The organism is Massilia sp. DWR3-1-1 (assembly GCF_049898325.1).
GTDB lineage: Bacteria > Pseudomonadota > Gammaproteobacteria > Burkholderiales > Burkholderiaceae_D > JAFCUW01.
The window spans coordinates 1-115,343 of the sequence record NZ_JAFCXL010000016.1 but is presented as its reverse complement, the minus strand read 5'-3'; the positions used below and the strand labels follow the sequence as shown (position 1 = coordinate 115,343).

Sequence of the window (115,343 nt, the reverse complement as noted above, 5' to 3'; positions counted from 1 at the left end):
CTTTGCCGAGTCCTACATCGCCGGCGACTGGACCACCACCGACCTGCCGGCGCTGATCGAGCTGATGGCGCGCAACCGCGACACCATCGAGTCGCTCGTCTATGGCAGCTGGTGGGGCAGCCTGGCGTATCGCCTGCGCCATCTGCTCAACCGCAACAGCAAGGCGGGCAGCCGCAAGAACATCCACGCCCACTACGACATCGGCAACGCCTTCTACAGCTTGTGGCTGGACCCGTCGATGACGTATTCGAGTGCGCTCTACAGCGCCGCCACGGGCGCCGACCTGCAGCTGGCGCAGGCGGCCAAGTACCGCCGCATTCTCGACCAGCTCGACCTGGCCGCCGGCGCCACCGTGCTGGAAATCGGCTGCGGCTGGGGCGGCTTTGCCGAACTGGCCGCGCGCGACGGCGCCAGCGTGGTGGGCGTCACCCTGTCGACCGAACAGCTGGCCTACGCCAGGTCGCGCATCGAGCGCGCCGGCCTGGCCGGCCAGGTCGACCTGCAACTGTGCGACTACCGCGACAGCACCGGCCAGTACGACGCCATCGCCTCGATCGAGATGTTCGAAGCGGTGGGCGAGAGCTACTGGCCCAGCTACTTCGCCTGCATCGCCGCGCGCCTGAAGCCGGGCGGGCGCGCCTGCGTGCAGACCATCACCATCGCCGACGAACTGTTCGAGCGCTATCGCAAGAGCACCGATTTTATTCAGCAGTTCATTTTCCCCGGTGGCATGCTGCCATCGCCCGCCGTGTTCGAGCAGCAGGCGGCGGCGCACGGCTTGCGCGTGGTCGACAAGTTTTCTTTCGGCCTCGATTACGCCCGCACCCTGGCCAGCTGGCGCGCCGCCTTTCACGCCCGCCTCGAGCAGGTGCGCGCCCAGGGCTTCGACGAACGTTTTATTCGCACCTGGGAGTTTTATCTGTGCTACTGCGAAGCGGCGTTCCGCGCCCGTAACACCGATGTGATGCACTTCACGCTGGTGAAGGCGTGAGCATGGGCCGCGCCCCGCTGATTGCCGCGCTGGCAATGCTGGCTTGCCTGGCGGCGTGTCCGGCCCCGGCGCTGGCGGCGCCGGCCCCGGCCCATATCGAGGCCGCCGTGCCGCAGGCGCGCGTGGCCGGCAGTGGCCTGTTTACCTATTTCGGCCTGAAGATCTACACGGCCGAACTGCTGGTGGGCGCGGCCGGCTACCGGCCCGACGCGCCGTTTGCGCTGGACCTGCGCTACGAGCGCAGCCTGAAAGGCAAAAAAATCGCCCAGGCCAGCGTCGAACAGATGGAAAAAATCGGCGCCGGCAGCCCCGCCCAGCGCCAGCAATGGCTGGGCCAGATGGCGGCGATTTTTCCCGACGTCGTCGCCGGCGAGCACCTCACCGGCATCAACATCCCCGCCGTGGGCGCCCGCTTTTACCGCGACGGCGTGGCCATCGGCGCCATCGACGACGTGCAGTTCGCGCGTGCCTTCTTCGGCATCTGGCTCGATCCCGCCAGCACCGCGCCCGCCTTGCGCCAGGCGCTGTTGCGCCAGGCGGCGCCCCGGTGAAACGCGACAGCGTCGCCGCCGACGGCCGCTTCGGCGCCGCCAATCTGCTGCTGTACGGCCTGTTCGGCCTGCCGCTGGCCATGGTGGCGCTGCCCATCTACGTCTACCTGCCGCAGTTCTACGCCGAGCGGGCCGGCATGTCGCTGGGCCTGATCGGCGCGGCGCTGCTGGTGGCGCGCATCGGCGCCGCCTTCATCGACCCCGTGCTGGGCTGGTGGATCGCCCGCGCCGGCGCCGGCTATCCCCGTTTCGTCTGGCTGTCGCTGCCGGTGCTGCTGGCCGGCTTCGTCGGCCTGTTCCATCCGCCGGCGCTGGCGCCGGGCGCCACCCTGGCCTGGTTCGGCGCCACCCTGATGCTGGTGTATGTCGGCTTTAGCCTGGCCACCATCGCGCACCAGAGCTGGGGCGCGGCGCTGACCCAGGCGCCCAGCCTGCGCGCGCGCGTCACCAGCGTGCGCGAAGGCTGCGGCCTGGCCGGCGTGGTGCTGGCGGCGGCGGTGACGGGCGCCGCCGGCTACACCGCGCTGTCGCTCGCCTTTGGCGTGGCCCTGCTGCTGGGCGCGGCCCTGCTGGCGCGGGCGGCGCGGCCCGTGCCAGCGCCCGCGCAGCCGGGTGATGCCCACTGGCGCGCCATGCTGGCGCCATTTCGCCAGCCCCGCTTTCGCGCCCTGTTCGCTGTCCTGCTCGTCAACGGCGTCGCCTCCGCCATTCCCGCCACGCTGTTCCTGTTTTTCGCCACCGACCGCCTGGGCCTGGGCGCCATGGCCGGCCTGTTCCTGATCGTGTACTTTTGCGCGGCCGCGCTGTCGATGCCCCTGTGGGTGGCGCTGGCACGCCGCTTCGGCGAAGCGCGCGCCTGGGCCGGCGCCATGCTCGCCTCGAGCGTGGTGTTCGTGTGGGCGTATTTTCTCGCCGCCGGCGCCGGCGCCGCGCTCGGCTTCGGCGCCATCTGCGCCTTGTCCGGCCTGGCGCTGGGCGCCGACCTGGCGCTGCCGCCGGCGCTGCTGGCCGGCGTGATTCGCCAGGCCGGCCAGTCCGGGCGGGGCGAGGCTGCCTATTTCGGCGTGTGGAACTGGGGCGTGCAAATGACGCTGGCGCTGGCCGCCGGCATCGCCCTGCCGCTGCTGGCCTGGTGGGGCTACGTGCCCGGCCAGGGCGGCGGCGGCGCCGCCCTGGCCGGCGCCTACGCGCTGCTGCCGTGCGCCCTCAAGCTGGTGTCGGCGTGGATGCTGTGGCGCGCGCCCCTGCGCGACTGCTGATGCGATTCTCCTCTTCTACTGTTAACCCTAGCCCGATCAACCAAGGACCTCCCATGAAACTGCCCCTGCGCCTTTGCGCCGCGCTGCTGCTCGCCACCGGCCTGGCCGGCTGCGCCGCCCCCAGCCCCGAGCTGTACGCCGCCCAGCAACCAGCGCTCGACGTGACCCGTTATTTCAATGGCACCCTCGACGCCCACGGCATGTTCCAGGACCGTTCCGGCGCCGTCATCAAGCGCTTCGTCGTCGTCATGCGCGCCAGCTGGCAGGGCGACACCGGCATCCTCGACGAAGACTTCACGTATGCCGACGGCGCCCGCCAAAAGCGCGTGTGGACCCTGAAAAAAACCGGCGCCGGCACCTTCAGCGCCACCGCCGCCGATGTCGTCGGCACCGCCCACGGCGTTGTCGCCGGCAATGCCCTGCGCTGGAAATACGTGCTGGCCCAGCCGGTGGGCGACAAAGTCTACAACGTCGACATGGAAGACTGGATGTTCCTGATCGACGACAAGGTCATGTTGAACCGCACCGCCATGAGCAAGTTCGGCGTCGACCTGGGCAGCGTCACCTTGTCGTTCACCAAGCGATGATGAACCCCGCCATCGACAACTGGCAGGGCCGCCGGGTCTGGCTGATCGGCGCCTCCACCGGCATCGGCGCGGCCAGCGCGCGCCTGCTGCTCGGACGCGGCGCCCGCGTGGCCATCTCCGCGCGCAAGCGCGCCGCCCTCGAAGCGCTGGCGGCCGACTCGCCGGCGGCAATGGTGCTGCCGCTCGACGTGCTCGACCGCGCCGCCCTGCTGCAGGCGCGTGACGCCATCGTGGCCGCCTGGGGCGGCATCGACCTGGTGCTGGTGCTGGCGGGCGGCTACAACGAAATGCGCGCCGACGCCATCGACCTGGCCGCCGCCGAAGCGATGATCGACCTGAATATCCGCGGCGCCTACTACTGCCTCGACGCCGTCGTGCCGCAACTGCTGCGGCAGGGCAGCGGCGCCATCGGCCTGGTCGCCTCGGTGGCCGGCTACGGCGGGCTGCCCAAGGCGCTCGTGTACGGGCCCACCAAGGCCGCCCTGATCAATCTCACCGAATGCCTGTACCTGGACCTGCACGCCAAGGGCATCGGGGTGTACCAGATCAATCCCGGTTTTGTCGACACCCCGCTCACGGCTGGCAACGACTTCGCCATGCCGGCCCTGATGACGGCGGACCAGGCGGCGCTGGCGATGGTCGACGGCATCGAGCGGGGCCATTTCCACATCCATTTTCCCAAGCGGTTCACGTTCGGCCTGCGGCTGGCGCGCCTGTTGCCCTACCGGCTGTACTTCTGGCTGATCCACAAGGTGACGGGCTTATGAGCGGCGTTGACAGCGCCGCCGCGCTGGCGCGCCTGGTGACGTTTTACGAAACCATCAGCGCCGACGCGCTGGCGCAACTGGCGACCATCTACGCCGACGACGCCGCCTTCAAGGACCCGTTCAACGAGGTGCGCGGCCTGGCGCCCATCACGGCCATCTTTCGCCACATGTACGAGCAGGTCGACGCCCCCCGCTTCGTCGTCACCACCCGCGTGCTCGACGGCGCCGACGCCTTCCTGACGTGGGATTTCACGTTTCGGATGAAGCGTTTTTCGACGGCGCCGCAGACCATCCGCGGCGCCACCCACCTGCGCTTCGATGGCCAGGGCAGGGTGTGCCTGCACCGCGACTACTGGGACGCGGCCGAGGAGCTGTATGAAAAACTGCCGCTGCTGGGCACCTTGATGCGCTGGCTCAAGGGCCGCGCCGCCCGCTAGCGGGGCATGCGCTCAGCGAAACCACGCCACCATGTTGACGACGGTGCCGGCGACCATCATCAGGAAGGCGATGGCGACGGCGGGCATCACGCGGGCCGGAAACAGGCGCGCCAGCGCCGTGCGTTCGGCGCTGGCGGCCAGGCTGACGGGCTGCCTGGCCATGCGGATGAACGCGTCGTAGCGCACGAACGCCAGTGCGCAGCAATACAATCCCATCCCGCCCCGCAGCAAGGCGTCGCCCGCCAGGCCGCGCGTGAGCAGCACGGCGGCGTTGACGGCCAGCGCCACGCCTGTCAATGAACACAGCGCTGAAACCAGCGTGACCACCGTGATGCCCTTGCGCGCCATGCATTGTCCCGTGTTGGATCGATCGTGTGCCGATGGTAGCGTTAAATCGCGGGCATGGATACTCTCGAATTGTCACCACCATGGCGCAGCGGTCAGGCGCGCGCCCTGGCCGCCTGCTGGCGGATCGTCTCGAGCGTCGCCCCCGGCGTGATCAGGTTGCCGTCGTAGCGCAATTCGATCAGCGCCGGCAGCGATTGTTCGCGCGTGTGGGCCAGCGCGCGCGCCAGCGCCGGGCCGAATTGCGCGGTCGTCGTCACCACTTCGCCGGCGGCCCCGTAGGCCAGCGCCAGCGCCGCGAAATCGGGGTTGTGCAAGGTGGTGCCCGAGACCCGGCCCGGATAGGTTTTTTCCTGGTGCATGCGGATGGTGCCGAACATCGAATTGTTGAAAACGATGATCACCACGCCGGCCTGGTACTGCACGGCGGTGGCCAGTTCCTGGCCGTTCATCATGAATTCGCCGTCGCCGGCGAAGGTGATGACGGTGCGGGTGCGGTCGACCAGCTTGGCGGCGATCCCCGCCGGCACGCCATAACCCATCGCGCCGCTGGTGGGCGCGAGCTGGGTGCGCAGCAGGCCATAGGAAAAGAAGCGGTGCGCCCAGGTGGCGTAGTTGCCGGCGCCGTTGGTGATGATGGCGTCGGCCGGCACCGCCGCCTGCAGTTCCTGCACCAGTTGCCACAGGTCGAGCGGGGCGGCGCCGTCCTGGAAAATCGGCGGCTGGCGCTGCCAGGCGGCCAGTTCGGCGCGCCCTTCGGCCGCCGTGTGGCGCCAGGCGCCGGCGTCGACCGGCGCCATCGTCGCCAGCATGCTGGCAGCCTGCGGCGCGCCGCTGGCGATCATCAGGGCGGCCTGGTACACGCTGCCCAGCTCCTGCGGGTCCGGGTGGATGTGCACCAGGCGCTGGCGCGGCACGGGCGCGGCGATCAGCGAGTAGCCGCTGGTGGTCATCTCGCCCAGGCGCGGGCCGAAAGCGATGATCAGGTCCGCCTCGCGCACGCGCGCGGCCAGTTGCGGGTTGATGCCGATGCCGACGTCGCCGATGTACTGCGGGTGGGCGTTGTCAAACAGGTCCTGGAAACGGAAGGCGCAGGCCACCGGCAGCGCATTGGCTTCGGCGAAGCGGCGCACGTCGGCGCAGGCTTGCGCGTTCCAGGTGGCGCCGCCCAGCAGCAGCAGCGGGCGCTGCGCCTCGGCCAGCATGGCGCGCAGCTGCGCGATCTGGGCGGCGGCGGGCGAGGCCTGCACCGGCTGGTAGGCGCCGGTGTCGGCCACCGCCGCCTGGGCCACCAGCATGTCTTCCGGCAGCGCCAGCACCACCGGGCCGGGCCGGCCGCTGGTGGCGACCTGGAAGGCACGCGCGATATATTCGGGGATGCGCTCGGCGCGGTCGATCTGGGTGACCCACTTGGCCATCTGGCCGTACATGCGGCGGTAGTCGATTTCCTGGAACGCTTCGCGGTCCATGAAGTCCAGCCCCACCTGGCCGATGAACAGGATCAGCGGGGTCGAATCCTGGTAGGCCGTGTGCACGCCGATGGCGGCATTGGTGGCGCCGGGGCCGCGGGTGACAAAACAGATGCCCGGCTTGCCCGTCATCTTGCCGTAGGCCTCGGCCATGAAGGCGGCGCCGCCTTCCTGGCGGTTGACGATGAAGTCGATGTGCGAGTCGTGCAGGGCGTCGAGCACGTCCAGGTAGCTCTCGCCGGGCACGCCGAAGGCGGTGTCGACGCCGTGGATGCGCAGGGCATCGACCAGGATCTGGCCGCCGCTGCGGGATGGATGGGTCATGGCGCGCCTCTTCGGTGGAGTGGTCGGGTCGGGCGGGGCGCCCGGGACGGCCCATTCTAAGCGAGCCGTGGCGGGCGAGCTTTGGCAATGGCGACAGCAATTTTCAGATTCCGCCACCGGGCGGCGGGGCGCCCGTTTTAGTGATCGGACAAGAATAGTGATTGACTACTGGGTGATGGAGAAATTAGAGTTCCCTTGTGATATGGTAACAATTCAACGACGCCTTCTTCCTTTTGCCTTCGATGGAATGTTTGTGATGAAAATTGTGGCACCTGTCCTGTCCGCACTGGCCCTTCCCGTCGTCGTCGCGCTCGTTTCGGGTTGCACCACGCCGGCGCGGGGCGACCACATGGCCATTCTCGCCACGCCGCAGCAGCGCATGGTCGTCACGCCGCTGCGCAACAATGTCGCCGTGCTGGAAGTGAGCGGGGGGCAGGGCAGCAATCGCCTGTGGACCTCGAAAGTGGACAATGCCCAGTTTGCTGAGGCGCTGGCGCTGTCGCTGGGCGACGCCGGCCTGCTGGCGGCCGACCCGGCCGCCGCCCGCTACAGCCTGTCGGCGCGCATGGAAAAACTCGAGCAGCCGCTCACCGGCATGAGCCTGACGGTGACGGCGACGGTCAGCTATTCGCTGGTCGAGCGGGCCAGCGGCAACGAACTGCTGCACCGCACCCACACCTTGCCCTACACGGCGCCGTTCGGCGACACCTTCGGCGCGATCGACCGCATGCGCCTGGCCAACGAGGGCGCCGTCAAGGCCAATATCGCCGCGCTGGTCGACGACCTGGTGACGCTGCCGGTGGCGGCGGGCGGCCGTAAATAGCCGATGTGGGGGCGAAGCGGTTACAATGGCGCCGTGATGCAGGCCAAGACAGTCGCTGGCTGGCGCGTAATGCGTCGGCGGGAGGAAGGTCCGGACTCCATAGAGCAGGGTGACGGTTAACGGCCGTCCGCCGAAAGCCGCAAGGTATAAGGCGAGGAACAGGGCCACAGAGACGAGCGTATTTAGTTACGGTGAAACGCGGTAACCTCCACCTGGAGCAATCCCAAATAGGCACGCGTTGAGGCGGCTCGCGGAGCGTGCGGGTAGGGAGCTTGAGCGCCTGAGCAATCAGGCGCCTAGAGGAATGGCTGTCATAGCGGGGGCGCGCAAGCGTCGCCGCCGTAACAAAATCCGGCCTATCGGCCTGCTTCACACTAATTTTTTTGCGCCGGCCCGTGCCGGCGTGTCCTCCTTTCAGGCCTGCCTGTGAGCGATTTTCTTCTGGCCCTCGACCAGGGCACCACCAGTTCGCGCGCCATCCTGTTCGATCGCGATGGCCGCCTGTGCGCCAGCGCGCAGCAGGAATTTCCCCAATCGTTTCCCCAGCCCGGCTGGGTCGAGCACGACGCCAACGCCATCTGGGACAGCCAGCTCGCCTGCGCCCGCGCGGTGTTGCGCCAGCATGGCGTGACGGCCGGCCAGCTCGCCGCCATCGGCATCGCCAACCAGCGCGAAACGACCCTGCTGTGGGACCGCCGCACGGGCGAGCCGATCGCCCCGGCGATCGTCTGGCAGGACCGCCGCACGGCCGGGCATTGCGAACGCCTGCGCGCACTGGGCCACGCCGCGCTGATCGGTCAGCGCACGGGCCTCGAACTGGACGCCTATTTTTCCGCCACCAAGCTGGCCTGGCTGCTCGAGAACGTGGCCGGCGCGCGCGCGCGCGCCGAGGCGGGCGAACTGGCCTTCGGCACCATCGACAGCTGGCTCGTGTTCAAGCTGACGGGGCGCCACGTCACCGACGTCTCGAACGCCTCGCGCACCATGCTCATGAACATCCACAGCCTGCGCTGGGATGATTTTTTGCTCGGTCTGTTCCAGATTCCGCCCGCCGTGCTGCCCGAGATCGTGCCCAGCAGCGGCGCCATCGCCCCCAGTTTCAGTCACTGGTTCGGCGCCCCCGTGATGGTGGCGGGCCTGGCGGGCGACCAGCAGGCGGCCACGTTCGGCCAGGCCTGCGTGCGCCCCGGCATGGTCAAAAATACCTATGGCACCGGCTGCTTCATGCTGATGCACGCGGGGCGCGCGCCGGCGCCGTCGCAGCATCGCCTGCTCAGCACGGTGGGCTGGCAGATCGGCGGCGCCACGGAGTACCTGCTCGAAGGCAGCGTCTTCATGGGCGGCGCCACCGTGCAGTGGTTGCGCGACGGCCTGGGCATCATCGACCACGCGCACGACGTCGAAGCGCTGGCCGCCAGCGTGCCCGACAATGGCGGCGTCTACTTGGTGCCCGCCTTTGCCGGCCTCGGCGCGCCCCACTGGGACCCGTACGCGCGCGCTGCCCTGATGGGCATGACGCGCGGCAGCGGGCGCGGCCACATCGCCCGCGCCGCGCTCGAGGCGATCGCCTACCAGAGTGCCGAGGTGCTGCGCGCCATGCAGCAGGACGCCGGCTGCGCCCTGACCGAACTGCGCGCCGACGGCGGCGCCGCCCGCAACGACCTGTTGATGCAGTGCCAGGCCGACCTGCTGGGCGTGCCCGTGGTGCGGCCCACGGTGACGCAGACGACGGCGCTGGGCGCGGCCTGGCTGGCCGGCCTGGCGGTGGGCGTCTGGACCGGCCAGGACCAGCTCGATGCGCAGTGGCAGGCCGAGCGCACCTTCGTGCCGGCCATCGGCGCAGCGCTGCGCGAAGAGCGGATGGCGACCTGGGCGCGGGCAGTGGCGACCTGCCGCCAGTGGGCGCAATGAACGGGCAGCGCGCCTGGGCCTATCAGAGCGCTTCATCGCCTAAACCCATCCTAAGGTGAATCTTTCCCGGCGCCGGCAGATGTTGCAGATCTTGAACTATGGATATTTATTTTTAGCCATGTTGGCACCCTTGTCTGTACGTTCACAGATGAGGTGCAACATTAAGGCTCTTCCATAAGTACCTAATTTATCGACCTTTTTTTTCAAGCCACTTTCTTCACTAAGTGCGCTAAGTCATTGACTTCATTAGCAAATTTCCCATTTTCCAAACGAAAACCGCTTGACCCTGCTCGGGCCATCCTCTAAAGTGGGTGAACGTGTGGAAAAGTGTAGTTTTGTGGGAGGTTTTTGCTTCCCCCGACGCGCAAACTAAACCGACTCCTCAAACTACAACCAGGCAAAACACCGTGTTTCAAGGCGCGTCCGCAATCAATCTCGATGCAAAAGGCAGGATGTCGATTCCCGCCAAGCATCGCGACGCGCTCGCCGTCCAGTGCGAAGGGCGCCTCACGCTGACCCGCCACCCACATGGTTGCCTGCTGCTGTTTCCCCGCCCCGTGTGGGAATCGCACCGCGAACAGATTGCCGCCTGGCCCATGTCGGCCCGCAGCTGGCAGCGTATTTTCCTCGGTAACGCCTGCGATGTCGAACTCGACTCGGCCGGCCGCATCCTGATCGCCCCCGAACTGCGCAGCGCCGTCGGCCTGGCGCGCGACGTCATGGTGCTGGGCATGGGCAGCCACTTCGAAGTGTGGGACGCGGCCAGGCTGGCCGCCGACGAGCAGGAAGCCGTCGCCGGCGGCATGCCCGATGTTCTTTCCAATTTTTCTTTCTGAGGCGCCGCAATGACTGATGCAATGGTGCCTGAATACAAGCACCTGACAGTGTTGCTGGACGAAGCGGTCGACGCGCTCGACCTGGCCGGCGCGCGCGCCAACGGTACCTATATAGATGGCACCTTCGGTCGTGGCGGCCACAGCCGCCTGATCCTGTCGCGCCTGGGGCCGCACGGCCGCCTGATCGGCTTCGACAAGGACTTGCAGGCGATCGCCACCGCCAGGCAGATCGACGACCCCCGTTTCTCCATCGTCCACGACAGTTTTGCCACCATGCAGACGGCGCTGGCCGAGCTGGGCCTGACCCAGGTGGACGGCATCCTGCTGGACCTGGGCATTTCCTCGCCCCAGGTGGACGACGCCGCCCGCGGCTTTTCCTTCCGCAACGATGGCCCCCTCGACATGCGCATGGACACCACCCGCGGCGTCTCTGCCGCCGACTGGCTGGCCCACGAGACCGAACAAAAAATTGAAAAGGTGATACGAGAATATGGAGAAGAACGGTTTGCTTTTCAGATTGCAAAGGCGATTGTTGCTCGCAGGGCAGTCGAACCAATTTCAAGCACACGACAGCTTGCCGCAATCGTGGCAGGCGCGGTCAAGACTCGGGAAAAGGGCAAGGATCCGGCCACCCGCACCTTTCAGGCTATCCGGATTTTCATCAATCAGGAACTTGAAGACCTCGCGGCAGGGCTGAGCGCCGCCTACGCCATGCTCGCGCCAGGCGCGCGCATGTCGGTGATCAGCTTTCACTCGCTGGAAGACCGCATCGTCAAGCAGTTCTTCGCTGCCAAGGTCAAGGTCGAGCAACCCGACCGCCGCCTGCCGATCCGCGCCGTCGACCTGCCGCAGCCCCTGATGAAGCTGATCCTCAAGACCAAGCCGCCCGAGAGCGAAGTGGCGGCCAACCCCCGCTCGCGCTCGGCCGTGCTGCGGGTGGCCGAACGGCTGCCGGCGCAGGCGCCCAAAGCGGGCAAGGGCGGCGCATGAGCAGCAAGTTCAATCTCGTGCTGCTGGCCGTGCTGGTGCTGTGCGCGCTGTCGGTCGTCAAGGCCCAGTACATCGCGCGCCACCTGTTCATCGACCTCGAAGCGCTGCAGCAGCAGGCGCGCCAGCTCGACATCGACTGGGCCCAGCTGCAGCTGGACCAGTCGACGCTGGGCAAGAACGCCCGCATCGAGCAGATCGCCCGCACCGATCTGAACATGACACCGCTGACCCCCGCGCGCACCCAGTACCTCACGGAAGGGGCCAAATGAAGCGGGCCGGCGAGAGCAAGAGCGGCGCGCGCGTGGCGGCCTCGAAAGGTGTGAAGTTTTCCACCAGCCCCCTGCTGGCCGTGCGCCTGCCCACCTGGCGCTCGCGCGTGGTGCTGTTCGTGCTGTTCGCCGCCTTCGCCACACTGGCCGGGCGCGCGCTGTGGCTGCAGGCGGTGTCGACGCAGTTCCTGCAAAAGCAGGGCGCCAACCGCTACGAGCGCACCCTCGAGCTGCCCGCCACCCGCGGCAAGATCATGGACCGCAACGGCCAGGTGCTGGCCTCGTCGGTCCCCGTCAAGGCGGTGTGGGCGATTCCCGACGACGTGCTGGCCGAGCCGGCCGACAAACTGCGCCAGCTGGCCAAGCTGCTCGAGATGAGCGAAGCGGAGCTGCGTAAAAAACTCGACTCCGACCGTACCTTCGTCTACCTCAAGCGGCAGGTGGAGATGGACGTCATCGACCAGATCAAGAAGCTCGATATCGACGGCATCGACACGCGCAAGGAATACAAGCGCTTCTATCCGCAGGGCGAAGTGATGACCCACATGGTGGGCTTCACCAGCGTCGAGGACGTCGGCCAGGAAAGCATGGAACTGGCCCAGCAAAAGACCCTGGTGGGCACCGTCGGCAGCCGCAAGGTCATCAAGGACCGCCTCGGCCACATCGTCGAGGACGTCGGCCTGTCGAAGGAGCCGCACGACGGCAAGGACCTGACCTTGTCGATCGACAGCAAGTTGCAGTACATCGCGTTTACCAGCATCAAGGAAGCGGTCGAAAAATTCCACGCCAAGGCGGGCGCCGCGGTGGTGCTCGACGTGCACACGGGCGAAGTGCTGGCGCTGGCCAACTGGCCCACCTACAACCCGAACGACCGCAGCAAACTGACCGGCGAGCAGTTGCGCAACCGCGTCATCACCGACACCTTCGAGCCCGGTTCGACCCTGAAGCCGTTTACGGTGGCGCTGGCGCTCGACACCAACCGGGTGCGGCCGACGACCATGTTCGACACCACGCTGTCGGGCCGCTACGTGGTGGGCGACAAGACCATCCGCGACACCCACGCGCACGGCATGATCGACGTCTCCACCATCATCCAGAAGTCGTCCAACATCGGCGTGTCGAAAATGGCGCTGGCCATGCCGCCGCAGGAAATGTGGGAGATGTTTACCAAGTCCGGCTTCGGCCAGGCGCCCCGCTTCGGCTTTCCCGGCGCCGTCGCCGGCCGCGTGCGGCCCTACAAATCGTGGCGCCCCATCGAGCAGGCCAATATGTCCTTCGGCCACGGCATCTCGGTGTCGCTGCTGCAGCTGGCCCGCTCCTACATGATCTTCGCCCGTGACGGCGACATCATCCCCCTGTCGTTCCAGAAGGTGACGGAAAAGCCGCTCGGCCAGCAGGTCATCTCGGCCAGGACAGCCGCCGAAATGCGCGCCATGCTGGAAACCGTGGTGCTGCCGGGCGGCACCGCGACGCAGGCGCAGGTGCCCGGCTACCGCGTGGGCGGCAAGACCGGCACTGCCCAGAAGCTCATCAACGGCCACTACTCCAACACGCGCTACGTCGGCTCGTTCGCCGGCATCGCACCGATGTCGAATCCCCGCTTCATCATCGCCGTCATGGTCGACGATCCGTCCGGCGCCATTCACACCGGCGGCGGCGTGGCCGCGCCCACCTTCGCCGCGCTGGCCGCCAACGCCCTGCGCGCGGCCAATGTGCCGCCCGACTCGACCGTCACCGAGATCATCCACGCTGAAAACCCGTTGGAGGAATGAGACCATGACGCCCATCGACATCAGCGACTGGATCGTGCAAAGCGCCCCGCGCGGCCAGTTGGCCTCGGACTCGCGCCGCGTGCGCGAAGGCGACGTGTTCTTTGCCTATCCCGGCGACAGCGGCGACGGCCGCGCCTTCATCGGCGCCGCCATTGCGCAGGGCGCCGCCGCCGTGCTGTACGATCCGCGCGGTTTCGACTGGAACGAAGACTGGGCCGTGCCGCGCCTGGCGGTCGAACACCTGAAAGCCCAGGCCGGCCTGATCGCCCACGCCCGCCACGGCCAGCCCGACCGCGCCATGTTCAGCGTGGGCGTGACCGGCACCAACGGCAAGACCTCGATCGCCGTCTGGCTGGGCCAGGCGCTGGCGCGGGTGGGCGAGACGGCCGCCGTCATCGGCACCCTGGGCGTGGGCCTGTTCAAGGGCCGCGCCGCGCCGCACTTTGACGTCACCGGCTACACCACGCCGGACGCGGTGCTGCTGGCCGAACACCTGGCCGGACTGCGCGCGGCCGGCGCCACCGCGCTGGCCATCGAAGTGTCGTCGATCGGCCTGGTGCAGGAGCGCGCCCTGGGCATGCATTTCGACGTCGCCGTATTTACCAACCTGACGCGCGACCACCTCGATTTTCATGGCGACATGGTCGCCTACGAAGCGGCCAAGACGCGCCTGTTCGAGTGGCCCGGCCTGCACACCGCCGTGGTCAACCTCGACGATGCGGCGGGCCTGCGCCTGGTCGCTCACCTGCGCGCGCGCCACCCGCAGGTGGCGGTGACGGGCTACACCCTGCAGGACGGCGCCGCCCTGGCCGACCTCGACGGCGTGGCCATGCTGCGCGCCTCCCAATGCCGCAGCCGCAACGCCGGCACCGATTTTCATGTCGACACGCCCGCCGGCGGCGCCACCGTCAAGAGCGCGCTGGTGGGGCACTTCAACATCAGCAATGCGCTGGCGGTGCTGGCCACGCTGCTGGTGCGCGGCGTGCCGCTGCGCGCCGCCATCGACGCGCTCGAAGCGCTGACCCCGGCGCCGGGCCGCATGCAGCAGGTGGGCGGGCAGGACGCGCCGATGGTGGTGATCGACTACGCCCACACCCCGGACGCGCTGGAAAAAACCCTGGGCGCGCTCAAGCAGGTCGCGCACGAGCGCGGCGGCGAACTGTGGTGCGTGTTCGGCTGCGGCGGCGACCGCGATCCCGGCAAGCGGCCGCAGATGGGCGCCATCGCACAAGTGGCCGAGCACGTGCTCGTCACCAGCGACAATCCCCGCAGCGAAGAGCCGAACGCGATCATCGCTGCCATCATCGCCGGCATGGACGGCGCGCGCGCCGGCACCACCACGCAAGCGATCGAAGACCGCGCCGCCGCCATCCTGTCGGCCATCAAGCACGCCGCCAAGGCGGACGTGATCCTGCTGGCCGGCAAAGGCCACGAGCCGTACCAGGAAATCAAGGGCCGCAAGATGGCTTTTTCGGACGCCGACCACGCCGCGCTGGCGCTGGCCGCGCGCGCCACCATGATGAGGACCCATTGATGCACGCCACCCTGGCCCAGCTGGTCGCCCACATGCCGGGCGCGCGCATGACCATCAACGCCCCGTTCGACGGCGTCTCCACCGACAGCCGTGCGCTCGCGCCGGCCCAGTTGTTCGTGGCCCTGCGCGGCGAGACCTTCGACGCCCACAGCTTCCTGCCCACCCTGGCCGGGCAGGACGGCGCGCCGCTGGCCGCCGCTGTCGTCGCCGAGCAGCTGCCGGCCGGCTGGACCCTGCCGGCCCTGATCGTGCCCAATACCCTCACCGCGCTGGGCCAGCTGGGCCATTACTGGCGCACGCAGTTTGCCATTCCCGTCATCGGCGTCACCGGCAGCAACGGCAAGACGACGGTCAAGGAAATGATCGCCGCCATCCTCGCCGCCGCCTATGGCGAGGCGGGACGGCTGGCCACCCGCGGCAACCTGAACAATGAAATCGGCGTACCGCTGACCCTGATGCAGCTGGCCCCCGCGCACCGCGCCGCCGTCATCGAGATGGGCATGAACCACCCCGGCGAAATCGCCCGGCTGGCGGCGATCGCCGCGCCCACCGTCGCCATGGTCAACAACGCCCAGCGCGAGCACCAGGAATTCATGCACACGGTCGAAGCGGTGGCGCGTGAAAACGGCGCCGTGCTGGCGGCCTTGCCGGCCTCGGGTGCGGCGGTCTATCCGGCCGACGATGTCTACACGCCGCTGTGGGCCAGCCTGGCCGGCGAGCGCCGCAGCATCACCTTTGGCCTGAGCGAGGCCGCCGATGTCAGCTGCGCCTGGACCGCCGGCGCCTTCGGCAGCGAACTGGCGGTGCGCGCGCGCATCGACGACGGCGCCCCCTGCGCTTTCACCGTCACGCTGGCCGCGGCCGGCCTGCACAATGTGCGCAACGCGCTGGCGGCGATCGCCTGCGCCTTCGCCGCCGGCGTGCCGCAAGCGGCCATCGTCGCCGGCCTGCAGGCGTTTGCGCCCGTGAGCGGGCGCCTGCAGCGCAAGGCCGGCGTGAACGGCATCAGCGTGATCGACGACAGCTACAACGCCAACCCCGACTCCGTGCGCGCCGCCATCGACGTGCTCGCGCAAGCGCCGGCCCCGCGCATCCTGGTGCTGGGCGACATGGGCGAAGTGGGCACGCAGGGTCGCCAGTTTCACGAAGAAATCGCCGCCTGCGCGGCGGCAGCCGGCATCGAACACGTGCTGGTGACGGGTGAACTGACCCGTCACATGGCCGGCGCACACCTGCAACATTTTGAACAGTTTGACGAGTTATTGGCAGCACTGGATACAGCACTGGGCAGTAAATCTGACGCGACTGTGTTGGTGAAGGGCTCGCGTTTCATGAAGATGGAACGCGTGGTTCAACACCTGACTGGAACACACAACAAGGAAGCCCACTAATATGCTGCTCTGGCTCGCACAATTTTTTCAACAGGACCTCGGTCCGCTGCGAATTTTCAATTTCATCACCTTCCGCGCGGTGTTCGCCACCATCACGGCGGTCGTCATCGGCCTGGGCGCCGGCCCGGCCGTGATCAACTGGCTCACCCGCATGAAAGTGGGCCAGGCGGTGCGCACCTACGGCCCCGAAAGCCACCTGGCCAAGCACGGCACGCCCACCATGGGCGGTGTGCTGATCCTCATTTCCATCGGCGTCTCGACCCTGCTGTGGTGCGACCTGTCGAACCGCCTGATCTGGCCGGTGCTGGTGGTGACGCTGGGCTTCGGCGCCGTCGGCTGGGCCGACGACTACCGCAAGGTGGTCTACAAGGATCCCGAGGGCATGCGCTCGGCCGAAAAATACTTCTGGATGTCGCTGATCGGCATCGCCGCCGCCCTGTACCTGGCCTTCTCGGTGTCGGCGCCCACCCCGGCCAAGGTGTGGGAGCTGTTTTACGCGTGGGTGCGCTCGGGCTTTGCCATGTCGCTGCCGCCCAAGGCCGACCTGATCGTGCCGTTCGTGAAAACCATCAGCTATCCGCTGGGCGTGTGGGGCTTCATCGCGCTCACGTACTGCGTCATCGTCGGCGCCAGTAACGCCGTCAATTTTACCGACGGCCTCGATGGCCTGGCCATCATGCCCACCGTGATGGTGGGCGCCGCGCTCGGCCTGTTCGCCTACCTGACCGGTTCGTCGACCTATTCGCGCTACCTGTTCCTGCCGCATATCCCGGGCGCGGGCGAACTGCTGATCTTCTGCGGCGCGATGGCCGGCGCCGGACTGGCCTTCCTGTGGTTTAACGCGCACCCGGCGCAGATGTTCATGGGCGACGTCGGCGCGCTGGCGCTGGGCGGCGCGCTCGGCACCATCGCCGTCATCGTGCGCCAGGAAATCGTCCTGTTCATCATGGGCGGCGTGTTCGTCGCCGAAACGCTGTCCGTGATCATCCAGGTGACCTGGTTCAAGTTCACCAAGAAGCGCTACGGTGTCGGCCGCCGGGTGTTCCGGATGGCGCCCCTGCACCACCATTTCGAACAGCTGGGCATGAAGGAGACCAAGGTCGTGGTGCGCTTCTGGATCGTCACCATGATGCTGGTGCTGGTCGGCCTGTCGTCGCTGAAGCTGCGCTGATGACCCACTCCCGCGCCATCTACGCCGGCAAGCACGCCCTGGTCCTCGGACTGGGCGAGTCGGGCCTGGCCATGGCCAAATGGCTGGCGCACTGCGGCGCCAGCGTGCGCGTGGCCGATACCCGCACCGAACCGCAGCGCCTGCAGGCCTTGCGGGTGGCGCTGCCGGGCGTCGAATTCATTTGCGGCGAATTTACCGATGCGCTGCTGGCCGGCGTCGACTTCGTCACCCTCAGCCCCGGGCTGGCGCCGCAACGCGAACTGCGCACCATCGTGCCGGCAGCGGCCGCGCGCGCCATCCCCGTGTGGGGTGAAATCGAGCTGTTCGCCCAGGGCCTGGCCATGTTGAAGGCGGACCAGGGTTACGCGCCGAAGATCATCGCCATCACCGGCACCAACGGCAAGACCACCGTCACCAGCCTGACCGGCCTGCTGTGCCAGCGCGCCGGCCTGAGCGTGCACCTGGCCGGCAATATCAGCCCGGCCGCCCTCGACGTCCTGCTCGACTGCGTAGAGCAGGACAGCCTGCCGCAAGCGTGGGTGCTCGAGCTGTCGAGCTTTCAGCTGCACGCCACCTTCAGCTTGCAGGCGGACGCCGCCACCGTGCTCAACCTGACCCAGGACCACCTCGACTGGCACGGCGACATGGCCAGCTACGGCGCCGACAAGGCGCGCATTTTCGGCGCCCACACGGTGCGCGTGCTCAATCGCGACGACCCGCTGGTGTTCGACATGGCGCTCACCGCGGCCGGCTCCGACACCGTGCTGTTCGGCGCCGCCGCGCCCACGGCGGCGGGCAACTTCGGCCTGGTCAGCGAGCGCGGCGTGCTGTGGCTGGCGCACGCCAGCGCCGGCGAAGAGATCGAAAAGAAGCGCAAGCGCGATGTCGCCGAGCCGGTCGAGGTGGTGGTGACGCGCCTGATGCCGGCCGACGCGCTGCACATCCGCGGCCTGCACAACGCCACCAATGCGCTCGCCGCGCTGGCCCTGTGCCGCGCCATCGGCCTGCCGCTGGCGCCCCTGCTGCACGGTCTGCGCGAATACAAGGGCGAGCCGCACCGGGTCGAACTGCTCACCAGCATCGGCGGCGTCGAGTACTACGACGACAGCAAGGGCACCAACGTGGGCGCCACCGTGGCCGCCCTGAGCGGCCTGGGCAAGGCGTTCGGCGGGCAGGACCAGAAAATCGTGCTGATCGCCGGCGGCGACGGCAAGGGCCAGGATTTTTCGCCGCTGGCCGAGCCGGCCGCGCGCTACGTGCGCGCGGTGGTGCTGATCGGCCGCGACGCGCCCAAGCTGCGCGCCGCCTTCGAGCCGGCCGCGATCGATATCGTCGACTGCCGCAACCTGCCCGAGGCTGTATTGCGCGCGGCGGCGCTGGCCCGCTCGGGCGACTGCGTGCTGCTCTCGCCCGCCTGCGCCAGCCTCGACATGTTCACCAGCTACGCCCACCGCGCGCAGGTGTTCATCGACGCCGTGCGCCAGCTGGCGCTCGACCAGGGACAGGAACTCTGATGGCCTTCCAGTTCCCCTTCAAATTCGGCGGCGCGTCCTCGAACGCCCTCAGCGCCGGCCGCGGCCGGCCTTCCAAGATGATGGAATACGACCAGCCGCTGGTCTGGGTGACCCTGCTCTTGATGCTGTTCGGGATGGTGATGGTGTACTCGGCGTCGATCTCGCTGCCCGACTCGCCCAAGTTCGCCGCCTACAAGAACACCTATTTTGTGCAGCGCCAGGCCATTTACATCGGCGTCTCGCTGGTGGCCGGCCTGTTCGCCTTCCGCATCCGCGTCGAGACCTGGCAGAAGGCGGCGCCATGGCTGTTCGGCGCCACCCTGATCATGCTGGCGATGGTGTTCGTGCCGGGCCTGGGCGTGACCGTCAACGGCGGCAAGCGCTGGATCAACCTGATCATCTTCAAGCCGCAGCCGTCCGAAATGATGAAAGTGGTCGCCGTGCTGTACGCCGCCGACTACACGGTGCGCAAACAGGAATACATGCACCAGCTGACCAAGGGCTTCCTGCCGATGGCCGGCGCGATCGGCCTGGTCGGCCTGCTGCTGCTGCTCGAGCCGGACCTGGGCGCCTTCGGCGTGATCGTCTGCATCGCCATGGGCATCCTGTTCTTGGGCGGCATCAACGCCGTCTGGTTCGGCGGTATCGGTGCGCTGCTGGTGGTCATTTTCAGCACCATCATCGCGCTCTCGCCGTTCCGCCGTGCGCGCATGTTCGCCTACCTCGATCCGTGGCAGGAAGACAATGCCCTCAACAAGGCCTACCAGCTGACCCATTCGCTGATCGCCTTCGGCCGCGGCGAACTGTTCGGCGTGGGCCTGGGCGGCAGCGTGGAAAAACTGCACTACCTGCCGGAAGCGCACACCGACTTTCTGCTCGCCGTGATCGGCGAGGAGCTGGGCCTGGCCGGGGTGCTGGTGACGATCGCCTTGTTTTACTGGATGGTCAAGCGCGCCTTCGACATCGGCCGCCAGGCCATCGCCATCGACCAGACCTTCGCCGGCCTGGCCGCCAAGGGCATCGGCATCTGGATCGGCGTGCAGTGCTTCATCAACATGGGCGTGAACCTGGGCCTGCTGCCGACCAAGGGCCTGACCTTGCCGCTGATGAGCTACGGCGGCACCGGCGTCTTCATCAACTGCATCGGCCTGGCGATCCTGCTGCGCATCGACTACGAAAACCGCGTCCTGATGCGGGGAGGCCGCCCATGAAGCGCCTGATGATCATGGCCGCCGGCACCGGCGGCCACATCTTCCCCGGCATCGCCATCGCCCACACGATGGAGGCGCGCGGCTGGGAAGTGAGCTGGCTGGGCACCACCACCGGCATGGAACAGGACCTGGTGCCGAAAGCGGGCATCGCCATCGACGCCATCGACTTTACGGGCATGCGCGGCAAGGGCTTGCGGCATACCCTGTCGGGCGCCTTCAAACTGAGCGCCAGCTTTGCCACCTGCCTGCGCCTGCTGGCGCGGCGCCGGCCCGATGTGGTGCTGGGCATGGGCGGCTATGTATGCGTGCCGGGCGGCCTGATGGCGCGCCTGCGCGGCATTCCGCTGGCCCTGGTCAATGCCGACGCCGCGCTGCTGCTGTCGAACAAAACCCTGACGCCGCTGGCCCAGCGCGTGCTGTTCGGCTTCCCGGCCGACTTCGGCCGCGCCGCCGGCAAGGCCGTCGTCACCGGCAACCCGGTGCGCCAGGCGATCCTCGACATGGCGCCGGCCGATCAGCGTTTCCTTGGCCGCAGCGGCGCGCTGCGCATCCTGGTGGTGGGCGGCAGCCTGGGCGCGAAGGTGCTCAACGACGCCGTGCCGGCCGCGCTGGCGACCATCGACGCGGCGCTGCGCCCCGTGGTGACGCACCAGTCGGGCAAGAAGAACATCGACGCGCTGCGCCAGGCCTACGCCGACAACGGCGTGGACGCGACCGTGGTCGATTTTATCGACGACATGGCCAGCGCCTACGCGCACGCCGACCTGGTCATCTGCCGCGCCGGCGCGATTACCGTGTCGGAACTGACGGCGGCCGGCGTGGCCAGCATATTGATCCCGTTTGTCGCCGCCACCACCAGCCACCAGCGCAACAACGCCCAGTGGATGGCCAGCCAGGGCGCCGCCGTTCACCTGCCGCAAGGCGAGCTGACGGCGGCCCGGCTGGGCGCCATGCTGGCCGAGACCACGCGCGAAGACTGCCGTGCCATGGCCAACGCCGCGTTTGCGGTGGGCCGGCGCGACGCCAACGCGGCGATTGCAGATATTTTAGAAAAGATGAGCGCACCATGAAGCACAAGATCAAGAACATCCATTTCGTCGGCATCGGCGGCAGCGGCATGAGCGGCATCGCCGAAGTGCTGCTCAACCTGGGCTACCAGGTGTCCGGTTCGGACCTGGGCAGCAATGCCGCCAGCCTGCGCCTGGAAAGCCTGGGCGCCTGCGTCAAGGTGGGCCACGACGCCGCCAACGTGGCCGGCGCCGATGTCGTCGTCACCTCGACGGCGGTGAACGAGCAAAATCCGGAAGTGGTGGCCGCCCGCGCCGCCATGATCCCGATCGTCCCGCGCGCCATCATGCTGGGCGAATTGATGCGCCTGAAGCGGGGCATCGCCATCGCCGGCACGCACGGCAAGACCACCACCACCAGCCTGGTCGCGTCGGTGCTGGCCGAAGGCGGCGTCGATCCCACCTTCGTCATCGGCGGGCGCCTCACCAGCGCCGGCGCCAACGCCAAACTGGGCACGGGCGACTACATCGTCGTCGAGGCGGACGAATCGGACGCCTCGTTCCTGAACCTGGCGCCGATGATCGAAGTGATCACCAATATCGACGCCGATCACATGGAAACCTACGAGCACGATTTCGAGAAATTGAAAATGGCGTTCGTCCACTTCACCCACCGCCTGCCGTTCTACGGCCGCGCCATGCTGTGCATCGACGACGAGCACGTGCGCGCGATCATCCCGCACGTGACCAAGCCGGTGACCACCTACGGCTTCTCGCCGCTGGCGCAGGTGCGCGCGGTCAACGCCCGGGCGGTCGGCCTGACCATGCATTTCAGCGTGATCCAGGACGGCTACCCTGACACCGATTTCATCCTCAACCAGCCCGGCATGCACAATGTGCAGAACGCCTGCTCGGCGATTGCCATCGCGCGCGAGATCGGCATCGACGACGCCGCCACCCAGCGCGGCCTGGAAGGGTTCAACGGCGTCGGCCGCCGCTTCACGCGCTACGGCGATATCGCCATTGATGCGGCCGCCGGCGGCGGCAGTTTCACCCTGGTCGACGATTTCGGCCACCACCCGATCGAAACGGAAGTGACGCTTGCGGCCGCGCGCGGCGCCTACCCGGGGCGCCGGCTGGTGCTGGCCTTCCAGCCGCACCGCTTCTCGCGCACCCGCGACCTGTTCGAGGATTTCGTCAAGGTGCTGTCGACGCCGGACGTGCTGCTGCTGGCCGACGTGTATGCGGCCGGCGAAGCGCCGGTGGCCGCCGCCGATGGCCGCGCGCTGGCACGCGCCCTGCGCGTGGGCGGCAAGATCGAGCCGATCTTCGTCGAAGCCATTGCCGACATGCCGGCGGCGATCCTCAACGTGGTGCGCGACGGCGACGTCGTCATCACCATGGGCGCCGGCTCGATTTCCGGCGTGCCCGCCAAACTGACCGCTGCGAAAGGATGAGCATGAACACTGTATCGACGATCGATGTGGGCGCGCTGGGCAAGGTCGGCGTGCTGTTCGGCGGCCGCTCGGCCGAGCGCGACATCTCGCTGATGTCCGGCGCCGGCGTGCTGGCGGCGCTGCGTAGCCGCGGGGTCGACGCCCACCCCTTCGACACAGGCCTGCGCAGCCTGGCCGAACTGGCCGGCGAAGGCTACGACCGCGTCTTCATCGCCCTGCACGGGCGCTTCGGCGAAGACGGCAGCCTGCAGGGCGCCCTCGAACAGATGGGCATCGCCTACACCGGCAGCGGGGTCATGGCCAGCGCCATCGCGATGGACAAGATCGCCACCAAGATGATGTGGCTGCAAAAAGGTTTGCCGACCCCGACCTACGCCGAGATCGAGGCGGGCGCCGAACTGGCGCCCGTGCTGGCGCAACTGGGCCTGCCGCTGATCGTCAAGCCGCCCCACGAGGGCTCGACCATCGGCATCACCAAGGTCGAACAGGCCGACGCCTTCCAGGCGGCGGTCGACCTGGCCGCCCGCTTCGACGACGTCGTGCTGGCCGAGCAGTTCATCACGGGGCGCGAATTTACCGTCGCCATCCTGGGCGCCGGCAGCGGCGCGCGCGCGCTGCCGATCTGCGAAATCGTCGCCCCGCAGGGCAACTACGATTACCAGAACAAGTATTTTACGGACGACGTGCAGTATTTTTGCCCGGCCGCGCTGGACGCCGCACTGGGCGCGCACATGCAGCGCCTGGCGCTGGCGGCGTATCGCGCGCTCGGTTGCGAAGGCTGGGGGCGCATCGATTTCATGCTGCGCGAAGCGGACCAGCAGCCCTTCCTGATCGAGGCGAATACCTCGCCCGGCATGACCGGCCATTCGCTCGTGCCGATGGCCGCGCGCGCGCTGGGCATCAGCTACGAGGACCTGTGCCTGGAGATCCTGGCCGGCGCCCGTCTGAAACTGCAGCAAGGGCAGGGCCAATAATCATGTGGCAAGACGTCCGCGCCCTCAATGCAAGCGCCAATGGCCTGCTGGCCATGGTGGTGCTCGCGTGCGTCGCATCAGGCGTGTGGTGGGTGTCGCAGCGGCCCATGTTCACCCTGCGCAGCGTGCGCGTCGAGAGCATGTACGACATTGAACTCAAACGGGTGAACGAACTGACCTTGCGCGCCGGCGTGATCGGCAAATTCAAGGGCAATTTTTTCACCACCAACCTCGAGCAGGTCCGCACCGCGTTCGAATCGGTGCCGTGGGTGCGCCGCGCCACCGTGCGCCGCGAGTGGCCCGACCAGCTGATCGTGTCGATCGAAGAGCACGAGCCGCTCGGTACCTGGGGCGAGGACGGCCGCCTGCTGTCAGTCAAGGGCGACGTGTTTACCGCCAACCTGGCCGAAGCCGACGAGGACCACGCGCTGCCCGCGTTCGATGGTCCCGAAGGCAGCGAAAAAGATGTGCTGGCCCGGTTCGGCCAGCTGCGCGCCTGGTTCGCGCCCGTCAAGCTGACGCCCGAGTCGCTCAGTCTGTCGAGTCGTTACGCCTGGACGGTCAGGCTCGACAACGGCATGCAGGTGGCGCTGGGGCGCGAACAGGATCACAACACCATGCGCGAGCGGGTGCAGCGCCTGGTGAAGATCTATCCGCAGCTGGCCGCGCGCGTGCCGGACATCGAAACGATCGACATGCGCTACCAGAACGGCCTGGCGCTGGCCGCCAGCGGCCTGAAAATCGCCAAGGACGGCAAGCTCGTGCCCAAGCCGGTCGCCCGGAAAACCAGCCCGTCCACCCAACCCAACACCAAAGCAAGCACCCAGCACTAGGCCATAAAAATGACAAAAGACGCTAAAAACCTCATCGTCGGACTCGACATCGGCACCTCGAAAGTGGTGGCGGTGGTCGCCGAAGTGATGTCCGATGGCCGCCACGAGGTGATCGGCCTGGGCCAGCACGAGTCGCGCGGCCTGAAAAAAGGCGTGGTCGTGAACATCGAGGCGACCGTCGAATCGATCCAGCGCGCGCTCGAAGAGGCCGAGCTGATGGCCGACTGCAAGATCCGCAATGTCTACGCGGGCATCGCCGGCAGCCATATCCGCTCGTTCAATTCGAGCGGCATGGTGGCCATCAAGGACAAGGAAGTGACCGCCACCGACGTCGCCCGCGTCATCGAGACGGCCAAGGCGGTCAACATCCCCACCGACCAGCAGCTGCTGCACACGGTGCCGCAGGAATTCATCGTCGACAGCCAGGAAGACGTGCGCGAACCGATCGGCATGAGCGGCATCCGCCTTGAAGTGCGCGTGCACATCGTCACCGGCGCCGTCTCGGCGGTGCAGAACATCGTCAAGTGCGTGCGCCGCTGCGGCCTGGAAGTGTCCGACCTGATCCTGCAGCCGATGGCCTCGGCCGACGCCGTGCTCACGCCCGACGAGAAGGAACTGGGCGTGGTGCTGATCGACATCGGCGGCGGCACCACCGACATCGCCGTGTTCAGCGACGGCGCGATCCGCCACACGGCGGTGATCCCCATCGCCGGCGACCAGATCACCAACGACATCGCCATGGCCTTGCGCACGCCCACCTCGGAAGCGGAAGAAATCAAGATCCGCTACGGCGTGGCCAAGCAGGTGCTGGCCGATCCGGGCGAGCAGCTCGAAGTGCCGGGCCTGGGCGACCGCGGTCCGCGCACCCTGTCGCGCCAGGCGCTGGCGGCCGTCATCGAGCCGCGCGTGGAAGAGCTGTTCGCCATGGTGCACCAGGTGGTGCGCGACTCCGGTTACGAGGGCGTGCTCTCGTCGGGCATCGTGCTCACGGGCGGCACCGCGATCATGCCGGGCATGGTCGAAATGGCCGAGGATATTTTCCTCAAGCCGGCGCGCCTGGGCACCCCGGACTACCGCGGCCAGCTGGCCGACGTGGTGCGCAGCCCCCGTTACGCGACCGTGCTGGGACTGCTGCTGGAAGCGAAAAAACAATACCTGCGCGGGCACATCGTCACGCGCCAGGACGGCTCCGTGAAAGCGGTGTTCCAGCGGATGAAAGAATGGTTTTTAGGGAATTTTTAAACGGTTTTGCAGGACAAGTTAGCAGCAGGGCAGCACGGTTTGGCAGTGGCAGCACAAGAGCACACACACATTTTATTTATTAACGCAGGTGCGGTTTTCAACCCCCAGGTTTCATCCACAGCATGAGTCCTGGCGCTTGGAAACGGCAATTTGATTAGGAGTTTCATCATGGAGTTCGATATGGTCGATAATGCAGCAATCGGTACCGTCATCAAGGTGGTGGGCGTCGGCGGCGCCGGCGGCAACGCAGTGCAGCACATGATCAACAAGGGCGTGAGCGGCGTCGAATTCATCGCCGCCAACACCGACGCGCAGGCGCTGGCCGCTTCGAGCGCCCACAACATCATCCAGATCGGCGACTCGGGCCTGGGCGCCGGCATGAAGCCGTCGGTCGGCCGCCAGCTCGCCGAAGACTCGCGCGCGCGCATCGAAGACTCGCTGCGCGGCGCGCACATGGTCTTCATCGCCGCCGGCATGGGCGGCGGCACCGGCACCGGCGCCGCCCCGATCGTGGCCGAAATCGCCAAGGCGATGGGTGCGTTGACGGTGGCGGTGGTATCGAAGCCGTTTTCCTACGAAGGCCAGAAGTGCATGGACATCGCCGAGGAAGGCCTCGACGAATTGAGCAAGCACGTCGACTCGCTGATCATCATCCTCAATGAGAAGCTCGAAGAGATCTACGAAGACGAAAGCATGATCGACTGGATGAAGCACGCCGACGATGTGCTCAACAACGCCGTTGCCGGTATCGCCGAGATCATCAATGTGCCCGGTCACATCAACGTCGACTTCAACGACGTCAAGACCATCATGGGCGAGCAGGGCAAGGCCATGATGGGCACCGCCACCGCCTCCGGCGTGGACCGTGCGCGCATCGCCGCCGAACAGGCAGTGGCCTCGCCGCTGCTCGACGGGATCGACCTGTCCGGCGCGCGCGGCGTGCTGGTCAACGTCACCGCCTCGCGCGGCCTGAAGGGCAAGGAAATCAAGGAAGTCATGGCCGCCGTGCGCGCCTTTGCCGCCCCTGATGCTTCGATCGCCCAGGGCATCGCCTACGACGACGCGATGGGCGACGACATCCGCGTCACCGTCGTCGCCACCGGCCTGGGCAAAGCCAAGAAAGCCATCCAGCTGGTGCAGCAGCCGATGCTGCGTACCGGCACCCACGGCGGCCTCGGCGCGCAGCCGATGATGGCGTCGGGCGGCGGCCTGTCGGCGTCGGCCGGCGTCACCATGGGCTCGGCCTCGGCCGGCCACGCCGCCGTCGACGGCATGAAGCAGCCCGCCGTATGGCGCCGCGAGCAGGCCTCCGAGCAGGTCCAGGCAATGCAGCGCAATGGCGTCGAGACCTACGATATTCCGGCTTTCCTGCGCAAGCAGGCGGACTAAGCGCCAGTAGCCAAGGGGCGGAGAGCGCCATGCCGCTGAAGGCGCGTGGCAGCATCCAAAGAAAGGGGACCGGCACTGCCGGGCCCCTTTTTTGTTGTTGGATGGGCCGATGTCAGCACAAATGCTCCTAATGGTATATCGTCATTAATAACTATCAGTTACTGACAAGCATTGTTTTACTGTTGCCCCGGTGTGGACTACACTCGGACCTCTATGTTTGTCTGTTAATAGCGATGGCAGCATCATGCTGTATCGCGCACCTGGGTACTCCCCCAGCAATTGTCTGAATGCCGATGCCCGCGACCGCTGAAACCTACTTCCTGTTTTCCCTTGCAGTCGATGTCAGTTTGTGTTTCATGCTGTCCCTGGTCTGGTTTCGGCAGCGCAGCGAGTGGCAAGCCCTATTCTGGGCAGTGAGCCAACTGAGCCTGTCGTCCACCGCCTTGCTGTGGTTCGCGGTGCCGGACCATCCGCTCAAACCGCCCATTGCCGCCCTTGCACTGACCATCGCCGTCACCGCACTGTGGGCTGGAACGGCGTATTTTCTCGGCGGCCTGCGCCGTAGCGCGTGGCGGCCCGCCACGCTCGTTGCCGGTGCGATCTGGCTGGTGCTGACCTTGTGCTGGCTGGCCTGGCCGTCCTCGATCGAGCAGTCCACCGCGGCCGCGCTCGGTGTGGCCATGGGGTGGGCCGGCTTCCAGTTGGTGCGCCAAGGCAGCGTCTATCGCCTGTTGGGATGCCTGCTGCTCATTCGCGGCCTGTTCAATCTGTCCACTGCACTGGGGTGGTTGGCGCTCGATTTCACCGCGTGGCTGCTGTTTCTGGTCGCCGTCAAGACACTGACCTTGTTAGGCGTGCTCAGCGCGGTACAGGAAAAGATACGGCGCCGCTATGCGCACAAGCTCGACAGCCTTGCCAGTGCCCTGCTGGTGGTCGACCGGGATGCTCGCGTTGTCGAGGCCAGCCAGCGCTGCGCTGCCAAGCTGGGCTACGCCACGCCGGCCGCGCTCCACGGCCAGCTACTGTCGGACCTGATCGACGGGCCGCTGCCGGCGCTGGTACAGGACTGGCTGGACCGCCCGCGAGAGCCGGCCGGCGTGCTCGCGCCGGTGGAGACGGTGTTGATCCGCAAGGACGGTAGCGAACTGCCGCTCGACGTGATTGCCGCGCGCTTCGACGAAGGGGGGCTGCGCTTCTTCAGCCTGCAGCTGATCGATGTCAGCGAGCGCAAGAAGAAAGATGCACAGCTGTTCCACCAGGCGCGCCACGACAGCCTGACCGGTGCGCTCAACCGCTTCGGCCTGCTGCAGGCGATCGAGAAGGCGCCTGTCGCCCATTACGCCGTGCTGTTCATCGACCTCGACCGCTTCCAGCGCATCAACGACTGCTTCGGCCACGCGGTGGGCGACCAACTGCTCAGGCAGGTGGGTGAAGTCTTGCGGGGACAACTGGGCCCGCAAGACTGCCTGGCCCGCCTCAACGGCGATAAATTCGTCATCGTCCTGCGCCCTCCCGCTGGCAGCGTCATTGGCGATCTTGCCAGCGCCTGCGGCGCCCTCGTGCTGGCGGCCTTGCGGGCCGGCCTGGTGATCGATTTTCAGACCGTGACGGTGTCGGCCAGCATCGGCCTGGCCTGCTGCCCGCAGCACGGCGAGGATGCCGCAACCCTGATCAATACTGCCGAAACGGCCATGTATGAAGTCAAGAAGAGCGGGCGCGGCATGCTGCGCGTATTCGATCCCGCCATGAACGCCAGCGCCAGGGATGCCCTGGCCATTGATGCGGCGCTGCGCCGCGCGATCAGGGAGGGCGAACTGCACGTGCTGTACCAGCCCATCGTCGATACCACCAGCGGCGAGTTGAAAAAGGTCGAGGCCCTGCTGCGCTGGACCAGCCCCACGCTGGGCATCGTGTCGCCCGACCGCTTCATCCCCGTCGCCGAGGAGACCGACCTGATCATCGAGCTGGGCGCCTGGGTGCTCGATGAAGCCTGCCGCCAGCTGCGCGCGGGGAACGGCGCGGCAGGCGACATCGCCGTCAGTGTGAACGTCTCGCCGCGCCAGCTGGCCGACCCTGGCTTCATCGACCTGGTCGAGCGCGTGCTGGCGCGCTACGCGCTGGCGGCGCCCCAGCTGGAACTGGAGCTGACCGAGCGGGTGCTGATCGACGGCCGCGTCAACGCGCAGGCGGTGCTGGGCCGGTTGAGCGCGATGGGGGTGCGGATTTCCCTCGACGACTTCGGCACCGGTTATTCCTCGCTCAGCTACCTGACCCGCTTTCGCATCGACACGCTCAAGATCGACCGCTCCTTCGTGATGGACATCGAGCGCAACGCGCGCAGCCGCAGCCTGGTCAGCACCATCGTCGGCATGGGCCACAGCCTGGGCCTGGAAGTGGTGGCCGAAGGGGTCGAAACGGCGGCGCAGGCGGCCGCCCTGGGCGGCATGGGCTGCCACTGCCTGCAGGGGTACTTGATCGCGCGGCCGATTGCGCCGGACCAGCTGCTGCGGCTCGTCGCCGAGCGCGCGGCCGCCTGCTGAGACGGCGGCGCGGCGGGACGATCCCTGCACGGTTTGTGCGGATCAGGCATACTCTCAGGCGCATCTCCCGGCGCACTGTGGCGCCGGGCTATTTCACCCTACAACAACATCCAGGAGTCCACCATGACCATCCAAGTTGGCGATACCCTGCCAGACGGCACGCTCGCAGAATTCATCGAAACCGAAACCGCCGGCTGCGCGCTGGGACCGAACCAGTTCCAGGCCGCCGACCTCGTCAAGGGCAAGAAAATCGCCATCTTCGGTCTGCCAGGCGCGTTCACGCCAACCTGCTCGGCCCAGCACGTGCCCGGCTACGTCGCCCACGCCGACGCCTTCAAGGCCAAGGGCGTCGATGAAATCTGGTGCATCTCCGTCAACGACGCCTTCGTCATGGGCGCCTGGGGCCGCGATCAGAAAGCCACTGGCATCGTGCGCATGATGGCCGACGGTAACGCCGACTTCAGCAAAGCGCTGGGCCTCGATGCGGACTTCTCCAAGCATGGCATGGGCACGCGCTCGCAGCGTTACTCGCTGCTGGTCGAAGACGGCGTCGTCAAGCAATTGAACGTCGAGCAGGGCGGCGGCCTGAAAGTATCGGGCGCTGACACGCTGCTCGAACAGCTGGGCTAAGATTTATCCCAGGCTGCACCAACGGCGCCGCGGCGCCGTTTTTTTATCGCTGATTTTTTAGAAGGCCCCGATGGCCAGCACCCTCATTCGCACCAGCAACCTGCGCAGCATCTACGCCATGCTGTGCGCGGTGGCCCTGTTTTCCGTCATGGACACCTGCATGAAACTGCTCTCGGGCACCTACCCGGCCATGCAGGTGGCGGCGCTGCGCGCGCTCACCTCGCTGCCGCTGGTGCTGGCCTACGTGGGCTGGCGCGGCGCGTTCGGCGCCATGTTCAAGGTGCGCTGGGGCATGCACCTGATGCGCGGCGTGCTGGGCATCGCCATGCTGTCGCTGTTCGCCTTCGGCATCCAGACGCTGTCGCTGGCCGAGGCGTATTCGATCTTTTTTATCGCGCCCGCCCTGATCACCGCCCTGTCCGTGCTGTTTTTGAAGGAAACCGTCAATGCCGCGCGCTGGGCCGCCATCGTCGTCGGCCTGGTCGGCGTGCTGGTGGTGCTGCGCCCCAGCGGCGCCGGCATGCTGACCCTGGGCGGGCTGGCCGTGCTGGGCGCGGCCGCCATGTATGCGGTGTCGGCCATTTCGGCGCGCATCCTCTCGCGCACCGATCGCAGCGAGCACATGGTGCTGTGGCTGATGCTGTTCATTGCGATCGGCGCGGGCGCGCTGGCCGCGCCCCACTGGGTGGCCGTGCGCGCCAGCGATACCGGCCTGCTGTGCGCGCTGGCCGTCAGCGGCTTCCTGGGGCAACTGGCCATCACCGAAGCGTTCGGCTACGGCGAAGCGTCGAAGGTGGCGCCGTTCGAATACACGGCGCTCGCCTTCGGGGTGGGCTTCGACTGGCTGTTGTGGAACACGCTGCCCGACCGCTATACCATGGTGGGCGCGGCGATTATCATTGGCAGCGGACTGTACCTGTTGCGCCACGAGGGCAGCCATGCCGAGGCGGAACATCCCTGAGCACGGCAGTATTTCAAACTGGATATAATCGCCCCATGTTAAAGCAAACAACCCTCAAGCATCCCGTGCGCACCACCGGGGTCGGCTTGCATTCGGGCACCAAGGTCGTGCTCAGCCTGCGCCCGGCCGCCGTCGATACGGGCATCGTGTTCCGCCGCGTCGATCTCGACCCCGTCGTCGAGTTTCCCGCCAGCGCGGGCGTGGTGGGCGACACCCGCATGGCGTCTGTGTTGATCAAGGGCGCCGCCCGCGTCTCCACGGTCGAGCACCTGATGTCGGCCTGCGCGGGACTGGGCATCGACAATCTGTATGTCGACGTGTCCGCCGAGGAAATTCCCATCATGGACGGCTCGGCCGCGTCCTTCGTCTACCTGCTGCAGCAGGCCGGCCTGCAAGAGCAGGAGGCGCCGAAAAAATTCATTCGCGTGCTCAAGGATGTCGAGGTGCGCCAGGGCACGGGGGCGCAGGAAAAATGGGCGCGACTGTCGCCCCACGACGGTTTCAAGCTCGATTTTTATATCGAATTTAACCACCCGGCGGTCGACGGCACCACCCAGCGCGCCTCGGTCGACTTCGGCGTCGTGTCCTACGTCCACGACGTGGCGCGCGCGCGCACCTTCGGCTTCATGCAGGATGTGGAAAGTTTAAGGGGGATGGGCCTGGCGCGCGGCGGCTCGCTGGAAAACGCCATCGTCATGGACGAATACCGGATCCTCAATTCGGACGGCTTGCGCTACGAAGACGAATTCGTGCGCCACAAGATTCTCGACGCCATCGGTGACTTGTATTTGGTGGGCCATCCCTTGTTGGCCAGTTACAGCGCCCACAAATCGGGGCACGGCCTGAACAACCTGCTGCTGCTCGAATTGCTCAAGGACCCTGCGGCCTACGAAATCGTCAGTTACGACCGCGCCGCCGTCGCGCCCCAGTCGTATATCCGGCAAATGGCGCGCGAGTGGGCGCTCACTTGAGTGTTTAAAATGATACGATTTTACGGGGTTTTGCAGTAAAGCCGTATCATTAACGCCGGCGCGCGGCCATCGCCTTGATGGCGGCGATCAGGCGGGCATTTTGCGGTGTGTCGGGCAACTCGTCGCCCAGTTGGGCGAACGCTTGCACGGCCGTTTGCGGAAAATCGAGCTGGCGCGTGTGCACCACCGGGGCGATCGAGCGTGTCACCTGCACCTTGAGCCTGATCTGGTCGACTTGCCAGCCCCGTTGCTGGAGGGCGCCCTGCAGCTTCGGCACCTGCTGCTTGAGCTTGGCCGCGACGGCCGAGGTGGGCACCGCCAGCACCAGCTGCGCTTCTTCGAACGAGAGCACGTCGCAATTGGCGAACATGGGCGGCAGGGCGTCGGCGCAGTCTTTCTGCAGGCGCGCCATGCGCATGGCGGTGGGCAACAGGCTGGCCATGCGCGCGTTGCCGCTTAAAAAATCGGTGGCCCCGATCGAGGTCTGGCGAGAACGGGTGCCGTAAATGTGGCCGCCGCGTTGATCTGGAGTGGTAAAGCGCATGATGCACAACATAACACAGGAGGGCGCCGCGCTGGTGGCGGGCTGCCACCCGGCGGAGCAATTCGACAACTTTCTTTACCAGGCGCACTTGTTATCGCGCGGGATAACCCCAAGTGGGGCAGGATCGCGTGATAAAATCACTCTCTTTTTGCCAATGGCGGCTGGTATCCGGTAACTTCGTGTTACGACTCCAGCTCTTTTTCGCGGCGCATTTTTCAAGAATTTAAGCATGTCATTACTGACCCAGATTTTCGGCAGCCGCAACCAGCGTCTGCTTAAGCAATACAAAAAGACGGTGGCCCAGATCAATGCGCTCGAAGCGCAGATGGAAGCCCTGTCGGATGCCGAGCTGCAGGCGAAAACGCCGGAGTTCAAGAAGCGGGTCGCCGCCGGCACCTCGCTCGACGATTTGCTGCCGGAGGCGTTCGCCGTCTGCCGCGAAGCGGCGCGCCGCGTGCTGAAAATGCGCCATTTCGATGTGCAGATGATCGGTGGCATGGTCCTGCACTTCGGCAAAATCGCCGAAATGGGCACGGGCGAGGGCAAGACCCTGATGGCGACCCTGCCGACCTACCTCAACGCGCTGTCCGACAAGGGCGTGCACGTCATCACCGTCAACGACTACCTGGCCCAGCGCGATGCCGAGTGGATGGGCCGCCTGTACGGCTGGCTGGGCCTGACGACGGGGGTGAACCTGTCGCAGATGGACCACGACACCAAGCAGGCCGCCTACGCCGCCGACATCACCTACGGTACCAACAACGAATTCGGCTTCGACTACCTGCGTGACAATATGGTCTACGACAAGTCGGAGCGGGTCCAGCGGGGCCTGAACTTCGCCGTCGTCGATGAAGTCGACTCGATCCTGATCGATGAAGCGCGCACCCCGCTGATCATCTCCGGCCAGGCCGAGAACCACACCGACCTGTACGTGCAGATCAATGCGCTGCCGCAGATGCTGACCTTGCAGGTGGGCGAAGAGACCCCCGACGGCAAGGGCGTTGTCGAAGTCGCCGGCGACTACACGCGCGACGAAAAAGCCCACACCGTGCTGCTGACGGAAGCGGGCCACGAAAAGGCCGAAGCGATCCTCACCAAGATGGGCCTGCTGCCGGAAGGCGCCTCGCTCTACGACGCCGCCAACATCACCCTGATCCACCATTTGTATGCGGCGCTGCGTGCCCATGCGCTGTTCCACAAGGACCAGCACTACGTGGTGCAAAACGACGAAGTCGTCATCGTCGATGAATTTACTGGCCGCCTGATGACGGGCCGGCGCTGGTCGGACGGCCTGCACCAGGCGGTCGAGGCGAAAGAGGGCGTGCGCATTCAAAACGAGAACCAGACGCTGGCCTCGATCACGTTCCAGAACTACTTCCGCATGTACGGCAAGCTGTCGGGCATGACCGGCACGGCCGACACGGAAGCGTACGAATTCCAGGAAATCTACGGCCTCGAGACGGTGGTGATTCCGCCCAACCGTCCGTCGCAGCGCAAGGACCGCCAGGACCAGGTCTACAAGACGTCGCAGGAAAAATACGGCGCCATGCTGGTCGATATCCGCGACTGCTTCGAAAGGGGCCAGCCCGTCCTGGTGGGCACCACGTCGATCGAAAACTCGGAGCTGCTCTCCGGTATCCTGACCGGCGCCGGGCTCCCCCACAACGTCCTCAACGCCAAGCAGCACGCCCGCGAAGCGGAGATCATCGCCCAGGCGGGACGGCCGAAGATGATCACCATCGCCACCAACATGGCAGGCCGCGGCACCGACATCGTCCTTGGCGGTAACGTCGAAAAGCAGATCCAGTTCATCGACGCCAACGAGAGCCTGTCCGCCGCCGAGAAAGCAGCCCAGGCCGACACCATCCGCAACGAGTGGAAATCGCTCAACGAACACGTGGTGGGTGCCGGCGGCCTGCACATCGTCGGCACCGAGCGGCACGAATCGCGCCGCGTCGACAACCAGTTGCGCGGCCGTTCGGGGCGCCAGGGCGATCCCGGTTCTTCGCGCTTCTACCTGTCGCTCGACGACAGCCTGCTGCGCATTTTCATGGGCGACCGCGTGCGCCAGATCATGGACCGCCTGAAGATGCCGGAAGGCGAACCGATCGAAGCGGGCATGGTCACGCGTTCGATCGAGACGGCGCAGCGCAAGGTCGAAGCGCGTAACTTCGACGTGCGCAAGCAGCTGCTCGAATACGACGACGTCGCCAATGATCAGCGCAAGGTGATCTACACCCAGCGTAACGAACTGCTGGAAACGCTCGATATTTCCGATCTGATCGCCTCGCTGCGCGCGGGTGTGTTCAACGATGTCGTGCGCATCCACGTGCCGGCCGAATCGGTCGAAGAGCAGTGGGATATCCCGGCGCTGGAAAACGCCCTGGCCAACGAGTGGAGCCTGCCGGTGCCACTGGCGCAAGCGCTGGCGGCCGATGCCAACATCACCGACGAGGACATCCTCGAGAAGGTGCAGGCAGCGGCGAACGCGTCGTACGATGCAAAAATCGCCATCGTCGGCAAGGAATCGTTCGGCGGCTTCGAGCGCAGCGTCATGCTGCAGGCTGTCGACAGCCACTGGCGCGAACACCTGGCGGCGCTGGACCACCTGCGCCAGGGTATCCACCTGCGCGGCTACGCCCAGAAGAACCCGAAGCAGGAATACAAGCGCGAAGCGTTCGAACTGTTCGGCAGCATGCTCGACGAGATCAAGAACGAAGTGATCCGCCAGATCATGCAGGTGCGCATCCAGTCACGCGAAGAAGTGGACGCTGCCGAAGCGGCCATGGCCGAGCAGCAGGCACACCTGGAAAACATCAGCTACCAGCACGCCGACTACCAGCCGAACGCCACCCCGGAAGAACTGCTGGCGCCGGCGCCCGGTGAAGTCAACGCTGTCGATGACCCGGCCACGACCTACAACGGCATGAAGGTGGGACGCAATGACGCTTGCCCTTGCGGTAGCGGCAAGAAGTTCAAGGCGTGTCATGGAAAGTTGAGTTAATCAAACAAAAGTGAAAACCTACTTTTGTTTGTGTTAGCCAGATAAAAAAGCCCCCGGCAGAGCCGGGGGGCTTTTTCAGTATACGCAACCCCGATTCGGATCAACGTTCGCCTCGGGGAATCAAACAAAAGTGAAACCCTACTTTTGTTTGTGTTAGTCAGATAAAAAAGCCCCCCGGCAGAGCCGTGGGGCTTTTTCAGTATACGCAAACCCGATTCAGGATCAACGTTCGCCTCGGGGAATCAAACAAAAGTGAAACCCTACTTTTGTTTGTGTTAGTCAGATAAAAAAGCCCCCCGGCAGAGCCGTGGGGCTTTTTCAGTATACGCAAACCCGATTCAGATCAACGTTCGCCTCGGGGAATCAAACAAAAGTGAAACCCTACTTTTGCGATCGGGCTTGTGCTGGGGCTGCGCCCCCCTTGTCGGTCTCAATGGCCCGGCTTGACGCCGGGGCCGAACAGGTTTTCTTCGTGCCACAGGGTGACGAACAAGGTCATGACCACGGGGCCGATGAACAGGCCCACCAGGCCCAGCGTTTCGACGCCGCCCAGGATGCCGAACAATACTGCCAGGAAGGGCAGGGCGGTGGCGTTGCCGATGATGGTGGGGCGGACGAAATGGTCGGCGATGAACAGCACCGTGGTGCCGGCGACGATGACGACGACGGCCGCCACCAGGTGGCCGCCGATGGCCAGAACAGCGGCCACGGCGAGGAAGGCGACGGGCGCGCCGAACGGGATGATGGCGAGGATGCCGGTGGCGGCGCCCCACAGCACGCTCGAGGGCACCCCGGCGAAGGCATACACGATCCCCAGCAGCAGCCCCTCGGCCAGGCCCACCAGCACCAGCCCGTTGACGGTGGCGCGCACGGCGGTGGGCACCTTGGTGGCGTACAGCGTCCAGCGCGGGCGGCCCATGCAGTCGCTGCCGATGGCCTCAAGCTGGCGCACCAGCGCGGGGCCGTCCTTGTAAAAGAAGAACAGGGTGACGAAGGCGAAGCCGATGTCGATCAGACGGTGCACCAGGTGCGCGCCCACATTGCGCAGCACCTCGCTGGCGCTTTTCAGGCGCGCCACCGAGCCGTCCTGCAGCAGGTGGGCAATGCCGTGCGGCTGCCCCAGGGTGGTGCTCCACCAGTCATGGACGGTGACGCCGGCCATGGGAATGCGCAGCAGCCAGGCGGGCGCCGCCAGGCCGTTGTTGTTGGCGTCGGCGATCAGCGCCGCCAGCGCCGGCGCCTCGTGCGTCGCCTCGCTCAGGGCCACTGCCAGCGGCACGATGAACAGCAGGGCCGCAATCACGGTGGCGGCCAGGGCGGCGACGATCTGGCGGCCGTTGAACAGCCGCAGCAGCCGCGCGAACATGGGCCAGGTGGCGATGCACAAGATGCCGGCCCACACCACCGGCAGGAAAAAGCGCTGCGTGACGAAGGCCGCCAGCACAATGATGGCCAGCGAAAAACACGTACTTAAAATATCGCGTTGTGTCTCGGACATGCGTCGCCGCCCCTTTCAGTCGATCGAAGACAAGCGCTCAGGGGCGCGTGCTGCCCGCTTCGCGCACCACTTTCCACAGCACCGGCACATCGACCGGCTGGCCGTTGCGCAGCGCGGGAATGTAGACGCAGCGGGCGGCCGCCGCCAGCGCCGCCTGATCGTAGTCGGGCCGGTTGCTGGGCGAGGCGAGGGTGACGTTGCGCACGCTGCCGTCGGCCTTCACCAGCAGCCGCATGGACAGCGCGAGGGGCGCGTCGGCCTTGACGACATCGTCCGGATAAGCCGGCAGCACGCAGCGCGCGTCGATGCGGCGCGCCTGCATCATCTGCGGCGACGCGGCCGCCACGCTGCCCGTGCCCGTGCCCGTGCCCGTGCCCGGCATGGGCGGCAGCGGCGCTGCCTTGCCGTTGATGCGCAGTCCCTGCGCGGCGTTGTACACGATCTCGCTCGAGAGGGTGTCGCCGTCGAGGCGCACGAAGCCGCTCGAGACCATTTTGCCCAGCGCCAGGTCGTTCATGGTGCCGGCCAGTTGGGCCACCGCCTGCGGGTCGGCCTGGCCATTGTTCTTCGCCCGCACCTGGATCTCGGCCATCGCCGTCGACACCTCGCGCAGCAGCGCCAGCGGCGCTTTCACGGACAGGCGCAGCGCCAGTTTTTTCAGCAGCACGGCGGCATTGTCGGCGTCCGCTTCAAGCGCCCCTTCCAGGCTCACGCGGCCACTGGCGCGCACGCTCTGGCCGTGGAAGCTGGCGCTGATTTCATCGATTTCGAGGGCGGTGCCGCTGCGGATCGCGCCGCGCGCCAGGCTTCTGAACAGGGGCCGCATCTGCGCCATTCTCTGCTCCGGTGTGCCGCCAATGGCCGCCGTCGAGGCGCCATATTTTTGCAGCTCGAGCAGGCTCTGGCGGTCGATCGAGGTCAGCCGGGTGGCGATCTTGATGTTGTCGACGCCCTCCGCGCCGATGCCCAGCCGGCGCACGTCGAACTGGTAAGCCATTTCGCCGCGGCTTTGCTGGTCGCGCAGGGCGTAGTTGATGCGGATGCCCTCGAAGGCGATGCGCGGTCCGGCTGCAGTGGTGCCACGCGCCTGCGGCTCGAACGCCACGCTGTCGATGTCGACGGTGCCGCTGCCGAACCACAGCAGGTCGGCGCTGCGCTGCTGCTGCAGGGCCAGCTTCAAGCCGCTCAGCGTCACCCGCACGTCCTTGTCGCTGCCCGCCATCTGCGGCCAGCTGCCGGTGACGTCCACGCTGCGGCCATCGCCGCCGACGGCGAAATCGACGGGGAACGCCGCCCAGTCGACCGTGCTGCCGTCGCCGTCCCTGAAATGCAAGGGCGCCAGCACGCCCCGGTAATTGGCCGCGCCGGGACCGGCCGGCAGCCGGCTGAGGGTCCAGGCGGGCGTGCTGCCGTAGATTTTTTCCAGCAGGGCGGCAGTGGCGGGCGTGTGGCGAAACTGCAGCAATGCGTCCAGCCGCTGCTGGGGCGGCAGCGACACCGGCGTGGCCCCGCTCAATTCCTGCGCCATCGCCGACATGGCCTTGGCCACCGGGCCGGGCGGGGACGGCGGTTTGGGCGCCGTGGCGGGCGCGGCATGGACGGTGGCGGCAAGGACGGCGACGGCGGCGAACAGGAAGGATGGTTTCACGATTGAATGATCAAGTTGAAAATATTTTCCATTATCAACTTAATGGACCCGAAAGTCACCTGCCCCGGTGCGCGCCTTGAGGCCATCTATAAAAACCTCTGCCACGTCCGCGCCTATCGATCCAGCGGCGTCACATCGATCAACCAGTCCACGCCAGATTCAATTTTATGTTCCGCAGCATAGCTTCCCAGGTTCAGGGCGACGGAAATATTCATCAAACTGTTCACATACACGAGCGGTTTGCCGACAGGCACTTCACCAAACGTGTTTTGATACGGGGCGACCAGTTGATCGACCAGATCCTTGCCGTGATAAATACGCACCTGCACCGGGTCACCGATCTTGACGCCGAGGCGGTCGAACATGGTCTTCGGTATATTGCTCCAGACATTGCCGTACTGAACGTCAAGCACCGGGATCATCCCCTTGACCACGTTGCCGGTGTGCGATGGCTTCAAATAGGGGATCAATACCAGGCGATCTGCGGAAATTCGGGGGCCGACCTGCTCGAAGCGGATTTTTCCCGACGCCAGTCGTGCACCTGTATAGCCGAATACATCGCGTCCGTGGAAGGTGTGGGAGTCTTCCGAGCCTTTCAAGCGGTTGATTGTTTCATCGATCTGCCGTACTTCGGCAATCCCTTCGTGCTCCGCCACGAACGTGAGCAAACCATTGTTGGGGCCGACAAAATAGTGATTTTTTTTGGTTTTCAGGACCACCGACAAGCGTTCGGTGCCAACGCCGGGATCGATGACGGTCACGAAGACGGTGCCGGATTGCCAGTAAGGCGATACCTGGTGTAAACGATAGGCGCCCGCAAAAATCGACTCCGGCGATTCATGGCTCAGATCGGAAATCAATAGTTTGGGTGACACGCTGTAGGCGACGCCTTTCATTTCCGAGACGGCGCCATCCTTGGTGCCAAAATCGGTGTACAGCACCAGCGGGCCGGCGCCATGGGCCGCCTGGGTTAGGCAGATGAGCGAGGTCATGACCAATTGCTTGAGTAGTTTCATAGATCCGTGATCGGTAGTGAGCAAGATTAATTTCCCATGCCAATACTTTACTCGATGGGCTGACAGACAAGAAAAAACCTCAAACGTTCATGCACGTTCTCCATGATCTGGCGAGTTCACCTGCGATGCCGGGGCGTTTCACGATCCCGCTGAGGTTCGCGCAAGCCGGTTCAGTTCGGGGCCAGGCTCTGATGGCGGACGCGGGCAGATGGCATTGGACGGGTGACGCGTTACAATAGCGGCTCGTGTTTTTCCTTCGTTTTTTGACTTTTTTTTGATTGAGATCGCCATGGCCGTCAACTCCCCGCTGCCCGTCGCCGCTGAACTGAAACCTGTCGCTGGCATCGAGATCGGGTACGCCCAGGCCGGCATCAAGAAACCGGGCCGCAAGGACGTGCTGGTGATGCGCCTGGCCGACGGCGCCACCGTCGCCGGCGTCTTCACCAGGAACCGCTTCTGCGCCGCTCCCGTGCAACTGAGCAAAGCCCACCTGGCCGCGGTGACGGCGGGCGGCGCGCCGATCCGCGCGCTGCTGGTCAATACGGGCAACGCCAATGCGGGCACGGGCGAAGCGGGCCTGGCCAACGCGCAGCAAACCTGCACCGCGCTGGCCGCGCTGCTGGACTGCGCGCCGGAACAGATTTTGCCGTTCTCCACCGGCGTCATTCTCGAGCCCCTGCCGGTCGAAAAAATCGTCGCCGGCCTGCCCGCCGCCATCGCCAATCTGACCGCGGACAACTGGTTCAACGCGGCCGAAGCCATCATGACCACCGACACCCAGCCGAAAGCGGCCTCGCGCACGGTGCGCATTGGCGGTCACAGCGTCACCATGACGGGCATCAGCAAGGGCGCCGGCATGATCAAGCCGAACATGGCCACCATGCTGGGTTACCTGGCCTTCGATGCGACGGTGGCGCAAGGCGTGCTCGATGAGCTGGTGCGCCACGCGGCCGACCAGTCGTTCAACTGCATCACCATCGACGGCGACACCTCGACCAACGATTCCTTCATGCTCATCGCCACCGGCGCCGGCACGCTGGTCATCGACAGCACCGACTCGGACGACTACCGCGCCCTGCGCGACGCCGTCACCGACATTTCGCGCAACCTGGCCCAGCAGATCATCCGCGACGGCGAAGGCGCCACCAAGTTCATCACCATCACCGTCGAGCAGGGCCAGTCGGTCGAGGAATGCCGCAAGATCGCCTACGCCATCGCCCACTCGCCGCTGGTGAAGACGGCGTTCTTCGCCTCCGACCCGAACCTGGGCCGCATCCTCGCCGCCATCGGCTACGCCGGCGTCGATGACCTCGACGTCAACCTGCTCGACCTGTACCTCGACGACGTCTGGGTGGCAAAAAGCGGCGGGCGCAATCCCGATTACCAGGAAGCCGATGGCCAGCGCGTCATGAAGCAAAGCGAAATCCTGGTGCGCGTCACGCTCGGCCGCGGCGCCGCCGCCGCCACCGTCTGGACCTGCGACCTGTCGCACGAGTACGTGACGATCAACGCCGACTACCGCTCGTAAGCGATGACGCCGCTCGAGCAGTTCCTGGTGCGCGCCGAAGCCCTGCTGGCGCGCGTCGAAGCGGTGCTGCCGCCGGCGCCCCCGCGCGAGCCGGACTGGCGGCGCAGCTTCGCCTTCCGCTGGAAAAAGCGCAACGGCCATGGCCACCTGGCACCGGTGACGCATGCCGCCGCCATCACTCTGGACGACCTGCACAACATCGCCAGCCAGAAGCTGCAGATCGAGCAGAACACCCGCCAGTTCGTCCATGGGCGCCCCGCCAACAACGTGCTGCTGACGGGCGCGCGCGGCACCGGCAAGTCTTCCCTGATCAAGGCCTGCCTGAACCAGTTCGCCGGCGACGGCCTGCGCCTGATCGAAGTGGACAAGGCCGACCTGGCCGACCTGGCCGACATCGTCGAACTGGTGGCTGGCCGGCCCGAGCGCTTCATCGTGTTCTGCGACGACCTCTCGTTCGAGGAAGGCGAGAGCGGCTACAAAGCCCTGAAGGTGGCGCTGGACGGCTCGATCGCCGCGCAGTCGGACAATGTGCTGATCTACGCCACCTCCAACCGCCGCCACCTGATGCCCGAGCGGATGAGCGACAACGCCGGCTATTCCAGCGACGACAACGGCGACCTGCATCCGGGCGAGACGGTCGAGGAAAAAATCTCGCTGTCCGAGCGCTTCGGCCTGTGGCTGTCGTTCTACCCGTTCAAGCAGGACGACTACCTCGACATCGTCGGCCACTGGCTGGCCAGTTTCGGCTGCGACGCCGCGCAGATCGGGCAGGCGCGCGCCGAGGCCCTGCGCTGGGCCCTGCAGCGCGGTTCGCGCTCGGGCCGGGTGGCCTGGCAGTTCGCCAAGGATTACGCGGGCAAGCTGGCCGAGGGTCCCGCCGCATGAGCGGCGCACCGGCGCCGGCCGCAGGTCCCATCGATGTCGTCGTCGGCATCCTGGTGCAGCCCAATGGCGACGTGCTGCTGGGCCAGCGCCCCGCCGGTAAACCGTATGCCGGTTACTGGGAATTCCCGGGCGGGAAAGTCGAGCCGGGCGAAGCCTTGTTCGCCGCCTTGCAGCGCGAATTTCTCGAAGAGCTGGGCTTGATGATCGACAGCGCCGAACCGTGGTGCGGGGTCGAACACGTGTACGAACACGCTCACGTGCGCCTGCATTTCTATATCAGCCGCGCCTGGCGCGGCGCGCCGCAGGGCCTGGAGGGGCAGGCCTTTGCGTGGCAGGGCAAGGTGGCCGTCGCGCCCCTGCTGCCAGCCACGATTCCCCTGCTTGAATGGCTTGACCAGTTGCGTTACTCCGCCCCTGCGCCGGCCCACCCGCCGGCCGCGGCGCCCGCTCTCTAACATCTGCAAGGGGTCGCACGTGAACATCATCGTCCTGGGAAGTGGCGTCATCGGCACCACCTCCGCCTACTACCTGGCCGAGGCGGGCCACCAAGTGACCGTCATCGACCGCCAGAGTGCACCCGGGATGGAAACGAGCTTCGCCAACGCCGGCGAGGTCTCGCCCGGCTATGCGGCGCCGTGGGCGGGGCCGGGGGTGCCCGCCAAGGCGGTCAAGTGGCTGATGATGCGCCACAGTCCACTGGTGCTGCGGCCTGCGTTCGACGCCGACATGTGGCGCTGGATGTTCCAGATGCTGGGCAACTGCAACCAGAAAAGCTACGAGATCAACAAGGGCCGCATGGTGCGCCTGGCCGAGTATTCGCGCGACTGCCTGGTCCAGCTGCGCCACGACACGGGCATCGCCTACGACGAGCGCAGCAAGGGCACCCTGCAGTTGTTCCGCACCCAGCAACAGCTCGACGGCTCGGCCGGCGACATCGCCGTGCTCGACCGGTACAAGGTGCCGTACGCGCTGCTCGATGCGCCCGGCTGCGAACGCTACGAGCCGGCCCTGAAGAACGTCCGCGGCAAATTTGTCGGCGGCTTGCAGCTGCCCGGCGACGAGACGGGCGACTGCTTCAAGTTCACCCAGCGGCTGGCCGAACTGGCCAGGGAACGCGGCGTGCAGTTCCGCCAGGGCGTGACCATCTCGCGCCTGGTGACGACGGGCGACAGGATCACCTCGGTCGTCACGGCCGACGGCGAGCTCACCGCCGACGCCTTCGTGCTGGCGCTGGGCAGCTATTCGCCGCTGCTGGCCCGGCAACTGGGCATCCGCCTTCCCGTCTATCCCGTCAAGGGCTATTCGATCACCATGCCCGTGGTCGACGCCGCCGGCGCGCCCGAGTCGACGGTGATGGACGAGACCTTCAAGGTGGCCATCACGCGGCTGGGCGACCGCATCCGCGTGGGCGGCACGGCGGAAATCGCCGGCTACGATCTGAGTTTGCGACAGGCGCGCCGCGACACCCTGGAACACTCGGTGACGGACCTGTTCCCGCACGGCGGCGACACCAGCCAGGCGCAGTTCTGGTGCGGCCTGCGGCCGATGACGCCGGACGGCACCCCGCTGATCGGGCCGACGCCGTATCGCAACCTGTTCTTGAATACGGGCCACGGCACGCTGGGCTGGACCATGGCGTGCGGCTCGGGCAGGGTATTGGCCGACCTGGTCAGCGCCCGCCAGCCGGAGATTGGCCTGGAAGGGTTGTTCATGGACCGCTACGCCAACGGCAACGGGCCGATCGTGGTGCCGGTGGGGGTGACTGTCTAGAGCGACGCGTTGCTACGCCAGCGGGTCGTCCAGCGGGTCCGTCGGCGTCGCCGCGGGAATCGTGTATTTTTCTTCGGCCCAGGCGCCCAGGTCGATTTGCTTGCAACGCTCGGAGCAGAACGGGCGGTATTTACTGGCCTCGGTCCATTCGACTTTGGCGGCGCAGGTAGGGCAGGATACGACTGTCATGGTGGATGATTCGCACTTCAAAAATTGCACAGCGTGAGTTCGAACGGCACATCGTCCTCGAGCGGTTTCGGCTTGAGGTCGCCGCCCTGGGTGGTAAACCGCACCCACAGCATGTATTTGTTGGCAGAGATTTCAGGGATCGCCCCCGATTTTTCATCGAGGGTCAGGCGCAGCATCTGGTACACCTTACCTTGCAGCATTTGTTGATAGCTGCCGGCGATGGCGATCATTTTAACGGGACCGCCCGAATCGCGCAGCAGGCGCAGCACCAGTGCGAGCGCGTCGAACAGGGGCGCGAGCGGGGCGAACCAGGCGTTGATGTCGTCGAAGCGCTGCTGGGCCGGGCGTTTCTGCCAGGCGTAATACGACGGTAAATCGAATTCGCAGGCGCCGCCGGGAATGATGGTGCGGCCCCGGATGCTCATCAGCCATTCGTTGTCGCGCACGTTCTGCCCCGTCTTGCCTTGGGCGGCGACCAGGCTGGCGCTGACCGTTTCGAGTTCGCCCAGGACGGCATCGAGCATCTCGGCGGCGACATTCGGATTGGAGCGGTAGCTGAGCAGACTTTGTTTTTGCCGCTCCAGTTCCTGCAGCAGGTCCGATTTCAGATCGGCGCGGCCGGCCACTTCGAGCATGTCGAAGATGGTCGAGAGGGCGACGTGGTGCTGCATCGGGTGTTCTTGATGGACAAAAAACTTGAATTTTTCGTACAAATCTTCCAGCCGCAACAACGTGCGTATGCGCTCGTTGAAAGGGTATTCGTAGACGATCAAAATGACATCCCTTTTGTGGTTGGAAGCGAATAATTCTCGTGATTCTGCAGCAAGCGCCCGGAAATTACAAACGATGTATTGGTATCGACTACATTGTCGCTGATATTGTCCGGTATCGGGCGTGCAATGCGTCCACTTGCGGTAGCAGGGCGTCGATGCCGTCGTCGTTGTCGATGATATCGTCGGCCGCCGCCAGCCGGGTGGTGCGGCTGACCTGGCTGGCCATGATGGCGCGCACCTGCGCTTCGCTTAAACCGTTTCTGGCCATCACGCGCGCCACTTGCGTCGATTCGGCGCAGTCGATGGCGAGGATGCGCGCCACCCGTTCGCGCCAGGCGCCCGACTCGATCAGCAGCGGTACCACGAAGATCACGTACAGTCCCGTGGCGGCGGCCGCCTGGGCCTCGGCGGCGGCGCGGATCATCGGGTGCAGGATCGCTTCGAGGCGCTGCCTGGCCGGTGGATCGGCAAACACCAGCGCGCGCATGGCGGCGCGGTCGAGGGCGCCGTCGGCGCCGATGAAGGCGGGGCCGAAGGCGGCGCCAATGGCGGCCATGGCCGGGCCGTGTGGCGCCGTCATGGCGTGCGCGATCAGGTCGGCGTCGATCACGCTGGCGCCCCGTTCGGCGAACAGATTGGCCACCGTGGTCTTGCCGCAGCCGATGCCGCCCGTCAGGCCGATCTGGAGTTTGCCGTGGCTCACCCGAACATCCGCTGAGAATACGCCGCGATGGGCGCGCCCCACAGCATGGCGATCATGCCGGCCGCGGCCAGGTAGGGACCGAAGGGAATGGTTTTTTCGCGCGAACGGCCGGCGGCGACGATCAGGGTGATGCCCACCACCGCCCCCACCACCGAGGAAATGAGGATGATCGATGGCAACGCCTTCCAGCCCATCCACGCGCCCAGCGCGGCGAGCAATTTGAAATCGCCGTAGCCCATGCCTTCCTTGCCGGTGGCCAGTTTGAACAGCCAGTAGATCGCCCATAGCACCAGGTAGCCGGCGGCGGCGCCGATGACGGCGTCCTGCAGGGGCACGAAGGTGGCGTTGAGGTTGAGCAGCAGGCCCGCCCACAGCAGCGGCAAGGTCAGGTCGTCGGGCAGCAGTTGGGTGTCGTAATCGATGCACGTCATGGCGATCAGGGCATAGGCAAAGCCCAGCGTGGCGATGCCGGCCAAGCCGCTGCCGAAGTGCCAGATCAGCGCCGCCGAGACGAGCGCCGTGAGCGCTTCGATGGCCGGATAGCGCACCGGGATGGGCGCCTTGCAGGCGCTGCATTTGCCGCGCAGGGCCAGGTAGCTCAGCACGGGGATGTTTTCCAGCGCGGTGATCTGGTGGCCGCAGTGGGGGCAGGCCGAACGGGGCACCATCAGATTGAAGGTGTCCTGGTGCGGCAGGTCCTTGCCGCTTTCGTGCGCGACATAGTTGTCGGAGTCGCGCTGCATCATCTTCGGCATGCGGTAGATGACGACGTTGAGGAAACTGCCGATCAGCAGGCCGAACACGGCGGCGAACACGGTGGCGGCGAGGTCGCCCGGCGCGGCAAAGAACAGGGTTTCAGGAAGCATGACGATCCGCGTAGAGGAGGAAAACGATGCGATGTTGCATCTTAGGAATTCCTTCAATCATAGACGGCTGGCGCGGCTTGCGCAATCATGGCGGCGCGGCGCGCGGCCTGCGGGCGGGCAAAAAAAACCGGCACGGGAACAAGCCGTGCCGGCAGTGCGCGACCGGGCCGGTCAGGCGGCGCGCGTGGCGCGGCGGCGCGTGCCGACCAGGGCGGCGGCGCCGATGGCCAGCAGCAGCAGGCTGGTCGGCTCCGGTACGACGCCCACGCCGAAGGCCGAGAAGTCGTTGCGCGAAATGGCCAGCAGTTCGGTGCTGGTGAGCGACTGGTTGAAAATGGCGGTGTTGTCCATCTGGCCGTTGAAATATTCGTTATCAACGGTCTTGCCGACGGCGAAATTCATGGCCTTTGCATTCAGGCCCGTGGCCGTGCGGGTGGCCACTTGCACGCCGTCGATATAGATCGAATTGACGTGGGTGATCGCATCGTAGGTGGCGGCGACAAAATGCCATCCCGTCGTGCCGGAGCCCGTGGTGAGGTTGGTGGGGGAATTGGCGCTCAGGTCGTTGTACCACCAGTAGTTGTGCAGGCTGTAGTCGCCATTCATGCGAAAGGCCACCACCTCGTTGTTGGTGCCATAGTTGCCCCAGCCGACGATGCCGCCCGCGCCCGAAGTCGTCGGGTTGATCCACGCCGTGATCGAATACGAGCTGTCGCCCGTTGGCAGGCCGGCCAAGGTGCCGCTGGCGGCGAGCAGGGCGCTGCCGCCGTTGAGCGCAAGGCCACCGCCGTAGACGCCGGCGGTGGCGGCCACGCTGCCCGAATTGACCAGGTTGTTGCCCTTGCCGCTCTTGTCGAGACCGAGATTGGCGGCGTTGTCAAAGGTGTACAAGGCGACCAGGCCCGCATTGGCGGCGGGACTGATGGCCAGCAGGGAAGCAGCGGCAAGCAGTGCGGCAGTCAATTTATTGATGAGTTGCATTTGATTCCCTGTGAGAATATTAGATTCTCAAAGGTAAGCAAATGGCATGCCAGCTTGCGCAATCTGATTAAAAACAAGCGCTTGTGAGCGTTGCGAGAATATTTTATTTTGGAATGTAAGGTTTCTCGACAGAATTTATAGTGGGCCGACCCAGGCGCCGCCCTTCGATGGTCGACCGCCGCGCCAGGCGGTGGCCTTTATTTCAGCTTTTCGTCTTCCTGCTTGGCGTCTTCCATCGCTTCGGGCTCGAGTTCTTCGGCCGAGCGGTTCAGGTGTACGAACACGCCCCAGGCCGCCAGCATGAAGGAGACGGCCACGAGGATGCTGGCCGCGTACGGCAGCTCGGCGGGATTTTCGTGCAGCGCCTTGAAGGTGGCGACCAGGCCTTCGAGGGCCAGCGCCACCACCACCACCACGAAAAAGCGCGACAGGAAGCGCCGCACCCGGGTGGGCGCGCTGATGTCGCTGTCGCGGATGACTTCTTCCTCGATGATGGTTTCGGCGATCTGCAGGGCCACCACGCCGGCCGCAAGCAGGCCCATCGCTTCGATAATGGCCATGGCGGCCACGCCGTCGAGGCCGCCGTTGAAGGCGTCCCAGCCCATGCGCGCGGAAATAATCACCAGCACCAGGGCGGCCAGGGCGAACAGCAAGGCCATCAAACTGTGGATGGCGGAGAAGATGACGGTAAATATTTTCATATTTACATGTTGCCATAAATCTAGCGAGGGGGGCCACACGGTGCACGGTGACGCCCGTTTGCCGATGCTGACCGGTACTGCTGGCCGTCTGGCATCTGCGCACCTTGAACTTGCCAGGTGCCTGTCGGAGTCCGGAGGAAGGTTCGGGATGGGCCCGATGCCTGTGCTTCGGCCTGTGGCATGGATCGCAGTTTTGTACCGCGAAGAAATACCGGGGCGCATCGCTTGAAATTTCTATCTTAATAACCATTTATTAATAATGATGAAAAAGAAAATTCACTGGCGCCGACCGTTATTTTATCTGCTCTTGCCGATTTTTTTCATCATGGTGTTTCTGGGCTTTCCACTGCCGGTAGCGCCGTCGCCGTCAATCAAACCGGGACAGGAAATCTCCACGACGGTAAAGAAAAGAAAACGTGTGCGCCTGGTAGTGCCCCGCGAGGGGGACGGCGAGAAGCACGAACAGCGCTAGCAAACAGTGGGCAGGAGCCCCTTGTTGTCCAGACGAAACCTTGCCATGGGTATCGCGATGCTCACCTTCGCGGAAATCCCTGTTGCGGCCCCCTCGCCATCACCTGTCGTTCGTGTCCAGTATGTTGTTGGCGAAAAATCAGCTGATCGCGTAGAAGAAATACTGATCGATCTCCTTGAACGAATGATGCGTACGCCGGACTTGGCAGCAGTCCTGCATCAGCTTGCGCAATTGGCAAGCAGAGGGAACGTTGAACCTGCGTTCATTTCTGTGCAACTTCTGCCACCGCGCCCGGAGCACGACGCCGGCGTGCTGTTTCGCTAGGGGGCCGCTCTCGGCCAGAGAGCGGGCGTCTGCCCAGGCATCGTGGCCGACGATGTCAAGCCAGCCCCTACACCACGGAACCGAGCTTAAAGATCGGCAAGTACATGGCAATGACCAGGCCGCCGATCAGCACCCCGAGGATGACCATGATCAAGGGCTCCATCAGCGAGGACAGGGCGGCGACGGCTTCGTCGACTTCTTCCTCGAAGAAATCGGCGACCTTGCTCAGCATCGAGTCGAGGGCGCCCGATTCTTCGCCGATGGCGACCATCTGCGTGACCAGGTTGGGGAACACATTGGCGTTCTGCATGGCCGAGGTCAGGCTGGTGCCGGTGCTCACTTCGCTCTGGATCTTGCGGGTCGCTTCCAGGTAGACGGCGTTGCCGGCGGCCCCGCCCACCGAGTCGAGCGCTTCGACCAGCGGCACGCCGGCGGCGAACATGGTGGCCAGGGTGCGGGTCCAGCGGGCGATCGCCGCCTTGCGGATGACGTCGCCGAAAATCGGCGCCCTGAGCAGGATGATGTCCATCGAGCGCTGCATCTTGGCCGAGCGTTGCCAGGCCTGGAAGAAGAAGTAGACGGTGGCGCCGATGCCGCCGAAAATGGCCCACCAGTACGACACGAAAAACTCGGAAATGGCCATCACCACCAGCGTCGGCGTGGGCAGGTTGGCGCCGAAGCTGGCAAACACGGACTTGAACGCCGGCACCACCCAGATCATGATGACGGCGGTGACGACGAAGGCGATCGCCAGGATCGATATCGGGTACATCAGGGCCGACTTGATCTTGCCCTTGATGGCCAGGGTTTTTTCCTTGTAGATGGCCAGCCGGGTCAGCAGGTCTTCCAGGATACCGGCCTGCTCGCCGGCGCCCACCAGGTTGCAAAACAGGGGATCGAAATACAGCGGGTACTTGCGAAAAGCGTTGTTCAGGCTGGTGCCCGTTTCAATGTCCGAGCGCAGGTCCATGATCAGCTTCGACATGGACGGGTTCGAGTGGCCCTTGCCGACGATGTCGAAGGACTGCAGCAGGGGCACGCCGGCCTTCATCATGGTGGCGAGCTGGCGGGTGAACAGGGCGATGTCCTTGCCGGTGATTTTCTTGCCGCTGCGGTAGACCTTTTTCTTGATCTTGGTGACCATCACGCCCTGGCGGCGCAAGGTGACGTTGACCACCGCCTCGCCACCGGCGCGCAGTTCGCCGCGCACCGTCTTGCCGGACTTGTCCTTGCCTTCCCAGGCATAGACCGTTTCCTTCACTTGCATTGCTTTGGACGGCGAGGTGGCCATGGGACTTCCTATTCGTTGGTGCAGCCAAGGACTTCTTCGAGGCTGGTCAGACCCTGCTTGACCTTCATCAGGCCGGAACGGCGCAGCGATTTCACGCCTTCCAGTTCGGACTGGGCGGCAATCTCCATCGAGTTGCCGTGGGCCAGGATGATTTTTTCAATGGCGGGGGTGATCGGCATGATCTGGTAGATGCCGACCCGGCCCTTGTAGCCGCCGCCCAGGCAGCGCTCGCAGCCGACCGGGCCGTAGGGCTTCCAGTCGCCTTCCAGCTCTTCCGGCCGGAAGCCCGCCGCAAGCAGGATTTCGCGGCTGGTCTCGACCGGCTTCTTGCACGTGCACAGGCGCCGGGTGAGGCGCTGGGCGGTGATCATGATCACGGACGAGGCGATATTGAACGGCGCCACGCCCATGTTCATCAGGCGCGTCAGCGTCGACGGCGCATCGTTCGTGTGCAGCGTGGAAAACACCATGTGGCCCGTCTGCGCCGCCTTGATGGCGATGTCGGCCGTCTCCAGGTCGCGGATCTCGCCCACCATGATGATGTCCGGGTCCTGGCGCAGGAACGATTTGAGGGCCACCGGGAAGGTCAGGCCGGCGCGGTCGTTGACGTTGACCTGGTTCACGCCGGGCAGGTTGATCTCGGCCGGATCTTCGGCAGTGGAAATATTGATGCCGGGCTTGTTGATCACGTTCAGGCAGGTGTACAGCGACACCGTCTTGCCCGAACCGGTCGGACCCGTCACCAGCACCATGCCGTAAGGACGCTGGATGGCTTCGAGCAGCAGCTCCTTCTGGTCCGGGTCGTAGCCGAGCGCATCGATGCCCATCTGCGCCTGGGTGGCGTCGAGAATGCGCATGACGGTCTTTTCGCCGAACAGGGTGGGCAGGGTGGAGACGCGGAAATCGATGGTTTTTACGGGCGACATCACCAGGCGCATGCGGCCATCCTGCGGCACGCGCTTTTCGGAAATATCGAGCCGGGCCAGCACCTTGATGCGCGAGACGAGCTTGTCGCGGATGGTGATGGGGGGCTGGGCGTGTTCGCGCAGCACGCCGTCAATGCGCAGGCGGATCCGGTAAAACTTTTCGAAGGGCTCGAAGTGGATGTCCGACGCGCCCAGGTTGATGGCGTCCATCAGGATTTTATTGAGGAACTTGACGATGGGCGCGTCTTCGATGTCGTTGGCCTGGTCGACTACGGTCTCCGTCGACTCTTCGGCGAACTCGATGTCGGCGCCGTCGCCGGCCAGGTCCTGCAGGCTCTGCTCGGCGCTCTTGCCCAGCGCGGCCAGCAGGGCGATCAGGGCGTCGTGCGGCACGATCACCGGCTCCACCGACGCTTCGCTCTGGAATTTGATCTGGTCGAGCGCCTGCGTGTTGGTGGGATCGGAAATGGCCACCGACATCTTGTTGCCCCGCTTGGCCAGGGCGATCACGCGCTGCGCCTGCATCAGCTTGTCGTCGATGATTTTCGGCGGCAGCATGGCCACACTGAAGGCCGACAGGTCCATCAGCGGATAACCAAAGGTCTCGGCACAGAACACGGCCAGTCCGTGCGAATCGATCAGGCCGCTGGTGACGAGGCTGTCGATGAACTGCACCTTGTCGGTGGCGGATTTCTTTTGCAGCATCTCCGCCTGCGCCGCCGACAGTTTGCCGGCCTGGGTCAGCGCACGCGCCAATCCCGACAGTGGCGTGCCCGAAACGGTGGTGGGGAGGACTGCTGACATAGGGGCGCGCTTGCAAAGGAGACCGTTGACCATTCGCCAATGAACCGCAAACGCGGGGCGAAGCTGTGATGAATGATGCCGCTGGGCATCATTATTGTAAAGCCTTTGCAGTAAAACGAGGCGCGCTTACCACGTAGTGATAGCGCCATGACATGGGTTGTGGTAATTACGCCAAGCGTTTGTGGGGCAGTGGCCGTTTCAGTTTGATAACCTTGATTGCTTGATCATGCACCTGGATGACTTCGATGACGCAGTTGGCCACTTTCAGGCTGATGGGCGAATCGGGGATCTCCTGTAACTGTTCGAGCATCAGGCCGTTGAGCGTTTTCGGGCCGTCCAGGGGGAAGGCCAGGCCCAGGCGCTTGTTGATATCGCGCAAGGGCGTCGAGCCTTCCAGCAGGCATTCGCCCTCGCTGTCCCAATTAAAACTGTCGCTGCGGGCGGCGCCCGGCACCGAGGTGGTGAATTCGCCGATCATTTCCTCGATGATGTCGTCGAGCGTGACCAGGCCCTGCACCTCGCCGTACTCGTCGACGATGATGCCCAGGCGCTCCTTGTTTTCCTGGAAATACTGGAGCTGGGTGAACACCCCCGTGTCTTGCGGAATGAAGTAGGCGGGGGTGAGCAGTTCGCGGAAATGGTCGATGGTCAGTGCGTCGGTCTGATTAAGCAGCGCCACCGCTTTGCGCACATGCAAGATGCCGACGATCTGGTTGATTTCGCCTTCATAGACGGGCAGCTTGTTGTGGTAGCAGGTGGTCAGTTCGTGCTTGAGTTCGTCGACGCCCAGGGCCAGGTTCAGCGCCTCCATCTGGGCACGGGGGGTCATGATGTCTTCGACGGAAATGGTTTCCAGATCGAACAGGTTGAGCAGGATGCTCTTGTGCTTTTGCGGAATGAAATTGCCGCCTTCGAGTACGATCGAGCGCAACTCTTCCGGCGACACGCGGTGCTGGTGCAGGTCGTGGCCCCGGCGAATGCGCAGCACTTTCAAGACCACGCCGACGAACAGGTTGACGAACCAGATGACCGGCTTGGCCGCCGTCATCAGCACGCGCAGCACGCCACTCGAGGCCAGCGCGATGCGCTCGGGATAGGTCGCGCCGATGATTTTCGGCGAAATTTCGGCGAACACGATCAGCAGGAAGGCCACCACCGCGGTGGCGATGCTCAACACGGTCTCTTCGTGGCCGAACAACAGGATGGCCAGCGCTGCCACCAGGGCAGTGGCCATGGCATTGAGCAGGGTGTTGGCGATGAGCACCAGCGAGAGCAGCTTGTCGGTACGCTCGAGCAGCCACAGGGTGGTGATGGCGCCCCGGTGACCCCGCTTGGCGAGCAGGCGCAGCCGGTGTTTGTTGGCCGCCATCAGCGCCGTCTCGGCCATGGCGAAAAAAGCCGAGCACAGGATCAGCACGGCAAGAGTGAGCACGAGCGCCCAGAGGGGGACGCTGTTCACGGGGTAGTACTAACTGACATGGTATGGCGAAGCACGGTGGCATCGCAGGAAGCGCGGCGTAGCAACCCTGCCGCAGAGCGATTGATTCTAAGGGACTCGCGCTTATCTTGCAAGAATTCAAACTGCGCCGCCCGCGCCCCTGCGGGCGCAGGGCGCCCGCAGGGCAACGCAGTTCAGCGCAGGGCCAGCCTGCCGGCTGGCGCCACGTCGCTCAGTTTGAACACGGCCAGCGCGGCCGACAGCTGGCTGGTCTGTTCCGACAGCGATTCGGAGGCGGCCGACGCTTCTTCCACCAGCGCCGAGTTTTGCTGGGTCATCTCGTCCATGCTGACGATGGCGCGGCCGATGTACTCGATGCCGGCATTCTGTTCCTGGCTGGCGGCGCTGATCTCGAGCATGATGTCGGCCACTTTTTTCACCGAGGCGACGATCTGCCCCATGGTGGTGCCCGCTTCACCGACGAGGATGGCGCCCGCATCGACCTTGGCCACGGAGTCGCCGATCAGTTCCTTGATTTCCCTGGCGGCGCTGGCCGAGCGTTGCGCCAGGTTGCGTACCTCGGAGGCGACGACGGCGAAACCGCGGCCCTGCTCACCGGCGCGGGCCGCTTCCACGGCGGCATTGAGCGCCAGGATATTGGTCTGGAAGGCGATGCCGTCGATGACGGCGATGATGTCGACGATTTTCTTGGCCGAACTGTGGATGTCGCCCATGGTGGTGACGACGCCAGAGACTACCTGGCCGCCGCGGGTGGCGATGTTCGAGGCATCCTGCACGAGCTCGTTGGCGTTGCTGGCGTTGCTGGCGTTCTGGCGCACGGTGCCGGTGAGCTTGTCCATGGCGCGGCTGGTCTGGTCGAGGCTGCCAGCCTGCGATTCGGTGCGGCTGGCCAGGTCGGCATTGCCGGAGGCGATTTCGGCGCTGGCGGTCTGGATGGTATCGGCCGACACCTTGATGTCGCCCATCATGTTGGCCAGCTTGACGCGCATATCGCGCAGGGCTGCCAGCAGGCTGCTGCTGTCGTTGGCGTCGGTGACGATGTCCATCGACAGGTCGCCATCGGCGACGGCGCGGGCGATCTGGCGCGCGTACTCCGGTTCGCCGCCCAGTTGCTGCCAGATGGCGCGCACGACAAACCAGGAGATCACGGCCAAAGAGGCCACCACGATCAGCGCGGCCAGCACCATCGCGGTGACGACATTTTTCACGCTCGTCTCGCTGTGGGCGATGCCGGCCTTGAACTGGGCGGCGGCGGCCGCATTGGTCTTGGTCAGATCGGCGTTCAACACGGCCAGCGTGCTTTGCATGCGCGCCACGGTCGCTTGCGGATCGCCCTGTTCCATTTCCAGCATGATCTTTGCCGCCGACAGGGCGGGGGCGTAATAGGCGTCGAATTCGGTTTGCAGGCGGGCGGCGGTGGCGGCCTGGCCGTCCAGCGCGCCCAACTGGCGCAGCTTGGCGCGCAGCTTGCCTGCCTGCTCGCCGACGGCGGCGACGCGGCTCTTGTCGCCTTCGGTGACGGCGTCGCGCAGGGCATCGGCGACGGCGCCGACGTCGAGGGTGGTCGACTTGATGAGGTCAAGGACGGGGTAGTCGGTCTGTTCGGTGGTGCGGATGGAGTGCAGGGCGCCGGTGGCGATGTACGCGCTGGCGGCGATGCCCAGGCCGAAAATGATCGTCGAAATGACCGGTAACGCCCAAATCCTGTGCTTGATGTTCATCGTGTTCCTGATAGTGGACGGGCCCGCCGCGCTATGCCAACGCATGGCGGGCCTCGATTGCAACGGAAAGGATGCGCGCCGTGCTTACGGCGCCGTCAAAACGACTTTGACGGTGGCATCGACAGCGCTTTTCTCGATATAGCCGATGGCTTTCGGATCGGCCGCCACGGCTTTCTTGACGTCAGCGCTGGAGGCGACTTCCTTCGGTGGCGTTGCCTTGCCGGTAAACACCAGCTTGGACCACAGGGCCTTGGCCTGCGAGGCGTCCTTGTCCGCCACTTTCTTGTAGAACTCGTTGCGCACGGGGTTGCCGTCGGGCTGGTCGATGGGCGTCATCGTGGTCGATTTGCCGAGAAAGAACTGGGCCACTTGCTCGTTGCTCATGCTGGCGGCGGGGCTTTTTGCGCCCACCACGGCCACCACTTCAGCGAAGGCGGGTACGGCGGACAGCGTCAACAGGGCGGACACAACGGTTTTGATCAGGGTCGTCATGAATGCTCCTTAGAAGACGAAGTCGAGGGCGACGGCGCCGACGGTGACGGGACCGCTAAAGCCTGGCTGCGCCTTCATCAGCAGGCCCGCGCCATCCTTCGGCCGGACCCGGTCGATCTGCACTTTCAGGGCCATCGAGCGGTACAAATCCCAGCGCACGCCGATCGTGTCGGTGCTCTGGTTGGCCGGGGCCGACAAGCTCTCCACGCCCGCCGACAGGGCGCGCAGGGTGGGCGTGCAGGCGACCGGATAACCGGTCGGGCAGGCCGCCGGCACGGTGTTGGCCACGCGGCTGACCGTCTTCGCTTCCGAGTGATTGTAGTAGGGCAGGAATTTGCCGATCCGGTAGCCGGCCATGGTGTACCAGGAATTGGTGCCGTTGACATAGCTGTCGGTCTTGCGGCGCGCATACTCGGACTGCAGCACGATGTTGTTCCAGTCCAGTGCCAGGCCGACCGAGGTGAACGAGGCTCTCTTCTTGTTCAGGGCCAGCGCATCGGCCAGCGGTGCCAGGGTGGCCAGGCTGTAACCGGCGCCGGTGGCGCGCAGGCCGCCCAGCAGGGTGTTGAGCGAAGTGGAATCGTTGACGGTGAGCGTGCCGTCGGCACGGCCCATGCGCAAGGTCAGCGGACCGTGTTCGGCCACCAGGTTGATGGCGGTGACGCTGGTCGCTTCGATGTGGACCAGGGCGGCGGTGCTGGTGGAAATGGGGTTCTTGGTACGGCCAAAGGCCAGCTGGGCCGACACGCTGGTGTCGCCGAAGCTTTGTTGCCAGGTGGCGTCAATACCGTCGATGCTGTTCATCGGCACCTGGGTGTACACCTCGGCCGGCGGGCGCAACATGGTGTTGGCGTAGCCGACATTGCGGTAATCCGAAATCATAAACACGGGCAAGCCCATGCGGCCGACCCGCACCGACAGATTGTCGTTGACTTTGCCTTTCAGGAAGGCCCAGGCCAGCTCGGCGCCGAAGTCGTCTTCGGCGTCCTTGCGCACCAGCCCCTGCGCGGTGGCCGACAGCCAGCTGTTGATCTCGGTGTTCGCCTGCACGCCGAAATTCGAATCGACCCCCGTGCGCGCAGTATGGGTCGCGCCGGCGCTCTGGTTGGGCCGCACGAACTGGGCGGCGTCGCTGCTGGTCTGGGTGGCGGCCAGGGTGCCGAAGCCGCTGATTTTTACTGCCGGTAAGGAAAAACTGTCCTGCGCATAGGCGCTCGACACGGCCAGCGGCAGTGTCAGGAGAGTGGCGATCAAACGTTTATTCATAGGAGTACCCGTAGCGATGGCTAACAATTGAAAAATCTGTGGGGACAGAGTGGGAACGGTCACCAAGGCTTGGGGCGATCGTTAGTGCTTTAATGCAATTGTAGAAATCGCCGAGGGATGCCGCAAGGAAATAAATGCGCGCCTTAAATTGGCGACAATATTCCCCCTTGATTTCGTTGTAATTTGGAAACAAGTGGCGTAAAACATTTCAATTATCATATCTAATTAAACATTTGCCCAAGGTGAACGGCTGGTGCTGCTTAGCGTAGTACCAGGCGCGGCTTAGGCGCCACGTCGCGCAGTTTGAACACGGCCAGCGCGGCCGACAGCTGGCTGGTCTGTTCCGACAGCGATTCGGAGGCGGCCGACGCTTGTTCCACCAGCGCCGAGTTTTGCTGGGTCATCTCGTCCATGCTGACGATGGCGCGGCCGATGTACTCGATGCCGGCATTCTGTTCCTGGCTGGCGGCGCTGATCTCGAGCATGATGTCGGCCACTTTTTTTACCGAGGCGACGATCTGCCCCATGGTGCTGCCCGCTTCACCGACGAGGATGGCGCCCGCATCGACCTTGGCCACGGAGTCGCCGATCAGTTCCTTGATTTCTCTGGCGGCGCTGGCCGAGCGTTGCGCCAGGTTGCGTACCTCGGAGGCGACGACGGCGAAACCGCGGCCCTGCTCACCGGCGCGGGCCGCTTCCACGGCGGCATTGAGCGCCAGGATATTGGTCTGGAAGGCGATGCCGTCGATGACGGCGATGATGTCGACGATTTTCTTGGCCGAACTGTGGATGTCGCCCATGGTGGTGACGACGCCCGAGACCACCTGGCCGCCGCGGGTGGCGATGTTCGAGGCATCCTGCACGAGCTCGTTGGCGTTGCTGGCGTTGCTGGCGTTCTGGCGCACGGTGCCGGTGAGCTTGTCCATGGCGCGGCTGGTCTGGTCGAGGCTGCCTGCCTGCGATTCGGTGCGGCTGGCCAGGTCGGCGTTGCCGGAGGCGATTTCGGCGCTGGCGGTCTGGATGGTATCGGCCGACACCTTGATGTCGCCCATCATGTTGGCCAGCTTGACGCGCATATCGCGCAGGGCTGCCAGCAGGCTGCTGCTGTCGTTGGCGTCGGTGACGATGTCCATCGACAGGTCGCCATCGGCGACGGCGCGGGCGATCTGGCGCGCGTACTCCGGTTCGCCGCCCAGTTGCTGCCAGATGGCGCGCACCACGAAATATGACACCAGTGCCAGGCTGGCGACCACGATCAGGGCCGCCAGTACCATGGCGGTGACGACATTTTTCACGCTCGTTTCGCTGCGGGCGATGCCGTCCTTGAACTGGGCGGCGGCGGCCGCATTGGTCTTGGTCAGATCGGTGTTCAACACGGCCAGCGTGCTTTGCATGCGCGCCACGGTCGCTTGCGGATCGCCCTGTTCCATGTCCAGCATGATCTTTGCCGCCGACAGGGCGGGGGCGTAATAGGCGTCGAATTCGGTTTGCAGGCGGGCGGCGGTGGCGGCCTGGCCGTCCAGCGCGCCCAGCTGGCGCAGCTTGGCGCGCAGCTTGCCTGCCTGCTCGCCGACGGCGGTGACGCGGCTCTTGTCGCCTTCGGTGACGGCATCGCGCAGGGCATCGGCGACGGCGCCGACGTCGAGGGTGGTCGACTTGATGAGGTCAAGGACTGGGTAGTCGGTCTGTTCGGTGGTGCGGATGGAGTGCAGGGCGCCGGTGGCGATGTACGCGCTGGCGGCGATGCCCAGGCCGAAAATGATGGTCGAAATAACCGGTAAGGCCCAAATCCTGTATTTGATGTTCATCGTGTTCCTGATGAGAGAGGGGGGAAGCGGCCGCGCCCCGCTGCTGCAGGGGGACGCGGCTGCGGCTGCTTACGGCGCCGTCAAAACGACTTTAACGGTGGCATCGACGGCGCTTTTCTCCAGATAGCCGATGGCTTTCGGATCGGCCGCCACGGCTTTCTTGACGTCGGCGCTGGAGGCGACTTCCTTCGGTGGCGTCGCCTTGCCGGTAAACACCAGCTTGGACCACAGCGCCTTGGCCTGCGAGGCGTCCTTGTCCGCCACTTTCTTGTAGAACTCGTTGCGCACGGAGTTGCCGTCGGGCTGGTCGATGGGCGTCATCGTGGTCGATTTGCCGAGAAAAAACTGGGCCACTTGCTCGTTGCTCATGCTGGCGGCGGGGCTTTTTGCGCCCACCACGGCCACCACTTCGGCGAAGGCGGGAACGGCGGACAGTACCAGCAGGCTGGACAATACGGTTTTGATCAGGGTCGTCATGAAAGTTCCTTAAAATACGAAATCGAGGGCGACGGCGCCGACGGTGATAGGACCTTCGAAGCCGGGCTGCGCCTTGATCAGCAGGCCCGCGCCATCCTTCGGCCGCACCCGGTCGATCTGCACTTTCAGGGCCATCGAACGATACAAATCCCAGCGCACGCCAATGGTGTCGGTGGACTGGTTCTGGGCGGCGGACAGGGTGTCGACGCCGGCCGACAGCACGCGCACGGTGGCTGCGCAGGCGAGCGGGGAGCCGGCTGGGCAGACCGATGGCACCGTGTTGGCCACGTGGCCCGTCGATTTGGTTTCCGCATGGTTGTAGTACGGCAGGAATTTGCCGATCCGGTAGCCGGCCATGGTGTACCAGGAGTTGGTGTTGTTGATGTAGCTGTCCGTCTTGCGGCGCGCGTACTCGGACTGCAGCACGATGTTGTTCCAGTCCAGCGCCAGGCCGACCGAGGTGAACGAGGCTTTTTTCTTGTTCACTGCCAGCGCATCGGCCAGCGGCGCCAGCTGGTAGCCGGCGCCACTGGCGCGCAGGCCGGCCAGCAGGGCGTTGAGGGTCGGTGAATCATTGAGTGTCAGCTTGCCATCGACGCGGCCGAAGCGCAGCGTGAACGGGCCATGCTCGGCCACCAGGTTGAGGGCGACCAGGCTGGTGCCGTCGAGATGCACGGTGGCGTTGCTGGCCGCGATCGGCTTGTGGATGCGACCGAAGGCCAGCAGGGCAGACACGTTGGTGTCGCCCAGGCTCTGTTGCCAGGTGGCGTCGATGCCGTCGATGTTGCCTAGTAGTACCTGGGTATACACCTCGGCAGGCGGGCGCAACATGGTGTTGGCATAGCCTACATTGCGATAATCGGAAATCAGGAACACGGGCATGCCCATGCGGCCGACCCGCAGCGACAGTTTGTCGTTGACTTTGGCTTTCAAGAAGGCCCACGCCAGTTCGGCGCCGAAGTCGTCTTCGGCATCCTTGCGCACCAGCCCCTGCGCGGTGGCCGACAGCCAGCTGTTGAGCTCGGTGTTCGCCTGCACGCCGAAATTCGAGTCGACTCCCGTGCGCGCCGTGTGGGTGGCGCCGCTACTCTGGTTGGGCCGCACGAACTGGGCGGCGTCGCTGCTGGTCTGGGTGGCGGCCAGGGTGCCGAAGCCGCTGATTTTAACTGCCGGTAAGGAAAAATTGTCCTGCGCATGGGCGCTGGACAGTGCCAGCGGCAGGGCGAGCAGGGGCACGAGAAGGGGGGCGATAAAGCGTTTGGTCATGGGGGTACCTGTAGCGTGAAGCAACATTAAAAAATACACGGAATGGGGGAGGGAAAAGCGGGCAGTTATCGGGGCATCGGATAACTGTTAGTACATGCCACTAGTGTACGACAGCATTGCACTATGGCAATAAAATGCTTGCCGTATAAAAACTAAAAGGCGTAATAAATTATTTACTTGTTGTAGTGATGGGACATTTTTTGCGAAAACCCTGACAGTGCGTTAACAGCGCTTCGGTTTGTCCAGCCAGCGGTGCCGCGCGCCCCGAAAAGATGCCACCGGCCTGCGCCGATGGCCCTGCTTCAACTGCCCCGGTAGGTCGAGTACGACCACGGCGTCACCACCAGTGGCACATGGTAATTTTCGCTGGCGTCGGCAATGCCGAAGGCCAGCGTGACCTTGTCGACAAAGCGGGGCGAGGGCAGTTCGACGCCGCAGGCGGCAAAGTAGTCGCCGGCGGCGAACACCAGTTCATACTGCCCGGCGCGCATGGTGTCGCCCTCGAGCAGGGGGGTGGCGCAGCGCCCGTCGTCATTGGTGACATCGACCTTGAGCAGGCGCCGCTCGCTGGGGCTGATGGCGTACAACTCGAGGCGCACGCCCGCGCCGGGCTTGCCGCGGGTGGTGTCGAGAACGTGGGTGCTGAGTTTGCCCATGGGAGTTTCCTGTCGTGGTTGTGGGATGGCGATCCTGCCTGCGAACATTATATGATGGCGCACCGATCACTTTTTCGAACGAATCATGAGCACTTACGACAACTATCCGCGCGACCTGATCGGCTACGGCCCCACGCCGCCCCATGCGCGCTGGCCCGGCCAGGCCCGCATTGCCCTGCAATTCGTGCTCAACTACGAAGAGGGGGGCGAAAACAATGTGCTGCATGGCGACCCCGCGTCGGAAACGTTCTTGTCGGAGATAATCGGCGCCCAGGCCTTTCCCATGCGCCACATGAGCATGGAGTCGCTGTACGAATACGGTTCGCGGGCGGGACTGTGGCGCCTGCTGCGCCTGTTCGAAGCGCGCAAGCTGCCGCTGACGGTGTTCGGCGTGGCCATGGCCTTGAAGCGCAACCCCGAGGCGGTGGCGGCGTTTCGCCAACTGGGCCACGAAATTGCCTGCCACGGCCTGAAGTGGATTTCCTACCAGAACGTCGACATCGACACCGAACGGGCCCACCTGCAGGAAGCGGTGCGGATCATGCGCGAACTGACGGGCGAGGCGCCGCTGGGGTGGTATACGGGGCGCGATTCGCCCAACACGCGCCAGCTGGTGGTCGAACAGGGCGGCTTTGTGTATGACGCCGACCATTACGGCGACGACCTGCCGTTCTGGGACCGCGTCACCACGGCTGACGGCGCCACCCACGCGCACCTGGTGGTGCCCTACACGCTCGATACCAACGACATGCGCTTTGCCGCCATGCAGGGTTTTAATTCGGGCACGCAGTTCTTCGATTACCTCAAGGATGCCTTCGACACCCTGTACGCGGAAGGCGATCCGCGCGGTCTCGATCGGCCGAAAATGCTGTCGATCGGCCTGCATTGCCGCATCGCCGGCCGGCCCGGCCGTACGGCGGCGCTGGCGCGCTTTCTCGACTACGTGCAGTCGCACGAGCACGTATGGGTGGCCCGGCGAATCGATATTGCCCGCCACTGGCAGGCAGTGCACCCGGCGCCGTGAGGGCCGGCGAGGGTCCTTCGCTTATGCAAAGTTTGATATAACTCACATCAGCGATTTCATATAATAGCGGGTCTGGCCGGTGGTACGCTTCCAGGCTGGGATAACACCGAGGCCAGCATGTCAGATCCGATCCGTTTCTATTACCAGGGCGCCGTGCACGAAGTGCGCGATGCGGCGCCCACGCGCACCGTGCTGCAGCATTTGCGCGAGGATTTGCACTGCACGGGCACCAAGGAAGGCTGCGCCGAGGGCGATTGCGGCGCCTGCACGGTGGTGGTCGGCTCGCTCGAACATGGCAGCTTGACCATGAAGGCGGTCAACGCCTGCATCCAGTTCCTGCCCACCCTCGACGGCAAGGCCCTGTTCTCGGTGGAAGACGTGGCCGCGGCCGATGGCGCCCTGCACCCCGTGCAGCAGGCGCTGGTCGAATGCCATGGTTCCCAGTGCGGTTTTTGCACGCCCGGCTTCGTCATGTCGCTGTGGGGCATGTACCTGAAACAGGAGGGGCGCCAGCCGACCCGCTGCCAGGTCGACGACGCCTTGTCGGGCAATCTGTGCCGCTGCACCGGCTACCGCCCCATCATCGAGGCGGCCTACCGGATGGGCGAACTGCCGCCGGTGCAGTTCGACCGCGCCGCCCTGGTCGCCCGGCTGGAAGCGCTCAAGCGGCCATCGATGGCCGTCTACGAGGCCGCCGGCGTGCACTTTTTTGCCCCGCGCACGCTCGACGAACTCGTCGCCGTGCGCGCCGCCCACCCGGCCGCGCTGCTGCTGGCCGGCTCCACCGACATCGGCCTTTGGGTCACCAAGCAGCTGCGCACGCTGGGCGACATCATCTATCTGGGCCACATCGACGCCCTCAAAACCATCGCCGAGGACGCCGGCCAGCTCACCATTGGCGCCGGCGCCAGCCTGGAAGACGCTTACGCCGCGCTGTGCCGCCACTATCCGGGCCAGTTGCAGGACATGTGGCAGCGCTTCGCTTCGCTGCCGATCCGCCAGGCTGGCACTTTCGGCGGCAACGTCGCCAACGGCTCGCCCATCGGCGACTCGATGCCGTGGCTGATCGCCGTCGGCGCCCGGCTGGTACTGCGCAGCGCGCAGGGCGAGCGCAGCATGCCGCTGGAAGATTTTTACCTGGGCTACCAAAAAAAGGATTTGCAGCCGGGCGAGTTCGTCCAGGCCGTGCAGGTGCCGCTGCCGCAGGCCGAGGCGGCCGACGGGTCCCGGCGCCGCCAGTTCCGTACCTATAAGCTGGCCAAGCGCTTCGACCAGGACATCTCCGCCGTGTGCGCCGCGTTCGCCTTCGAGTTCGACGGCGAACGCATCGCCGGCGCCCGCATCGCTTTCGGCGGCATGGCGGCCACGCCGCGCCGGGCCAGCCTGACCGAGGCGTTTTTGGCGGGCCGCGCCTGGAACGAAGACACCGTCAAGGGGGCGATGGCGCTGCTGGCCGACGACTACGCCCCCCTGTCGGACATGCGCGCCTCGGCCGCCTACCGCATGAAGGCGGCGCAAAACCTGCTGCGCCGCTTCTGGTACGAAACCCGGCATGACGACGCGCTGGCGCCGGGCGACGTCAACGCATTCAAGCACGGGGTGACGGCATGAACGACGGCATGAACGACGGCATGAACGACGCCATGAACGACGCCATCAACGACGGCGGCGCAGCATCGCTGGCCGCGCCGTGGCGCGCCGTCGGCGTCGCCCGCGCGCACGAGTCGGCCCAGCTGCACGTGCTGGGCCAGGCCACCTACACCGATGACATCGCCCAGGTGCAGGGCACCTTGCACGGCGCGCTGGGCTTATCGAACAAGGCGCATGCGCGCATCGTCGCCATCGACCTGGCCGGCGTGCGCGCCGCACCCGGCGTGGTGGGCGTGTTCGCGGTGGCCGACATCCCCGGCCTGAACGACTGCGGCCCCATCATCCATGACGATCCGATCTTCGCCGACGGCGTCGTCATGTATGTGGGCCAGCCCATCTTCATCGTCGTCGCTCACAGCCACGACCAGGCGCGCCGCGCGGCCAGGCTGGCCGAGGTCGTGTACGAAGAATTGCCGGCGATCCTCACGCCGCAGGCGGCCAAGGCGGCCGGTTCCTTCGTGCTGCCGCCGATGCGGCTGGCGCGGGGCGACTGCCAACAGGCCTTCGAGGCCGCGCCGCACGCCGTCAAGGGCGAACTGAGCGTGGGCGGCCAGGAGCAGTTCTACCTGGAGGGGCAGATCGCCTACGCCATTCCCACCGAAGACCAGGGCATGCTCGTTTATAGCTCGACCCAGCACCCCAGCGAAATGCAGCACGTGGTGGCGCACGCGCTGGGCCTGCACTCGCACAACATCACCGTCGAATGCCGCCGCATGGGCGGCGGCTTTGGCGGCAAGGAATCGCAGTCGGCCCTGTGGTGCGCCGCCGCCGCCATCGCCGCTTACCGGCTCAAGCGCCCCGTCAAGCTGCGCGCTGACCGCGACGACGACATGCTCGTCACCGGCAAGCGCCACTGCTTTGTCTATGACTATGCGGTGGGCTACGACGACACCGGCCGCATCCTCGCCGCCCGCGTCGACATGGTCACCCGCGCCGGCTACTCGGCCGACCTGTCCGGCCCCGTCGCCACGCGCGCCGTCTGCCACTTCGACAACACCTATTATTTGTCCGACGTCGACATCCGCGCCGCCTGCGGCAAGACCAACACGCAGTCGAACACGGCGTTCCGGGGCTTCGGCGGGCCGCAGGGCGCCATCGCCATCGAATACGTGATCGATGAAATCGCCCGCACGCTGGGCCGCGACCCGCTCGATATCCGCCGCCGCAATTTCTACGGCGCCGAAGGCCGCAACGTCACTCCCTACGGGCAGGTGGTGGCCGACAACGTCATCGACGCGCTGGTCGACCAGCTCGAAGCGAGCAGCGACTACCGCGCCCGCCGCGCCGCGATTGCCGCCTTCAATGCCGCCAGTCCCGTGCTCAAGAAGGGGCTGGCGCTCACGCCCGTCAAGTTCGGCATCGCGTTCAACGTCACCCACCTGAACCAGGCCGGCGCGCTGGTCCACGTGTACGTCGACGGCTCGATCCTGGTCAACCACGGCGGCACCGAGATGGGGCAGGGCATCAACACCAAGGTGATGCAGGTCGTCGCCCACGAACTGGGGGTCGACATGGCGCACGTGCGCGCCACCGCCACCAACACGGGCAAGGTGGCCAACACCTCGGCCACGGCCGCCTCCACCGGCGCCGACCTCAATGGCAAGGCGGCGCAGGCGGCCGCGCGCACCATCCGCGAGCGCCTGGCCGCGTTCGCCGTCAGCCTGCATGGCGGCAGCGTTGACGCCGTGCGCTTCGGTGCCGACCTGGTCGAGGTCAACGGCCAGCAGTTGCGCTTTGCCGAGCTGGTGCAACAAGCCTACCTGGCGCGGGTGCAGTTGTGGTCGGACGGCTTCTACGCCACCCCCGGCCTGCACTGGGACCCGAAAACCATGAACGGCAATCCCTTCTCGTATTTCGCCTACGGCGCATCGGTGGCCGAAGTCGTCGTCGATACCTTGACGGGCGAATGGAAGCTGGCGCGCGCCGACGTGCTCTACGACGCCGGCCAGTCGCTCAATCCGGCCATCGACATCGGCCAGGTGGAAGGCGCTTTCATCCAGGGCATGGGCTGGCTGACCACCGAGCAGTTGTGGTGGAACGAGGACGGCAAGCTGATGACGCACGCGCCGTCGACCTACAAGATTCCCGCGGTGTCCGATTGCCCCGACGATTTCCGCGTCCAGCTCTACAAGAACAGCAACGTCACCGACAGCATCCACCGTTCCAAGGCGGTGGGCGAGCCGCCCCTGCTGCTGCCGTTCTCCGTGTTTTTCGCCATCCGCGACGCCATCTCGGCCGTGGGCGGCCATCGCATCAACCCACCCCTGAACGCCCCCGCCACCAGCGAAGAAATTCTGCGGGCCATCGATGCCGTCGAGGCGGCACTGGCGCCATGAACGAGGCGTGGACACTGGCCGCCAGCCGGCCTGTGGTGCTGGTGACGGTGGCGCAGGGCGAAGGCTCGGTGCCGCGCGGGGCTGGCGCCCACATGCTGGTGGCGGCCGACGCGTTGGCCGGCACGGTGGGCGGCGGCCACCTCGAATTGCGCGCCATCGAGACGGGCCGCGCCATGCTCGCCGATGGCCGCCAGCGCCATCTCGAGCGCTTTGCCCTGGGCCCCGGCCTGGGCCAGTGCTGCGGCGGGGTGGTCCACCTGGCCTTCGAACTGCTCGAGCCCGGCCACGCGGCGCAACTGGCGGCGCGCCGCCGCCAGGACAGCTGGCGCCTGGTGGCCCTCGACGGCGCCGGCGCCGCGCTGTACGACGCCGACGGCGTGCTGCTGGCCGGCGCCCCCGCGCCGGCCTTCGAGCGCAGCGGCGCCACCCGCCTGATGCGCGCTGCCGACGGCGGCCGCTGGCTGGTCGACCGCATCGCCGCGCCGCGCGCGCACCTGCTGCTGTTTGGCGCCGGCCACGTGGGCGCCGCCCTGGTCAGCGCGCTGGCCGGCCTGCCATGCACCGTCAGCTGGGTCGACGAGCGCGCCGATCTATTCCCGCCCGTGGTGCCCGACAACGTCCAGGTCGAAGCCTGCGACGCCCCCGAAGACCTGGTGGCGCAGGCGCCGGCGGGCGCCTCCTACCTGGTGATGACCCATTCGCACGCGCTCGACCTGCGCCTGGCCATGGCGATCCTGGCGTGCCAGCAGGTCGGCTGGTTCGGCCTGATCGGCTCGCACACCAAGCGCCGCCAGTTCGAACACCGCCTGCGCGAGCGCGGCCTCGATGGCGCGCGCATCGATGCAATGGCCTGCCCGATCGGCCTGCCCGGCATCGACGGCAAGGAGCCGGCCGTGATCGCCGCCGCCGTCGCCGCGCAGTTGCTGATGCTCTGGCAAAGCGCAGACCATCTCCCTGTTGAATCCACTACCATCGCTCAGCCTGGCCCTGCCAACTGACCAGAAAGACCCCGATGTCCACCTTATCGCCCCCCGTGCGGGCCTACCGGGCCAGCCTGCTGCACTTCCACGCCGATCCCGCCTTCGCCGAAAACGCCTATGTCTGGCACGAGGACGGCCTGCTGCTCGTCGCCGATGGCCGCATCGCCGCCGCCGGCGACTACGCGCGGCTATCGCCCACCCTGGCCGACGGCGTCGAGATCGTCGACTACCGCGGCAAGATCATCTGCCCCGGCTTCATCGACACCCACGTCCATTTTCCGCAGACGGACATGATCGCCTCGCCGGCGCCGGGCCTGCTGCCGTGGCTCAACAGCTACACCTTTCCCACCGAGCGCCAGTTTGGCGACCCCGCCCACGGCGCCGAAGTGGCCGAGTTTTTCCTCGACCAGTTGATGCGCAGTGGCACCACCACGGCAATGGTTTACTGCACCGTACACAAGCAATCGGTGGACGCGTTTTTCAGCGCCAGCCAGGCGCGCGGCTTGCGCATGGTGGCTGGCAAGGTGCTGATGGACCGCAATTGCCCCGACTTCCTGGCCGACACCGCCGAGGGCGGCGTACGCGACTCGGCCGAGCTGATCGAGCGCTGGCACAAGCGCGGCCGCGCCCAGTACGCCATCACGCCCCGTTTCGCGCCCACGTCCAGCGAGGCGCAGCTGGCGCTGACGGGCGAACTGGCGCGCGCCTATCCCGACACCTACATCCAGACCCACGTGGCGGAAAACTGCGACGAATGCAACTGGGTGAAAGCCCTGTTCCCCGCCTCGCGCAGCTATCTCGACGTGTACGACCACTACGGCCTGCTGCGCCCGCGCGCCATGTATGGTCACTGCATCTGGCTCGATGACGACGATTTCGCCCGCATGGCCGAGACGCGTGCGGCGGCGGCCGTCTGCCCCACCTCCAACCTGTTCCTCGGCAGCGGCCTGTTCGACTTCGAGCGCGCCGATGCCCGCGGCGTGCTGCTCTCGCTGGCTTCGGACGTGGGCGCGGGCACGTCGTTTTGCATGCTGCAGACGATGAACGAGGCCTACAAGGTGGCGCGCATGAAGGGCAGCTACCTGCCGGCGCTGCGCATGTTTTACCTGGCCACGCTGGGCGCGGCGCGCGCCATGCAGCTCGAAGGCACCATCGGCAACTTCGCCATCGGCGCCGAGGCCGACTTCATCGTGCTCGATCCGGCCGCCACGCCCCTGCTGGCGCGCCGCACCAACGAGTGCGACAACCTCGAGGAATTGCTGTTCGCGCTGGCGCTGCTGGGCGACGACCGGGCCATCGCCGCCACCTATTCGGGCGGGCGGGTGCAGTGGCAGGCGCCAGCGCCGTAAGCGCATTGCCAATCCGCCATGAAGGCGATAGAGTAGGCACGCAGCCGCCTTCCACCTTCACGAAAGATTCACCGCATGCAGATTCGACCGCCTTTCACCGTGGCGCTGGCCCTGGTGGCCAGCCTTGCCGCCAGCGCCGTCCACGCCAAGGGACCCGCGACCACGAACGAGGCGGCCACCGCCCGTTATTTCGCCCAACTGGTCGACGGCAAGGCGCCGCAGCAAGCGGCGCTGACCCTGTTCTTTGCGCAGATGCCCAAGGGCGGCGACCTGCACCACCATTATTCGGGCGCCCTGTACGCCGAACAATACGTCGACTTCCTCGACAAGCAGGGCCTGTGCGTGAACAAGGTCACGTACCGCATCGAGACCGACAAGAACGTCATCGAGGCCGAGCGCGCCTTGCCCGCCGCCCAGCGCAACTGCCTGTCGTCGGCCGAACTGTACGCCGACGACCAGACCTACCGCGAAGTGCTGCAACGGTGGTCGAGCAAGGATTTCGACAACCACGGCGCCATCCAGCCGCCGCCCGACCGCCAGTTCTTCCAGACCTTCGGCTTTTTTGGCCCCGTCTCGAACGCCAACTTCGCCGAGGGCCTGCAGACGCTCAAGCAGCGCGCCGTGCTGGAAAACGTCAGTTACATCGAGACCATGTTCAAGCTGGCGCCGTTCAAGGGCGATAAACAGTTCGACGCCGCCGCCTGGCAGGTGGCCGGCGACGACGCCGCCTTCGACGCGCTGCTGCGCCGCCAGCAGCAGGCGCTCGAGCAGGACGCCGCCTTCAACGGCAGCGTCAAGGACTACGTGACGAAGATCGAATCGGCCGCCGCCGGCATCGACGACGCCGAATTCACCATGCGCTACCAGGCTTACGTGCTGCGCCTGCTGGGACCGTCCCAGGTGTTCTCCTCGATGGTGGCCGGCTTCAAGGCGGTGGCGCAAAGCCCGCTGATCGTGGGCGTCAATATCGTCGGCCAGGAAAGCCAGATGGTGTCGATGCGCGACTACGCCCTGCACATGAAAATGTTCCGCTTCCTCAAGCGCCAGTATCCGGACGTCAAGGTGGCCCTGCACGCGGGCGAACTGGCGCTGGGCGACGTGCCGCCGGAAGGCTTGAAATTCCACATCGACCAGGCCGTCAATATCGCCCTGGCCGACCGCATCGGCCACGGCATCGACCTGGCGCACGAGAAGAACGCGCTGGCCTTGCTGCAAAAAATGAAGGCGGCCAAGGTGCCGGTGGAAATTAATCTGACCAGCAACAGCTTCATCAACGGCATCCGCGACGACAACCATCCCGTCACCCTGTACCGCAAGTTCGGCGTGCCCTTCGTCATTTCCACCGACGATGCGGGCGTCACCCGCCACGATCTGTCGCACGAGTATGTGCTGTTCGCCAGCCGCTACCGGCCCGACTACGCCGAGGTCAAGCGCCTCTCGTATGCCAGCATCGCCTACGCCTTCCTGCCGGCCGCCCAGCGCGCCCGCCTGACGCTGCAGCTCGACCAGCGCTTCGCCCGGTTTGAAGCGGCGATCGTCGCTTTGTCATCAAGCACCACGCCGCCTGGCCGTCCCGCAGCCCGCCTGCGCTAGTTGTTAGTGACCATCAGCGCTGCGCCGCGTCTTGACGCGGCGCAGCGCTGAAGCGTTTTTCAGATATCTAAATGCCATCAGTGTGGTCATTGCGCTACACAAATGCGCCTCTCGCTGCCCCTTCGGTGATTTTCCCGCCTAAAGGATTTCTATGCAGAACGGCTCACTTATAATCGCCTCACCTTAGCGGCAGAGGCTGCAGAGCGGACCGGTGGAACAGACACAGCGTTTTGACTTGATTTATAGCCAATAGGTATAAATCGGCAAAGGAAAACGTATTTGTGTCACCTAGTCCCTTCATGCATAGTTGCCTGATAGAAGCACAAAAAGACAACACTTTTGATTAAGCAATTTCCATGTCATGAAGATGACATACGCAGGGGCCATGCTGGCGTCCGCCGCAGAAAGTTGTCATAAGTAAGTCTTATTTGGGCCGACGCAGGAGGCGCGCTTCAGATCAAGCAGGATTTCAGCAACAGCAGCAAAGAAGGGCGCCGGCAACGGCCGCCCGCACAACTATTAGTCTTTTTTGGGGTAATCAAATGATCATTCATAAACGGATCCAGCTGACCAAGATGGCGCTTGCGCTGTCGATCGCGCTGGCCACTGCGCCTGCGTTCGCGCAAAACACGACTTCGGCCATCGCCGGTCGCATTTCTGGCGCCGACGGCAAGCCGACAGCCGGCGCCACGGTCCAGATCGTACACATCGAATCCGGTTCCGTCAGCACCGTCACCACCGACGCCGAAGGCCGCTACAACGCCCGCGGCCTGCGTACCGGTGGCCCGTTTACGATCACCATCACCAAGAACGGTATTTCGGAAAAGCGCACCGACGTCTACACCCAGCTGGCTGAAACGGCCGCGGTCGACGCCACCCTGGGCGCGCAGATCCAAACCGTGACCGTCACTGGCGCCGCCAGCCGTTCGGACAAGTTCTCGCGCAACACCATGGGTTCGGGCACCAACATCGGCGCCACCGAACTGGCCACCCAGGCTTCGATCCAGCGCAACCTGCAAGACTACGCCCGCGCCGACCCGCGCGTGTCGCAGACCGACAAAGAGCGCGGTGAAATCTCCGTCGCCGGCCAGAACTCGCGTTACAACACCATCACCATCGATGGCGTGGCCGTCAACGACACCTTCGGCCTGGAATCGAACGGTTCGCCGACCGCGCGCCAGCCGATCTCGATCGAAGCGATCCAGTCGGTGCAGGTCAACGTCGCCAACTATGACGTCACCCAAAAGGGCTACACGGGCGCCAACATCAACGCCGTGACCAAGTCCGGCACCAATGACTGGAAGGGCGGCGTCTATTACGTCACCCGCGATGACCGCCTGGTGGGCGATCGCTACAACGCGACCTCCGACAGCTACGTCGCCGCGCCGGCCTTCAAGGAAAACACCAAGGGCGCGTATGTCAGCGGCCCGCTGATCCAGGACAAACTGTTCATCTTCGCCTTGCTGGAAGAAGCGAAGAGCTCGCGCTCGGCGCCTGACTTCGGCCAGATCGGCACCAACACCGGCACCACCGTCGGCATCACCCAGTCGTCGATCGACAGCGCCCGTTCGATCGCGCAGAGCCGTTATGGCGTCGATATCGGCACCACCAGCGTGCCGGCCAATTCCGAGTTCGTCTCGCGCGAGCAGATGATCAAGGTCGACTACAACATCAACGACAACCACCGCGCCAGCGTGCGTTACTCGAAGACCTCGCAAGCTGATCCGGTCTACACGGGCTTTTCGGCCACCGGCGTGGGCCTGAGCTCGCAGTTCTACAACCAGGGCAAGAGCATCGAGACCATCGTCGGCCAGGTGCTGTCGGACTGGACCCCGAACTTCTCGACCGAGTTGAAATTCTCGACCCGCGACTACGATTCGGTACCAACCAACACCACCCGCACGCCAGCGATCTCGCTGCAGTTCAGCGGTGCGCTGCCAGCGAACGCGCCAGCCGGCGTGCCGACCTCGAACCGCTTCATCAACTTCGGTACCGAGTCGAGCCGTCACCTGAACGTGCTGCGCACCGACACCCGTGACATCTATGCGGGCGGTACCTGGACGAAGGGCGATCACGAAGTCAAATTCGGTTCCGATTTCACCAGCACCCAGGTCTACAACGCCTTCCTGCAAAACATCAACGGCAACTACACCTTCGGTTGCCGCGACGATGTCAGCTACACCAGCTTTGCCGCCACCGGCTTCAAGTGCGCGTCGGGCACCACCGCGCAAATCGAAGCGGCCGTCCTCGAGAACTTCTCGCTCGGCCGTCCGCTGTCGTACACGGTGCAGCAGGCCGTCACCGGCGGTTCGCTCGATAACGCCGTCGCCAAGTTCACCCTGAAAGACACCGGCCTGTTCGTGCAGGACACCTGGAACGTCAACAAGAGCCTGACCATCACCGGCGGCGTGCGCGTCGATTACAGCGCTGTCGATGGTCGTCCGGCGACCAACGCTGCCGCGGCATTGCCGATGGTGGCTGGTAACGCCACCACCAATGTGCGCCAGTCCGGCGGCTTCGGCTACGACAACACCCAGACCATCGATGGCCAGAAACTGATCCAGCCACGCATCGGCTTCAACCTGAAACTGCCAACCGAGCGCCTGATGCAAGTGCGCGGCGGTATTGGCCTGTTCCAGGGCGCCGCAGCGGCTGTCTGGATGTCCAACCCGTTCTCGAACACGGGCGTCGCTTCGCGCGTCGTCACCTGTTCCGGCACCGGCGCGACCAAGTGCCCGACCAGCAACGGTACCTTCAGCATCAACCCGGATACCCAGCCAAGCGTGGCCGGCGCGATCCCGGCAGCGAACGTCGACTTCCTCGACCCGAACTTCCATCAGCCAGCTGTCTGGAAAGCCAATATCGCGTTTGAAACCGAACTGCCATGGCAAGGGATCGTGTTCTCGGCTGAATACCTGCGTACCAAGAACAAGGACGGTATCTACTACGAAAACTTGAACCTGGGCGCACCGACCAAGATCGGTACCGACGGCCGTAACCTGTACTACAACGCCGGCGGCTACCAGGCCAGCTGCTTCACCCCGAGCAACGGCAGCGTGACCATCACGTCCGGTTGCGTCACCAGCAAGGCACTGAGCAACCTGAGCTACGGTAACGTCATGCTGGCCAAGGGCACCGACCTGGGCGAAGCGAACGTGGGCACCGTGTCGTTCTCGCGTCCTCTGAGCAAAGGCTACGGCTGGTCGATCGCCGCCACCAAGACGACGTCGACGGAAGTATCGTCGCTGACCTCGTCGGTGTCGACCTCGAACTGGAACGGTCGCTCGGTATTCAACCCGAACGAAAACATCGCCACCAACTCGAGCTACCTGGTGAAAGACCGTATCAACGCGCTGTTCAACTTCCAGAAGAAGTTCTTCGGTACCTACAACACCCGTCTGGGCGTGTTCTATGAAGGCCGTTCGGGCAAACCGTACAGCTGGACCGTCAACAACGACTTGAACGGTGATGGCCTGAGCGGCAATGACCGCATGTACATCCCTAAAGCCTTCGGTTCGGGCGACGTGCTGTTCTACGGCGATACCGCCACCAGCCATGTCAACGAGCAGAAGTTCTGGGATGTGGTCAACGCCAACAAGGTGCTGCGCAACTCCGCTGGTGGCATCGTCGGCCGTAACACCGACTTCGCGCCATGGACCAACAGCATCGACCTGCGCATCAGCCAGGAAATCCCCGGCCTGTTTGCCCGCAACAAGGCAAGCTTCAGCCTCGACTTCCTGAACTTCGGCAACTTGCTCAACAAAAAATGGGGCCGTATCAATGAAGTCGGCTTCCAGAGCAGCGGCGGTCTGGCACGCAGCTTCGTCGACTACGTCGGCACCGATGCAGCCACCGGCAAATATGTCTACGCCGTGCGTCCGCAAGTCGAAAGCGTCGATATTCGCCAGGCCAAGGGCGAATCGCAGTGGGCCGTGCAAGCCACCTTCAAGTACGATTTCTAACAAAATCGCTTGATTGAATCGAGGGGCCGGTGGCGACACCGGCCCTTTTTTATTGCGCCCGCCTTTGTATTGACGGCGCCAGCGCCGCGCCATGCAGCCTGTGCTGGCGCTGCCCGACAAACTTCTTTATGCTTTCGGCTTATGACTAAAACCTCACTCTCCCTGCTTCTGGCGGCCTGCCTCGCCGCCGCCGGTTGCGCGCCGCTGGCGGTCACGCCGCGCGCCTCCCTCGACATCAACCTGGTGGCCCTGAACGATTTCCACGGCCATCTCGAGTCGAGCAAATTCGTCTACAAGAGCGCCCGCGATCCGCTTGAAAAAACCGTCATCGCCGGCGGCATCGACAACCTCGCCGCCGCCTTGCAGGCCTACCGCAAGGAAGACCGCGACTTGCTGTTCGTCGGCGCCGGCGACCTCGTTGGCGCCAGTCCCGCCATGTCGTCGATGTGGGCCGATGAGCCCAGCCTGGCGGCGCTGTCGATGCTGGGCATGGACCTGTCCTCGGTGGGCAACCACGAGTTCGACCAGGGCAAGATGGAACTGCTGCGCAAGCAGAAGGGCGGCTGCGCCTCCTCGCTGCCGGCCAAGGCCTGCAAGTTCGACTCCACTTTCAAGGGCGCCAGCTTCACGTATTTGGCCGCCAACGTCACCGACAGCGCCACCGGCGCACCATTCATGCCGGCCTACGCGATCCGCCAGGTCAAGGGCGTCAAGATCGCCTTCATCGGCGCCGTGCTGCAAGACACCGCCTCGGTCGTCACCGCCTCCGGCATCGCCGGCCTGTCCTTCGGCGATGAAGCGCAGGCCATCAACCGCGCCGCCGCCGCCGCCCGCGCCGACGGCGCCACCGCCTTCGTGGTGCTCATTCACGAAGGGGGCGACACCCCGGAAGCGTTCGACCAGGCCGAGTGCAGCCAGCTCAAGGGACCGATCGTGGGGATTGCGCGCAAACTCGACCCGGCTATCCGCCTGATCATCTCCGGCCACACCCACAAGGGCTTCCAGTGCAAGGTCGACGGTCGCACCATCACCCAGGCGCAGATGGGCGGCCACGTGCTCACCCGCATCAAGCTCACCGTCGATGGCGCCAGCGGCGCCGTGCAGGACGTCGCCGTGCGCAACGTGCCGGTGCTGCCGGGCCAGTACCCGGCCGACCCGAACGTGGCCGGCTACCTGGCCACCATCAAGGCGCGCAGCATGGATGCGCTGGCGCGGCCGGTGGCGCGCGTCGCCAGCCGCAGCGTCAATCGCAAGTTGAACGGCGCCGGTGAGTCGGCGCTGGGCAATCTGGTCGCCGACGCCGTGGTGGAAGCGACCCGCGCCGACGGCGTGCAGATCGGCTTCATGAACGTGGGCGGCCTGCGCGCCGACTTCGACGTGGGCGCCGACCTGGTGGCCACCTTTGGCCAGGCCCAGGTGGTGCTGCCGTTCTCGAACACGCTGGTGGTGATGGACCTGACGGGTGCGCAAGTGCGCGGCCTGCTCGAACAGCAGTTCAAGCGCCCGTCCGGCGACGATCACGCCGCCATGCTGCAGGTATCGAGCGGCCTGCGCTACACGTGGGACAAGCAGCGTGCGGCCGGCGCCAAGGTGGTCCCCGGCAGTATCACCATCAATGGCGCGCCGCTCGAGGACGCAAAAACGTATCGTGTGGTGGCGAATAATTTTCTCGCCGAAGGGGCCGATGGCTTCCCCATGTTTGCCCAGGCCAGCAACAAGCGCGACACCGGCATCGTCGATCTCGACGCCTTGATTGGCCTGCTGGTCAAGCGCGAGAAGGCGGCCGCGCCTTCCGCCGCCAGCGCCACCCCGCGCATCGAACGCCTCAACTGAAACAGGATCTGAAAACAATGAAAAAACTAGCTTGTGTCGTCGCCCTCGCGGGCGCATTTCTCTCGGCCGATGCACTGGCGTGGGGCAACGACGGCCACCGCGTGGTGGGTGCCATCGCCGATAAACTGATCAAGGGCAGCAATGCCGAGAAACAGGTGGCCGCCTTGCTGCTGCCGGGCGAGAGCCTCGAGTCGATCGCCAACTGGGCCGACTGCGTCAAGGGCAACTGGTGCGGTCCGCAGACGCCGGAAATGGTGGGCTACGTCAACGCCAATCCGAAGGCGAGCGAATACCACTACACCGACGTGCCGTTCCAGAAAGAGCACTACCACGACAACGATGTGGGCACCGCGCCCGAAGACATCGTGCAAACGCTCAAGCAGGCCATCGCCGTGCTGCAAGGCAAGGACGGCGCCGCCGTCAATCCGCACGGCTTCAGCAAGCGCCAGGCGCTGCTGCTGGTGACCCACATGACGGGCGACATCCACCAGCCCTTGCACGTCGGCGCCGCCTTCGTCGGCGCCGACGGCAAGTTCGTCGTGCCGAACAAGCACAGCGACGTCGATGCCGTCGCCATCTTCGATTCACGGGGCGGCAACAACTTCCTGATGGACGACGACAAGGTGGCCGTGATGGGCGCGAGCCAGATCCCCGGCGAGAACCCCAAGCCGCGCGAAGGGGTGCCGAAGGCGCTGACGAAACCGTTCCACTCGTACTGGGACAGCACCACCGTCGACTACGCCATGCGCCGCTCGAGCACCCGCACGCCGGACCAGTTTGCCCAGTATGCGATCGACAGCAAGCCGGTGGTGAGCGTCAACACGGGTGACCTCGTCACCTGGCCTTACCAGTGGGCCGACGAGGCGCTCGTTGCCGCCAAGAGCGCGTATGCCGACGTGACCATCGGCCCGCCGCAAAAGCAGACCAGCAAGAAGGGCGAGGTGTTTTATAACTGGACCCTGGAAGTGCCGGCCAACTACCCGGTACCCAGTTCCGCGCTGGCGAGAACGCAGCTGATCAAGGGTGGTTATCACCTGGCCGCCGTGCTGCAAGCGATCTGGCCCGCCCAATGAAGGCCCTGTTCCTGACCGTTGCCGCGCTGGGCGCCGCCAGCGGCGCCGCCGCCCAGGAGGCCCAGCCCCTGTGGGAAGCGGGCGTGGCCGCCTTCGGCGTGTCGACCCCGGCCTACCCGGGATCGAGCGACCGTTCCGCGCGCGTGCTGCCGCTGCCCTACCTGATCTACCGCGGCGAAGTGCTGCGGGCCGACCAGGGCGGCGTGGGCGCGCGCCTGTTTCGCAGCGAGCGCGTCGAATTCGACGTCGGCTTCTCGGGCGCCTTGCCGGCCCACTCGAAAGACGTGGCGGCGCGTGCCGGCATGCCGGACCTGAACACCCTGGTCGAATTCGGCCCGCGCCTTAAAATCCTGCTGGCCAATCCCAGCCCCACCAGCCGCCTGCGGCTCGAATTGCCGCTGCGCGCGGTGATGGAAATCGAGGGGGGCGTGCGCCGCCAGGGCACCACGTTCGAGCCGAAGCTGTCGTACGAAGTGCGCGGCGCCGATCCGCGCTGGGGCTACGACCTGTCCGCCGCCGCCGTGTTTGGCGACGCGCGCCTGAACCGTTATTTCTATGAAGTCGCGCCCCGCCATGCCGTCGTCGGGCGGCCTGCCTACCAGGCCGACGCGGGCCTGATCCTCACCCGCGTGGGGGTGTCGGCCACCTACAAGTTCAACCAGGACGTGCGCCTGTTCGGCTTTGTGCGCGAAGAGAGCTACCGGGGCGCGGCCAATGCGGACAGCCCCCTGATGAAAAAGCGCAGCGGCGCTTCGGTGGGGCTGGGCTTTACCTGGACGCTGGGGCGTTCGGCCACGCTGGCGAAGTCGGCGCAGTAGCCAGCACCCGCATAAAAAAACGGCGCCTCGAAGGCGCCGTTTTTACGTGTCAGCGTGATTTGACGAACGGTCTGCCCAGCGCCTTCGGCGCCACCGACTTGGCCATCAGGCCGGCCAGCACGATCACCGTCACCACGTAGGGAATCATCTGGATGAGCGAGCCGGGAATGCGTCCCACGCCAGGCAGGTCGACCCCTTCCATCTGGATCTGCACGGCGCTGAAAAAGCCGAACATGATGCAGCCGAGCGCCGTGTAGACGGGCCGCCAGTTGCCGAAGACGAGGGCGGTCAAGGCCAGGTAGCCGGCGCCGGCCGACATGTCGCGCAGGAAGAAGCCGCTTTGCACGATGGCGAGATAGGCGCCCGAGAACGAGCACAGGATGCCGGCGATGAGCATGGCGGCGTAGCGCGTGGCGGCCACGTTCACGCCGGCCGCATCGGCTGCGTGCGGGTTCTCGCCGCAGGCGCGCAGGCGCAGGCCGAAGCGGCTGTGGTAGAGCACCCAGTGCACCAGCGGCACCAGCAGGAAGGCCAGGTACACCAGCACCGAGTGGCCGCCGATCACGTGGCCGTACAGCCAGCCGATGAAGGGGATGTTTTCCAGCGCGGCGGTGCCGGGCAGGACGATGTCGAACAGGCGCGCCTGGCCCAGGTCCGGGGTGCGCCCGCCCTGCTGGAAGAAGAACTGCGCCAGCACGAAGGTCAGGCCGCTGATGGCAATGTTGATCGCCATGCCGGCGACGAGCTGGTTGCCCTTCTGGCCGATGCTGACATAACCCTGGATGAGCGCCAGCGCGCTCGAGACGGCCACCCCGGCGGCCACGCCATACCAGACGTTCTGGGTGGTGAAGGCGACGGCGGCGGAGGCGAAGGCGCTGGCGAGGATCTTGCCCTCGAGGGCCAGGTCGATCACGCCGCTGCGTTCGGCGAACAGGCCGGCCATGGCGGCGAACATCAGCACCGGGGCGTTGCGGATGGTCGAGACGACGATACTGGCGATGTGCAGGTCTTCGAACATGGCTTAGCCTTTCTTGCCGAGGTTGATCAGTTTGAGCAGCGCCGGCGCGTAGAAATTCTCCATCGCGCCGCAGAACAGGATGATCAGGCCCTGGATGAAAATGAAGGTCTCCTGCGGGATATTCGGTTTTTCCAGCGACAGGTCGAAGCCGCCCTGGATCAGCGCACCGAACAGCACCGCCGAGAGGAAAATACCGACCGGGTGCTGGCGTCCCATCAGGGCAATGGCGATGCCGACGAAGCCGGCGCCGGCGGGGAAGTTGAGCGACAGGTAGTGGGTCGAGCCCATGATCGAATTGACCGCGGCCAGCCCTGCCAGCGCGCCCGACACCAGCATGGCGACGATGATGGTGCGGCTGATGCGGATGCCCGCGTAGTGGGCCGCGTGCGCGTTCAGGCCCGTCGCGCGCAACTGGTAGCCCCACGACGAGCGCCACACCATGACGCCGTAGACGACCAGCGCGGCGATGGCGAACAGGAAGCTGATGTTGAGCGGGGTGTCGCCCAGCACGGGGAACAGGGTATTCAAGCGGGGCATGGCGGCGGCCTCGGCGAACACTCGGCTGGCCGGATTTTGCTGGCCCTCGGGGATCAGGTATTTGACGATAATAAAATTCATCAGGCTGGCGGCGATGAAGTTGAACATGATCGTCGTCACCACCACGTGGCTGCCGCGCCTGGCCTGCAGGTAGCCGGGAATGAAGGCCCAAGCGGCGCCGAACAGGGCGGCGCCCACCATGCCGGCGGGGATCAGCAACCAGCCGGGCAGGGTGCCGTCGAGCGCCAGCATGGCCAGCGTCAGCCCCAGGCCGCCAAAATACATCTGGCCTTCGCTGCCGATGTTGAACAAGCCTGCCTTCATGGCGATCGACACGGCCAGCCCCGTGAAAATGAAGGTCGAGGCGTAGAACAGGGTGTAGCTCAGGCCTTCCGGATTGATGATGGCGCTGTTGATCAGGATGCCCATCGATTCGACAGGGCTTTCGCCCAGCAGGTGAATGACCAGGGCGGCCACCAGCAAGGCCGACACCAGGTTGAAGACGGGCAGGACGAACGCGGTCGCCCAGCGGGGAAGTTCGGTGGTTTTCATGAGGTGTGCATCCCGCCCATCAGCAAACCGATGCGGGTGGTGTCAAATTGTTCGATAGTGAGTTCGCCGGTGATGCGTCCGCCCGACATGACGATGATGCGGTCGGCCAGCGCCCGCACTTCTTCCAGTTCGACCGACACCAGCAGGATGGCCACGCCGGCGTCGCGCAGCTTGAGCAGCTCCGTGTGGATCGCTTCGATGGTGCCGATGTCGACGCCGCGCGTGGGCTGGCCCACCAGCATCAGCTTGGGCGCGCTCGACACTTCGCGGGCGATCACCACTTTTTGCTGGTTGCCGCCCGAGAGCAGGCCAATGCGCAGGCTGGGATCGGCCGGGCGCACGTCGAACGCGGCGAGCATGGCGGCGCAGCGGCGGGCGATGGCCTTGAAGTCGAACAGGCCCCAGCCATTGGTGACCCGGTCCTGGTAGCCGAACACGGTGTTCTGCTCGACCGAAAAATCCTTGATCACGCCATCGCGCAGGCGGTCTTCCGGCACGTGGCCGATGCCGAGCTGGCGGAAGGTGGCGGGCAGGCCGTCGGCGTCCGTGCGCCCCACGTACGGCAGCGGCGCGCCGAGAAAGCTGACGCTGCCCGAGGTGGGCAGGCGCATGCCCGACAAAATTTCCATCAGCTGGCTCTGGCCGTTGCCGGACACGCCCGCGATGGCGACGATTTCGCCGGCCCGCAAGGTAAAGCCGATGTCGGCCAGCAGGCTCACGCCGGCCTTGTCACGCAGCTGCAACTGCTCGACCTGCAGCACCGGCGCGCCCGGCTTGAACGGCGCGCGCGGCAGCTCGCTCTGGATCGGCCGGCCCACCATCATGTTGGCCAGCTGTTCTTTCGAGGTGGTGGCGGTGGCCACCGCGCCCACCACGCGACCGGCGCGCATGACCGTGACCTGGTCGGTGATTTCCATGATCTCGCCCAGTTTATGGGTGATCAGGATGATGGTCTTGCCCTGCTCCTTGAACAGGCGCAGGATTTCAAACAGGGACGCCGTCTCCTGCGCCGTCAGCACGGCGGTGGGCTCGTCGAGAATGAGGATGTTGGCGCTGCGGTAGATCTGCTTGAGAATTTCCACGCGCTGCTGGGCGCCCACCGACAGGTCGGCAATGGTGGCCAGCGGATCGACGTCGAGGCGGTAGCGATCGCAGATGGCGCGCAGCGCCGCTTCCGTCTCGGCGCGGTGGGCGGCCAGGCGAAAGCCCCCTTCGGCGCCCAGCATGACGTTGTCGAGCACCGTCATGGTTTCGACCAGCATGAAGTGCTGGTGCACCATGCCGATGCCCAGCGCGATGGCCTCGTGGCTGGTGCGGATGTTGCGACTTTCGCCATTGATGAGCAACTGCCCGCTGTCGGCGTTGTAATAGCCGTACAGGATGCTCATCAAGGTCGACTTGCCGGCGCCGTTTTCGCCAATCACCCCGTGGATCGAGCCCTTGGCGATGGTGAAGCTGACGTCGGCGTTCGCCTGCACCCGGCCAAAGGCCTTACTGACGTTGCGAAATTCTACGGCTGGCTGCATAGCAAAATAGTGTGTGAGTTCCATCAAAAGCGCGCCGGACCGGAAAAACCGGTGCGGCGCGCTGTGGACGGTGAACGGTGGATCAGACCGGGCAGCTGCTGCCCGTGCGGTAATCGATGACCTTGATCTTGCCACTGATGATGGCAGCCTTGGCTTCGTTGACTTTCTTCTCGATCTCGGGGGTGACGACGGCGCGGTTGTCCTTGTCGAGCGCCCAGTCGACGCCGCCTTCTTTCAGGCCGCGGTAGCTCACGCCGGCTTTCCAGGTGCCGTTCTTGACGGCCATGAACGAGTCGTAGATGGCGCCATCGACGCGCTTGACCATCGAGGTCAGCATGGTGCCCGGATGCAGGTAGTTCTGGTTCGAATCGACGCCGATGGCCAGCTTGCCTTTTTCCTTGGCCGTTTGCAGCGTGCCCATGCCGCTGCCGCCGGCCACGGCGAACACCACGTCGACGCCGCGGTCGAACTGCGCACGCGCCAGTTCGCCACCCTTGGCCGGGTCGTTCCAGGCTGCGCTGGTGGTGCCGACCATGTTTTGCAGCACTTCGATTTTCGGATTGTTCGCCTTGGCGCCCTGGCTGTAACCGCAGGCAAAGGTGCGAATCAGGGGAATGTCCATGCCGCCGACAAAGCCCAGTTTTTTCGATTTCGAGGCCATCGAGGCGGCCACGCCCACCAAGTAGGACCCTTCTTCTTCCTTGAACAGCACGGAATTGATGTTCGGACCCTTGGCAACGGCGTCGATCAGCACGAATTTCACGTTCGGAAATTCAGCGGCGACTTTTTGCACTGCCTGGGTCTGCGAAAAACCGATGGCGGCGATCAGGTCGAGTTTTTTGCGGGCCAGGCCACGCAAGACCTGCTCGGCCTGGGTGTCGCTGCTGGCCTGCACTTCGATGAAACCAATCTTGGTCTCCGCCTTGAAGCGGTTGGCGCCTTCGAAGGCGGACTGGTTGAACGACTTGTCGAACTTGCCACCGGCATCGTAGACGATGCCCAGTTTGGGATCGGCAGCGTGCGCGCTGGCGGCGAGCGCGAGGGCCCCGATCGACATACTCAGTTGCGTGATACCTTGCTTGAATTTCATGAAGCCTCCAGGAATACCGGTATTGTACCCGCCGCAACGGCCGCGTTGGGAGGGGCTGTAGCTTAATAGCAAAAGTCAGGGCCCGGCAATTGCCGCCCCTATTCTCGCAGCATGTGGACCGGCAAGGCGTTACCACTTGTAATCGTGTGTGTCTTGAGCGAATTGCAAACTATGCATCACGGTGATTTGTAGGGCAAATACGATTTATCTTGTTGATTTATATGTTCGAGGAATAAATACGCAGGGTGGGGATTCAGGCGGGCGCGGCGGCGGGATTGAGTATGTTCAAGAACGCCCGCACCACGGGCGCGTCGTCGCCGGTGGCGTAGGCGATATATAAATTGGCCGACGGTGGATTGTTGATGGGCACGAATACCACGCCGGGCCAGCCGATCCGGCTGGTGGTCTCGGGCATCAGGGCCACGCCCAGTCCGGCCCCCACCATGGCCAGCAGGGTTTGCGGCTCGAACGCCTCCTGGAAAATCGTCGGCTGAAAGCCGGCATCGACACAGCACTGGATCAGGTAGCGGGGAAACGAGGACTTGTCCAGGGCCAGGGTCAGCATGGGCTGGCCGGCGATGTCGGCCAGGTCGATGCTGGCGCGGGTGGCGAGCACGCTGTGTTCATTGACGGCGACGCAGACGTTCTCGCGAAAGCACAGTTCCTGGCGCAGCTTGTCGTGTTTGAGCTCGTCGGCGCCCAGCGCCGGCTCGCGCCAGAAGCCCACGTCGATCTGCCTGGCGCGCAGCGCTTCGTACTGCACGTTCGGCCCCAGTTCGTGCAGGGTCCAGCTCACTTTCGGGAAATTGGTCTGGAACTGTTCGAGCAGGCTGGGGATGGGGCCCCACATGGCCGAGCCGACGATGCCCACCCGCAGCCGGCCCACTTCGCCCCGGTCGATCTGGCGGATGGTGTCGATGGTCATGCGCATGCGCCCCAGCAGGTCGGCCGCTTCGGCCATCAGCGCCTTGCCCGCCACGGTCAGTTCAAAGGTGCGCGTGGTGCGGGCGAACAGCTTGACGCCCAACTCGCTTTCGAGCTTCATGATCTGCTGCGACAGGGGCGGCTGCGAAATGTGCAGGCGCTCGGCGGCGCGGCTGAAGCTTTTTTCTTCGGCGACGGCCAGGAAGTATTTCAACTGCTTCAGATCGATGGACATGGCATCTCGCGTGGTGGGCGTGGGCGATCAGGACCAGCGGGGCAGGGCGCCGGCGTGACCTTGCAGGGCCACCGCCAGGCGGGCGCCGACCACCGCATTGTGCTTGACCAGGGCGATGTTGGTGGCCAGGCTGCGCCCTTCGGTCAATTCCTTGATGCGGGCGAGCAGGAAGGGCGTGACGGCCTTGCCCTTGATGCCGCTGGCGGCGGCCTCATCGAGCGCGCGGCTGGTGATGGCGTCGATTTCCTCGAACGGCATCGCTGCCAGCGCCGGCACCGGGTTGGCGATCACCACGCCGCCCTGCAGGCCCAGCGCGCGCTTGGTGTGGATGAAGGCGGCCTGCTGCTCGGCGCTGTCGAGCTGGAAGTCGGCCTGGAAACCGCTCTCGCGGGTAAAGAAGGCGGGAAAGCCGGCCTGGCCCACGCTGATCACGGGCACGCCGTGGGTTTCCAGGTATTCGAGCGTGAGGCCGATGTCGAGGATCGACTTGACGCCGGCGCACACCACGGCGACGTCGGTGCGGGCCAGTTCCTGCAGGTCGGCCGAGATATCGAAGCTGGTGGCCGCGCCCCGGTGCACGCCGCCGATGCCGCCGGTGACGAACACGCCGATGCCGGCCAGCGCCGCGCAGATCATGGTGGCGGCCACGGTGGTGGCGCCCAGCGCGCCGGTGGCGACGACGAAGGGCAGGTCGCGCCGGCTCACCTTGAGGGCGTGGGGGGCGCTGCCGAGCAGCTCGAGCTGCTCGTCGGACAGGCCGATGCAGATCTTGCCGCCGATGATGGCGATGGTGGCGGGCACCGCGCCGCCCTGGCGGATGATCTGCTCGACTTCGCGCGCCGTCTCGACGTTCTGCGGGTAGGGCATGCCGTGCGAGATGATGGTCGACTCGAGGGCGACGATGGGGGTGCCGGCGGCGCGGGCAGCGGCCACTTCGGGGGAAAACAAGAGGTACTGTTGCATGGGGAGTCCTGACTTATTCGTGATAAAGGGCGTTGAAGGCGGACGGCGCGGCGGCGGCGCCGGCACCAGCAGGGGCAATGTCGTCGAGACTGTCGGCGCCCAGCGCCGGGCAGACCGTCTCGGCGCAGGCGAGCGTCATGGCCGACAGCTTCAAGCCGCGCCGGCACGCCAGTTCGAGGTCGTCGCTGCCGTGATACAGCGACCAGCAGACGGCGGCGGCAAAGGCGTCGCCGGCGCCGGTGACGTCGACGACGCTGGCGTCGAGGGCGGCCAGCTGCCCCACGCCGGGCGCCCCGGCGCAGGTGTAGAACACGCCGCCGGCGCCGCGGGTGACGATGACGTCCTGCGCCCCTTGCGCACGCACGGTGGCGCAGGCGGCGGCGAAGTCGGCGTCGCTGCGGATCGGCGCGCCGATGCGCGTTTCCAGTTCGCCCTGATTGAGGATCAACAGGCGCAGGCCGCGCAGATCGCGCGGCAGCCTGGCCATTTTTGGCTGCGAGACGGCGACGATCACCAGCGGCACGGTGCTGCGCGCGGCCTCGCCCAGCAGGGCGGCGACGCTCTCGAGCGGCAGGTTCAGGTCGGCCACCGTCAGCGCGGGCACGGTGCGCTGGGCGGCTTGCCCGGCCAGCACGGCCGGCGTGATGGCGTCATACAAGTCCATGTCGGCCAGCGCCACGACCATGTCGCCGTGTTCGTCGAGCAGCGCCGTGTAGGTGCCGCTGCAGCTGTCGGCCAGGCGCAGGGTGGCGCTGGTGTCGATGCCGAGCGCCTCGGCGTGGGCCAGCAGGGCGCGTCCCGAGGCATCGTCGCCGACGGCGGTGGCCAGCGCCACCGGGGCTTTCATCCGGGCCAGGTTCTCGGCGATATTGCGCGCCACGCCGCCGAACGATTCATCCTGGTGGGCCGGATTGGAGGTGCCCATGACCAGCTTGCCCAGCGAGCGCAGCTTGCGGTCCAGGTTGGCGGCGCCGATGCAGGCGATCGGATGGCGCCCGGGCAGCACGTAGGCGCGCCCCAGCAGGCGGCGCTCGCGGATCAGGCTGGCGATATAACCCGCCACCGCCGAGCGCGACAGGTGCAGCTGTGCCGCCAGGTCTTGCTGGGAAATGAAAGGATTGGCCCTGATCAGATCGTAGAGCTGCTGTTTTTTCGGGAGGTCGGTCATGAAGGACACTTTCAACATTTGTTTGAAATAATAAACAAATGTTTAATCCGGGTCAATCGGTCATTTTGCCACTCTGCAAGTGTCACGACGTGGGCGCGCAGATGAACCCCAGCATAGGCCATAATTTATATGCTTGCCATATAAATCGGCAAGAAAAACAGTATTTGCCATACATATTGATCTTCCCGCATAGTTATAATACCGGGCGGGACCACGTCCTGACCCCCAGTGCAGTGCCCACGCGCCCCGCGCACCGACCACCACCTTCAAGGAAATCGCATGTCCAATAACACCCCGTTCGAAGCCGCCGACCTGATCCGTGCGCGCAAACCCGGTTTCACGCCCCGCGTGGCGCTGATTCTTGGCTCGGGGCTGGGTGTGCTGGCCGAGCAGATGGAAAACGCCATCGCCATCGGCTTCGATGAACTGCCAGGCTTTCCCATCAGCACCGTGCATGGCCATGCTGGCGAACTGGTGCTGGGCACCCTGGCCGGCGTCGACGTGGTGTGCATGAAGGGCCGCGGCCACTTCTACGAAGGCTATGGCATGGGCGTGATGACGTCGGCCGTGCGCACCCTGAAATTGCTGGGCTGCGAAATGCTGTTCGTCACCAACGCGGCCGGTTCGCTGCGCCCCGAAGTGGACGCGGGCAGCCTGGTGGCGCTGACCGACCACATCAACTGGTTGCCGGGCACGCCGATGGTCGGCCCCAACGACGACCGCTTCGGCCCGCGCTTTTTCAGCATGGCCAACGCCTACGATGCCGACATCCGCGCGCTCGTCAAGCAAAGCGCCGCCGACAAGGGCATCACCTTGCACGAGGGCGTGTTCATTGCGTACGCGGGGCCGAATTTCGAGACGGCCGCGGAAATTCGCATGATGGCCAGGCTGGGCGCCGACGTCGTCGGCATGTCGGTGGTGCCGGAAGTGGTGTCGGCCCGCCATTGCGGCCTGAAAGTGACGGGCGTGTCCGTCATCACCAACCTGGCCGAGGGCATGTCGCCGTTCCCCCTGTCGCACGAGCAGACCCTGAAGTACGCCGCCATCGGCGCCAAGGACCTGGTGGTGCTGATCCTGGCGTTCCTGGAAGGCGTGGCCAAGACGCCACGCGCCGACGCTTAACATTTCGAGGCCCTGCCATGTCCCGCGCATTCATTCTCCTGCTTGACTCCTTCGGCCTGGGTGCCGCGCCCGACGCCGCCCAGTTCGGCGACGTCGGCGCCAACACCTTCGGCCACATCGCCCAGTGGGCGGCCGACTCGGGCACGCCGATGCAGCTGCCGAACCTGGAACGGCTCGGCCTGGCCGCCGCCGCCCACAGCGCCTGCGGGCAATGGGCCGCGGGCTTTGCCATGCGCGACGGTTTCACGGGGGTCTATGGCGCCGCCGCCGAACGCTCGACGGGCAAGGACACCCAGAGCGGTCACTGGGAAATCGCCGGCGTGCCGGTCAATTTCGACTGGGGCTATTTCCCCCGCAAGGTGCCGTCCTTCCCGCACGAGCTGACGGCGAAGCTGCAGGAACTGTCCGGCGTGCCGGGCTTCCTGGGCGACTGCCACGCTTCCGGCACCGAGATCATCAACCTGCACGGCGACGAGCATGTCGCCAGCGGCAAGCCGATCATCTACACCTCGGGCGACTCGGTGATGCAGATCGCCGCCCACGAAACCCATTTTGGCCTCGAGCGCCTGTACGCCATCTGCGAGCAGGCCTACGAGCTGGTCAAGCCGTACAACATCGGCCGCATCATCGCGCGTCCGTTCACGGGCGAAAACGGCAACTACAAGCGCACCAGCAACCGCCACGACTACGCCGTGCCGCCGCCCAGCAAAACCCTGCTCGACCATGTCAAGGACGCCGGCGGCGAAGTGATCGGCCTCGGCAAGATCAGCGACATCTTCGCCGCGCAGGGCATCTCGCGGGTGGTCAAGGGGCCCGACAACATGGCCCTGTTCGACGCCTTGCTGCAGGTGGCCGACGAGGCGGGCGAGAAGTCGCTCACGTTCGTCAATTTCGTCGACTTCGACCAGCACTTCGGCCACCGCCGCGACGTCGCCGGCTACTCGAACGCGCTGCACGAACTCGATGCGCGTCTGCCCGAATTCATGGCCAAGCTGCGCCCGGGCGACCTGGCGGTGATCACCGCCGACCATGGCTGCGATCCCAGCTGGCCCGGTTCGGACCACACGCGCGAGCACATCCCCATGATTTTCTTCGGCCCCGGCCTGGCCCCGCGCGCACTGCCCGTGTCGGCCAGCTTCTCGGACATCGGCGCCACTTTGGCCAAGCACCTCGGCGTGCCAGCACTTTCGAACGGAACCGCACTGTTATGACCGCACCTCTCGACTTCAAACGCAACGAGGCCAGCGGCCTCGATCTGGGCTGGGTCAACCAGATCAAGGTCAACCGCAACGCCGCCGACCGCCGCGCCGCCAGCCTGGCCAACCGCCGCACCGTCAAAAAAGAATACCAGGCCGCCTGGCTGGTCCAGGCCATCAAGTGCATCGACCTGACCACCCTGGGCGGCGACGACACCCCGGGCCGCGTCGAGCGCCTGTGCCGCAAGGCCATGCGCCCGCTGCGCGCGGACCTGGTCGAGGCGCTCGGCATCGCCAACGTCACCACCGGCGCCGTCTGCGTGTACCACGAGATGATCGCGCCGGCCGCGCACATCTTGCAGGGCCGCCTGCCCATCGCCGCCGTCTCGACCGCGTTTCCGGCCGGCCTGTCGAGCATGGAAACGAAGCTGCGCGAGATCGAACTGTCGGTCGCCGCCGGCGCCACCGAGATCGACATCGTCATCACCCGCCAGCACGTCTTGAATGGCAACTGGCAGTCGCTGTACGATGAAATGCAGGCCTACCGCGCCGCTTGCGGTGATGCCCACGTCAAGGCGATTCTCGCCACCGGCGACCTGACGACGCTGGAAAACGTCGCCAAGGCGTCGTGGGTGTGCATGATGGCCGGTTCCGACTTCATCAAGACCTCGACCGGCAAGGAAGGCGTCAACGCCACCATCCCGGTTGCGCTGACGATGGTGCGGGCGATCCGCGAGTACCACGAACAGACTGGCTTCCAGGTGGGCTTCAAGCCGGCCGGCGGCGTCTCGTCGGCCAAATCGGCCCTGCAGTACCTGACCCTGATGAAGGAAGAACTGGGACGGGACTGGCTCGAGCCGCACCTGTTCCGCATTGGCGCATCGAGCCTCCTGACCGACATCGAGCGCCAGCTCGAACACTACGTCACCGGCAGTTACTCGGCGAACCACCGCCACGCGCAACCCTAAGAACGGATTCGTCATGCCAACTATCAACGAGATTCTCACCACCATGGACTACGGCCCCGCTCCCGAAAGCACCAAAGAAGCCCACGCCTGGCTCGACCAGCACGCGCGCAGCTTCGGCCTGTTCATCGACAATGCCTGGACCGAGCCCGCCGCCACCTTCGCTTCGATCGATCCGGCCACCGGCGTCGAACTGGCGCAGATCAGCCAGGCCAGCGCCGACGACGTCGACCGCGCCGTGGCGGCCGCGCGGCGCGCCCAGCCGGGATGGGTGGCGCTGGGCGGCCATGGCCGTGCGCGCGTGCTGTACGCGCTGGCGCGCCTGCTGCAAAAGCACGCCCGCCTGTTCGCCGTCATCGAAACGCTCGACAACGGCAAGACCATCCGCGAAACGCGCGACGCCGACCTGCCGCTGGCGGCCCGCCATTTCTACCACCACGCCGGCTGGGCCCAGATCCAGGCCGAAGAATTCGCCGACTACCGCGCCGTCGGCGTGGTGGGCCAGATCGTGCCGTGGAATTTCCCGCTCCTGATGCTGGCCTGGAAAATCGCCCCGGCGCTGGCCGCCGGTAACACGGTGGTGTTCAAGCCGGCCGAATTCACCTCGCTCACGGCGCTGCTGTTCGCCGAGATCTGCGTGCAGGCCGGTGTGCCGGCCGGCGTCGTCAACATCGTCACCGGCGACGGCAGCGTGGGCGAAGCGATCGTCCACCATGCGGGCATCGACAAGCTGGCGTTCACGGGCTCGACCGAAGTGGGCCGCATCATCCGCAAGGCCACCGCCGGCACCGGCAAAAAACTGTCGCTGGAACTGGGCGGCAAGTCGCCCTTCATCGTCTTTGAAGACGCCGACCTCGACGCCGCCGTCGAAGGCCTGGTCGACTCGATCTGGTTCAACCAGGGCCAGGTCTGCTGCGCCGGTTCGCGCCTGCTGGTGCAGGAATCGGTTGAACAGCGCTTCCTGGCCAAGGTACGCGCCCGCATGGACAATCTGCGGGTCGGCTCGCCGCTCGATAAATCGATGGACGTGGGCGCCCTGGTCGACCCGGTGCAGCGCCAGCGCATCGATGCTCTGGTGGAGTCGGCGCGCGCCGAAGGCTGCACCATCTATCAACCGGCCTGCGAGGTGCCGGCCGACGGCTCGTGGTACCTGCCGACCCTGATCACGGGCGCCTCCACCTCGGCCGCCGTGGCGCAGGCGGAAATCTTCGGTCCCGTGCTGGTGGCGATGAGTTTTCGCACGCCCGCCGAGGCGGTGCAGCTGGCCAATAACACCGTGTACGGGCTGGCCGCCTGCGTCTGGTCGGAGTCGATCAGCCTGGCGCTCGACGTCGCCCCGCAAATCAAGGCCGGCGTGGTGTGGATCAACACTGCCAACCAGTTCGACGCCGCCTGCGGTTTCGGCGGTTACCGCGAGTCCGGTTTCGGCCGCGAAGGGGGCAAGGAGGGCATGCTCGAGTACATGACGGCCCTGTCGGAAGACGCCCGCCCGGCCGCGCCGCTGCTCGAAGCGAAGGGCAAGGCCCGCGCCGCGAGCACGGCCGGTGGCGTGTTCGCCATCGACCGCACCGCCAAGATGTACATCGGCGGCAAGCAGGCGCGTCCTGACAGCGCCTACAGCCGCGCCGTGCACGGCGCCGACGGCGCCTTCCTGGCCGACATCGGCGAAGGCAGCCGCAAGGACATCCGCAACGCCGTCGAGGCAGCCCACAAGGCCGCCGGCTGGACCCGCGCGACCGCCCACAACCGCGCCCAGGTGCTGTACTACATCGCCGAAAACCTGGCCGTGCGCGCCGACGAATTCGCCGCCCGCCTGGCCGCCATGACGGGCGCGAGCGATCCGCACAAGGAAGTGCAGGCGTCGATCGAGCGATTGTTCTATTACGCCGCCTGGGCCGACAAGTACGACGGCCTGGCGCACCAGCCGCCCATGCACGGCATCACCGTGGCGCTGAACGAGCCGGTCGGCGTGATCGGCATCATCTGCCCGAACGAAGCGCCGCTGCTGGGCTTCATTTCGCTGGTGGCGCCCGCGCTGGCGATGGGCAACCGCGTCATCGCGGTGCCCTCGGAAGCCCATCCGCTGGCCGCGCTCGACCTGTACCAGGTGCTCGACACCTCCGATTTGCCCGGTGGCGTACTCAATATCGTCAGCGGCAGTGCCGACGAACTGGCGCGCACCCTGGCCACCCACGGCGACATCGATGCCGTATGGCGCCACGACGGCTCGGCCGCAGGTTGCGCCGAAGTCGAGCGCCTCTCGGCCGGCACCCTCAAGCGCACCTGGGTGGGCGGCGCGCGCGGGCGCGACTGGTACGACATCAAGCAGGCCGGTGGCCGCGCGGTGCTGGCCCACGCCAGCCAGGTAAAAAACGTGTGGATTCCTTACGGCGTCTGAGCAAGCCCCTCTCTCCATCTATCCAGCAAAACCGGGTGTTCCCCGGTTTTGTCATTGAAAGTGTCTATGTTTCTCAATCAGGAAATCGTCCGTAAAAAACGCAATGGCCTGGCCCTGTCCGGCGAAGAAATCCGCTTTTTCGTCGGCGGCATCACCAGCGGCGCCACCACCGAAGGGCAGATCGCCGCCCTCGCCATGGCCGTCTATTTCAACGACATGAACATGGACGAGCGCGTCGCCTTCACGCTGGCCATGCGCGACTCCGGCCAGGTCATGGAATGGCGCTCGATGGACCTGCCCGGTCCCGTCGTCGACAAGCACTCGACGGGCGGCGTCGGCGACGTCGTCTCGCTCATGCTGGGGCCGATGATCGCCGCCTGCGGCGGTTTCGTGCCGATGATTTCCGGCCGTGGCCTGGGCCATACCGGCGGCACGCTCGACAAATTCGATTCGATCCCCGGCTACAGCACGGTGCCGTCGCCGGCCCTGTTCCGCCAGGTGGTCAAGGACGTGGGCGTGGCCATCATCGGCCAGACCGCCGAACTGGCGCCCGCCGACAAGCGTTTCTACAGCATCCGCGACACCACGGCGACGGTCGAATCGGTGGCCATGATCACCGGCTCGATCCTGTCGAAAAAACTGTCGGCGGGCCTGGACGCGCTGGTGATGGACGTCAAGGTCGGCACCGGCGCCTTCATGCCCAGTTTCGACAAATCGGTCGAGCTGGCCGAGAGCATCGTCCATGTCGGCAATGGCGCCGGCACCCGCACCTCGGCGATTTTGACGGACATGAACGAGTCGCTGTGCCCGGTGGCCGGCAATGCGCTGGAAGTGCGCCAGGCGATGGATTACCTGACGGGCGTGTCGCGCCCGGCGCGCCTGCACGAAGTGACGATGGCGCTGTGCGCCGAGATGCTGGTGCTGGGCAAACTGGCCGCCAACGAGGCAGACGCACGCGTCAGGCTGCAGGCGGCGCTCGACTCGGGCGAAGCGGCCAGCCGCTTTGCGCGCATGGTGGCGGCGCTGGGCGGCCCGGCCGACCTGATGGACAAGCCCGACGCCTACCTGGAAACGGCGCCCGTCATCGTGCCCGTGCCGGCCCTGCGCGCCGGCTACGCCAGCAGCACCGACTGCCGTGCGCTGGGCCTGGCCGTGGTCAGCCTGGGCGGCGGCCGCCGTCGTCCGGAAGACCCGATCGATTTCGCGGTGGGCCTGTCGGGCCTGGCCGAACTGGGCCAGCAGTTCGCCGTCGGCGAGCCGCTGGCGATGGTCCATGCGCGCACCACTGCGGCAGCGGAGCAGGCGGTACGCGAAGTGCAGGCCGCCTACGTCCTCGGGGAACAGCGGGCGGCGGCCAATCCCATCACCTACAACACCATTCGTCCACAGTAAGGAACGCCATGCGATACGCAGCATTGATCGAACAGGCGCGCGCCGCGCGCGAGCTGGCCTACACGCCGTATTCGAATTTCAAGGTGGGCGCCGCCCTGGAATGCAAGGACGGCCGCGTGTTCCTCGGCTGTAACGTCGAAAACGCCTCCTACGGCCTGTGCAACTGCGCCGAGCGGACGGCGTTTTTCAGCGCCATCGCGCACGGCTACAAGCCGGGCGATTTTGCCGCGCTGGCGGTGATCGGCGCCACCGACGGCCCGATCGCCCCGTGCGGCGCCTGTCGCCAGGTGACGCTCGAACTGGGCGGCAACGAGCTGCCCGTGATCCTCACCAACCTCAAGGGCGATCGCCTCGACACCACCGCCGCCGGCCAGCTCCCCAACGCGTTTGGCAGCTGGGACCTGCAGAAGTGACGACCTTGACGCGCCCTTGAAGATCATCGATGTGCAGGCCGCGGTGGCGCTGGCGGCGGGCGAAGCGGTGGCCGCCAAGACCTAAGGCACGTTCGGCGTGGGCGGCGTGCTGCTCGACCAGCACGGCAATGTGCTCAAGGCCCTGCACAATATGGTGGTGCGCGACGGCCTGATCTTCGACCCCACCGCCCACGGCGAGCGCCAGTTGATCGACTGGTACTTTGCCGAACGCGCGCGCGGCGCGGATCTGCCGGCGCCGCAGGAACTGACCATCGTCACCTCGCTCGACCCGTGCGCCATGTGCGCGGGGGCGATCCTGGCCGCCGGTTTCAACGTGGTGGTGGCGGCCGAGGATGCCAGGGCCGGCATTGACCACGACGCCAGCGCGCGTTTTGGCGCGCTGCCGGCGCCGCTGCGCGCGCAGGCGGCGGCGCTGTTGTGCTATCCGGCCGTGCGCGGCGCATCGAATGGCGCCTCCGGCTACGCCCGCGCCGCGCGGGGGGCGCCGCCGCGCCCTTTCTTCATCGGCAAGACCATCAACGAAGCGACCCAGGCCCTGTGTTCGCTGGCGCTCGAGGCGACCAGCGACAAGGTGCAGCAACTGCTGCACCACGACGTCGAGCGCGCCCAGCTGCGCGACCCGGCCAGCCTGCCGGCCGATCACCCGCTGGTGCGCAAGCTCAAGTCGCTGTACCCGAACGCGCTGGCCTGGCGCGGCGCGCCGCAGGCACCCGACGCCAGCCTGGCGCCCTACCTGCTGGCGGCGATGGCGCAGGACCGTGCCCAGGGCGGTGACGGCGACTGCGCCGCGCTGCTCGACGCCTTCGGCAACCTGCTGCTGGTCACGCCGGGACGGCGCCACCGCTCGGCGATCCTGACGGCGTTCATGGAGTGCACGCGCCAGTACGCGCAGCTACGCTACCAGCTGCTGCTGGGCGCCGACGCCGTCACCGCCGAGGCGGTGCGGCGCTACCTGGGCCACCCCAAGCACGGCACCTTCGTGCTGGCGCTGGGGCCCGATGACAGCGCCACCGGCTTCATGAACCTGGGCGCCTACGGCTCGACCATGGAAGGGCCGCTGCCGGCGGACAATCCGCGCCAGCTGCAGTACGTGGTGCCGCGCATGACGCCGCCGGCCTTGCAGGCGCTGTGCGGCCAGCTGCCGCCCCTGTACAGCGAGGTGATCCGGATTGCGCCCGCCCAGGTGGCCGATGGCGCGCTGGTCGGGGCGCTGGCAAGCTAATTGTCCTGTCCCTGCCACGGATCGTAACTGCCCACGCTCCACACGTGGCCTTCCAGGTCGCGGCAGGTAAACGCCCGCCCGCCGTAATCCATGTCGTCGATATCGATCACCAGCGCGGCGCCGGCGTCGAGCGCGCGGCCGTAGACGGCATCGACATCGTCGACGATCAGGCAGGTGGTCTGGGTCTGGCGCCCGCCGATGTCGCCCGGCTGCGCCATCAGCCGGGCATACGCGCCTTCCTTGGTCAGCGAACCGAGCATGATCATGCCGCCGCCGAGGGTCAGCTGCGCATGCAGCACGCTGCCGTCCGCACCGTCGACCACCATGCGCGGGGTAAAACCGAACACGGCAACGAGCCAGTCGATGGCGCGCGGGGCGTCGCGGTAGCTGATGCAGGGAATCAGGGTCGAATGAGTGGTGCTTGGCATGACACGCTCCTGGTCGGGGGAGAAGCGTTCATGATAGGCCAATTATATCCGTGCGTTTCACATCTGCTGGAACAGGTGGCTGTGATTGCGGCTGACCTCGAGTTCCTCGCGGCAGTCGCGCAGCTTGAGCATCAGGCGCCCGCGCAGGTCGCGCGTGACCGACTCGATGGCGTCGACCCGCACCAGGGTGGAGCGGTGGATGCGCCAGAATTCGTCGGGATCGAGTTCGTCGGCCAGTTCCTTGAGGGTCTTGCGGATGAGCAGTTCGGCGTGCGCCGTCTGCACCCGCGTGTACTTCTCGTCGGAGCGGAAAAACAGCACTTCGCGCGTGTTGATCATGCGCAGGCTGGCCCCCACCTGGGCCTGGATCCAGCGCAGCCGCGGCGGCGCGGCGGGGCCGCCCCGTTGCAGCGCCGCCGTCAAGCGCGTCAGCTGGGCGCCGATGTCCTCGGGCGCCTGGCGCAGGCGCTGGCGCAGCCGCTCGCAGGTTGTGGCCAGGCGCGCTGGCGTGACCGGTTTTAACAGGTAATCGATGGCGCCCTGTTCGAAGGCGTCGAGCGCGTACTGGTCGTAGGCGGTGACGAACACGATATGGCAGTGCTGGTAGAGCTGGCGCGCCGCCTCGATGCCGGACATGCCGGGCATGCGGATGTCGAGAAAGACGATGTCGGGCGCCAGCAGGCGCGCCTGCTCGACCGCTTCGAGGCCGTGGCTGGCCTCGCCGACGATGCGCAGTGCCGGCCAGGCTTGCGCCAGGCGCGCGCGCAGCTGCTCGCGCATGGGCGCTTCGTCGTCGGCAATCAGGGCGCTCGTCATGACGTCTCCATCATCTGGTAGGGCAGGCGGATCGAGGCCCGCGTGCCGCCGCCGGCGGGCGACTCGATCACCAGTTCGGCGTCGCGCCCGAACAGCAGGCGCAGGCGCTCGTGGATATTGGCCAGGCCCAGGCCCTCGTCCGATGTAGGGTGAAAGCCGGCGCCGTTGTCGCTCACGTCGACCACCAGGGTGGCTTCCTCGACGCGCGCGCTGACGGTGATATGGCCACCGGCGATGTTCGGCTCGAGCCCGTGCTTGATGGCGTTTTCAATCAGGGTTTGCAGCATCATGGGAGGGAAGGGCGCGCTGCCGAGGAAATCGGGCACGCGGAATTGCACCGTCAGGCGTTCCTTCATGCGCGCCTGCATGATGGCCAGGTAGGCGCGCGAGAGCTCGACCTGCTTGCCCAGCGTGGCGCTGCCGGCCGCGCGCATCTGCGGCAGCGACGAGCGCAGGTAGTCGATCAGGTGGGCGTGCACGCGCGCCGCTTCGGGCGGATCGGTTTCGATCAGCTGGCCGATCAGGGCCAGCGTGTTGAACAGGAAATGCGGCTCGACCTGCGCCTGCAGGGTGGCCATCTGCGCCTGCGTCAGGCGCCGCTCCAGGTTGGCGACGTCGGCCTTGCGGTCGGCCGCTGCCGCCTCCAGTTCAGCCTTGCGCTTGCCGCTTCCCATCACCTTCACGCCGAAGGAAATGAGCATGAACCACACGCCCGCCTCGGGCGCATTGAGCAGGCCGAAGCCGATCAGCACCAGCAGCCACAGGATGGCCAGCTGCTTCCACTCGACGACGGCCAGCCAGTCGACGAACAGCCACCAGTTCTGGCGCGCCGTGGCGAGCGCGTCGCGCAGCAGGTCGAGCGGTTCAGTCGAGGTTTTCATGGCGTGCCAGCGCGTTCAGGACTTGTCGCGGCGGTTTTGCAGCACGATCGCCGCCACCACCAGCTTGACCAGCATGAAGGCGATGAACAGGGTCAGCGCCAGCGGCACGATGGTGATCAACAGGGCCAGCACCACGCAGGTGGCCAGCAGCTGGGGCCAGGCCATGGCGCCGATGGCGCGGCCCAGCGAGCGGGCCGCCTGCATGGTGGCACGCACAATATCGTCGAGCAGGTCGTTGATCGAGGAGAAGGTCAGGTTTTTCATACAGGCTCCGGATAGAAGGTGGCGATGGATGCACTGTAGCGCCGCCGCCGGTCGATCGCCATCGCCCTCCGATGAACTGCAAGAACGGGGGCCCTGGCGGCGCCAGCGGCCGATTAACGGGGCGCTGGCGTCGTCGCCCGCCGTGCCAGCCACGCGCTGCGCAGCAGGCCGTACAGGGCGGTATCGCACACTTCGCCGGCCACCAGCCAGCGCTCGCGCAGCAGGCCTTCGCGGATAAAACCCATGCGCTCGACGGCGCGCAGCGAAGCCCCGTTGCGGGGATCGATGTCGGCCTCGACGCGGTTCAGGTCGAGCGTGTCGAAACCGAAGTCGAGCAGCGTCTGCAGCGCTTCGCCCATGTAGCCCTGGCCCCAGTACTGGCCGGCGAGGGCGTAACCGAGTTCGCAGCGGCGGTTCTGCGCGTCGAAGCGGTGCAGGCTGACCTGGCCGACGAAGGCGCCGCTGGCGGCCACCTCCAGGCCCAGCCGCATGGCCACGCCCTCGGCGATCTCGCGCGCGCCGTCGGCCACGTACGCGTCGGCGCGCGCCATCTCCGTCCATGGCGCGCCGCTCCAGTAGCGCACCACGGCGGGGTCGGAATAGGCGGCGAAGAGGGCGCCGGCGTCGGCGGCGCGCAAGGGGCGCAGGATCAGGCGCTCGCTGCGCAGGACGACATCAAGTGCGGACATGGGTTTCCTTCGTGGTCGGTGGTGGCAGGGCGACCGCGCAGATTACCATATCGACAATCATCTTCTCGGCATCGGCGAAGTCGCGGGCGCTCAGTTTGCGCTCGAGCACCAGCGCCATCTGGGCGGCGAAGTCGGCGTACGATTGCGTCATCGCCCAGATGGCAAACAGCAGGTGGGTGGCGTTGACGGCTGCGATGCGGCCCTCGGCGATCCAGCGCTCGAACACGGCAATGTCCTTTCTCACCAGCGGCACCACGCGGCGGCGGATCTGCTGGCCGTACAGGGGCGCGCCGCTGATCACTTCGAGCGCATACACGCGCGAGGCCCACGGCTGTTCGCGCGAGAAGCGCAGCTTGGCGTGGATGTACGCGCGCAGCATGTCGGCCGGCGCGCCCTGCGGATCGGCCAGCTGGTCCATGCGCGCGAGCCACTCGTCGAGCACATCGTCGAGCACCCGCTGGTACAACGCCTGCTTGGTGGGAAAATAATACATGAGGTTTTGCTTGGACAGGCCGGCCTGGGCGGCGACGCTGGCGATCGAGGCGCCCTCGTAGCCGCTCTCGGCGAACACGCGCACGGCGATGGCGACGAGGTCGGCCTCAAGGCGGTCGCGGTCGAGCACGCGCCGCTTGACGGCCGGTTTGTCGGCCAGCGCGCTCATGGCCGCACCGAGGCAAAAAACGCGCTCAGGGCGGGCGCTTCGGCCGCATACGCGACATTGAAGCGGAACCACACGGACGACGGCGCCCCCAGCAGGAAGAACTCGTCGGGCGAGAGCAGGATGCCCGCTTTCAGGGCCAGTTCGGCGATCGCCCGACCATGGCGCGCCGGGGTGGGCGCGCCGGGCCAGCCGGCGCTGACGAACATGCCGCCGCGCGGCTGGGCGATGGGCGTCATGCCGACCCCGGCCAGCAGGTCGATGGTGCGCTCGCGGTTGGTCTTGAGCTGCTCGACGAGCCTGCCCAGCATTTTTGCGTAGGGCCGCGCCGACACGGCGTGGTAGACGGCGCGCTCGTTGATTTCCGAGGTGGTCAGCCCGGCCAGCATTTTTACCCGCAGCAGCTCGGGCAGCAGCGAGTTCGAGGCGCAGATCGAACCGACCCGCAGCACCGGCGAGAGCGTCTTGGAAAAGCTGCCCACCCGGATCACCCGGCGCAAGCCGTCCATCGCCGCCAGCGACGCGTCGCCGCGGGCGGCCAGTTCGCGGTAGATGTCGTCCTCCACCAGCCAGAAGTCGAACTGCTCGGCCATTCCCAGCAGCCGGTGCGCCTGGGCCTGCGAGAGCGAGGTGCCGAGCGGGTTTTGCAGCACCGTGTTGACGAACATGAGCTTGGGCTGGGTGCGCGCGGCCTGCGCCGCCAGCATGTCGAAATCGAGCCCCGCCTCGCCGCGCGCCACCGCCACCGGGATACAGCCGTGGTGGCGGATCAGCGAGGTCAGGTTGCTGTAGCCGGGGTCTTCCACCAGCACGCAGTCGCCCGGCTTGGTGAGGGTGCGCAGGATCAGGTCGAAGGCGTGGGTGGCGCCATGGGTGAGCAGCACCTGGTCCGCTTCGACGGCCAACAGGCTCTCCGACAGCTGCGCCGCCAGGTGCTGGCGCAGGGTGGGAAAGCCCAGTGGATGGCCGTAGCCGCGCAGGCGGCTGGCCGGGATCTTCATGGCGTGGCGCACGGCGTCGACGATGGTGGTCGCGCCATACCACTCGGGCGGCAGCCAGCCGGCGCCCACCGGCAGCGCGTCCGACACCCCCGAATACAAGTCCGGGGTGAGGGCGTCGACGGCGAGGGCGGCGGCGGCCGTGGCGGCGCCGGCGACGACGACGGGCGCCGCCGGCTCGCTGCGGGCGACAAAAAAGCCGGAACCGCGGCGCGATGTCAGCAGTCCCACATTGAGCAGGCGGTCGTACGATTCGACGACGGTGAACGTGCTCACGCTGTTCGACCTGGCAAATTGCCGTACCGACGGCATCTTGGTTCCAACCCGTAGTTCCTTCAGCTTGACCATTTGGGCAATCGCTGCCACGATCTGATCGACCAGGCTGCCGCGCCGGGCGCGGTCGATGGCCAGCACGGGCCAGGCGGGGGGCAGCGCGACCGCCCCGGCCACCGGTGCCGGCGCCGCCGCCGCCTGCTGCTGTGTCGAGCCCGACAATGTCGTCATGTTCGCTCCGTTTGCTGCGCTGCGCCAAACTGTATTGGTGGTTTTACCGATACGGTTGGCCCGTTTTGCCATTTGTGTACCTGTGCCATCGACTTGCTGCTGACTATTATTGCATCATCATTTTGCCAACTGGTAAATAATTTTTTTCGCTGTCAAAACTTTTTAGCTGTCCCAATCGGAGTGCTGCAATGAATCAAGCCCGACCCGCCTCGATGTCCGCGTTCTGGATGCCCTTTACGAATAACCGCGACTTCAAGGCCAACCCGCGCCTGCTGGTGTCGGCCGACGGCATGTACTACAAGGATGTCGACGGCAACAGCGTGCTCGACGGCGCCGCCGGCCTGTGGTGCGTGCCTTGCGGCCACAACCAGCCGAAGATCGTCGCCGCCGTGCGCGAAATGGTGGGCCAGCTCGACTTTGCCCCCACCTTCCAGATGGGGCACCCGGCCGCCTTCGACCTGGCCGAGCGCCTGATGGACTACACCAGCCACAAGTTCAGCCACGTGTTCTACACCAACTCCGGTTCGGAGGCGGTCGACACGGCCCTGAAAATGGCGCTGGCCTACCACCGGGCGCGCGGCGAGGGCCAGCGCACGCGCCTGATCGGGCGCGAACGGGGCTACCACGGGGTCGGCTTCGGCGGCCTGTCGGTGGGCGGCATCGGCGGCAACCGCAAGAGCTTCGGTCCCCTGCTGACCGGCGTCGATCACCTGCCGCACACCCACAACCTGGACCTGAATGCGTACACCCGGGGCGAGCCCGAACACGGCGCCAACCTGGCCGACGAACTCGAACGCATCGTCGCCCTGCACGACGCGTCGAACATCGCCGCCGTCATCGTCGAGCCGGTGGCCGGTTCCACCGGCGTGCTGATCCCGCCCAAGGGCTATCTGAAACGCTTGCGCGAGCTGTGCACCAAGCACGGCATCCTGCTCATCTTCGATGAAGTTATCACCGGTTTCGGCCGCCTGACGACGCCGTTCGCGGCCGACTATTTCGGCGTCGAGCCGGACCTGATGACCACCGCCAAGGGACTCACCAACGGCGTCATCCCGATGGGCGCCGTGTTCAGCAAGGCGCACATCCACGACGCCTTCATGAGCGCGCCCGCCGGCATCGAGCTGTACCACGGTTACACGTATTCGGGCCACCCGATCGCCTGCGCCGCCGCGCTGGCCACGCTCGAGGTGTTCCAGGAACAGGACATCCTGGGCCACGCCGCGGCGATGCAGCAGTACTGGGCCGACGCCGTTCACGCGCTCAAGGGGCTGCCGCACGTGATCGACATCCGCACCATCGGCCTGATCGCCGGCATCGAACTGGCGCCGATCGCCGGCAAGCCGGGCGCGCGCGCCTTCGCCGCCTTCAAGCAGGCCTTCGCCGACGGCGTGCTCATTCGCGTCACCGGCGACATCATCGCCCTGTCGCCGCCGCTGGTGCTGGAAAAACAGCACATCGACGAATTGTTCGGCAAGCTCACCACCGTACTCCAACACCTCGACTGAACCGAAAGCACCCCATGACCACCACGCTCGCTACCATCACCCATTTCATCAACGGCCAGGAAGTCGATACCGCCAGCGGCCGTTACGCCGACGTCTTCAATCCCGCGCTGGGCACGCCGTGCGCGCGCGTGGCCCTGGCCAGCAGCAGCGAAGTCGATGACGCCGTCGCCGCCGCCGCCGCCGCCTTTCCCGCCTGGTCGAACACGCCGCCGCTGGCGCGTGCCCGGGTCCTGTTCAAGTACCTGCAACTGTGCCAGCAGCACACCGACGAATTCGCCGCCCACATCACGCGCGAGCACGGCAAGACCTTCGCCGACGCCCAGGGCGAAGTGGCGCGCGGGATCGAGGTGGTCGAATTCGCCGTCGGTATTCCGCAACTGCTGAAAGGGGAATTTACCGACCAGATCGCGCGCGGCATCGACGCCTGGGCCATGCGCCAGCCGCTCGGCGTGGTGGCCGGCATCACCCCGTTCAATTTTCCCGTGATGGTGCCGATGTGGATGTTCCCCGTCGCTATCGCCTGCGGCAATACCTTCATCCTCAAGCCGTCCGAGCGCGATCCTTCGCCGTCGCTGCTGCACGCCAAACTGCTCAAGCAGGCCGGCCTGCCCGATGGCGTTTTCAACGTCGTCCAGGGTGACAAGACGGCCGTCGACGCGCTGCTCGACAATCCACTCGTGCAGGCCATCAGCTTCGTCGGCTCGACCCCGATCGCCGAATACATTTATGCGCGCGGCAGCGCCGCCGGCAAGCGCGTGCAGGCGCTGGGCGGGGCCAAGAACCACATGGTGGTGATGCCCGACGCCGACATGGACATGACCATCGACGCCCTGATGGGCGCCGCCTACGGCTCGGCCGGCGAGCGCTGCATGGCCATCTCGGTGGTGGTGGCGATCGGCGACGCCGGCGACAAGCTGGCCGGCGCGCTGGCCCAGCGCACCGCGGCCCTGAAGATCGACGACGGCATGGCGCCGGACGCCGAAATGGGCCCGGTCGTCACCAGCGCGGCCAAGGCCCGCATCGAGCAATTGATCGGCGAAGGCGTCGAGCAGGGCGCCACCATCCTCGTCGACGGGCGCAACCTGAAGGTGGCGGGCCGCGAAAACGGCTTCTTCGTGGGCGGCACCCTGTTCGACCATGTGACCCCGCAGATGAGCATCTACAAGGAAGAGATTTTCGGGCCGGTGCTGTGCATCGTGCGCCTGCCCAGCGTGGCCGACGCCGTCACCCTGATCAACGCCAACGAGTACGGCAACGGCGTGGCCATCTACACGCGCGACGGCGGCACGGCGCGCGAATTCGTGCGTCAGATCCAGGTGGGCATGGTGGGGGTGAATGTGCCGCTGCCGGTGCCGATGGCGTTCAACAGCTTCGGCGGCTGGAAGCGCAGCATGTTCGGCGACCACCACGCGTATGGTCCGGAAGGCGTGCGCTTTTACACGCGCCACAAGGCGGTCATGCAGCGCTGGCCGAACACCGCCAGCGCGGGCGCGGAATTTGCTTTTCCACAGATGAAATAAGCGTTTTATACGCAGTTGGGGCGGTGCTTGCACCGCCATGTATCGCCATGACCTATCAAGACCCCGGGATGCACATGATCGTATCACTCAAACACTTGCCACGCACCGCGCTGACCGACGCCGACGCGCTCGACGCGCAGTTCACCGACCTGGCGCCGGCGCTGACAGCGCGCCAGGCCGCCATCGAAGCGGCCCGCTGCCTGTACTGCTACGACGCGCCGTGCACGCGCATCTGTCCCACCGAAATCGATGTCGCCAGCTTCATCCGCAATATCCATGACGGCAACATCAACGGCGCCGCCGTCGGCATCCTCAAGCAAAACATCCTGGGCGGCGCCTGCGCCCGCGTCTGCCCCACCGAAATCCTGTGCGAAGACGCCTGCGTGCGCAACCACGACGCCGAAGGCCGCCCCGTCAAGATCGGCCTGCTGCAACGCCACGCACTCGATCACGCCAGCTTCGCGCAGCACCCGTTCGAACGCGCACCGGCCACCGGCAAGGTCATCGCCGTGGTCGGCGCCGGTCCCGCCGGCCTGTCGTGCGCGCACCGCCTGGCCATGCTGGGCAACGACGTCGTGGTGTTCGAGGCCCGCGAAAAATCGGGCGGCCTCAATGAATACGGCATCGCGAAGTACAAGCTGCCGGGCGACTTCGCCCAGCGCGAAGTGGCCTTCCTGCTGTCGATCGGCGGCATCGAAGTGCGCCATGGCCGCCGGCTGGGCAGCAACCTGACACTGGCCGAACTGCACTCCCAGTACGACGCCGTGTTCCTCGGCCTGGGGCTCGATGCCAGCCGCCCGTTGGGCCTGACAGGCGAGGACGCCCCCGGCCTGCTGGCCGCGGTCGACTACATCGCCACCTTGCGCCAGAGCGATGACCTCACTACCTTGCCGGTGCCACGACGCGCCATCGTCATCGGCGCCGGCAACACCGCCATCGACATGGCCGTGCAGATCAAGCGCCTGGGCGCCGAAGACGTCACGCTGGTGTACCGCCGCGGCTTCGAGTCGATGACGGCGACCGGCCACGAACAGGACATCGCCAAGGCCAATTACGTGCGCATGCGCACCTGGGCGGCGCCGCTCGAAGTGCTGCTCGACGACGCCGGCACGGTGCGCGGCATGCGCTTCGAAGAAACGCGGATGGACAACGGCCGCCTGGTCGGCACCGGCGCCTTCATCGAAATCGCCGCCGACGCCATTTTCAAGGCGATCGGCCAGAGCATCGCGCCGGCCGGCCTGTCCGACGCGATGGCGTGCCAGATCGAACGGCAGGCTGACAAGATCGTCGTCGACGACAGTTTTCGCACCGTGCTGCCCGGCGTGTATGCGGGCGGCGACTGCGTCGCGCCCGGACAGGACCTGACCGTGCAAGCGGTCCAGCACGGCAAACTGGCGGCACACGCCATTCACAACGACATCCAGACCAAAGCGGGGACAGCATGGCCGACCTGAGCATCAATTTTTGCGGCATCAAGTCGCCCAATCCATTCTGGCTGGCGTCCGCGCCGCCCACCGACAAGGCCTACAACGTGGTGCGCGCCTTCGAAGCGGGGTGGGGCGGGGTGGTGTGGAAAACCCTGGGCGAAGACCCGGCCGCGGTCAACGTCTCCTCGCGCTATTCGGCCCTGTATGGCAAGAACCGCGAAGTGGTGGGCTTCAATAACATCGAGCTGATCACCGACCGCAGCCTGGAAATCAACCTGCGCGAGATCACCCAGGTCAAGAAGGACTGGCCCGACCGCGCCATGATCGTCTCGCTCATGCTGCCGTGCGAGGAGGCGCTGTGGGCGGAGATCCTGCCGAAAGTCGAAGCGACCGGCGCCGACGGCATCGAGCTCAATTTCGGCTGCCCGCACGGCATGCCCGAGCGCGGCATGGGCGCCGCCGTCGGCCAGGTGCCCGAGTACGTCGAGATGGTCACGCGCTGGTGCAAGAAGCACAGCAAGCTGCCCGTCATCGTCAAGCTCACCCCCAACATCACCGACGTGCGCGCACCGGCGCGCGCGGCCAAGAATGGCGGCGCCGACGCCGTCTCGCTGATCAACACCATCAACTCGATCACCCATCTCGACCTCGATCGCATGGTGGCCTTTCCCGTGGTGGGCAACGCCAGCACCCACGGCGGCTACTGCGGCGCCGCCGTCAAGCCGATCGCGCTGAACATGGTGGCCGAAATCGCCCGCGATCCGCAGACCGCCGGCCTGCCCATTTCCGGCATCGGCGGCATCGGCAACTGGCGCGACGCCGCCGAATTTATCGCGCTCGGCGCCGGCTCGGTGCAGGTGTGCACCGCCGCCATGCTGCATGGCTTTCGCATCGTCGAAGAGATGAAGGATGGCCTGTCGCGCTGGATGGACGAGAAGGGCTATGCCAACATCGCAGCGTTCAGCGGCAAGGCGGTGGCCAACACCACCGACTGGAAATACCTGGACATGAACTACCAGGTGATCGCCCAGATCGACCAGGACAAGTGCATCAAGTGCGGCAAGTGCTACGTCGCCTGCGAAGACACCTCGCACCAGTCGATCGCCCAGCTGATCGACGCCGTCACCCAGGTCCGCACCTACGAGGTGATCGAGCAGGAGTGCGTGGGCTGCAACCTGTGCGAGATTACCTGTCCCGTCGAGGCATGCATTACCATGGTGCCGCAGGAGACCGGCAAGCCGTACATGAACTGGACCCAGGACGCGCGCAACCCGCACCGGCTCGCCTGAGTCGCGCAGGCCGCAACAGGGACCGGCACCAGCGCGCCAACTCCGGTCCCATTCATCGATGTGCCACAGGAGACCCTCCGTGAATGTAGAACCGTCCGGCAGTCCCCAGCTCTGGAACGCCGACCTGGCCCCCACCACCGCCGCCCAGCGCACCTGGCGCTGGTACCACTTCGCCGCCCTGTGGGTCGGCATGGTCATGTGCATTCCCGCCTACACCCTGTCGGCCAGCCTGATCGAAGGCGGCATGTCGGGCTACCAGGCGATTTTTACCGTGTTCCTCGCCAACGCCATCGTGCTGCTGCCGATGCTGCTGATCGGCCACGCTGGCACCAAGTACGGCATTCCCTACGCGGTGCTGGCGCGCGCCTCGTTCGGCACCAGCGGCGCCAAGCTGCCGGCCCTGATGCGGGCGATCGTCGCCTGCGGCTGGTACGGCATCCAGACCTGGTTCGGCGGCTCGATGATCTACACGCTGCTCGGCGTCATGGCCGGCCACCCGATCGGCGGCGACAAGCTGGCCGGACTGGGCATCAACGGCGCCCAGCTGGCCTGCTTTCTCGCCTTCTGGGCCATCCAGTTCTATTACATCGTGCACGGCATGGAATCGATCCGCAAGCTCGAAACCTGGACCGCGCCCCTGAAAATCCTAATCTGCTTTGTGCTGCTGGGCTGGGCCCACAACAAGGCGGGCGGCTTCGGCGTCCTGCTCGAGGCGCCGTCCCAGTTTGTCGACGGCGGCAAGAAGGCCGGCCAGTTCTGGGCCACCTTCTGGCCCTCGCTGACGGCCATGGTGGGCTTCTGGGCCACGCTGGCGCTCAACATCCCTGACTTCACCCGTTTCGCCAGGTCGCAAAAAGACCAGGTGGTGGGGCAGAGCGTGGGCTTGCCACTGCCGATGGGATTGCTGGCGGCGCTGGCCGTCATCGTCACCTCGGCCACCGTGGTCTTGTACGGCAAGGCGATCTGGGACCCGGTCGACCTGGCCAGCCGCATGACGGGGGCGGCCGTGCTGGTGGCCCTGATCGTGCTGCTGGTCGACACCGTCAGCGTCAACCTGGCGGCCAACCTGGTGGGACCAGCCTACGATTTTTCCGCGCTGGCGCCGCGCCACATCTCGTATCGCACGGGCGGCTACCTGACGGCGGCGATCGCGCTGGTGATGATGCCGTGGAAAATCCTGGAAACCACCGAGGGCTATATCTTCACCTGGCTGATCGGCTATTCGGCGCTGCTGGGACCGATTGCCGGCATCCTCATCGTCGACTATTATTTTGTCCGCAAGACCGAGCTCGAGGTCGATCAGCTGTACCGCGAGGGCGGCGCCTACTGGTACGGCAATGGCTGGAACTCGGCGGCCATCGTTGCCTTCGCGCTGGGCGTGCTGCCGAATATTCCCGGCTTTCTGCATGCCGCCTTCCCGGCGGCGTTTCCCGCCGTCGCCGAGGCCTTTAAAATTATCTATACCTACGCCTGGTTCGTCGGTATCGCCATTTCCGCCGTGGTGTATGGCGTGTTGATGCGGGGCCACAGCCCCGTGCTGGCGCCCGCCCGGTAAGTCCCTCAAAGGAGAATCGACCATGAGTATCTTCATTCGCGGCGGCACCGTCGTCAACGCCGACCGCGCTTTCAAGGCCGATGTCGTCTGCTTCGGCGACACCATCATCGCCGTCGGCGAGCATCTCGACGCGCCGCCGCACGCCACCGTCATCGACGCCACCGGCCAGTTCATCCTGCCGGGCGGGATCGACACCCACACCCACATGCAGCTGCCCTTCATGGGCACCGTCAGCGCCGACGATTTTTTCACCGGCACCGCCGCCGGCCTGGCCGGCGGCACCACCACCATCATGGACTTCGTCATTCCCGACCCGCAGCAGTCGCTGCTCGAGGCTTACCATCTCTGGCGCGGCTGGGCCGCCAAGTCGGCCGGCGACTACACCTTCCACGTCGCCGTGACGTGGTGGTCCGACGCCGTGCACGCCGAGATGGGCACGCTGGTGCGCGAGCACGGCGTCAACAGCTTCAAGCACTTCATGGCGTACAAAAACGCCATCATGGCCGACGACGAAACGCTGATCAAAAGTTTTACCCGCTCGCTCGAGCTGGGCGCGATCCCCACCGTGCACGCCGAAAACGGCGAGCTGGTGTTCCAGCTGCAGCAGGACCTGCTCAAGAAGGGCATCACCGGGCCCGGCGCCCATCCGCTCTCGCGCCCGCCGGCGGTCGAAGCCGAGGCGGCCAACCGCGCCATCGCCATCGCCAACGTGCTCGGTACGCCCGTCTACATCGTCCACGTCTCGTGCGAAGAGTCGCTCGAGGCCATCACCCGCGCCCGCGCCAAGGGTCAGCGCGTGTACGGCGAGGCGCTGGCCGGCCACCTGGTGATCGACGACAGCGTCTACCAGAGCGAGGACCTTGAGTTCGCCCGCGCCCACGTGATGAGTCCGCCGTTTCGCGGCAAGCACCACCAGGCCGCCCTGTGGCGCGGTCTGCGCGGCGGCAACCTGCACACCACCGCCACCGACCACTGCACCTTCTGCGCCGAGCAGAAGGCGGCCGGCAAGGACGACTTCACCCGCATCCCGAACGGCTGCGGCGGCGTCGAGGACCGCATGTCGGTGGTGTGGGACGCGGGCGTGGCGACCGGTTTGCTCACGCCCTCCGAGTTCGTGCGCGTCACCTCGACCAACGCGGCGCAGATTTTTAATATGTACCCCCGCAAGGGCGTCATCGCCGCCGGCGCCGACGCCGACCTGCTGGTGTGGGACCCGAAGGGAAGCCGCACCATCTCGGCCAAGACCCAGTTCGCCAAGGGCGGCTTCAATGTGTTTGAAGGGCGCACCGTCAAGGGCGTCAACAGCGTCACCATCGCCGCCGGCAAGATCGTCTTCGAACGGGGCCAGTTGCGCGCCGAAGCGGGCGCCGGCCGCCACATCGACCGTCCCGCATTTGCCAACCCGCTCCACAGCGCCGCCTGAGCTGAAAGAACCGACCCCATGACCGATTCAACCGTATCCCCCGCAGCACAGACCGCCCGCGTCGACGGCAGCCGTCTGTGGGCTTCCCTGATGGAGCTGGCGCAGATCGGCGCCACGCCCAAGGGCGGCGTCAAGCGCCTGGCCCTGACCGACCTCGATCGCCAGGGCCGCGACCTGGTGGTGGGCTGGGGTGTCGCCGCGGGCATGAGCGTCACCGTCGACCAGATCGGCAACGTCTTCATGCGGCGCGAAGGGCGCAATCCCGCGCTGGCGCCCGTAATGACGGGCAGCCATATCGACACCCAGCCCACCGGCGGCAAGTTCGACGGCAATTACGGCGTGCTGGCCGGCCTCGAAGTGGTGCGCACCCTGAATGATTTGAACATCGAGACGGAGGCGCCCATCGAAGTGGCGTTCTGGACCAACGAGGAAGGCTCGCGCTTCGTGCCGGTGATGATGGGCTCGGGCGTGTTTTGCGGCGCCTTCAGCCTGGAGACGGCCTACGCCGCCACCGACACGGACGGCCTGACGGTGAAAGACGAACTGGCGCGCATCGGCTACCTGGGCGAGCAGGTGCCGGGCGCGCATCCGATCGGCGCCTATTTCGAGACGCACATCGAGCAGGGCCCCGTGCTGGAAGACGCCGACAAGGTGATCGGCGTGGTGCCGGCCGTGATGGGCCTGTCCTGGTACGACTGCGTCGTCACCGGCATGGAGGCGCATGCGGGGCCGACACCGATGGGCCTGCGTCGCGACGCGCTGCAGGTGTCGACCGTGATCATGCAGGAAGTGGTGGCGCTGGCGAACCGCTATCCGCCGTACGGGCGCGGCACGGTGGGCATGGTGCAGGTGTTCCCCAACAGCCGCAACGTGATTCCCGGCCAGGTCACCTTCAGCATCGACCTGCGCAACGTCAACGACGTTCTGCTCAACACCATGCACGAGGAAATGCTGGCCTTTATCGAGCAGGTGCGGCAGGACAGCGGCCTGGCCATCAGCATCGAGCGGGTGTCGTACTATCCGCCATGCCCGTTTCACCCGGACTGCGTGGGCGCCGTGCGCAAGGCCACCGCCGCGCTGGGCTACTCGACGATGGACGTGGTCTCGGGCGCCGGCCACGACGCCATTTACGCGGCGCGGCTGGCGCCGGCCGGGATGATCTTCGTGCCTTGCAAGGACGGCATCAGCCACAACGAAATCGAGGACGCCCGCGCCGACCACCTGGAAGCGGGCTGCAACGTGCTGTTACTGGCCATGCTCGAGGCGGCCGGCACCTGATCGGTTCAGGCGCGCGGCGGCACCGCCAGGGCGCGCAGGAAGTCGAGCAGCACCCGCGCGGCGATGTCGGCATCGTCGGCCGTCATGGTCTCGAGCCGGTTGTGGCTGATGCCGCCATTGCCGCAGCGGGTAAACAGCATCGCCACATCGGTCAGCGCCGCCATCGCCATGGCGTCGTGGCCGGCGCCTGAGGGCAAGTCGAAGCGGGGCAGGCCGGCCCGTTCGATGGCCGCGCCCAACTGGTCCATCAGCCACGGCGCGCACGGCGCCGCCCGGGCCGAGACGATTTCGACGACGCTCGACTCAATCTGGCGCTGCGCGCAGATAGCGTCGATGGTGGCCAGGATGTCGGCCACCGCCGCCAGCCGCACGGCGTCGTCGGCGGCGCGGATGTCGAGCGAGAGCTTGCAGTGGCCGGGGATGACGTTGACCGAGCCGCCCGGCACTTCCAGTTGGCCGACCGTGCCCACCAGCGACGGCGCCAGCAGGCAGCGCTGCTCGACCATCAGCACGATTTCGGCCGCCGCCGCGGCCGCGTCGCGGCGCATCGTCATGGGGGTGGTGCCGGCGTGGCTGGCCAAGCCCGTCAGCTCGACCAGGTAGCGCGAGCTGCCGGCGATGGCGCTGACCACGCCCAGCGCCAGGCCCGCTTCGAGCAGCACCGGTCCCTGTTCGATGTGCACCTCGACGAAGCCGAGGATGTCGTCGGGCCGGCGCGCGATGGCGCCGATGGCGCCGACATCGTGGCCGGCCGCCGCCAGCGCGGCGCGCATGGGGACGCCGGCGTCATCGACCTTGTCGAGCAGGGCCAGGTCGAAGTGCCCCGTCACCGCATTGCTGCCCAGGAAAGTGCTTTTGAAACGCACCCCTTCCTCTTCGGCGAAACCGATGATCTCCAGGTGGTAGGGCAGGCGCTCGCCGCGCGCGTGCAGCTGGCGCACGATCGCCATCGGCAGCAGGATGCCCAGGCGGCCGTCGTACTTGCCGCCGTCCTTGACGGTGTCGTAGTGGGAGCCCGTGATAAGGGTGCGGGCCTCGGCCCGGTCCGAGCGGTAGCGCCCCACCACGTTGCCGACGGCGTCGATGTGGACCTGCATGCCGCACTCGCCCATCCAGTGGGCCAGCTGGCGCGCGCTGTCCTGGTGGGCCGCCGTCAGGTAGGCGCAGGTGAGGCCGTCGGCGCTGTCGCTGTGCTGGCCCAGTTGCTCGGCCCAGGCCATGATGACAGGGCCGAAGTCCAGCTCGACGTGCAACAGCGCGTTCAGGCGCAGTTCGGCGATGCGGTGGATCTGGCGCAGGCACTCGGCCAGTTCGGCGCTGCGCTGGTGCTTGAGGCGGCGGGCGAAGGTGGCGATGATGGCGGCGCGCGTGAGACCCTGGCCGTCCGGACCCTTGACGGCGAGGATGAACGGAAAGCCGAAGCGATCGTTGTAGTCGGCGTTGAGCCGGTGCAGGGTGGCGTATTCGGCGGCGCTGCAGCGGTCCAGGCCCGAGCTGGCCTGCTCGCTGGTCGACTCGGCCGTCAGTGCGCCGGCGATGGCCGCCTTGCCGGCCAGCTCGGGGTGGGCGCGGATCAGGCCAAGCTGCTCGTCTTCGGTGGCGTCAATGACCGCCGCCTGCAGCGCCAGTTTCAGCTCGGCCAGCGTGGCGAACGGCCGGCGCGCGGCGGCGCGCAGGGGAATCCACGGCGAGTGCTCGTAGATGCCGTGGAGGTGGTGCGCGAAAGCGGCGCTGTCGCAGGCGTTCAGTTCGGATAATGTGGTCATGGCGGGGCCGTCGAAAATACGAATCGTGATCATAAACCCTGGTGGCACCGCTGACATATGCCGGCGCTGATGGTACTTATGGCGACAGCGCGCGGGCGGCCGCGCTGACCTGGTCGCGCAGCCACTTGTGCTCGGGCGACTGGTGCACCCGCTGGTGCCACAACTGGTAGAAACGCATCGGTGGAAATTTGACGGGCACCGTGAAGGTTTTCAGGGGCAGGGTCTTTTCGTAGTAGCGCATGAACTGGCGCCCGGTGGTGAGCACCAGGTCGGTCTGCGTGAGCATGTAGGGAATCAGGCCGAAATAGGGCGACTCCACCGCCACCTTGCGGCGCAGGCCCTGGCGCTCGAGGAAGGCGTCGATCACGCCCAGGTAGCCGGGCACCATCTGCGACGGCGCCACATGGGGCAGCGCCAGGTAGTCCTCGATCGTCATGGCGTCGGCCGCGGTGCGCCTGGCGTAGGGCGCGTCGGCGCGCATGGTGCACACGATGGGGTCCTCGAACAGCTTGGAGATGTGCAGGTGTGGCGGCGGCTCGTCCCAGTTGGCGATCACCAGGTCCATGTCGCCGTCCGAGAGCATGCGCAGGTAGTCGACGCCGGCGCCCAGGCTGTGGATGATCACCCGGCTGTTGGGGGCGCCCCGGCGCAGCGCCGCCACCACGTTGGGCAGGAACTGGCTGTCGAGGTAATCGGGGGCGGCGATGTGGAAGGTGGGCGCCGCCTCTTCCGGCACGAATGGCGACTTCTTGATGAACAGGCTCTCGGCTTCGTCGAGGATGCGCTTGGCCGGGCGCAGCAGGCTTTCGCCGTGCTGGGTCGGCACCATGCCGCGCGCGCCCCGCACCAAGAGCGGGTCGCCCGTCAGTTCGCGCAGCTTGCGCAGGGAGGCTGAAATCGAGGGCTGCGGCTGATTGAGTTTGAGGGCGACGCGCGAGACGTTTTTTTCCACCAGCAGCAGGTAGAGGATGCGGATCAGGTGGATGTCGAGATGCTGGGGCAGGGCGGACATGGGGACTATATGAAATTGGGTATGTCGAATATACGCGATTTTTCATGACGGCGGGCTCCAATCAGGCTATCTTGTGTAGCGTGCCAGCAGTCTGTTTTGACGTCCCGCGCCGGCCGTCCCGTTACCAGGAACCCCATGGAAGTTTTCGCCTATCTCACCCCCTATCTGCTCGACTGGCTCAACCTGCTGGTGCGCTGGCTGCACGTGATCACGGGGATCGCCTGGATCGGCGCCTCGTTTTATTTTGTCTGGCTCGACAACAATATCCGGCCGCCCGCGCCCGGCTCCGAGCTCGCTGCCAAGGGCGTGTCGGGGCACTTGTGGGCGGTGCACGGGGGCGGCTTTTATAACCCGCAAAAATACCTAGTGGCGCCGGCCGAACTGCCCGCCGAACTGCACTGGTTCAAGTGGGAAGCCTATTCGACCTGGCTGTCCGGCTTCGCCCTGCTCACCATCGTGTATTACTTCAACGCCCAGGCGATGCTGATCGACCGCGCCGTGGCCGACCTGTCGAGCGCGCAGGCGATCGGCATCGGCCTGGCCAGCCTGGTGCTGGGCTGGACCGTCTACGACCTGCTGTGCCGCTCGAAGCTGGGCCAGCACGACCTGGCGTTTGGCGTGGTGATGTTCGCCTTCCTGGTCGCCAGCGCCTGGGTGCTCCACCATTTTCTGAGCGGGCGCGCCGCCTATATCCACGTGGGCGCCATGATCGGCACCATCATGGTGGCCAATGTGCTCATGCTGATCATTCCCGGCCAGCGCAAGATGGTGGCGGCGATGGCCGCCGGCGGCCGGCCCGACCCCATCCACGGCCTGCGCGCCAAGCAGCGCAGCGTGCACAATAATTACTTCACCTTGCCGGTGCTGTTCATCATGATCAGCAACCACTACGCCATGACCTACCGCCACCAGCATGCGTGGGCGGTGCTGGCGGCAATCATGGCGGCCGGCGTGCTGATTCGCCATTTCTTCAATCTGCGCCACCGCGGCCGCACCGAGTGGCGCTACCCGCTGGCCGGGGTGGCGGTGCTGCTGGCGCTGGCGGTGGCGATCGCGCCGGCGCCACCGGCGCCGGCGACGGCGGTGAACGACCCGGCCGCCCGCTTTGCCCGCGTCCAGGCCATCATCACCCAGCGCTGCGCCAGCTGCCACGCGGCCGTGCCCTCGCAGGCGGGCTTCGCCGCCGCGCCGGCCGGCGTCGAGCTGCACAGCGCCGCCCTGATTCACCAGAACGCCGCCCGCATTTACCAGCAGGCCGTGCAGACGAAGGCCATGCCGCTGGCGAACCTGACGGCGATGACGGAGGCCGAACGGGCCGAGATCGCCAGCTGGTACGAATCTGGCGCCCACTAATTCTCTTTTCAGGAACCCCATGCAAGCACACGACGCCATCACCGGCTGGATCGACGCCCACTTCGACGAACAGGTCGCCTTCCTGCAGGGCGTGGTGCGCATACCCACCGACACCCCGCCCGGCAACAACGCCCCGCACGCCGAGGCGGTGGCGCACATGGTCGAACGGTTCGGCTGGAGCGCCGAGCAGCACGCGGTGCCGCAAGCGGCGGTGCACGACTACGGCATGCAAAGCATCACCAACCTGATCGTGCGCCGGCCGTACGGGGCGGACGGCCCCACCATCGCCCTCAACGCCCACGGCGACGTGGTGCCGCCCGGCGAAGGCTGGACCCATGGCCCGTATGGCGGCGAGATCGAAGACGGCTATATGTATGGGCGCGCTACGGCGGTCTCGAAAGGCGACTTCGCCACCTACATCTTCGCCGTGCGGGCGCTGGAAGCGGCCGGCGTCAAGTTGCGTGGCGCGGTCGAGCTGCATTTTACGTACGACGAGGAATTCGGCGGCCTGCTGGGCCCCGGCTACCTGCTCGAACAGGGCCTGACCCGGCCCGACCTGGTGATCGCCGCCGGTTTTTCCTACAACATCGTCACCGCGCACAACGCCTGCCTGCAACTGGAAGTGACGGTGCATGGCAAGTCCGGCCACGGCGCCATGCCGGAGACGGGCGTCGACGCCCTGCAGGCGGCCACCCGCATCCTCAACGCCATCTACGGCGACCTGGCGCGCCTGAAGCAGATCAAGTCGAGCGTGCCCGGCATCGATTCGCCCACCATGCTCGTGGGCCGCATCGACGGCGGCACCAACACCAATGTGGTGCCCGGCAAAGTGGTGCTGAAACTGGACCGCCGCATGATTCCCGACGAGGACCCGGTGCTGGTCGAGGCGCAGGTGCGCGCGCTGATCGAAGGCGCCGTCGAGGGCGTCGATGGCATCCGCGTCGAGATCCGCCGCCTGCTGCTGTCGCAAGCGCTGCGGCCGTTGCCCGGCTCGCAGCAACTGGTGGCGAACCTGCAAAAGAACGCCCGCGCCGTGATGGGCGAGGACATCACCGCCCTGGGCACGCCGCTGTACGCGGACGCGCGCCTGTACGGCGAACACGGCATCCCCGCAGTGCTGTACGGTGCCGGTCCGCGCACGGTGCCCGAGTCGAACGCCAAGAAGGCCGACGAGCGCCTGGCGCTGGAGGACCTGCGGCGCGCCACCAAGGTGGTGGCATTGACCCTGCTCGACTTCCTCGCCGCCGAACCGGTCGCAGCGCCTGCATAAAAAAGGCGCTTTCACCGTTACCGTGAAAGCCCATTAGCGTAAGCACGCACCATCCAAGCCCACCCCGCGATGGGTTCGAGGCGAGCGCCGGGTCCGACCCCTCGTTTCGGCGCTTGTATCAGG

The 115,343-nt window shown here is 65.9% G+C and carries 98 protein-coding genes and 1 other RNA gene (1 of these 99 running past the window's edge); 61 read left to right on the top strand and 38 right to left on the bottom strand.

Features of this window, described 5'->3' with window-relative positions; all coding sequences use genetic code 11:
• The 6 genes in view from ACP7EY_RS17255 to ACP7EY_RS17230 are tightly spaced (at most 53 nt apart) and all read left to right on the top strand, a layout consistent with a single transcriptional unit that may run on beyond the window.
• Positions 1-991, top strand: the 3' portion of a protein-coding gene (locus ACP7EY_RS17255; protein ID WP_426195740.1) for a class I SAM-dependent methyltransferase. It extends 245 nt beyond the left edge of the window; the window shows 991 of its 1,236 coding nt (coding positions 246-1,236); the start codon falls outside the window, past its left edge; the stop codon is at positions 989-991.
• Positions 992-993: 2 nt separating this feature from the next.
• Entirely contained in the window at positions 994-1,542 is a 549-nt protein-coding gene (locus tag ACP7EY_RS17250; RefSeq protein WP_426195738.1) for a chalcone isomerase family protein, read from the top strand.
• Complete coding sequence (locus ACP7EY_RS17245) at positions 1,539-2,801, top strand: MFS transporter (protein ID WP_426195736.1); 1,263 nt, start codon at positions 1,539-1,541, stop codon at positions 2,799-2,801. Before ACP7EY_RS17250 ends, ACP7EY_RS17245 begins: the two co-directional genes overlap by 4 nt.
• Before the next feature lie 53 nt (positions 2,802-2,854).
• Positions 2,855-3,388 carry a DUF3833 domain-containing protein gene (locus tag ACP7EY_RS17240; RefSeq protein ID WP_426195734.1) on the top strand — a complete coding sequence of 178 codons (534 nt, stop codon included), beginning with the start codon at positions 2,855-2,857 and terminating at the stop codon, positions 3,386-3,388.
• Complete coding sequence (locus ACP7EY_RS17235) at positions 3,388-4,155, top strand: SDR family NAD(P)-dependent oxidoreductase (RefSeq protein WP_426195775.1); 768 nt, start codon at positions 3,388-3,390, stop codon at positions 4,153-4,155. The genes ACP7EY_RS17240 and ACP7EY_RS17235 overlap by 1 nt, the downstream gene beginning before the upstream one ends.
• Positions 4,152-4,592, top strand: coding sequence for a nuclear transport factor 2 family protein (locus tag ACP7EY_RS17230; RefSeq protein ID WP_426195732.1), 441 nt, complete (start codon positions 4,152-4,154; stop codon positions 4,590-4,592). The genes ACP7EY_RS17235 and ACP7EY_RS17230 overlap by 4 nt, the downstream gene beginning before the upstream one ends.
• Before the next feature lie 12 nt (positions 4,593-4,604).
• Here the strand turns inward: ACP7EY_RS17230 and ACP7EY_RS17225 are convergent, their stop codons facing one another.
• On the bottom strand, positions 4,605-4,940 hold the full coding sequence (locus ACP7EY_RS17225; RefSeq protein ID WP_426195730.1) for a hypothetical protein: 336 nt from the start codon (positions 4,938-4,940) through the stop codon (positions 4,605-4,607).
• A 92-nt stretch (positions 4,941-5,032) separates the two neighbouring features.
• Complete coding sequence (locus ACP7EY_RS17220; protein WP_426195728.1) at positions 5,033-6,730, bottom strand: thiamine pyrophosphate-binding protein; 1,698 nt, start codon at positions 6,728-6,730, stop codon at positions 5,033-5,035.
• Between the two features lie 256 nt (positions 6,731-6,986).
• On the opposite strand from ACP7EY_RS17220, the gene ACP7EY_RS17215 reads away from it, so the two are divergent.
• The 22 genes from ACP7EY_RS17215 to lpxC all read left to right on the top strand — a co-directional run bounded on the left by ACP7EY_RS17215 (position 6,987) and on the right by lpxC (position 32,156).
• A complete protein-coding gene (locus ACP7EY_RS17215) occupies positions 6,987-7,553 on the top strand; it encodes a hypothetical protein (RefSeq protein WP_426195726.1) in 567 nt (188 codons plus the stop codon).
• A 35-nt stretch (positions 7,554-7,588) separates the two neighbouring features.
• An RNA gene (gene rnpB / locus ACP7EY_RS17210) (RNase P RNA component class A) lies at positions 7,589-7,928 on the top strand.
• Between the two features lie 51 nt (positions 7,929-7,979).
• Positions 7,980-9,464 carry a glycerol kinase GlpK gene (glpK, locus tag ACP7EY_RS17205; RefSeq protein ID WP_426195724.1) on the top strand — a complete coding sequence of 495 codons (1,485 nt, stop codon included), beginning with the start codon at positions 7,980-7,982 and terminating at the stop codon, positions 9,462-9,464.
• 407 nt (positions 9,465-9,871) lie between these two features.
• Positions 9,872-10,300 (top strand): division/cell wall cluster transcriptional repressor MraZ, encoded by a 429-nt coding sequence (gene mraZ, locus ACP7EY_RS17200; protein WP_426195722.1) that lies wholly within the window; start codon positions 9,872-9,874, stop codon positions 10,298-10,300.
• A gap of 9 nt (positions 10,301-10,309) precedes the next feature.
• Positions 10,310-11,290: a 16S rRNA (cytosine(1402)-N(4))-methyltransferase RsmH gene (rsmH, locus tag ACP7EY_RS17195; RefSeq protein ID WP_426195720.1), complete on the top strand. Its 981-nt coding sequence runs from the start codon at positions 10,310-10,312 to the stop codon at positions 11,288-11,290.
• Positions 11,287-11,559, top strand: a complete 273-nt coding sequence (gene ftsL / locus ACP7EY_RS17190; protein ID WP_426195718.1) for a cell division protein FtsL — start codon at positions 11,287-11,289, stop codon at positions 11,557-11,559. The genes rsmH and ftsL overlap by 4 nt, the downstream gene beginning before the upstream one ends.
• Positions 11,556-13,331, top strand: coding sequence for a peptidoglycan D,D-transpeptidase FtsI family protein (locus ACP7EY_RS17185; RefSeq protein WP_426195716.1), 1,776 nt, complete (start codon positions 11,556-11,558; stop codon positions 13,329-13,331). Before ftsL ends, ACP7EY_RS17185 begins: the two co-directional genes overlap by 4 nt.
• Positions 13,332-13,335: 4 nt before the next feature.
• On the top strand, positions 13,336-14,865 hold the full coding sequence (locus ACP7EY_RS17180) for a UDP-N-acetylmuramoyl-L-alanyl-D-glutamate--2,6-diaminopimelate ligase (protein WP_426195714.1): 1,530 nt from the start codon (positions 13,336-13,338) through the stop codon (positions 14,863-14,865).
• A complete protein-coding gene (locus ACP7EY_RS17175) occupies positions 14,865-16,256 on the top strand; it encodes a UDP-N-acetylmuramoyl-tripeptide--D-alanyl-D-alanine ligase (RefSeq protein ID WP_426195713.1) in 1,392 nt (463 codons plus the stop codon). Before ACP7EY_RS17180 ends, ACP7EY_RS17175 begins: the two co-directional genes overlap by 1 nt.
• A gap of 1 nt (position 16,257) precedes the next feature.
• Complete coding sequence (mraY, locus tag ACP7EY_RS17170; RefSeq protein WP_426195711.1) at positions 16,258-17,427, top strand: phospho-N-acetylmuramoyl-pentapeptide-transferase; 1,170 nt, start codon at positions 16,258-16,260, stop codon at positions 17,425-17,427.
• Positions 17,427-18,941, top strand: coding sequence for a UDP-N-acetylmuramoyl-L-alanine--D-glutamate ligase (murD, locus tag ACP7EY_RS17165; RefSeq protein ID WP_426195709.1), 1,515 nt, complete (start codon positions 17,427-17,429; stop codon positions 18,939-18,941). Before mraY ends, murD begins: the two co-directional genes overlap by 1 nt.
• Positions 18,941-20,152 carry a putative lipid II flippase FtsW gene (gene ftsW / locus ACP7EY_RS17160; RefSeq protein WP_426195707.1) on the top strand — a complete coding sequence of 404 codons (1,212 nt, stop codon included), beginning with the start codon at positions 18,941-18,943 and terminating at the stop codon, positions 20,150-20,152. The genes murD and ftsW overlap by 1 nt, the downstream gene beginning before the upstream one ends.
• On the top strand, positions 20,149-21,222 hold the full coding sequence (gene murG, locus ACP7EY_RS17155; protein WP_426195705.1) for an undecaprenyldiphospho-muramoylpentapeptide beta-N-acetylglucosaminyltransferase: 1,074 nt from the start codon (positions 20,149-20,151) through the stop codon (positions 21,220-21,222). The genes ftsW and murG overlap by 4 nt, the downstream gene beginning before the upstream one ends.
• A complete protein-coding gene (murC, locus tag ACP7EY_RS17150; RefSeq protein WP_426195703.1) occupies positions 21,219-22,616 on the top strand; it encodes a UDP-N-acetylmuramate--L-alanine ligase in 1,398 nt (465 codons plus the stop codon). The genes murG and murC overlap by 4 nt, the downstream gene beginning before the upstream one ends.
• A gap of 2 nt (positions 22,617-22,618) precedes the next feature.
• Positions 22,619-23,590 (top strand): D-alanine--D-alanine ligase, encoded by a 972-nt coding sequence (locus ACP7EY_RS17145; RefSeq protein ID WP_426195701.1) that lies wholly within the window; start codon positions 22,619-22,621, stop codon positions 23,588-23,590.
• Between the two features lie 2 nt (positions 23,591-23,592).
• The gene (locus ACP7EY_RS17140) at positions 23,593-24,423 is read left to right on the top strand and encodes a cell division protein FtsQ/DivIB (protein WP_426195699.1); all 831 of its coding nucleotides are present in this window, start codon (positions 23,593-23,595) and stop codon (positions 24,421-24,423) included.
• A 9-nt stretch (positions 24,424-24,432) separates the two neighbouring features.
• Complete coding sequence (ftsA, locus tag ACP7EY_RS17135) at positions 24,433-25,665, top strand: cell division protein FtsA (protein WP_426195697.1); 1,233 nt, start codon at positions 24,433-24,435, stop codon at positions 25,663-25,665.
• A gap of 168 nt (positions 25,666-25,833) precedes the next feature.
• Positions 25,834-27,054, top strand: a complete 1,221-nt coding sequence (gene ftsZ / locus ACP7EY_RS17130; protein ID WP_426195696.1) for a cell division protein FtsZ — start codon at positions 25,834-25,836, stop codon at positions 27,052-27,054.
• Positions 27,055-27,347: 293 nt separating this feature from the next.
• Positions 27,348-29,594 (top strand): putative bifunctional diguanylate cyclase/phosphodiesterase, encoded by a 2,247-nt coding sequence (locus tag ACP7EY_RS17125; RefSeq protein WP_426195694.1) that lies wholly within the window; start codon positions 27,348-27,350, stop codon positions 29,592-29,594.
• A gap of 123 nt (positions 29,595-29,717) precedes the next feature.
• Positions 29,718-30,224 carry a peroxiredoxin gene (locus ACP7EY_RS17120; protein WP_426195693.1) on the top strand — a complete coding sequence of 169 codons (507 nt, stop codon included), beginning with the start codon at positions 29,718-29,720 and terminating at the stop codon, positions 30,222-30,224.
• A gap of 118 nt (positions 30,225-30,342) precedes the next feature.
• Positions 30,343-31,185, top strand: a complete 843-nt coding sequence (locus tag ACP7EY_RS17115) for a DMT family transporter (RefSeq protein ID WP_426195773.1) — start codon at positions 30,343-30,345, stop codon at positions 31,183-31,185.
• A 35-nt stretch (positions 31,186-31,220) separates the two neighbouring features.
• The gene (gene lpxC, locus ACP7EY_RS17110; protein ID WP_426195691.1) at positions 31,221-32,156 is read left to right on the top strand and encodes a UDP-3-O-acyl-N-acetylglucosamine deacetylase; all 936 of its coding nucleotides are present in this window, start codon (positions 31,221-31,223) and stop codon (positions 32,154-32,156) included.
• A 49-nt stretch (positions 32,157-32,205) separates the two neighbouring features.
• Here lpxC and ACP7EY_RS17105 read toward each other — a convergent pair whose 3' ends face one another.
• Positions 32,206-32,700 (bottom strand): DciA family protein, encoded by a 495-nt coding sequence (locus ACP7EY_RS17105; protein ID WP_426195689.1) that lies wholly within the window; start codon positions 32,698-32,700, stop codon positions 32,206-32,208.
• 229 nt (positions 32,701-32,929) lie between these two features.
• Here ACP7EY_RS17105 and secA point away from each other — a divergent pair, with 229 nt between their 5' ends.
• Positions 32,930-35,704: a preprotein translocase subunit SecA gene (gene secA / locus ACP7EY_RS17100; protein WP_426195687.1), complete on the top strand. Its 2,775-nt coding sequence runs from the start codon at positions 32,930-32,932 to the stop codon at positions 35,702-35,704.
• Between the two features lie 430 nt (positions 35,705-36,134).
• Here the strand turns inward: secA and ACP7EY_RS17095 are convergent, their stop codons facing one another.
• From ACP7EY_RS17095 to ACP7EY_RS17085, 3 genes are all read right to left on the bottom strand, one after another.
• A complete protein-coding gene (locus tag ACP7EY_RS17095) occupies positions 36,135-37,202 on the bottom strand; it encodes an AI-2E family transporter (RefSeq protein WP_426195686.1) in 1,068 nt (355 codons plus the stop codon).
• A 37-nt stretch (positions 37,203-37,239) separates the two neighbouring features.
• Positions 37,240-38,850: a DUF945 family protein gene (locus tag ACP7EY_RS17090; protein ID WP_426195685.1), complete on the bottom strand. Its 1,611-nt coding sequence runs from the start codon at positions 38,848-38,850 to the stop codon at positions 37,240-37,242.
• A gap of 113 nt (positions 38,851-38,963) precedes the next feature.
• A complete protein-coding gene (locus ACP7EY_RS17085; RefSeq protein WP_426195684.1) occupies positions 38,964-39,842 on the bottom strand; it encodes an SAM hydrolase/SAM-dependent halogenase family protein in 879 nt (292 codons plus the stop codon).
• Between the two features lie 313 nt (positions 39,843-40,155).
• On the opposite strand from ACP7EY_RS17085, the gene argJ reads away from it, so the two are divergent.
• Genes argJ through ACP7EY_RS17065 form a run of 4 tightly spaced genes read left to right on the top strand, consistent with a single transcriptional unit; the run spans position 40,156 to position 44,049 of the window.
• A complete protein-coding gene (gene argJ / locus ACP7EY_RS17080) occupies positions 40,156-41,394 on the top strand; it encodes a bifunctional glutamate N-acetyltransferase/amino-acid acetyltransferase ArgJ (RefSeq protein ID WP_426195683.1) in 1,239 nt (412 codons plus the stop codon).
• Positions 41,395-41,397: 3 nt separating this feature from the next.
• Complete coding sequence (locus ACP7EY_RS17075) at positions 41,398-42,279, top strand: ATP-binding protein (protein ID WP_426195682.1); 882 nt, start codon at positions 41,398-41,400, stop codon at positions 42,277-42,279.
• Complete coding sequence (locus tag ACP7EY_RS17070; RefSeq protein WP_426195681.1) at positions 42,276-42,734, top strand: NUDIX domain-containing protein; 459 nt, start codon at positions 42,276-42,278, stop codon at positions 42,732-42,734. Before ACP7EY_RS17075 ends, ACP7EY_RS17070 begins: the two co-directional genes overlap by 4 nt.
• A 19-nt stretch (positions 42,735-42,753) precedes the next feature.
• Positions 42,754-44,049, top strand: coding sequence for a D-amino acid dehydrogenase (locus ACP7EY_RS17065; protein WP_426195680.1), 1,296 nt, complete (start codon positions 42,754-42,756; stop codon positions 44,047-44,049).
• Positions 44,050-44,061: 12 nt separating this feature from the next.
• Here the strand turns inward: ACP7EY_RS17065 and yacG are convergent, their stop codons facing one another.
• From yacG to ACP7EY_RS17035, 6 genes are all read right to left on the bottom strand, one after another.
• Entirely contained in the window at positions 44,062-44,238 is a 177-nt protein-coding gene (yacG, locus tag ACP7EY_RS17060; protein ID WP_426195678.1) for a DNA gyrase inhibitor YacG, read from the bottom strand.
• A 17-nt stretch (positions 44,239-44,255) separates the two neighbouring features.
• Entirely contained in the window at positions 44,256-45,011 is a 756-nt protein-coding gene (zapD, locus tag ACP7EY_RS17055; protein WP_426195676.1) for a cell division protein ZapD, read from the bottom strand.
• A gap of 88 nt (positions 45,012-45,099) precedes the next feature.
• Positions 45,100-45,714, bottom strand: coding sequence for a dephospho-CoA kinase (coaE, locus tag ACP7EY_RS17050; protein WP_426195674.1), 615 nt, complete (start codon positions 45,712-45,714; stop codon positions 45,100-45,102).
• A complete protein-coding gene (locus tag ACP7EY_RS17045) occupies positions 45,711-46,580 on the bottom strand; it encodes a prepilin peptidase (RefSeq protein ID WP_426195672.1) in 870 nt (289 codons plus the stop codon). Before ACP7EY_RS17045 ends, coaE begins: the two co-directional genes overlap by 4 nt.
• Positions 46,581-46,751: 171 nt before the next feature.
• Complete coding sequence (locus tag ACP7EY_RS17040) at positions 46,752-47,561, bottom strand: LamG domain-containing protein (RefSeq protein ID WP_426195670.1); 810 nt, start codon at positions 47,559-47,561, stop codon at positions 46,752-46,754.
• 197 nt (positions 47,562-47,758) lie between these two features.
• The gene (locus ACP7EY_RS17035; RefSeq protein ID WP_426195669.1) at positions 47,759-48,262 is read right to left on the bottom strand and encodes a hypothetical protein; all 504 of its coding nucleotides are present in this window, start codon (positions 48,260-48,262) and stop codon (positions 47,759-47,761) included.
• Positions 48,263-48,521: 259 nt separating this feature from the next.
• Here ACP7EY_RS17035 and ACP7EY_RS17030 point away from each other — a divergent pair, with 259 nt between their 5' ends.
• Both ACP7EY_RS17030 and ACP7EY_RS17025 read left to right on the top strand, forming a co-directional pair.
• Positions 48,522-48,734 (top strand): hypothetical protein, encoded by a 213-nt coding sequence (locus ACP7EY_RS17030; protein ID WP_426195667.1) that lies wholly within the window; start codon positions 48,522-48,524, stop codon positions 48,732-48,734.
• 45 nt (positions 48,735-48,779) lie between these two features.
• A complete protein-coding gene (locus tag ACP7EY_RS17025; protein WP_426195665.1) occupies positions 48,780-49,058 on the top strand; it encodes a hypothetical protein in 279 nt (92 codons plus the stop codon).
• Between the two features lie 67 nt (positions 49,059-49,125).
• Here the strand turns inward: ACP7EY_RS17025 and ACP7EY_RS17020 are convergent, their stop codons facing one another.
• The 10 genes from ACP7EY_RS17020 to uraH form a co-directional block, all read right to left on the bottom strand.
• Positions 49,126-50,349, bottom strand: coding sequence for a type II secretion system F family protein (locus tag ACP7EY_RS17020; RefSeq protein WP_426195663.1), 1,224 nt, complete (start codon positions 50,347-50,349; stop codon positions 49,126-49,128).
• Between the two features lie 8 nt (positions 50,350-50,357).
• Entirely contained in the window at positions 50,358-52,079 is a 1,722-nt protein-coding gene (gene pilB / locus ACP7EY_RS17015) for a type IV-A pilus assembly ATPase PilB (RefSeq protein WP_426195661.1), read from the bottom strand.
• A 166-nt stretch (positions 52,080-52,245) separates the two neighbouring features.
• Entirely contained in the window at positions 52,246-53,538 is a 1,293-nt protein-coding gene (locus ACP7EY_RS17010; RefSeq protein WP_426195659.1) for an HlyC/CorC family transporter, read from the bottom strand.
• Between the two features lie 173 nt (positions 53,539-53,711).
• Complete coding sequence (locus ACP7EY_RS17005) at positions 53,712-55,259, bottom strand: methyl-accepting chemotaxis protein (protein ID WP_426195657.1); 1,548 nt, start codon at positions 55,257-55,259, stop codon at positions 53,712-53,714.
• Between the two features lie 84 nt (positions 55,260-55,343).
• Positions 55,344-55,751 carry a hypothetical protein gene (locus ACP7EY_RS17000; protein ID WP_426195655.1) on the bottom strand — a complete coding sequence of 136 codons (408 nt, stop codon included), beginning with the start codon at positions 55,749-55,751 and terminating at the stop codon, positions 55,344-55,346.
• Between the two features lie 9 nt (positions 55,752-55,760).
• The gene (locus ACP7EY_RS16995; protein WP_426195653.1) at positions 55,761-57,017 is read right to left on the bottom strand and encodes a hypothetical protein; all 1,257 of its coding nucleotides are present in this window, start codon (positions 57,015-57,017) and stop codon (positions 55,761-55,763) included.
• 260 nt (positions 57,018-57,277) lie between these two features.
• Positions 57,278-58,825 (bottom strand): methyl-accepting chemotaxis protein, encoded by a 1,548-nt coding sequence (locus ACP7EY_RS16990; RefSeq protein ID WP_426195651.1) that lies wholly within the window; start codon positions 58,823-58,825, stop codon positions 57,278-57,280.
• 69 nt (positions 58,826-58,894) lie between these two features.
• Complete coding sequence (locus ACP7EY_RS16985; RefSeq protein WP_426195649.1) at positions 58,895-59,302, bottom strand: hypothetical protein; 408 nt, start codon at positions 59,300-59,302, stop codon at positions 58,895-58,897.
• A 9-nt stretch (positions 59,303-59,311) separates the two neighbouring features.
• Positions 59,312-60,568 (bottom strand): hypothetical protein, encoded by a 1,257-nt coding sequence (locus tag ACP7EY_RS16980; protein WP_426195647.1) that lies wholly within the window; start codon positions 60,566-60,568, stop codon positions 59,312-59,314.
• 302 nt (positions 60,569-60,870) lie between these two features.
• Entirely contained in the window at positions 60,871-61,224 is a 354-nt protein-coding gene (uraH, locus tag ACP7EY_RS16975) for a hydroxyisourate hydrolase (RefSeq protein ID WP_426195645.1), read from the bottom strand.
• 85 nt (positions 61,225-61,309) lie between these two features.
• Here uraH and puuE point away from each other — a divergent pair, with 85 nt between their 5' ends.
• The 10 genes from puuE (at position 61,310) to ACP7EY_RS16925 (ending at position 77,842) form a co-directional block, all read left to right on the top strand.
• Positions 61,310-62,248: an allantoinase PuuE gene (gene puuE / locus ACP7EY_RS16970; protein ID WP_426195643.1), complete on the top strand. Its 939-nt coding sequence runs from the start codon at positions 61,310-61,312 to the stop codon at positions 62,246-62,248.
• 117 nt (positions 62,249-62,365) lie between these two features.
• A complete protein-coding gene (xdhA, locus tag ACP7EY_RS16965; protein ID WP_426195641.1) occupies positions 62,366-63,859 on the top strand; it encodes a xanthine dehydrogenase small subunit in 1,494 nt (497 codons plus the stop codon).
• A 32-nt stretch (positions 63,860-63,891) separates the two neighbouring features.
• Positions 63,892-66,234, top strand: coding sequence for a xanthine dehydrogenase molybdopterin binding subunit (xdhB, locus tag ACP7EY_RS16960; protein WP_426195772.1), 2,343 nt, complete (start codon positions 63,892-63,894; stop codon positions 66,232-66,234).
• Positions 66,231-67,232: a xanthine dehydrogenase accessory protein XdhC gene (gene xdhC, locus ACP7EY_RS16955; protein ID WP_426195639.1), complete on the top strand. Its 1,002-nt coding sequence runs from the start codon at positions 66,231-66,233 to the stop codon at positions 67,230-67,232. Before xdhB ends, xdhC begins: the two co-directional genes overlap by 4 nt.
• Before the next feature lie 14 nt (positions 67,233-67,246).
• Positions 67,247-68,563 (top strand): guanine deaminase, encoded by a 1,317-nt coding sequence (gene guaD / locus ACP7EY_RS16950; protein ID WP_426195637.1) that lies wholly within the window; start codon positions 67,247-67,249, stop codon positions 68,561-68,563.
• 75 nt (positions 68,564-68,638) lie between these two features.
• Positions 68,639-70,156 carry an adenosine deaminase gene (locus ACP7EY_RS16945; protein WP_426195635.1) on the top strand — a complete coding sequence of 506 codons (1,518 nt, stop codon included), beginning with the start codon at positions 68,639-68,641 and terminating at the stop codon, positions 70,154-70,156.
• Positions 70,157-70,698: 542 nt separating this feature from the next.
• Entirely contained in the window at positions 70,699-74,118 is a 3,420-nt protein-coding gene (locus ACP7EY_RS16940; RefSeq protein ID WP_426195633.1) for a carboxypeptidase regulatory-like domain-containing protein, read from the top strand.
• Between the two features lie 141 nt (positions 74,119-74,259).
• On the top strand, positions 74,260-75,951 hold the full coding sequence (locus ACP7EY_RS16935; protein ID WP_426195631.1) for a bifunctional metallophosphatase/5'-nucleotidase: 1,692 nt from the start codon (positions 74,260-74,262) through the stop codon (positions 75,949-75,951).
• Between the two features lie 17 nt (positions 75,952-75,968).
• Complete coding sequence (locus ACP7EY_RS16930) at positions 75,969-77,024, top strand: S1/P1 nuclease (protein WP_426195629.1); 1,056 nt, start codon at positions 75,969-75,971, stop codon at positions 77,022-77,024.
• Positions 77,021-77,842, top strand: a complete 822-nt coding sequence (locus ACP7EY_RS16925) for a MipA/OmpV family protein (RefSeq protein WP_426195627.1) — start codon at positions 77,021-77,023, stop codon at positions 77,840-77,842. The genes ACP7EY_RS16930 and ACP7EY_RS16925 overlap by 4 nt, the downstream gene beginning before the upstream one ends.
• Before the next feature lie 49 nt (positions 77,843-77,891).
• Here the strand turns inward: ACP7EY_RS16925 and ACP7EY_RS16920 are convergent, their stop codons facing one another.
• The 7 genes from ACP7EY_RS16920 to ACP7EY_RS16890 form a co-directional block, all read right to left on the bottom strand.
• Positions 77,892-78,860 carry an ABC transporter permease gene (locus tag ACP7EY_RS16920; RefSeq protein ID WP_426195625.1) on the bottom strand — a complete coding sequence of 323 codons (969 nt, stop codon included), beginning with the start codon at positions 78,858-78,860 and terminating at the stop codon, positions 77,892-77,894.
• A gap of 3 nt (positions 78,861-78,863) precedes the next feature.
• A complete protein-coding gene (locus ACP7EY_RS16915; RefSeq protein ID WP_426195623.1) occupies positions 78,864-79,949 on the bottom strand; it encodes an ABC transporter permease in 1,086 nt (361 codons plus the stop codon).
• Entirely contained in the window at positions 79,946-81,475 is a 1,530-nt protein-coding gene (locus ACP7EY_RS16910) for an ABC transporter ATP-binding protein (protein ID WP_426195621.1), read from the bottom strand. The genes ACP7EY_RS16915 and ACP7EY_RS16910 overlap by 4 nt, the downstream gene beginning before the upstream one ends.
• Positions 81,476-81,557: 82 nt before the next feature.
• A complete protein-coding gene (locus tag ACP7EY_RS16905) occupies positions 81,558-82,565 on the bottom strand; it encodes a BMP family lipoprotein (protein ID WP_426195619.1) in 1,008 nt (335 codons plus the stop codon).
• Positions 82,566-82,818: 253 nt separating this feature from the next.
• The gene (locus ACP7EY_RS16900; protein WP_426195617.1) at positions 82,819-83,724 is read right to left on the bottom strand and encodes a LysR family transcriptional regulator; all 906 of its coding nucleotides are present in this window, start codon (positions 83,722-83,724) and stop codon (positions 82,819-82,821) included.
• Positions 83,725-83,751: 27 nt separating this feature from the next.
• Positions 83,752-84,687 carry a pseudouridine-5'-phosphate glycosidase gene (locus ACP7EY_RS16895; RefSeq protein WP_426195615.1) on the bottom strand — a complete coding sequence of 312 codons (936 nt, stop codon included), beginning with the start codon at positions 84,685-84,687 and terminating at the stop codon, positions 83,752-83,754.
• 13 nt (positions 84,688-84,700) lie between these two features.
• Entirely contained in the window at positions 84,701-85,855 is a 1,155-nt protein-coding gene (locus ACP7EY_RS16890) for a carbohydrate kinase (RefSeq protein ID WP_426195614.1), read from the bottom strand.
• A 279-nt stretch (positions 85,856-86,134) separates the two neighbouring features.
• Here ACP7EY_RS16890 and xapA point away from each other — a divergent pair, with 279 nt between their 5' ends.
• From xapA to ACP7EY_RS16855, 7 genes are all read left to right on the top strand, one after another.
• The gene (xapA, locus tag ACP7EY_RS16885; RefSeq protein ID WP_426195612.1) at positions 86,135-86,977 is read left to right on the top strand and encodes a xanthosine phosphorylase; all 843 of its coding nucleotides are present in this window, start codon (positions 86,135-86,137) and stop codon (positions 86,975-86,977) included.
• A gap of 17 nt (positions 86,978-86,994) precedes the next feature.
• On the top strand, positions 86,995-88,188 hold the full coding sequence (locus tag ACP7EY_RS16880; RefSeq protein ID WP_426195610.1) for a phosphopentomutase: 1,194 nt from the start codon (positions 86,995-86,997) through the stop codon (positions 88,186-88,188).
• Entirely contained in the window at positions 88,185-89,141 is a 957-nt protein-coding gene (gene deoC, locus ACP7EY_RS16875; RefSeq protein ID WP_426195608.1) for a deoxyribose-phosphate aldolase, read from the top strand. The genes ACP7EY_RS16880 and deoC overlap by 4 nt, the downstream gene beginning before the upstream one ends.
• A 13-nt stretch (positions 89,142-89,154) precedes the next feature.
• On the top strand, positions 89,155-91,536 hold the full coding sequence (locus ACP7EY_RS16870) for an aldehyde dehydrogenase family protein (protein ID WP_426195606.1): 2,382 nt from the start codon (positions 89,155-89,157) through the stop codon (positions 91,534-91,536).
• A 66-nt stretch (positions 91,537-91,602) separates the two neighbouring features.
• The gene (gene deoA, locus ACP7EY_RS16865; protein ID WP_426195604.1) at positions 91,603-92,928 is read left to right on the top strand and encodes a thymidine phosphorylase; all 1,326 of its coding nucleotides are present in this window, start codon (positions 91,603-91,605) and stop codon (positions 92,926-92,928) included.
• An 8-nt stretch (positions 92,929-92,936) separates the two neighbouring features.
• Positions 92,937-93,341, top strand: a complete 405-nt coding sequence (locus ACP7EY_RS16860; RefSeq protein ID WP_426195602.1) for a cytidine deaminase — start codon at positions 92,937-92,939, stop codon at positions 93,339-93,341.
• A 97-nt stretch (positions 93,342-93,438) separates the two neighbouring features.
• On the top strand, positions 93,439-94,584 hold the full coding sequence (locus ACP7EY_RS16855; RefSeq protein WP_426195600.1) for a nucleoside deaminase: 1,146 nt from the start codon (positions 93,439-93,441) through the stop codon (positions 94,582-94,584).
• Here the strand turns inward: ACP7EY_RS16855 and ACP7EY_RS16850 are convergent.
• The 7 genes from ACP7EY_RS16850 to ACP7EY_RS16820 all read right to left on the bottom strand — a co-directional run bounded on the left by ACP7EY_RS16850 (position 94,581) and on the right by ACP7EY_RS16820 (position 99,822).
• The gene (locus ACP7EY_RS16850) at positions 94,581-95,012 is read right to left on the bottom strand and encodes a VOC family protein (RefSeq protein WP_426195598.1); all 432 of its coding nucleotides are present in this window, start codon (positions 95,010-95,012) and stop codon (positions 94,581-94,583) included. The two genes, ACP7EY_RS16855 and ACP7EY_RS16850, sit on opposite strands and share 4 nt — an antisense overlap.
• Positions 95,013-95,069: 57 nt before the next feature.
• Positions 95,070-95,828, bottom strand: a complete 759-nt coding sequence (locus ACP7EY_RS16845) for a LytR/AlgR family response regulator transcription factor (protein WP_426195596.1) — start codon at positions 95,826-95,828, stop codon at positions 95,070-95,072.
• The gene (locus tag ACP7EY_RS16840; protein ID WP_426195594.1) at positions 95,825-96,709 is read right to left on the bottom strand and encodes a sensor histidine kinase; all 885 of its coding nucleotides are present in this window, start codon (positions 96,707-96,709) and stop codon (positions 95,825-95,827) included. Before ACP7EY_RS16840 ends, ACP7EY_RS16845 begins: the two co-directional genes overlap by 4 nt.
• A 15-nt stretch (positions 96,710-96,724) precedes the next feature.
• Entirely contained in the window at positions 96,725-96,973 is a 249-nt protein-coding gene (locus tag ACP7EY_RS16835) for a hypothetical protein (protein WP_426195593.1), read from the bottom strand.
• Positions 96,974-97,086: 113 nt separating this feature from the next.
• A complete protein-coding gene (locus ACP7EY_RS16830; RefSeq protein WP_426195591.1) occupies positions 97,087-97,662 on the bottom strand; it encodes a GNAT family N-acetyltransferase in 576 nt (191 codons plus the stop codon).
• Positions 97,649-98,323 carry a TetR/AcrR family transcriptional regulator gene (locus ACP7EY_RS16825; RefSeq protein WP_426195589.1) on the bottom strand — a complete coding sequence of 225 codons (675 nt, stop codon included), beginning with the start codon at positions 98,321-98,323 and terminating at the stop codon, positions 97,649-97,651. Before ACP7EY_RS16825 ends, ACP7EY_RS16830 begins: the two co-directional genes overlap by 14 nt.
• The gene (locus ACP7EY_RS16820; protein ID WP_426195587.1) at positions 98,320-99,822 is read right to left on the bottom strand and encodes a PLP-dependent aminotransferase family protein; all 1,503 of its coding nucleotides are present in this window, start codon (positions 99,820-99,822) and stop codon (positions 98,320-98,322) included. The genes ACP7EY_RS16825 and ACP7EY_RS16820 overlap by 4 nt, the downstream gene beginning before the upstream one ends.
• Positions 99,823-100,010: 188 nt before the next feature.
• Between ACP7EY_RS16820 and ACP7EY_RS16815 the strand changes: the two genes are divergently transcribed.
• From ACP7EY_RS16815 to ACP7EY_RS16785, 7 genes are all read left to right on the top strand, one after another.
• Positions 100,011-101,327, top strand: a complete 1,317-nt coding sequence (locus ACP7EY_RS16815) for an aspartate aminotransferase family protein (RefSeq protein ID WP_426195585.1) — start codon at positions 100,011-100,013, stop codon at positions 101,325-101,327.
• A gap of 14 nt (positions 101,328-101,341) precedes the next feature.
• Positions 101,342-102,847, top strand: coding sequence for a CoA-acylating methylmalonate-semialdehyde dehydrogenase (locus ACP7EY_RS16810; protein ID WP_426195583.1), 1,506 nt, complete (start codon positions 101,342-101,344; stop codon positions 102,845-102,847).
• Positions 102,848-102,921: 74 nt separating this feature from the next.
• Entirely contained in the window at positions 102,922-104,301 is a 1,380-nt protein-coding gene (locus tag ACP7EY_RS16805; RefSeq protein WP_426195581.1) for an NAD(P)-dependent oxidoreductase, read from the top strand.
• Positions 104,289-105,563, top strand: a complete 1,275-nt coding sequence (gene preA / locus ACP7EY_RS16800; protein WP_426195579.1) for an NAD-dependent dihydropyrimidine dehydrogenase subunit PreA — start codon at positions 104,289-104,291, stop codon at positions 105,561-105,563. The genes ACP7EY_RS16805 and preA overlap by 13 nt, the downstream gene beginning before the upstream one ends.
• Positions 105,564-105,621: 58 nt before the next feature.
• Positions 105,622-107,118: an NCS1 family nucleobase:cation symporter-1 gene (locus ACP7EY_RS16795; protein WP_426195577.1), complete on the top strand. Its 1,497-nt coding sequence runs from the start codon at positions 105,622-105,624 to the stop codon at positions 107,116-107,118.
• Between the two features lie 22 nt (positions 107,119-107,140).
• Positions 107,141-108,541, top strand: a complete 1,401-nt coding sequence (hydA, locus tag ACP7EY_RS16790) for a dihydropyrimidinase (RefSeq protein WP_426195575.1) — start codon at positions 107,141-107,143, stop codon at positions 108,539-108,541.
• An 18-nt stretch (positions 108,542-108,559) separates the two neighbouring features.
• Positions 108,560-109,819, top strand: a complete 1,260-nt coding sequence (locus tag ACP7EY_RS16785; RefSeq protein WP_426195573.1) for a Zn-dependent hydrolase — start codon at positions 108,560-108,562, stop codon at positions 109,817-109,819.
• A gap of 5 nt (positions 109,820-109,824) precedes the next feature.
• On the opposite strand, the gene ACP7EY_RS16780 is transcribed toward ACP7EY_RS16785, so the two are convergent.
• Together ACP7EY_RS16780 and ACP7EY_RS16775 are read right to left on the bottom strand one after the other, a co-directional pair.
• Positions 109,825-111,585, bottom strand: coding sequence for an allantoate amidohydrolase (locus ACP7EY_RS16780; protein WP_426195571.1), 1,761 nt, complete (start codon positions 111,583-111,585; stop codon positions 109,825-109,827).
• 76 nt (positions 111,586-111,661) lie between these two features.
• Positions 111,662-112,597, bottom strand: coding sequence for a LysR substrate-binding domain-containing protein (locus ACP7EY_RS16775; protein WP_426195569.1), 936 nt, complete (start codon positions 112,595-112,597; stop codon positions 111,662-111,664).
• Between the two features lie 135 nt (positions 112,598-112,732).
• On the opposite strand from ACP7EY_RS16775, the gene ACP7EY_RS16770 reads away from it, so the two are divergent.
• Together ACP7EY_RS16770 and ACP7EY_RS16765 are read left to right on the top strand one after the other, a co-directional pair.
• Positions 112,733-113,950, top strand: coding sequence for a urate hydroxylase PuuD (locus tag ACP7EY_RS16770; protein WP_426195567.1), 1,218 nt, complete (start codon positions 112,733-112,735; stop codon positions 113,948-113,950).
• A 19-nt stretch (positions 113,951-113,969) separates the two neighbouring features.
• A complete protein-coding gene (locus ACP7EY_RS16765; protein WP_426195565.1) occupies positions 113,970-115,220 on the top strand; it encodes a M20/M25/M40 family metallo-hydrolase in 1,251 nt (416 codons plus the stop codon).
• Positions 115,221-115,343 lie beyond the last annotated feature (123 nt).

What these genes read in the sequence shown, in the direction of transcription:
- ACP7EY_RS16925 (WP_426195627.1), top strand. Translation starts at nt 77,021, where the DNA reads ATGAAGGCCCTGTTCCTGACCGTTGCCGCGCTGGGCGCCGCCAGCGGC.
- ACP7EY_RS17115 (WP_426195773.1), top strand. Translation starts at nt 30,343, where the DNA reads ATGCTGTGCGCGGTGGCCCTGTTTTCCGTCATGGACACCTGCATGAAA.
- ACP7EY_RS17230 (WP_426195732.1), top strand. Translation starts at nt 4,152, where the DNA reads ATGAGCGGCGTTGACAGCGCCGCCGCGCTGGCGCGCCTGGTGACGTTT.
- ACP7EY_RS17035 (WP_426195669.1), bottom strand. Translation starts at nt 48,262, where the DNA reads ATGAAAATATTTACCGTCATCTTCTCCGCCATCCACAGTTTGATGGCC.
- ACP7EY_RS17250 (WP_426195738.1), top strand. Translation starts at nt 994, where the DNA reads ATGGGCCGCGCCCCGCTGATTGCCGCGCTGGCAATGCTGGCTTGCCTG.
- ACP7EY_RS16980 (WP_426195647.1), bottom strand. Translation starts at nt 60,568, where the DNA reads ATGACCAAACGCTTTATCGCCCCCCTTCTCGTGCCCCTGCTCGCCCTG.
- ACP7EY_RS17095 (WP_426195686.1), bottom strand. Translation starts at nt 37,202, where the DNA reads ATGTCCGAGACACAACGCGATATTTTAAGTACGTGTTTTTCGCTGGCC.
- secA (WP_426195687.1), top strand. Translation starts at nt 32,930, where the DNA reads ATGTCATTACTGACCCAGATTTTCGGCAGCCGCAACCAGCGTCTGCTT.
- ACP7EY_RS16810 (WP_426195583.1), top strand. Translation starts at nt 101,342, where the DNA reads ATGACCACCACGCTCGCTACCATCACCCATTTCATCAACGGCCAGGAA.
- ACP7EY_RS16835 (WP_426195593.1), bottom strand. Translation starts at nt 96,973, where the DNA reads ATGAAAAACCTGACCTTCTCCTCGATCAACGACCTGCTCGACGATATT.
- ACP7EY_RS17185 (WP_426195716.1), top strand. Translation starts at nt 11,556, where the DNA reads ATGAAGCGGGCCGGCGAGAGCAAGAGCGGCGCGCGCGTGGCGGCCTCG.
- ACP7EY_RS16785 (WP_426195573.1), top strand. Translation starts at nt 108,560, where the DNA reads ATGACCGATTCAACCGTATCCCCCGCAGCACAGACCGCCCGCGTCGAC.
- ACP7EY_RS16945 (WP_426195635.1), top strand. Translation starts at nt 68,639, where the DNA reads ATGCAGATTCGACCGCCTTTCACCGTGGCGCTGGCCCTGGTGGCCAGC.
- xdhC (WP_426195639.1), top strand. Translation starts at nt 66,231, where the DNA reads ATGAACGAGGCGTGGACACTGGCCGCCAGCCGGCCTGTGGTGCTGGTG.
- ACP7EY_RS16780 (WP_426195571.1), bottom strand. Translation starts at nt 111,585, where the DNA reads ATGACCACATTATCCGAACTGAACGCCTGCGACAGCGCCGCTTTCGCG.
- argJ (WP_426195683.1), top strand. Translation starts at nt 40,156, where the DNA reads ATGGCCGTCAACTCCCCGCTGCCCGTCGCCGCTGAACTGAAACCTGTC.
- ACP7EY_RS16845 (WP_426195596.1), bottom strand. Translation starts at nt 95,828, where the DNA reads ATGACGAGCGCCCTGATTGCCGACGACGAAGCGCCCATGCGCGAGCAG.
- murD (WP_426195709.1), top strand. Translation starts at nt 17,427, where the DNA reads ATGACCCACTCCCGCGCCATCTACGCCGGCAAGCACGCCCTGGTCCTC.
- ACP7EY_RS17140 (WP_426195699.1), top strand. Translation starts at nt 23,593, where the DNA reads ATGTGGCAAGACGTCCGCGCCCTCAATGCAAGCGCCAATGGCCTGCTG.
- ACP7EY_RS17225 (WP_426195730.1), bottom strand. Translation starts at nt 4,940, where the DNA reads ATGGCGCGCAAGGGCATCACGGTGGTCACGCTGGTTTCAGCGCTGTGT.
- ACP7EY_RS16820 (WP_426195587.1), bottom strand. Translation starts at nt 99,822, where the DNA reads ATGACGACATTGTCGGGCTCGACACAGCAGCAGGCGGCGGCGGCGCCG.
- xapA (WP_426195612.1), top strand. Translation starts at nt 86,135, where the DNA reads ATGTCCAATAACACCCCGTTCGAAGCCGCCGACCTGATCCGTGCGCGC.
- ACP7EY_RS16985 (WP_426195649.1), bottom strand. Translation starts at nt 59,302, where the DNA reads ATGACGACCCTGATCAAAACCGTATTGTCCAGCCTGCTGGTACTGTCC.
- rsmH (WP_426195720.1), top strand. Translation starts at nt 10,310, where the DNA reads ATGACTGATGCAATGGTGCCTGAATACAAGCACCTGACAGTGTTGCTG.
- ACP7EY_RS16905 (WP_426195619.1), bottom strand. Translation starts at nt 82,565, where the DNA reads ATGAAATTCAAGCAAGGTATCACGCAACTGAGTATGTCGATCGGGGCC.
- ACP7EY_RS16775 (WP_426195569.1), bottom strand. Translation starts at nt 112,597, where the DNA reads ATGTCCGCCCTGCCCCAGCATCTCGACATCCACCTGATCCGCATCCTC.
- ACP7EY_RS16940 (WP_426195633.1), top strand. Translation starts at nt 70,699, where the DNA reads ATGATCATTCATAAACGGATCCAGCTGACCAAGATGGCGCTTGCGCTG.
- ACP7EY_RS16890 (WP_426195614.1), bottom strand. Translation starts at nt 85,855, where the DNA reads ATGACCGACCTCCCGAAAAAACAGCAGCTCTACGATCTGATCAGGGCC.
- ACP7EY_RS16880 (WP_426195610.1), top strand. Translation starts at nt 86,995, where the DNA reads ATGTCCCGCGCATTCATTCTCCTGCTTGACTCCTTCGGCCTGGGTGCC.
- ftsZ (WP_426195696.1), top strand. Translation starts at nt 25,834, where the DNA reads ATGGAGTTCGATATGGTCGATAATGCAGCAATCGGTACCGTCATCAAG.
- ACP7EY_RS16900 (WP_426195617.1), bottom strand. Translation starts at nt 83,724, where the DNA reads ATGTCCATCGATCTGAAGCAGTTGAAATACTTCCTGGCCGTCGCCGAA.
- ACP7EY_RS16990 (WP_426195651.1), bottom strand. Translation starts at nt 58,825, where the DNA reads ATGAACATCAAATACAGGATTTGGGCCTTACCGGTTATTTCGACCATC.
- ACP7EY_RS17075 (WP_426195682.1), top strand. Translation starts at nt 41,398, where the DNA reads ATGACGCCGCTCGAGCAGTTCCTGGTGCGCGCCGAAGCCCTGCTGGCG.
- ACP7EY_RS17070 (WP_426195681.1), top strand. Translation starts at nt 42,276, where the DNA reads ATGAGCGGCGCACCGGCGCCGGCCGCAGGTCCCATCGATGTCGTCGTC.
- ACP7EY_RS17040 (WP_426195670.1), bottom strand. Translation starts at nt 47,561, where the DNA reads ATGCAACTCATCAATAAATTGACTGCCGCACTGCTTGCCGCTGCTTCC.
- ftsL (WP_426195718.1), top strand. Translation starts at nt 11,287, where the DNA reads ATGAGCAGCAAGTTCAATCTCGTGCTGCTGGCCGTGCTGGTGCTGTGC.
- hydA (WP_426195575.1), top strand. Translation starts at nt 107,141, where the DNA reads ATGAGTATCTTCATTCGCGGCGGCACCGTCGTCAACGCCGACCGCGCT.
- ACP7EY_RS16825 (WP_426195589.1), bottom strand. Translation starts at nt 98,323, where the DNA reads ATGAGCGCGCTGGCCGACAAACCGGCCGTCAAGCGGCGCGTGCTCGAC.
- ACP7EY_RS16795 (WP_426195577.1), top strand. Translation starts at nt 105,622, where the DNA reads ATGTGCCACAGGAGACCCTCCGTGAATGTAGAACCGTCCGGCAGTCCC.
- pilB (WP_426195661.1), bottom strand. Translation starts at nt 52,079, where the DNA reads ATGTCAGCAGTCCTCCCCACCACCGTTTCGGGCACGCCACTGTCGGGA.
- ftsA (WP_426195697.1), top strand. Translation starts at nt 24,433, where the DNA reads ATGACAAAAGACGCTAAAAACCTCATCGTCGGACTCGACATCGGCACC.
- ACP7EY_RS17145 (WP_426195701.1), top strand. Translation starts at nt 22,619, where the DNA reads ATGAACACTGTATCGACGATCGATGTGGGCGCGCTGGGCAAGGTCGGC.
- ftsW (WP_426195707.1), top strand. Translation starts at nt 18,941, where the DNA reads ATGGCCTTCCAGTTCCCCTTCAAATTCGGCGGCGCGTCCTCGAACGCC.
- ACP7EY_RS16765 (WP_426195565.1), top strand. Translation starts at nt 113,970, where the DNA reads ATGCAAGCACACGACGCCATCACCGGCTGGATCGACGCCCACTTCGAC.
- ACP7EY_RS17125 (WP_426195694.1), top strand. Translation starts at nt 27,348, where the DNA reads ATGCCCGCGACCGCTGAAACCTACTTCCTGTTTTCCCTTGCAGTCGAT.
- murC (WP_426195703.1), top strand. Translation starts at nt 21,219, where the DNA reads ATGAAGCACAAGATCAAGAACATCCATTTCGTCGGCATCGGCGGCAGC.
- ACP7EY_RS17180 (WP_426195714.1), top strand. Translation starts at nt 13,336, where the DNA reads ATGACGCCCATCGACATCAGCGACTGGATCGTGCAAAGCGCCCCGCGC.
- ACP7EY_RS17240 (WP_426195734.1), top strand. Translation starts at nt 2,855, where the DNA reads ATGAAACTGCCCCTGCGCCTTTGCGCCGCGCTGCTGCTCGCCACCGGC.
- mraY (WP_426195711.1), top strand. Translation starts at nt 16,258, where the DNA reads ATGCTGCTCTGGCTCGCACAATTTTTTCAACAGGACCTCGGTCCGCTG.
- ACP7EY_RS16935 (WP_426195631.1), top strand. Translation starts at nt 74,260, where the DNA reads ATGACTAAAACCTCACTCTCCCTGCTTCTGGCGGCCTGCCTCGCCGCC.
- ACP7EY_RS16915 (WP_426195623.1), bottom strand. Translation starts at nt 79,949, where the DNA reads ATGAAAACCACCGAACTTCCCCGCTGGGCGACCGCGTTCGTCCTGCCC.
- ACP7EY_RS17175 (WP_426195713.1), top strand. Translation starts at nt 14,865, where the DNA reads ATGCACGCCACCCTGGCCCAGCTGGTCGCCCACATGCCGGGCGCGCGC.
- ACP7EY_RS17120 (WP_426195693.1), top strand. Translation starts at nt 29,718, where the DNA reads ATGACCATCCAAGTTGGCGATACCCTGCCAGACGGCACGCTCGCAGAA.
- guaD (WP_426195637.1), top strand. Translation starts at nt 67,247, where the DNA reads ATGTCCACCTTATCGCCCCCCGTGCGGGCCTACCGGGCCAGCCTGCTG.
- ACP7EY_RS17045 (WP_426195672.1), bottom strand. Translation starts at nt 46,580, where the DNA reads ATGCTTCCTGAAACCCTGTTCTTTGCCGCGCCGGGCGACCTCGCCGCC.
- ACP7EY_RS17030 (WP_426195667.1), top strand. Translation starts at nt 48,522, where the DNA reads ATGATGAAAAAGAAAATTCACTGGCGCCGACCGTTATTTTATCTGCTC.
- ACP7EY_RS17220 (WP_426195728.1), bottom strand. Translation starts at nt 6,730, where the DNA reads ATGACCCATCCATCCCGCAGCGGCGGCCAGATCCTGGTCGATGCCCTG.
- ACP7EY_RS16895 (WP_426195615.1), bottom strand. Translation starts at nt 84,687, where the DNA reads ATGCAACAGTACCTCTTGTTTTCCCCCGAAGTGGCCGCTGCCCGCGCC.
- ACP7EY_RS16910 (WP_426195621.1), bottom strand. Translation starts at nt 81,475, where the DNA reads ATGCAGCCAGCCGTAGAATTTCGCAACGTCAGTAAGGCCTTTGGCCGG.
- ACP7EY_RS16870 (WP_426195606.1), top strand. Translation starts at nt 89,155, where the DNA reads ATGCCAACTATCAACGAGATTCTCACCACCATGGACTACGGCCCCGCT.
- ACP7EY_RS16930 (WP_426195629.1), top strand. Translation starts at nt 75,969, where the DNA reads ATGAAAAAACTAGCTTGTGTCGTCGCCCTCGCGGGCGCATTTCTCTCG.
- ACP7EY_RS17215 (WP_426195726.1), top strand. Translation starts at nt 6,987, where the DNA reads ATGAAAATTGTGGCACCTGTCCTGTCCGCACTGGCCCTTCCCGTCGTC.
- ACP7EY_RS16920 (WP_426195625.1), bottom strand. Translation starts at nt 78,860, where the DNA reads ATGTTCGAAGACCTGCACATCGCCAGTATCGTCGTCTCGACCATCCGC.
- ACP7EY_RS17085 (WP_426195684.1), bottom strand. Translation starts at nt 39,842, where the DNA reads ATGACCTCGCTCATCTGCCTAACCCAGGCGGCCCATGGCGCCGGCCCG.
- ACP7EY_RS17020 (WP_426195663.1), bottom strand. Translation starts at nt 50,349, where the DNA reads ATGGCCACCTCGCCGTCCAAAGCAATGCAAGTGAAGGAAACGGTCTAT.
- lpxC (WP_426195691.1), top strand. Translation starts at nt 31,221, where the DNA reads ATGTTAAAGCAAACAACCCTCAAGCATCCCGTGCGCACCACCGGGGTC.
- ACP7EY_RS16840 (WP_426195594.1), bottom strand. Translation starts at nt 96,709, where the DNA reads ATGAAAACCTCGACTGAACCGCTCGACCTGCTGCGCGACGCGCTCGCC.
- ACP7EY_RS17005 (WP_426195657.1), bottom strand. Translation starts at nt 55,259, where the DNA reads ATGAACATCAAGCACAGGATTTGGGCGTTACCGGTCATTTCGACGATC.
- ACP7EY_RS17000 (WP_426195655.1), bottom strand. Translation starts at nt 55,751, where the DNA reads ATGACGACCCTGATCAAAACCGTTGTGTCCGCCCTGTTGACGCTGTCC.
- ACP7EY_RS16860 (WP_426195602.1), top strand. Translation starts at nt 92,937, where the DNA reads ATGCGATACGCAGCATTGATCGAACAGGCGCGCGCCGCGCGCGAGCTG.
- murG (WP_426195705.1), top strand. Translation starts at nt 20,149, where the DNA reads ATGAAGCGCCTGATGATCATGGCCGCCGGCACCGGCGGCCACATCTTC.
- ACP7EY_RS17235 (WP_426195775.1), top strand. Translation starts at nt 3,388, where the DNA reads ATGAACCCCGCCATCGACAACTGGCAGGGCCGCCGGGTCTGGCTGATC.
- uraH (WP_426195645.1), bottom strand. Translation starts at nt 61,224, where the DNA reads ATGGGCAAACTCAGCACCCACGTTCTCGACACCACCCGCGGCAAGCCC.
- ACP7EY_RS16830 (WP_426195591.1), bottom strand. Translation starts at nt 97,662, where the DNA reads ATGTCCGCACTTGATGTCGTCCTGCGCAGCGAGCGCCTGATCCTGCGC.
- yacG (WP_426195678.1), bottom strand. Translation starts at nt 44,238, where the DNA reads ATGACAGTCGTATCCTGCCCTACCTGCGCCGCCAAAGTCGAATGGACC.
- ACP7EY_RS17025 (WP_426195665.1), top strand. Translation starts at nt 48,780, where the DNA reads ATGGGTATCGCGATGCTCACCTTCGCGGAAATCCCTGTTGCGGCCCCC.
- ACP7EY_RS16850 (WP_426195598.1), bottom strand. Translation starts at nt 95,012, where the DNA reads ATGCCAAGCACCACTCATTCGACCCTGATTCCCTGCATCAGCTACCGC.
- ACP7EY_RS16805 (WP_426195581.1), top strand. Translation starts at nt 102,922, where the DNA reads ATGATCGTATCACTCAAACACTTGCCACGCACCGCGCTGACCGACGCC.
- ACP7EY_RS16815 (WP_426195585.1), top strand. Translation starts at nt 100,011, where the DNA reads ATGAATCAAGCCCGACCCGCCTCGATGTCCGCGTTCTGGATGCCCTTT.
- xdhB (WP_426195772.1), top strand. Translation starts at nt 63,892, where the DNA reads ATGAACGACGCCATCAACGACGGCGGCGCAGCATCGCTGGCCGCGCCG.
- ACP7EY_RS16995 (WP_426195653.1), bottom strand. Translation starts at nt 57,017, where the DNA reads ATGAATAAACGTTTGATCGCCACTCTCCTGACACTGCCGCTGGCCGTG.
- ACP7EY_RS16770 (WP_426195567.1), top strand. Translation starts at nt 112,733, where the DNA reads ATGGAAGTTTTCGCCTATCTCACCCCCTATCTGCTCGACTGGCTCAAC.
- deoA (WP_426195604.1), top strand. Translation starts at nt 91,603, where the DNA reads ATGTTTCTCAATCAGGAAATCGTCCGTAAAAAACGCAATGGCCTGGCC.
- puuE (WP_426195643.1), top strand. Translation starts at nt 61,310, where the DNA reads ATGAGCACTTACGACAACTATCCGCGCGACCTGATCGGCTACGGCCCC.
- xdhA (WP_426195641.1), top strand. Translation starts at nt 62,366, where the DNA reads ATGTCAGATCCGATCCGTTTCTATTACCAGGGCGCCGTGCACGAAGTG.
- deoC (WP_426195608.1), top strand. Translation starts at nt 88,185, where the DNA reads ATGACCGCACCTCTCGACTTCAAACGCAACGAGGCCAGCGGCCTCGAT.
- ACP7EY_RS17105 (WP_426195689.1), bottom strand. Translation starts at nt 32,700, where the DNA reads ATGCGCTTTACCACTCCAGATCAACGCGGCGGCCACATTTACGGCACC.
- preA (WP_426195579.1), top strand. Translation starts at nt 104,289, where the DNA reads ATGGCCGACCTGAGCATCAATTTTTGCGGCATCAAGTCGCCCAATCCA.